The following is a 96,002-nucleotide window of genomic DNA, read 5'->3' on the forward strand; positions in this document are numbered from 1 at the left end:
AAACCGGGATAATGCGGTACATTCGGGAAACTAAAGTGCCCCGATGCTACCACTACCTGATCAAAGATCCTTCGCTCTTCAGTATCACTCAGGGCATCACGAACTGTTACTTCAAACCCGTCTTCAACCGTTCGCACATCTCGCACAACGGTGTTGAATTTAATGTACTTTCGGACATCCGCCTTTTTTACCCGGCCTTCGATATAGTCGAACAGGACAGCACGCGGTGGGTAGGACGCAATGGGTTTTCCAAAGTGTTCTTCGAAGGTGTAATCCGCAAACTCCAACCCTTCCTTGGGTCCATTCGACCAAAGATAACGGTACATTGACCCATGGCAGGGGTTGCTATGCTCATCCAGTCCGGTGCGCCAAGTATATCGCCAGAGCCCACCCCAATCTGCCTGTTTTTCGTAACAGACAATCTCGGGGATTTCCGCGCCTTTTTCGGCGGCTGACTGAAATGCACGTAGTTGTGCAAGCCCAGACGGACCTGCTCCGATAATACAGATACGTTTGGTCATTCTACCCCCTCGACTATGGTTTGAACACTGCTGGAAGCGGACATTCGAAGTGCTTTGGCCTCAGCGTAGTCCGCGGAATGGTACCAGTCCTTCGCAGCCTGATAGCTTGGAAACCGAATTACGACGTGCCGATCGCCATGTGGGCTACCCTCATGACTTTCGTTGCGACCTCCACGCACAAGAAATTCACCGCCGAACTTCTCTACGATCGCCTGAACCATTGCGACATAGGTGGGATACGTCTCAGCGTCTGTCACGCGTATCTGTGCAATGACGTATCCCGGAACCATATCAGCGCACCTCTGGTTCTGATGAACTGGCGTTCCAGTCCGGCTCAAAGCCCAGAACCTCTGTGTCTTCTGACAAGGCCGGATTGAACAACCGGTTGTGCGCCATAGTCGCCTGATAAAGTGGGTTGTTTGATGCCAGTCGCCAGACTTTGCAAGACAGATCAAACACCTGCATGTACGCCTCGAAACGTAGGCGAACCATGTTTGCGTCACGTATGGAGGCCGCCCCTTGTGAACCCGGTGGAAAGGTGGCTGTCAGGATATCTGAGAACTCTGCCGCTTTTTGGTAGTAAGTCGAGGAAAAGAACCGGATCGCCTGATCACGACGCTGAGCCGGATCATTCGTCTTCTTCGCCATGTGCAACATTTCTGGCGTGACCGAATATCCCGGAGCCTTGTTCAGCAGGGTGATGATGTGCCCAAGCGGATCGTCTTGGTTTGGCAAAAACAGAGCCGGTGTAATCGCATCATCTGGACGACCTTGATTGTCGCGCATCGCTATCTGCCTTACTCGGCATTGCCACTTGAGAAACGCAAGGCGCAGCGGCGAAGCAGAATAGCTTTCTCCTAGGACGGTACCCAGTGAACTCATGCGACGTCCTTTTTGTTTGTGTCTTCTATTCGATATGGCCTGTCATGTAGTAAGCTTGGAACGCGCACTGCCGTGGCTTGAACTAGGTCGAGATCCAGTTGGGCGTGGATGACGCCAGGAATGTCGCCGCCGTCAGCCAGAACCTCTCCCCACGGACTGATTACAAGGGAATGCCCATAGCTCGCCCCGCCACCAGGAACAGGACCGACAGCACATGGGGAAACAACAAATGACGTGTTTTCTATGGCGCGCGCTCGATTAAGAACATGCCAATGCGCTTTTCCGGTAATTTTGGTGAAAGCCGCTGGGCAGCACAGTATTTCCGCGCCTCCCTGAGCAAGATCCCTGAAAAGCCCGGGAAACCGGAGATCATAACAAATCGTGTGACCCACTTTGCACAAAGAGGTCTCGTAAATGCAGGCACGATCCCCCGGCGCTACGGTGTCGCTTTCGCGATAGGTGGCGCCTTCAGCAAGATCTACATCAAACAGGTGTATCTTGTCATAGTACCCCAGAATTTCGCCCAAAGGATCGAGCATATAGCCACGATTGATGATCTTCCCGTCCGGTCCGTCTACAGCGATGGATCCAATGTTCACCCAAACTTTCCGCTCGGCCGCAAATTCTCGCAGTTTGCTCAGTACAAGGTGTTTCGATTCCGGCTGAGATGGTGGGCATAAACGTTTGCCATCTGATGCTAACCCGCCGCAATACTCGGGCAAGAATAGCATTTGAGCACCCGCTCGAACTGCTGCTTCGGCCATCGGCAAAGCCTCGGCCAAAGCACTCTCCATGGTCGGCATGGGCCGGGTTTGGAGGCAGGCGATATTTAGCTGGCGCGGCATGAATTAGAACTTTTTGTAAGCCTTTCTAAGCATGACCAACGGGTGACGGTCGGACATTTGAAACTTCAACAATAGCTCTCGCGCAATCATGTCACGGTCCTGCTGATTGTCGGGAAGTTCGATGCTGTCCGGTATCCGAACCCATCCGTTGATATTTCGGTCAAAGACCGCAGGTTTACCTTCCTCGTAACCCATGTGAATGTCTTCGAGCCAATTCAAGTCGTCCCAGCCCATGAACTCTATGTAGTCCTTGAGGAAAGGCGTGAGCCGGCTGTAATCCGGCACAAGATTCACATCGTATCGGTAGCCAATATGCTGCCCAATTTCTTTCTCACGCTCTGATTCAAGTCCATCCGCATCATTGATGAACTGGTTGACGTCCTTGATTTCAGACCCTCGATACTGTGTTCCGGCCATAGCTCAGGTCTCCTTAAAGGTGATGATAGTCTTCGACGCCGACGGTGTGGCTTGTGCCAGCCAATGGGACTCCGGCCATAGCTGAAGCTTCCATGGTCAGTGCCGCCAAATCTTCAGGCTCAAGCGAATGCAGATGCGTTTTTCCGCAAGCGCGGGCAAACAGCTGCGCCTCAATCGTCAGAGTATGCAGGAAGTTGTAGACACGCTCTGCCGCTTCATCAGGGTCAAGGCGTTGGCGCAGAAGGGGATCTTGTGTTGCTACACCAACAGGGCAACGGCCTGTGTGGCAGTGATAGCAATAACCTGGCTCCGCCCCGATTTCCTCGGGGTAGTTGGCCTCAGGGATGTCCTTGTTACAATTGAGCGCCATCATCGCCGAATGCCCGATCGCGATTGCGTCCGCGCCGAGAGCAATCGCCTTAGCGATATCCGCACCGTTGCGGATGCCGCCAGCGTAGATCAAAGTAATGTCGCCCCGCTTTCCAAGATCATCAATCGCTTTGCGCGCCTGGCGGATTGCGGCCATACCGGGAACCCCGGTATCTTCGGTCGCAAGGTGTGGACCCGCGCCGGTGCCACCTTCCATACCGTCAATGTATATCGAGTCCGGATCGCATTTTACGGCCATTCGCACATCGTCATAGACTCGGGCAGCGCCAAGTTTCAGTTGGATCGGAATTTGCCAGTCTGTCGCTTCGCGTATTTCCTGGATTTTCAGCGCGAGGTCGTCCGGCCCTAACCAATCTGGATGGCGAGCTGGCGAACGTTGGTCGATACCGGCGGGCAACGAGCGCATTTCGGCAACTTGGTCAGTCACCTTTTGCCCCATCAGGTGGCCACCTAGACCAACCTTACATCCCTGTCCAATGAAGAACTCGCAACCATCTGCAAGCACCAGATGGTGAGGATTAAACCCATAGCGCGACTGAATACACTGATAGAACCATTTCGACGAATACCGACGTTCGTCAGGGATCATACCACCCTCGCCCGAGCAGGTGGCGGTACCCGCCATCGTCGCCCCACGCGCCAAAGCAGTTTTCGCCTCATACGACAAGGCACCAAAACTCATGCCTGTTATGTAGACCGGAATATCCAGTTCCAACGGCCTTTTCGCACGCGGTCCGATGACCGTTTTTGTTTCGCATTTCTCGCGATAACCTTCGATAACAAAGCGCGTCAGTGTGCCGGGAAGAAAAGTCAGATCGTCCCAGTGCGGAATTTTTTTGAACAGCGAGAAACCTCGCATTCTGTAACGGCCAAGTTCGGACTTGATGTGAATGTCGTCCATGACCCGCGGCGGGAAAATGAAGCTGTCTCCGATACGGTTCACATCACGATCGAGAACTTTCTTGGTTGGCGGGTTTCCATCTGCCATGTTTTATACCTTTCAAAGGGTTATCGGGCATCCTTGGCGAGCAAGGCCGTCCCTTAGAGGATGAGCTTTTTCTCGTTCGGTTCGAGGTTGTCGTAGTTCCAGAGCTGTTTGCCCGCGACTACTTTGGTAAAGTGATCGAAACCGTTGTCTGGCATCATCCCGTACTGGGTGAGTTTTCTCGTCAACCAAGCCTTGTCGAGGTCGGTCAGTTCAGCCTCAACCGCATCGACGCCTAAGGACTGAATATCGCCCCCGATGTAGATCGTGCCGTCGTACATCGAGTCACCGAGGTTCTTTCCGGCATTGCCGCAAACAACCATCCGGCCGCGCTGCATCATGAAACCAGAAAGCGCACCAGTATCACCGCCTACGATGATCGTCCCGCCTTTCATGTCGATGCCAGTACGTGATCCAACAGAACCTCGGCACACAAGATCACCGCCACGAATAGCTGCTCCAAATGTGGACCCAGCGTTTTTTTCCACAATCACTGTGCCGGACATCATATTCTCGCCGCAGGACCAGCCTACGCGTCCATTGATCCGCACGTTGGGCCCATCGATCAGGCCGACCGCAAAGTACCCTGTCGAACCTTCGACGATCAGGTTGAGTTTATTCAGGATCCCAACACCAAGGCTGTGCATGCCGCGCGGGTTCTTGATAACAATGGAACCGTAACCTTCTTCCATCAGCGACCGGATATTTGCATTGACCTCCGTCGCGGTCATCTCGTCGCAATCAAGCTCAGTCCGTTTGTTGAAATCAACGTCAGGTGCCCAGGGATAGGCAAACCGTTCGGTCGCATCCGGGTCGAATTCGATATACATGGACCGCCCTGTTAGCTGATCCGTTGTCATGCCCAAAGCTTTGACCCGTTCCTCTTGGGTCATTCCCTTCAGGTCTGCATCGCTTACGCTTGCCATACGCGAACCTCCTCGTCGTAGGGATCGGTAGTGTCGATTTCATGAGGCAGGATCGCGCGGATCGCGACCTCTTCTGAGGCCATAGCGATTAGGTCGTCGCTCTCGTAAAGGACCAGCGGTTTGGCAGCCATTGTGTCCTTGGCCATGCCCAATTGATCCTTGGTGCAAACAAGATAGGTGAAAACACCATCGATCTCATCAATCGAACGCCTTAGGCTTTCCTCCAGCGTTACGCCGTTGGCAAGGTTGTGCGCTGTGTAGACTGCCAGCAACTCGCTGTCGCAGTTCGACATAAAACGGTGCCCTTTCCGTTCCATCTCGCGACGCATAATCCAGTAGTTTGTAATTTGTCCGTTATGAACGACCGAGACGTCGTTGTACGGGAAGGCCCAATAGGGATGCGCGGATTTGATATCGACGTCGGACTCTGTTGCCATCCGAGTGTGGCCGATACCATGCGTGCCCCGAAAATCACTCAGGCCATAGGCCTCGGCGACAACGGATGCATCGCCGAGATCCTTGATCAGCTCCAAACCGTTTCCAAGCGAGAGGATCTCAACATCATCGATCTCCTCGATGTGTTCCGCCATCTCCCCTGTATTTCCGTCGTGGGTCAAAACATAGCGCAGCGCATAAGGACGTACGCGTTCCTTGTGCTTTACGTTCGCGCCATGCTCTTCAAGGATCGCGTCGACCTGAGCCAGACGCTCTTCCAGAACGTCATGGATGCCGCGACCGCGATCCATGTCCTCTGCTTCCGCAATCTTGACCCGCATCACATAGTCTTCTGCATCTTCGCGATAGACTGCATAGCCGGTTGAATCCGGTCCACGATGCTTAAGCGACTGAAGCATTGCCGTCATCTCACCGCCGACATTCGACGCTCCTTTGAGATGAATTAGTCCAACAATTCCGCACATTTGACCTGCGCTCCTCCTGCAAATTCTTCAACTAGCTGGTTTGATGGTTGGGCTGGCGTCGTGCGAGACTCGCCCAAAAGCCTCCGGTTAAGGCAGGCACTCCATATACATTTCGTTATCCCATTCGGTGACGGTGGACATGAAGCGTGCAAACTCATCGCGTTTGTACTCTTCGTAAAGGCGGTACATTTCGCCCGGCATGCCACGCTTGACCACCTCGTTTGCATCCAGATGATCCAAAGCCTCGCCAAGGGACATCGGAAGCTTCTTCACTTCTTTACCTTCGGCCATCGCCTCATAGATATTGCGTTCTTCAGGCTCACCAGGATCGAGATTGTTATCCAGCCCGTCATCCATGGCCGCCAATAGAGTTGAACCCATAATGTATGGGTTCACCATCGAGTCGACTGAGCGATACTCAAAACGTCCCGGCGCCGAAACGCGAAGGCCAGTCGTTCGGTTCTGAAAACCCCAGTCTGCAAATACAGGAGCCCAAAAACCTGTATCCCACAAGCGCCGATAGGAGTTCACAGTGGAACACCCAATGGCCGTCAAAGCCTGGAGATGGGTGACAACCCCACCGATGGCCTTCAACCCTTCCTTTCCGGGCATCTGAGGATCATCGGTGTCGGGCATGAACGTGTTCTCACCACCCTTCACGTACATGTAGTTTTCTTTCATCCCTGGCAAATCGTCCGGATTGTTGCCGGTGCGAACGAACTCATCTTCGCCGCCTCTCCAAAGACTCATGTTGTGATGACAGCCACTGGCTGAAACACCCATGAAAGGTTTCGTCATAAAGCAGGCGAAGATTCCGTTCTCGCGCGCCACCTGCGCACAGATTTGGCGGTATGTCGTCAACCTGTCGGCGTTGCGCAACACGTCGTCGAACATCCAGTTCAGTTCAAGCTGGCCTGGCGCATCCTCATGGTCGCCTTGGATCATATCCAAGCCCATCTGGCGAGCATATCGGATCACCTGCATGGAAACAGGTCTTAGACTCTCGAACTGGTCGATGTGATAGCAGTATGGTTTTGAAAACCCGTCGCGTGGTTTGCCGTCTTCGTCAAACTTCAGCCACATCATTTCGGGCTCAGTGCCGATCCGCAGCTTTGTTCCATGTTTTTTGGTGAATTCTTCATGCAACCGACGCAGGTTTCCGCGGCAATCTGAAGTAAGATAACCACCCGGATTTTCTTTTTCCTCTCGGTTCCGGAACAATGTGCAATAGAAACGCCCGATCGTAGGAGCCCAGGGCAGTTGCATAAACGTTTCCGGTTCAGGAATGCCTACAAGTTCAGCTGCTTCCGGACCATATCCAAGATAGTTGCCAGCACGATCCGTGAAGAGGTTTACCGTCGCCCCGTAGACAAGCTGGAACCCTTTCTTGGCAACGGTTTCCCAGTGATCAGCTGGGATACCTTTCCCCATGATCTTTCCAGTGACCGACACGAATTGAAGGTAGAGATACTCAATGCCTTTGGCATTGATCATTTCCCGTACCTGCTTGATTTTCTCATCGCGTCCCGGCGCGTCTACAAATCTTTCAAGATCGGTGGCCACTTTCTATCTCCTTGCTGGCTTGACGGAGCACTCTTCCGGCGCTCTTCAATGCGAACTTGGTATTTCTGTTAACTCCACGGATAAGGGCTGTTGGACACAGGGTGCAGTTCACCCTTGGCGAACCGATCAAATCGGAACGGCTCCAGAAGTTCCTGTCGTTCCCCAAGCACTTCGTCCGCAATCAGGTGACCAACACCCAGCATTTTCCAACCGTGGTTACTGTCTGCAATCACTGTGACGTTTTCTCGGAAATGATCGAAAACCGGGAAACTGTCCGCCGTGAAACAGCCGATCCCTCCCGATGCTTCCTTGTGGTACTTTGGCATCATACCTTCATAGCGCGCCTGACAATGGGCGAGTGCACTCACCCACATATGAGCAAATTCATGGCTTGAAACAAATTCCGGAGAAGACGGTCCGTAAGGATCGATTTGCACTTCGTCTACGGGGGTTTCAACTTTGTAGGGGCTCGCCCCCCCCTGGATACCTCCAAAATGCCAATCGGGCTTGTAATAGATGCCCCACATCTCTTCTGTGATAATGGAACCATCGACGGTCGATTTCAGGGGCGCATCGGTATCCACATGTATGACTGGCGCAAGGCTACCGTCATCAGCCCGCCCGATGTTCGGATCAATATTCAGCACGCCTTCTTCAAGTTGCCAAAAGCGCCACATATCTACGCCTTCGTGCACCTCACCTTGCAGATCCTTAACAGTAATCTGGCCGGGCAAGTCGAGCATTGACCAGAAGTTGCGGACCCAGGGGCCAGCACCGATGATGACGCGTTCACATGAAATTTTGCCCTTGTCCGTTTCAACGGCCTGAATCGCACCAGACCCGTTCATGGCTTCGAAGCCGACGACCTCGACCCCGGTAATGATACGGACACCAAGCGCTTCGACCTTTTCCGCAAGTGCGTACATTGTCTTGGTTTGATTAGAAAAACCACCACGCTTTTCGTGCAATACGGATGTTATTTTTTGGGCTTGCCAGTCCCCAAAATAGCCACGCATGTACGACGTGCAGGCGTTTTCACCTTCAATGAAGACGCTTTCATAACCAATCGCCTGCTGCTGTGCATAAATCGACCCCACGTCTTCGCGCATGCTTTCGGAAGATATTTGCATGTAACCGACGGGGTGGTACGATAGCCCTTCTGGATCACTTTCCCAGACATCAACCGAATGGGCCATGAGCTTGCGCATTGCAGGCTGGAAATAGTTGTTGCGAACTACTCCGCAGGCAATCCCAGAAGCTCCTGCAGCGATACCGCTTTTATCCAGAACGACAATGCGGCCCTCAATTTCTTCGCCACGTTCTTTCAACCTTTCAGCCAGCTTCCAAGCCGTAGATATGCCATGGATACCTGCACCGATGATCACGTAGTCTGCATGTTGAGGGAATGCCATGAGTTTCCTCGTCATTGGGTCACGCTAGGAAGAAGAGCCGCACCGCAAACCAAAATCAACAACTTTTGAACCAATAATTGCCTTTTGGGCTAAAAAATGCAAAATTGGTTCATTATTGGACTATAAAATGGATCACAAATGGGAAGACGAAGTTTCTCCGACGTTGCAACAGAGCTGAGACGTGCGATCGAAGAAGGAGAATTTCAGCGATTCGAGCGGTTGCCGCCGTCGAGAGTATTGGCGGAAAAGCTAGGGGTCGCGCGAAACACGCTGCGCGACGCGCTCTACCAACTCGAGAAGGAAGGGTTGTTGGAAACCCGCGCCGGGAGCGGCACTTATGTTACGGCCGCAAAACAGGATGTTGTTCCACCGGCCGTTGAAGAAGCTACTCCATTGGAACTGATCGACGCCCGCTTTGCTTTGGAACCACATATCTGCCGCCTAAGCGTTCTGCACGGTAGGCGAGAAGACTTTGAGGCACTGGAAGCGCTTTGCACACAAATGGAGGCGGCACAGACCGATCCTGTTTTATTTGCCGAGGCAGACACGGCTTTTCACCGCAGGTTGGCCGCGTCGACGAGAAACAACCTTCTAATTTGGTTGATTAGTCAGATTAATACAGTGCGATCCTTGGACGAGTGGACCCGCATGCGTCATCTCACACTCGAAGAAGAGATTATCCAACAATACAATGCGCAGCACCGCGAAGTTCTCAACGCATTGCGCTCACGTGAACCCGAGCGCGCCGCTGTCAAAATGAAAGAGCATCTAGAAACTGCACGTTTGTCGCTTATGCGTGCAGCGGAAGCGTAGTGCGCTTGCCCAGTCCAAACCTAAGGTCTCTCGGCGCAATCTGCGCCGGAGTATTTGGCGTACTACCCGTTCTTGCGCTGGCAAGTGAATGCGAGACAGTCGACGCGTTGAACCGCTTTACCGCTTCGGGTACGGCACCCGAAGGCGCAGTTTGCGCAACCTATTTATCGTCTTTTTCGACAACCGGAGTTTCCTGTTACTGGAGCCACGCCTATAGGAGCCCTTCCGCAGAAGATCAGGCTTCGGCAATGTGGACCACGCTGACGAAATGCAGAAATGGCAGTCTTTTGAAGCCAGATGAGCAGGTGAACCACCCCGACAGCTACGACCTAAGGGAATGGGCGCATGAAAAAGGTGTGTATGCTATATCTATCAAAGACAAGGCTGGCCAAAACAGAACGCTCGTCTTCCTTCGTTTCGAGCCAGGTCGAGCACAACACTTTGACTGATTACTGAGCCTGCGCAGACGTTTGCATCCAATTGATGTAGAGTCGTTCTGCCATAGCATTGAACTCCGGCATATGCTTAGAAACATCGGCAGCAAGACGTCCGGTAGCGTTCTCGCCCATAGCGTCATCCAATGCTGACCGGTACTCGGGGATTTCGGCCCAATTGGAAACCGTGTCTTTTTCTACTTCGATGTGGAATTGCGCAGAATAGGCACGCGTCCCCCATTTCATCGCTTGAACGGCGCAGTCTGGTGAAGTTGCAAGGCAAGTTGCCCCCGGAGGCATTAGCGTAACTTCCGCCGAATGCCATTGAAGACATGGAAAGCGATCCGGCAAACCATCTAGTATGACGCCAGAAGCTCCTTCCTCGGTAAGCTGAACGTCCATAACACCGATCTCAGGTTTCTCAGATGGCCCCACGCTTCCCCCCAAGGCTTCGGCCAATAACTGATGCCCCAGACACAACCCTAGAAAAGGCAGACCTCTGACTTCTACGGCCTCGCGAATGAAAGCCTTTTCGTCTTTCAGCCATGGATGAGCGTCTTCCTGCCAAACGTCCATGGGACCGCCCATCACCCACAGACCTTCGTATCCGTCCAGTGAAGGCAATTGTTGTTTCTGATCCAGTTCGACCACATCATAACTGTGACCGTCCTCTCTAAGGAAATTGCGGAAAACGCCTGGATGTTCGACGGTCGCGTGCTGCAATACTAGAAGCTTCATAGCCCTTCCTTTTTCAGATCAACTTAATTGTAGAACGATTTTTTCCTGTTGCGAAAGGTCGTGGGTGTTATCCACCAACTCAACAAGTGTCTCCCGGCCACAAACAGACAGCGACAAACACAACCTGCGGCTCGACGTCAAAACGAGTTTACTTTCGTCAAAACCCAGAGGCTTCAAAAAGACCAAAAAAAAAACCGGTCCATGCAAACCACTAGCTATTGAACAAAAACCTGCGAAGATCGGGCATGCGTAGACTAACCATCCTTGTACTGTATTCATCGTTGCTGATGCCAGCGCTTGTACGAGCAGAACCGTGCCGACTGGCGCTTGTACTTGCGTTGGATGTATCTGGCTCCGTAGACGAAGTTGAATATGCGCAACAATTGAATGGTCTTTCCTACGCACTGAACAACGCCGAAGTACGGGCAACTATTTTGAAGGAACCTGAAACCCCGGTTCACCTTGCTGTCTTTGAATGGAGTTCCCAAAATCATCAGTTTTTGATTCAACCTTGGACAATACTAGACAGTCAGAACGCGATCGACGCCGCTATTGATCGAATTCGGTCGTATCGCAAGAAGCGTGCAGGCTTAAAGACGGCGCTTAGCACTGCACTATTGTTTGCAGGCGAACTTCTCGAAGAAAAAAAGGAATGCTGGCAAAAGACCGTGGACGTGTCGGGAGATGGCAAAAACAACATAGGCCCACCTCCTAAGCGCGTTTACGAACTCAATATTTTTACGAACGTAACAGTCAATGCTTTGGTAGTGGGGGATCCGAAGCCAGAAAAAAAAGGCAACGTGGGTGAATGGTTAACTCAAAATGAGCTTCAAAGATATTTTGAGCGTGAGGTTATCCATGGGAGTGCAGCATTTGCAATGATTGCGAATGGATACGAAGACTATGCTCAAGCGATGAAAAGAAAACTAATAAGGGAAACCACCCTACCCGTTTTTGGCCACAGCGGATACCCGCCTCGCTAGACCTTACGTTTGAATGGACTGGCTACTATGGATTTTTCATACGAGATGCTTGGAAAACGGGTGAAAAAGAATTCAACGAACGGCGCATACACAAGTGGACTATTCGTAAATTGCGTCGGGCAACGGCCAGAAACAGGAAATCCGGTGGCAATTGTGACCCGATATCAAAAAGCCTCTGCAGGAGTAGACATTGGTAGATGTTTTGGTCTCAATACACTATCCTAAATGAATAACATGGCCGCACAGTGGATCAAGCTGCCGATCGTTGTTGAGTAAAACCCGTTTTTTTGGCGGCGATAACTGCTTTCGCCAAAAATTGACTTGGCCTAATTGTCATTGCCCGGCGCTTTTTCCGCAGCTTCTGCATAGACGGCCACCAAACATCCGGTTTCCGTGTAAGACGAGTGCTCCGTCCCGGCTGCGAGCCAGACGACATCGCCTTGCCTGTAGGTGGTTCCGTCGTTGTCAATCAATTCGCCATCAACGATAAGAAATTCTTCCGCTCCCCCGTGTCGATGGGGTGTCGACCGAGCACCGGGTGCCATTCGGTAGATGTAAAAGCCAACATCTCGTTCTGAGTCGGGATTCAATTGAATGAAATGGGTGCCGGTTTCATTCAATCCTGAAGGATCGTAAGGTGAAAAGGCGGCGTCGTCGTAAACATTGGCGACTTTTCTTTGATTTGGCTTAATGACTTTCATTTGTGCCTCCTTCCATCAACAGTGATCAAACTACATGATGTCTAGGTGTTTTACACTGGGCAAACGGTCTAGGCGCTGTTTGGATAATGATGCCTTCCCAAGGCTCGGTGCGAACAATCACCAAAGTCATGCGAACGACCACAATGCGAACGACCACAATGCGAACAAAGACGGCTTTGGTTAAAAGCTATTGCTGTTTCGCTGAACGTGACGAAAGATAGATCACATGAACGACTACTCAGTTTCCGCTGAACTCGACGAGACAATGCGTCAATGGCGACAACACCTGCATCGAAACCCTGAATTTGGTTTCGAAGAAGAGGACACCGCACGCTTTGTTACCCAAAGACTACGTGAGATTGGCATCGAGGAGATTGAAACGGCTGTAGGCAACACGGGCGTTGTTGCCACGTTGCGCCTTGGAACCGGCGGCCGCACAATCGCGCTTCGCGCTGATATGGACTGCTTGAAGATCCAGGAAACCACTAATCTGTCCTACTCCTCGGCTAAACCAGGGCTCATGCACGCATGCGGCCATGATGGGCACACTACCATTCTGCTGGGTGCGGCGGCGGTCTTGGCCAGTGAAGGCGGTTTTGACGGTGCCGTAAAATTTGTGTTTCAACCCGCTGAAGAATGGGGTCAGGGAATGAACGCGATGATCCGTGACGGCCTCGGGTCGCGTTTCCCGTTCGACGAGATCTACGGCTTACATAACAAACCCGGATTGCCGGTGGGATCGTTTGAAGTGAGATCCGGGCCTTTCATGGGGGCGGAAGATGGGTTCCGGATCGTCGTGCGTGGTAGTGGTGGACATGCTTCTCGTCCACACGATTGTAAAGATGCAATCTTATGCGCTTGTTCGATTGTGAGCGAACTGCAAACTATCGTGGCTCGGGTGATTGACCCAGCTGAACTTGCTGTAGTCTCCGTTACGTCGATAGAGGGTGACAACGTGAAGAACGCGATCGCCAGCGAGGCCACAATAGAGGGCGATTGCCGTCATTTCAGTGACGACGTTAGTTTGCAGATCGAAGAAACCATGCGCCGTATCGCTGAAGGTACAGCCAAAGCTCATGGTTGCTCTGCCGAGATACGCTACGATCGGGTGTTTATCCCCCTAGTTAATGACGATCGTGCAACTCAGCACGCAATAGTAGCTGCAGAAGCAGTATTTGGACCTGGCAAAACCAACTCTAAAGCGCATCGCATGGGAGCTTCTGAGGATTTCGCACAGGCGCTAAGGTTAGCTCCGGGTGCATTTGTCAATATTGGAAACGGAAATAGCGCCCCATTGCATAGCCCCGAATACGACTTTAACGACGATGCAATCGTGCCGGGCGTCGAGTGGTTCGTGGAATTGGTCCGAAATCGCCTGCCGGTCACGACATCCCAAAACGAAAATGGCTAACTTCCAAGTAGGAAGAAAATGAACCGATCCAATTTGGGCTCAAAGTCGTCATCCGACGGCATTAGCGATTAGACCGGTTCGTGGCGCGGACTTTGCCGCCATCCACTCAGCGCACAACAGTGCCCGCACCCGGCAGCAGCAGACATTTAAGTCGAAAAACGAGGTGATATTGTGCGATGTCTGCTTTCACCGAGACCGGGCATTCAGCAAAATAGGCTTTATGTCCGAATTGCGGACTTAGCTGCCGTTAACTTTTAGCGGTCAAATGTCCGCTTCCCTCGGTGTTCTAGTGGTCTCTGTCGCACAAGCCGTGGTCGGCCAACGATGCTAATACGTAGCAGTCTTCGGAAACGCCTTTACCATTGCAGCCCTTCGATATCCGGTTGAGTTCCTTTTCAAGTGTTCGGAGGCGTTTGATCTTGGTGCGGACCTCTTCAAGTTGAGATGTTGCGATATCCGTCGCAGCCTCGCACGACCGGTCGGGGTGCTCCTGCAATTCGATCAGCGAAGAAATTGCTTCAATTGAAAACCCAAGATCACGCGCATGGGGGATGAAGCTCAGCCGCTCTAACCCAGCTTGGTCGTATCGTCTTTGGTTGCCTGACGTGCGCTCTGCCTCGGGCAGTAGTCCCATTTCCTCGTAATACCGGATGGTCGGAACTTTGACCTTTGTGCGCTTAGAAAGCTCGCCAATGGAAAACATGAAGAAACCTCTTGAACCTCTAGTCGCTAGAGACATTACATCATGAACAACCAAAGATGAAAGAGGATTCCCATGGCTGGTTGCTGCGGACATGACGCCAAGTTTGACGGTGTTTCAGATGACTACAAAAGACGGCTTTGGATCGTGATCGCGCTCAACGCGACGATGTTCTTTGTCGAGATGACAGCGGGTCATTTGGCCAAATCCCAAGCGCTCCAGGCAGACGCACTCGACTTCGCAGGCGATGCGCTCACCTACGGCATTTCGCTTGCTGTTATCGGGGCCTCTCTCCGCGCAAGAACGAATGCAGCACTGTTCAAAGGCATCAGCCTTCTGATGATGGGCCTTTGGGTGTTCGGATCGACTGTCTATCGCGTCTTCTTTGTGGGCGTTCCAACTGCAGAGATAATGGGGGGCGTCGGCTTTCTCGCGTTGCTTACCAATCTAGCAAGCGTCTTGCTTTTGGTCCGCTACAAAGATGGTGATGCCAATGTTCGGTCGGTTTGGCTGTGTTCGCGCAATGACGCGATTGGGAACGTGGCAGTGATGTTTGCAGCACTTGGTGTCTGGGGCACGTCAACAGGTTGGCCTGATCTTGTCGTGGCAACCGTCATGGCCGGGCTCTTTCTGTCGTCTGCCTTCCAAATTGTGCGCCAAGCCTTGGCTGAGCGCCGGGAAATGACCGACCATAAGCACGCGGAAGCATGATGCTGCCGACCAAGCGCAAAAACAGACCTTCGCCATAGCGCGGCTTCTTGGGGGGTATAGGCTCGAAGTAGTTATTCGTGAAATGACTGCTCAGCGGACAAAGCTGACATAGTCTTTTTCCTGTTGAATTGCTGCTACGGTAACTGAAGAAGAGTTCCAAATCAGCCGTCAACTGTTGTGTTGTGCACGCGTTCATCCTATGTGCACATAATCTGAAATGGAGATTTCATGTCCCGGTAAGGAAGGGAGGCAGCGCGCCTCCCGGAGCACATTCAACATCTGAAGAAACACCGTCACATTATGGCCGACGGTGAGTTTTGATGTGCAAACTTTTTTCTCACCAACAGCGCCCAGATCAGACTTGGGCCAGAGACATGAAAGTGACACCCTATGATAAGGGATTACTCAGACTTCCTTCCGCTTCGCGCACGCAACGCCGGAAGACACTCCGACTTCAACCCTCTTCAGGCATTGGGATGGCAACCGTTTTTCGCCCAGCAGATCAGCGTAGAAGATTTGTCGGTGACACCGCCCGTTCGAATTGTCGAAGTGCATCGCAATGGCCTGCACGCCCTCGGTGACGGCATCGATACGATACTTCCGCCCAGAGCCGATGTAACTGTAGGGGACTGGCTGATGCTGGATCCTTTGCGCCCGCGATCCAGTCGGGTTCTAGAGCGCACGAGCCTCATCAAACGGCGTGCGCCCGGAACCGACCGGCAGGAACAACTGATCGCGGCGAACATTGATACCGCCTTTATCGTCACGTCCTGCAATCAGGATTTCAAAGTGGCCCGGCTGGAACGCTATGCAGCTCTCACTTTTGAGGCAGGGATCACGCCTGTCATCGTCGTCACAAAGACCGACCTCCTGACGGACTCGCAAAGCTACATCGACACGGCCCGCACGGTGTCGGACATGATCGATGTGGTCGCACTTGACGCCCGCGGAGACGCGCCCCGGACAAAACTGACTTCTTGGTGCAGGCCCGGCAAGACGGTGGCGTTTCTCGGCTCATCTGGCGTTGGGAAATCGACGTTAGCCAATGCATTGCTCCAGAGCCAATCCATCGAGACCCAATCTATTCGCGAGGACGACGCCAAGGGGCGGCATACGACAACGCGGCGCGAGCTCCATGCAATGCCCAATGGATGTCTGATACTGGACACCCCGGGTATGCGGGAATTGCAGCTCACCGATGCAGCTGACGGCATTGATGATCTCTTTGCCGACATTCAGGAGTTGGCCGTGCGGTGTCGATTCAGGGACTGCCAGCACGAATCCGAGCCGGGATGCGCTGTTCTGAAGGCTATCGATGAGGGTGCTCTTGATGGCGGTCGTCTTAGCAGATGGCGCAAGCTCATGGCCGAAGACGCCTTCAATTCCGCGAGTCTTGCGGAACGAAGGTCGCGCGACAAGGCGTTCGGGAAGATGGTCCGCGGTGTCAAAAAGCTCAAAGATGTCAGGAAGTAAGACGATGACACAGTCGAAAGCAGGTCAATTCGTATGGCATGACCTTTTCACATCGGACAGGACATGTTCGATGGCATTCTACCAGCACGTCGCCAACTGGACGTATGAAGTCGAGCGGGCATCGGATTTTGCATGGGGTGGCGGCGAGCAGGATTTCGTCCTTGCCCTTTCCGGTGACGAAGCGGGTGCGGGATTGATTGAGACGCCCCTGGAGCAGGAAAATGGCTGGATCTCTTACATCGAAGTTCCCGATGTGGACATAGCGATCAACCGCGTCGGTACACTCGGAGGTAAGATCGTTCGGGAGCCATTCGAGGTGCCGGGTGTCGGTCGCAATGCGCTCGTCCGCGATCCGCTCGGTGCTCTAGTGGGGATTTCTTTGTCTCGGCACACTTTCCCCGTACCGCAAAGGCAGTTCGGCCCTGAAGTGTATGTCAGCAACGGGAATGACTTTCCGCAAGCGTTCTACATCGAACTCTTCGGATGGCAGGTTTCTCCCCAGCGGGGCAAGGATTGCGTCACCCTCCTCGAGCCTCAGGGCCAACTTGTTGCAATCCAGCATGCCGCGACTTGGTCAACTGCCTCAAACGCATCTTGGGTTCCTTGCATCAAGGTTGCTTCAGTCTCCGATGCCTCCCGTGCTGCCGAAACCAAAGGGGCGCGTCTGGCTTCTGTGAATGATAATGAAACCGTTCAAGCCGATAGCCCCATCCTGTGTGATCCAAACGGTGCGCCGTTTGCTCTCGGCGTTAAGCAGACAACGAATCTCTATTAGCTTGCCAAATTCTTCACAGGAATTGCAGAGCGGACATTTGCCCGCTCTGCAGCATCCGTGACTCAGGGCTCAAAGCCGTCATCCGACGGCATTAGCGATTAGACCGGTTTGTGGCTGCGAGCGGTCATTGGGGCCGCTCTCAGGATTGGTCCGACATCGGCCCTCCCAGTACTATTCAACGAGTTTTCAAGCTCAACTCCGAGATCCTACCGTCGCCTGACCCTCTCTCGATTACGCTCCCGACGTTCGATGTTGATCCGGTGGTCGCGGCCCAATGCCCGGTAGAAGCCCGGTCCCTTGGACCAGTTCAGAAAGTGGGCAAAGCTGTCGACCTGATCGTCGTTGCGTCCGCGTGGAAAGGACTGAAGCTCCCGTTTGAATACCGGCAGCCAGGATGCATCTGCAGGCAGATAAACCTTGCCCTCTTCGACAGGACCGCAAGCGGACTGGAACCGGGTTTCCTTGTCCTTGTCGGGTTTAATGCGTTCGTAGCGCCGACGGTCATCACGAAACAATTCGTCCAAAAGAGGTTTGCCGGAGGCCGCATCTTCGATCAGGACACGATCGGGATCCCAACGGCCGACCAGTTGCAGTGCCTTGGCTTTCAGGTCTGGGTAGTCTACCTGCCCGCGCCAGACGTCGATAAGATACCACGCATTTTCGCGGAACCCCCAGGTTGTACAGACAGAGAAATCAGACCGGGGGTCTGCCGACATGCCCGTATCCCAGCTCTGAACCACCAGTTGGAACCAGCGGCGATCTTCGATGGTCTCGTAGGTGCCAAACCACTCCCAGCGCAAGGGCGACCCGTCGGGAGCAATGGGGTTCTGCTGATACTGGCAATTGAACACGGCCGCGCCCATTTCGCGACGCTTGGTATCCAGCGTTTGCTGATCCAAACGGGACGGGCACAGGAGATCACCCGGTTTGCGGTGAATGACCCTTCCACGCCCAAGAGGAACCACTTCATGGTCTTCGGCGATGGCAGGCAGATTCAGATGCCGATATGTCCCGCGTTCGAGCAGATAGCCCGGCGGATCCATCTCGTGCAACCGTTGCGCAACCATAACCACGCGCCCTTCGGCCGGATTGTCGAAGCGCGACAACAAGGTCCCCTCAATGAACTCCTGTGCCTTGATCAGCTCGGCTTCGGAGCCGGCATCTCCGGCTTTCAGCAGGTCATCGATGATGATGTAGTCGGCGCCATGACCGGTGACAGAACTTCCAATGGAGACAGCCTTACGGCTGCCTCCCTTTGTGGTGCGGATTTCTTCTGAGGTATTGCCCTTTCTAGCCAAGACCGTTTCAGGGAACATTTCCCGGTACCAGCGCGCAGACATGATCCGACGACAATCTTCGGAATGTTTGCGCGCCAGATCCAACCCATAGCTGGCAACGATGATCTTGGCGCTGGGGTTATGACCGAGAAGATAAGCGACATATGCAACAGCCACGGTGACCGATTTCAGGCACCGGGGCGGAATGTTGATGATCAACCGCTTGTTCTCGCCGATGCGTACGTTGTCCAACTCATGGCACATTGCACGCACATGCCAGGCCGGATCAAAGCCGCGGTCAACCCCCTGGTGCAGCGTGCCAAACACACGCCACACGAAGGGAAAGAAATTGTCCCGGCAAACCTCGCGAGCGGCTTGCACGACGATTTTTGGATCAGGAGTCGTCATCTTCCGCCTCCTCGTTTTCCAGATCACCGTCACCGTCCAGTTGGCTGGAAAAGAAATCCCGGAGGATGTCGTAGTCGACAGCGTCCGGCTCAACCGCACGGACGCTTTCTTGCGCGTCCAATTCACTTGCGTTGAACAGATCTGTGTCCAGCTTAAGCAGCGCCATCAACAATTTCGTGTCGCCCTTCAACGCGCCTGCTGTGAACCGCTTGGCAATTGCCTCAGCCTTGGAAATCCGGATTTCGTGGCTGCCTTCGCGAACCGTAATCTTGGTTTCCAATTCGCGTTTCAAGCTGGCATTCACCCCTTTGGCACCTTTCGGCCGCCCTTTCGGATTGCCAGAGCGGCCTTTCTTGAACCGGGTCGCTTTGGGCGGCTTGCCGAAACCCACCTCGTAGTCTTTCGTATCGTCAGACATGATCCGCCTCCAGCTCTGAAGTGGCATCGGTTGCCGCAGAATGCGCATCGAACGTCTGGCCGGTCACCGCGTGCACGGCGTTCTCACCAGTCATCTCCTGCCAACGGCGGATGGCGACATCGACATAGGCCGGGTCGAGCTCAATGAGCCGCGCCCGCCGCCCGGTTTTCTCTGCTGCCAGCAAGGTCGCCCCGGACCCGCCAAAGGCGTCTAAAACAACATCGCCGCGATGGCTCACATCCATGATGCCATCCGCCACCAAAGCTGTCGGTTTCACCGTGGGATGATCTGAGAGGTCAGCTTCGCGCCCCGCCCCAAAGCTGTTCACACCGGCGTAATCCCAGACGTTGGTCCGGTTGCGCCCGTGTTTGCCCAGCTCGACGTTGTTGATGTGCGGCGCACCAGGCTTCTTGAAAATGCAAATCAACTCATGCTTGGAGCGATAAAGGCTGCCCATTCCCCCGTTGGTCTTGTTCCAGACGCAGAGATTGATGAGATCAAAACCACCTGCCTTGCCCGCCGCAATCAGTTCTTCGATATGACGCCAGTCCATGCAGATCATTGCAATACGCCCGTCTGGCAGACAGCCAAACAACTGGGTGATCACGCCTGAAAGAAAGCCGCGGAACTCGCTATCCGACATTTCCCCCGACGCCATGGCAAACTCGCGGTGTTCGGCGCTATTGCCGGACCGCACATGCCCATTGACCGGCACGTTATAAGGAGGATCGGTGAAGACCATCTGCGGGCGCTCGCCTTCCAGCAAGGTGTCGTAGCTCTGGGCTTGAAGGGCATCCCCGCAGAAGATGCGATGATCTCCGAGAACCCAGAGGTCGCCCGGCTCCGTGATTACGGGTGCCGCAGGGTCCGGGGCCTCTACACTTTCCGCTTCCGTCTCCGTGGCCTCGCCCGCACTATCGATGATGATGTCGATCTCCGGTGCCTCGAACCCCATGATTTCCAGATCAAAATCCAGCTCGCCATCAAGGCTGAGATCCATCAGCTCGGCAAACTCAATCTGCAGAGCAGCTTCGTTCCAGTCGGACAATTCCGCCAGCTTGTTGTCCGCAATGCGCAGAGCGCGCACTTCCGCTTCTGACAAGTGATCCGCGACAACAGTCGGTACGGAATTCAACCCCAGGGCCTTGGCGGCTTCATAGCGGCCATGACCCGCGATGATTGTGCCCGAACCATCCAACAGGATCGGAGTGACAAAGCCAAACTGGGCCACCGATGCCTTCAGTTTGTCGACATTCTTGGCCGCGTGCACGCGGTTGTTGTTGGCGTAGGGCTTGATCTGGCTGATCTGGGATTGGATAACTTTTTCGGCCATCCAGATAGGCGTATTGGACGCCTGGACGTCGCTGTGTGTGTTTTTAGCAGGCATAACCGCCTCCTTTTGCGTGACGCCGCGCGGACGTCGAGATGGAGGGATCGCGTTGGAAAATCGGAGAGAGCACAAATCGCAACTCCCCGGACCAATCGATCCGAGACGTTGCTCCTTTGAATGCTCTCTGCGGAAACCTGTGTTTCCAATGAGTGCTGCCTGCGGGAGCAGTTTCCCGCCCCGATAGTCCGGGCGATTAGGTCGAATGTAGGTGCCATCAATACGAGACGCAACCCCCCAAACTAAAAGTAACCAATTAAGATTGTTAACGAATAATCGGTGGTACGGCAGCGTCGCACTTCAAAACACACGCCTCCAGTAATCGTTTCAGAAAGAGCTGGACTGTTGCCGTAAACCACGCATCACTGAACCTACGCCCGAGCCATTCGGGCGCTCCTCGGTACCGGGGTTCGGCATCTCGCTGACCCAAGATCAGAGGAGACAGTTCATGTCCAAACGGAAGCAAACCAAAATTGACAAGGTTCAAGCTTTGTTGCGTCGCCCGAGCGGCGCCAGCCTTGAGGCGCTCTGCAAAGCAACGGGGTGGCAGCTTCATTCGGTCCGAGCGGCTCTAAGCGGCCTGCGGAAAAAAGGCGTCACAATTGAAAGGCGGACATCCGACAAACCAGATGGTTCTTCCACCTATCACCTGACTGTGGGAACAGGAGAAGAGTCATGACCAAGACTAGCGATGTTGCCGATCTGGCCGTCATGGGACGATCGGATCTGGTCACGCTTTGGCAGCAACTGTTTGATCAACCCGCCCCCGCCATGCTCAGCCAACCCTTTCTGCGCCGCTTTATCGCCTTTGAGATGCAGTCCCGCCGTCACGGCGGGCTACCCCGGCAGGTCAAAGCCACGCTGGAAAAGGGCTCTGGGAAGAAACCCCGGCCTACATGCCCTGCCCTAAAACCCGGCGGGCGCCTGCTACGCGAGTGGAATAGTGTGACCCATGTAGTCGACGTTACAGAAGACGGCTTCACTTGGAACGGTCGGTCCTATCGCTCACTCTCGGCCATCGCCCGAGAGATTACCGGCGCGCATTGGTCAGGGCCGCGTTTCTTTGGGCTCACCGGCAAGGCGGCCAAATGAGCCCGCGCCGTAAAATCCGATGCGCCATCTACACGCGCAAGTCCTCAGAAGATGGTCTGGATCAGGACTTCAATTCGCTGGATGCGCAATATGAGGCCTGCGCGGCCTATGTCGCAAGCCAGCGACATGAAGGCTGGACCCTGTTGTCCGGGCGCTACGATGACGGTGGCCTGTCGGGCGGCACCCTAGAGCGACCCGCCCTTCAGCGCCTTCTTGAAGAGATCGATGCCGGGCGTATTGACATGGTGGTGGTCTACAAGATTGACCGGCTGACCCGGTCGCTTGCCGACTTCTCTAAGCTGGTCGACCGGCTGGAACAGGCAAACTGTTCTTTTGTGTCCGTCACGCAGGCCTTCAATACCTCATCTTCCATGGGCCGGTTAACGCTGAATGTGCTGTTGTCCTTTGCTCAGTTTGAACGGGAAGTCACCGCCGAACGTATTCGCGACAAGATTGCAGCGTCGAAGAAGAAGGGGCTTTGGATGGGTGGCAACCTGCCTCTGGGCTATGATCGCCACCCCGATCCGAAGGCAAGAACGCTGGTGGTGAATGAAGAGGAGGCCAGAACGGTCCGGCATCTCTTTGGGCTTTATGACGAGCTTGGTTGCCTGCGCAAAGTAGAAGAACGGGCAAAGGCAGAAGACCTGCGGTCAAAACGGGTTGTTCGGACAGATGGCAGTGTGAAGGGGGATTGTCCGCTGTCACGGGGTCAAATCTATTACCTGCTGCGCAATCCGGTCTATCTCGGAAAAATCCGCCACAAGGATAAGATCTGGGACGGACAACATCCGGCGATCATCGATCAGGACATCTGGGACCGGGTGCAGGAAAAAATGCGACAGGCCTCCAACCGCTCGCGGGCACGCGGCGACTCCGATGCGCGCCAACACTCCACTGACCCCGGGGCCTGGCTCACCGGTCTGCTGTATGACGAAACTGGTGATCGGTTGACGCCGACCCACACCACGCGCAAAGGCCGACGGTTGCGCTACTATATCTCCAATCGACTGATCTCAGGCGGCAAGGATATCTCTGGCTGGCGACTGCCCGGCCCTGCGCTGGAAAACGCGGTCATTGATGTCATCGTCAGACATTTGCAAGACGCCGCCGCGGCGCACCAAGTACTGGCGCAGCCGGAGGCCGGGTCAGCCGAGGCAGTTCAGACTTCAGTTGCGGATTTAGTAACCCGGCTTCTAGGCCATGGCTGTCAGATCGGCGCTGCTCTTCTGGCCAAAGGCAAACTTGCACGAGGACAGATCGACCTCGAATTTAACCCCAAAACTCTGGCAAGCGCACTTGGCATCGCCGCCGATCATCTGCACCCGGATCTCACCCACGTCACCGCATCTTTCGATCTGCGCCGCCGCGGCGTCGAGGCTAAGGTCATTGCCGGGGACGTGGCACCCCAACCTGATCCCCACCTCCGGTCCATGCTGATCCGCGCACATGGCTGGGCCCGTGATCTGAAGGCCGGAGTTCAACTGATGGAGATTGCCCGCCGCGAAAGCGTCCCTGACGCCTTCATCCGCACCCGTGCTCAGCTCGCCTTTCTCTCACCAAAAATTCAAACGGCGATTCTCGACGGGACCCAGCCGCCCGAACTCACACTCAAGCGTCTGGTCAGCGTGACCCACCCACTTGAATGGTCCGAACAGGAACGCCTGTTCGGCTTCTGACATCTCCAGCTCCTGCGTCCCTGATACAGACTTCGCCCTCCCTGATCCGGCGGAACAATTCCCTGTTCGCACGAGGAAATTCCCTGTTCCACATTTTAGGGAATTTGCAACATAAACCTCTGAGAAACATACAGTTCTGATAGAAGAAATGACGGAAGTCAGTCCCGGTTTGCGAAAATTCCCTGTAAATTGCAGGTTATCAGGGAAATCCAGCCCAAAGCGACCCCGCTAAAATGCGACACTGAGACTGGCGCCTGAATTGTCCTCTGAATGTACGGTTTGCTTCGTCTCTGATTAAAAGCGCATGCGCCAACGCGCGGGAATTGCGTAACAATTCCGGATCAGAAAATACAACTGAAGTGAGACAGGTATGAGTGGCGGGGAGACAGGGATTCGAACCCTGGGAACGCTCTCACGTTCAACGGTTTTCAAGACCGCCGCATTCGACCACTCTGCCACCTCCCCGTCGAAGGCAGGGTCTAAGGCCAACTGAAATCAGAGGCAAGTCGAAATCGGGAAATCTTGCCGAAGCCTGCGCAGCAGTCTTTCCATGACACCTCGCCCGCGTTATGCTCTGGCGGTAAGACCGTAGCAGGCTGGCGCGCAGAACCGGCCCTGCGGCGGGGCTCGGAAAAACGAGGCCCTTTCAGGCAAGGGATGAAAAGATGAAGCGAGCAACACAGACACGCGCAAGATCGCGAGGACTGGCTGTTTTGGCTGCGACTTTGACCGTTTTGTCCGGGTGTGAGGAAGTTTTACAATCACAGAACGCGTCTGAAGATGGCGCAAAATCCGGGGACGACTCGAAGATCGAGTTGCTGCCTCAGGTCACCAGCGCCTCGCAACGTGATGTCGAGGCGCCGGATGTGTTTTCCGTCACCGAGGCAGGTTTGTGGGACGGGCGTCCATCGCTGGGCGGTATCTGGGTCGCACATCCTGACGTCAAGCAGCCCGAACGCGTGCTGATCAAGAACACCGCCAACAACAAAACCATCACCGGCGCGCTGTTCCGGCGGGAACGCAATTTGCCGGGTCCGGCGCTGCAGGTATCCTCGGCGGCAGCAGAGGAATTGGGAATGCTGGCCGGTGCCCCAACCCGCGTCAGTGTCGTTGCCCTGCGCCGCGAAGAGGTCGAACAGAAGCCACCTGCCGAGGAACCCGCCCCCGAAGCGGAAACAACCAGTGACGAGGCCGAGGTCGCGGCAGCCGAAACCGCGCCGGATACCGCGGCCGAGGAAAAGCCCGCCAAGCGGAAATGGTGGCAACGTAAGGAACCCGCAGCCGCGGCAGGCGCAGCCGGTGCCGCCGCCGCAGCAGCAGGGTCCGCAGCTGAGGACGTGGCAGAGACGGCGGTCGATGCCGCTGCACCGGAAGCCAGTGCAGCCGCCGCGCCGGGCCTGTCCGATGCTCCGGTCGCGCCGCCGCCCGAAAAGCCAGCCAAGCGCAAGTGGTGGCAAAAGAAGCAGCCAGACGAAATCACCCAGACGCCGCTGGACCCGATCGAAGGCGCAGCCGCCGCGATTGAAGCAGCCGAACCTACACCGGCAGCCGCTGCGGCGGCCACGGCGGCGGCCCCCTCGAACCTGTCGAAACCCTTCGTTCAGGTCGGCACGTTCAGCGTCGAGGCCAATGCCAAGTCCGCAGCGGACAAGGTTCGCAAGAACGGCATGACCGCCGACGTGCGCGAACTGAAAACCGAAGACAAAACGGTCTGGCGGGTTCTGGTCGGCCCCGCCGCGACCCGCGCGGAACGCAAGGCTATCCAGAGCGACGTGAAGGCCTTGGGCTTTACCGACGCGTTCACCGTGTCCAACTGATAACAGGAGGCGCCCCCGTGCTATCCGCATTGCGAACATCCGTATTCACCCTTGGGCTGGCCGTTCTGGCCCTGCCCGCGCACGCGTTCGATACCTCGGCGCGCGCGGCTTATGTGATGGACCAGACGACCGGGACGGTTCTGCTGTCGAAAGACGCCGATCAACCCTTGCCTCCGGCGTCGATGTCAAAATTGATGACGCTGTATGTCGCGTTCGAAGCGCTGCGCGACGGGCGGTTGACCCTGCAGGAAACCCTGCCGGTGTCCCAACATGCAATGAGCTATGGCGGCTCGACCATGTTCCTGAACACGCAGGATCGCGTAACGGTCGAGGACCTGCTGCGCGGGATCATCGTGCTTTCGGGCAATGACGCCTGTGTGGTGATCGCCGAAGCGCTCAGCCCCGATGGCACCGAGGCGGGGTTTGCCCGCTACATGACCCAGCGCGCCAAGCAAATCGGTATGGACAATTCGAACTTTGCCAACTCGAACGGCTGGCCCGCTGCCGGGCATATGATGTCGGTGCATGATCTGGCGGTTCTGGCCGACAGGCTGATCACGGATTTCCCGGAATACTACCCCCTGTTCGCCGAAGAAGAGTTTGAATTTGACGGGCGCGCACCGTCCAACAAACGCAACCGGAACCCCCTGCTGCGGCTGGACATCGGGGCCGACGGGCTGAAAACCGGCCACACGCAAGAGGCGGGCTATGGCCTTGTCGGCTCGGCCAAACAGGGCGACCGCCGGGTGATTTTCGTGCTATCGGGTCTCGACAGTACCGCGCAGCGGGCAGAGGAGGCTGAGGCCGTGGTTAACTGGTCGTTTCGAAATTTTGTCGAGAGGACAGTTGCCACCGAAGAAGCGCCGATAGCCGAAGCCAAGCTGTGGATGGGCGAAAAAAAGACCGTGGGTCTGGTGCCCGAGGGTGATCTGAACGTGTTGTTCCCCGTTCTGGGTGCGCAAGATGTCGAGGCCGAGGTGGTCTATGAGGGCCCGATCAATGCGCCCGTCACCAAGGGCCAGCAACTGGCCGAACTGGTGATCAAACCCGAAGGTCTGCCCGAAATCCGCCGCCCTCTGGTCGCGGCCGAAGATGTACCGCTGGGCGGGTTCGTGGTGCGCATGATGACAGTGGGCGGCATTGTCCTGAAAGACGTGATCAATAACCCGCTGGAGTCGATGTGACGCAACGCGGGTTATTCCTGACCTTTGAAGGCATAGACGGATCAGGCAAATCAACTCAGGCCCGGATGCTGGCCGAGTATCTGCGCGACGATGGCCATCAGGTGGTGTTGACGCGTGAACCCGGCGGCTCGCCGGGGGCCGAGGAAATCCGTCGGCTGGTGCTGGAAGGCGACCCCGATCGCTGGTCGGCGGAAACCGAGTTGTTGCTGTTCACCGCCGCCCGCCGCGACCATCTGGAGCGGACCATCGAACCGGCTCTGGCCGATGGCATGGTGGTGATCTGCGACCGTTTTGCCGACAGCACACGCATGTATCAGGGCCTGTCGCGCGGCAATCTGCGCGGGCTGGTGGATCAGTTGCATGATCTGATGATCGGGCGCGAACCGGACATGACCCTGTTAATCGACATGGACCCGGATACCGGCCTGTCCCGCGCCAAAGGCCGTCAAGGCACCGAGGAACGGTTCGAGGATTTCGGCCCAGCCCTGCAAAAACAGATGCGCGCCGGGTTTCTGGCCTTGGCGGATGAATTCTCTGACCGGTTCCGCGTCGTCGATGGCAATCGCGACATGGACAGCGTCGCACAGGATGTGAGAGATATCGTCGAGGCAGCCCTGCGATAGACGATGAGCGACGACACCCCAACCCCAGATCAGGCGCCCGGCGCGCCGCATCCGCGTGAAACCGCCCGCCTGTTCGGGCAGGACGCGGCGGAACAGGCGTTTCTGACCGCCTACACCTCGGACCGGCTGCACCATGGCTGGCTTCTGACCGGCCCGCGCGGGGTTGGGAAGGCAACGTTGGCCTGGCGGATCGCGCGGTTCCTGCTGGCAACGCCCCCTGCTGATGACGGTGGGCTTTTTGGCGCGCCTCCGCCCCCTGAAACACTGGATATTGATCCGGATCATCCGGTCTCGCACCGTATCATGGCGGGGGCGGAGCCCGGTTTGGCGGCCATTACACGTTCGCTAAACGATCAGGGGCGGTTGCGCGGCGAGATTGTCGTGGATGACATCCGAAAGCTGGGCAAGTTCTTCGGCCTGTCTTCGGCGGATGGCGGACGGCGTGTGGTCATCGTCGATTCAGCGGATGAGTTGAACGTCAGCGCCGCAAATGCGCTGTTGAAAATGCTTGAGGAACCGCCCGCGCGGACCACGCTGTTGCTGATCTCGCACCAACCTTCGCGCCTGTTGCCGACGATACGGTCGCGGTGTCGGACCCTGCGCTTGTCGCCGCTGGGGCCCGAGGACATGCAGGCCGCACTGGCGCAGACCGGGGCGGAACCGCCTGCGCAGCCGGATCATCTGGCCGCGCTGGCTGCCGGGTCGGTCGGCGATGCCGTGCGTCTGATCAATCTTGGCGGGCTGGAGATTTATGCCGAACTGATCGCCATTCTGGGCACCCTGCCCCGCATGGACCGCCAACGCGCGCTGGCACTTGCCGAAGCCGCCGCCCAGCGCGGCGCAGCAGATCGGTTCGAATTGCTGCTGACATTGATTGACGTCGCCCTGTCCCGCCTTGCCTTGACCGGCGCCACCGGCACCCCACCCGCGCCCGAGGCCGCCCCGAACGAGGCCGCGACGCTCGCGCGCCTGTCGGCCTCACCCGATCAGGCGCGGCGCTGGGCCGAGGTCGCCGCGACAATCACGGCCCGCGCACGCCATGGTCAGGCGGTGAACCTTGACCCTGCCGCTTTGGTTCTAGATACGGTGTTCAAGATACAGGAAACCGCCGGTCAGAGCAGATGAGCGACACCCCCCAAATCACCGACAGCCATTGCCATCTGGACTTCCCCGATTTCGAGGGGCAACTGGACCATATCATCGCCAACGCCGCCGAGGCAGGCGTGACCCGCATGGTCACGATCTGCACCCGTTTGCGCAACGAGCCTTCCGTCCGCGCCATCGCCGAGGCCTACGCTCCGGTCTTCTACGCCGCGGGCACCCACCCGATGAGTGCCGCAGACGAGCCAATGGCAACGGTCGATGAACTGGTCGCTTTGGCGCAACACCCAAAATTCGTGGGCATCGGCGAATCCGGACTGGATTACCACTACACCGCCGACAGCGCCGAGGTGCAGAAACAATCGCTGCGCATCCATATCGAAACCGCCCAGCGCACCGGCCTGCCATTGATCATCCACGCCCGCGCCGCCGATGACGACATGGCCCGCATTCTGGCCGAGGAATACCGCAACGCGCCCTATTCCTGCGTCATGCATTGCTTCTCGTCCTCCGCCGAGCTGGCCAAGGCTGCTCTGGATTTGGGGTTCTACCTGTCCATGTCCGGCATCGCTGCTTTCCCCAAAAGTCAGGAGTTGCGCGACATCTTCGCCGCCGCGCCCGTGGACCGCATTCTGGTCGAAACCGACGCGCCCTACCTGGCCCCGCCGCCCTATCGCGGCAAACGCAATGAGCCTGCCTATACCGCGCACACAGCCCGCAAGGGGGCCGAGGTGTTCGGCATGGATTACGCCGCATTTGCCGCGCAAACGCAGGCCAATTTCGACCGCCTGTTCTCGAAGGCCGCTTTGTACAAGGCCGCTGCATGAATCAGCTGCGGTGCACCATTCTGGGCTGCGGGTCCTCGGGCGGCGTGCCGCGCCTTGGCGGGCAATGGGGCGATTGCGACCCAACGAACCCGCGCAATATCCGCCGCCGCTGCTCGATGCTGGTGGAGCGGGACGGACCAGATGGCATCACATCGGTCCTGATCGACACAACGCCGGACATGCGCAGCCAGTTGCTGGATACCGGCACCGGTCGGTTGGACGGGGTGGTCTATACCCACTCTCACGCTGACCACGTGCATGGCATCGACGATCTGAGGATGATTGTCTTCAACATGAAATCCCGCGTGCCGGTCTGGGCTGATGGCGATACGCAAAACGCCCTGCTTGGACGGTTTGGATATGCGTTTATCCAACCCGAAGGCTCACCCTATCCGCCGATCCTCGATCTGAAATCCATTGACGGCGCTTTCGAAGTAGACGGTCCCGGTGGCCCGATCCCCTTTCAACCGTTCAAGGTCAATCACGGCTCAATCGACGCGCTGGGATTTCGCATGGGCAACCTTGCCTACCTTCCCGACGTGGCCGAGGTCTACGACGACGCGTGGCCTGCGATGGAGGGGCTGGATTGCCTTGTCATCGACGCCCTGCGCCGCACGCCGCACCCGACCCATGCGCATCTGGAAAAGACGCTGGGCTGGATTGAAAAGCTGCAACCGAAACAGGCGGTACTGACCAATATGCATATCGATCTGGACTATGCGACCGTCGAGGCCGAGACCGCCGACCACATCACCCCCGCCTATGACGGGATGGTGATCCATCAGGCGCTGTAAGGACCTGCCCCGCGCAATCCGGATACCGCCAAGCCGGGGGGCGAAATGCTTCAAAGCCTGATTGATGTCATCCTGCCGGTCTTTCTGGTCATCGGTGCGGGCTATGCCGCCACACGATCGGGCTATTTCAAAGAAGTGCATGTCGATGGTCTGATGAAATTCACGCAGGGCTTCGCCATCCCCTGCCTGCTGTTTTTGGCCATCGCGCATCTGGACCTCAGCGCCAGTTTCGATCCGCGCCTGTTGGCCAGCTTCTACTCTGCCGCTGCGCTTTGCTTCACCGCCGGGCTGTTCGGCGCGCGGCTGATCTTTGGGCGCGAGTGGGAAGACTGCGTCGCCATCGGCTTTTGCTGCCTGTTTTCGAACTCTGTCCTGCTGGGCCTGCCGATAACCGAGCGTGCCTATGGGCCTGAAAACCTGACCGGAAACTACGCGATCATCGCGTTCCATTCGCCCTTCTGTTATGGCGTCGGCATCACGGTGATGGAGATCGTCCGAAATCGCGGCCATGGCGGCGCGCGGATGGCACGCTCGGTCCTGTCTGCGATGTTCAAGAACGCTTTGATCCTGGGCATTGCGCTTGGGTTTGTCGTCAACCTCTCGGGCCTTGTCATTCCCCGCGTGGTCGATGAAGCGCTTGGCCTTGTGACCCGCGCGGCCTTGCCCGGGGCGTTGTTTGCACTGGGCGGCGTGCTGGTCAAATACAAGCCCGAAGGCGATTTGCGCACGATTGCCTATGTGTGCTGCATCTCACTGATGCTGCACCCAAGCCTTGTCTGGATCTTCGGCAAATCCACCGGACTGCCGCAGGACCTGTTCCGCTCGGGCGTTTTGAACGCGGCCATGGCACCGGGTTTCAATGCCTATATCTTTGCCAATATGTATGGCCGCGCCAAACGGGTCGCCGCTTCATCCGTTCTGATCGGAACGGGCGTTTCGATCCTGACCGTCTGGCTTTGGCTGGCCGTTTTGGGTTAACACCTGTCTTGACTTGCAGGCCCGGCGACACAGCTATCGCCCAAGAACAGGAGCCGATATGCCGCACGCCATTATTGTTGCCCATGGTCAACCCTCGGATCCCGATCCGGCCGAGGCCTCTTTGGCGCGGTTTGCCGCGCAGGTAGACGCCGTGGCGACCGGTGTATCGGTGCACTCTGCCACCCTCGCGGCCCCCGGATCGCTTGAGGCCATGATGGATAGCCTGCCCGGTAACGCAGTGATTTACCCTTTGTTCATGGCCAAGGGCTGGTTCGTCACCAGCGCCCTGCCGAAACGTGTCGGAAATCGTGGCCTGCAGATTCTGGACCCGTTGGGCGTTGACCCGGAATTGGCCAATCTGGCGGCCTCGGCCCTGCAGGATGCGTTGGTCGCGAACCAATGGCTGGCGTCAAAAACAGATCTGGTGATCGCCGCCCACGGATCGGGGCGCAGCCGCAATCCTGCGATCGTGACGCAGGATTTTGCAAAGACACTGGGTGAGATTCTTGCCTTCAAATCAATTCACGTGGGCTTTGTTGAGGAACCCCCTTCAATTGCCGATGCAGCGAGCAGCGTGGGTCAGAAATCCATATGCCTGCCCTTCTTTGCCTGCACAGGCGGGCACGTGTTGGAAGACGTCCCGCAAGAACTGGACCGCGCCGGGTTCCAAGGGCAGCTGTTGCCCGTGGTCGGAGAGCTTCCGCCCATACAACTCCAGATCGCCCGGAAACTGAGCGCCGCCTTCGAGGCCGCCTGACAAGGGTCAACTCACGACTGCGCTTGCAACAGCGTTGAGTACAGTCGATGGCAGGATCGCCCTTCCCGCTTGGCCTGATACAGCGCCAGATCGGCGGCATGAAGAATCTCTGCCGCTTTGGGCGCATCGAACTGGGTGGAGATCGCCGTTCCGATGCTTGCGGAAATACGGCAGGGCTGTTGTTGAAACATCATCGGCTCATTCAATCGCGCGATCAGGCGCGCGGCGATGGAGGCCAACACATCCTCTCGGGTCAGGCCCTTGAAAATAATCACAAACTCATCGCCGCCGACACGCGCAACGGTGTCGTCGCCCCGCGTTTCCTCGACCATGATCTGGGCGGCTTGCTGCAATACATAGTCCCCGGCGGCGTGACCCAATCGGTCATTCACGGCTTTGAAATAGTCCAGATCCAGATGCATCAGCGCAAACGACGCGTTGGCCGATACCAGATGCCCCAGCATATGATCCATCGCGCGGCGGTTTTTCAGGCCGGTCAAGGTGTCGGTATAGGCTTGCTCCTCGGCGGCCAGCATCGCGCCCTGCAACCGCAGGTTCAGGGACCGCGATGCCTCCATCGCGGCGGATTTCGCCTCGACCAGATACAGAAGTTCGATGGCCAGATCGGTGCCCGAAAAATCGGCACTGGTCAGGGCGTAATCCCGCACCGCGTCCAGGATCGAGATGCCAAATGACAGGTTGATCACCGCCCCGCGCCCATTCGGTAACGGCGCAACAAGCCCTTTCAGGGCGGTTCGGGGTTCATCAAGAAACTTCAGATGCAGCTTCGCCCCGGCCATGGACATCAGCGCCGGAATGGTGGTGACGGTGCGCGGGCGGATCAGTTGGAACACGTCCAAAAAACTTTTTCCGATCAGAGGCATGTCCGGGCGCAGCTTTTGCAGGGTAGGCCCGGCCCGTTCGATTCTCCCGCCTTCATCCAGCAGCAGAAACATCGGGCACAGGGTTTCCAGCAGATGTGCCAGATCCTCGGGTTCTGTCATCCGTTTCGCGCCCCCAAATCGAAATGCCGCCCTTCCGCGAAGGCGCTTTCCACCAACATGATTGAGATAACCTCGGCCGTGTCCTGTTGCCCCTCATGCGACAGCATCACCAGCGCACCATAATCGTCGGCCATGGCCCGCAGGACCCCGACCATTACGCTGGAATAACCCGGCAACCCCGAATAACACAGCAACTGATATTCGGTCGCAGAACGTTCCCGCAACTCCAAGGCTGGCAAGGTCAGGTCCGACACGGCCAGGCGGACGCGATCCGCAAGATCGTCCAGCGAATGCAGGAACTCGACATAGCTGACGCCGCCAAACCTCAGCAGCCGTCGCAAACCCTCCATATTGGGATGCGAGACCAGATAGGTGCCGACGTCTTCGAGTATTTCGGGCTGCGGACGCCCCAGATCGTGGCTCAACGCGTCAAGAACCTGCGCCAGCACGTCTTCGCCATAGATCAACATGGGCTCGAACTCGTGAAACCCCAGCCCCGTCGCCTCGGTCACGCGCAGCCAGCACGATTGACCATAAGTCGCACAGACAAAGGATTGGATCGCCCGATTGATCAGACCATGCATAGGGTGCCCCAGATTGGTTTCACCCTACTGTGGTCTGACAATCCTTAACAAATAGCCAAAATCTGCCCGATTTGCCGAGAATCCGGTCAAGCAAGACGGTCTAAGGTCAAAAATCCGTGGGTGCCCCGCCTTCCGCTTTGCGACGTTCAACAAATTCGGCCAGCTCCTCGCGAATTCCGTCATCCATCGCCGGAGGCTCAAAACTGGTGATGATCTCTTTGAACATGTGATGCGCCCGTTCGGCTGTCCAGATGCCGCCTGCGACCTCCCAACCTTCATAGTTTTTCCAGTCGCTCAGGAAGGGTTGATAAAACGCCGTGGTGTACCGATCCTGCGTGTGCTGGATGCCAAAGAAGTGGCCGTCATTCCCGACCGAACGGATGGCGTCCACGGCGATCTCATCCGGGCCGGTCGCGACAATTTCGGGGTCCATATAGCGTTGAATTTGCTGAAGAACCTCGCAATCCATGATGAATTTCTCGGGGCTTGCGATCAGGCCGCCTTCCAGCCAGCCAGCCGCATGATACACCATGTTCGTGCCCGACTGTACCGCCGCCCAAAGCGAATTTGACGTCTCCCAAACCGATTGCCCGTCCGGTACATTCGCCGCGCAAACGCCCGAGGATCGCATCGGCAGATTATAAAACCGCGCCATCTGCCCGGTCATCTGGGTCGAGCGCATGTATTCCGGCGTTCCAAAGGCCGGAGCGCCGGTTTTCATGTCGACATTCGAGGTAAACGTCCCAATCGCACAGGGCGTGCCGGGGCGGACATACTGGAACAGCGCGATTGCACAAAGCGCCTCGGCCAGCGACTGCGTCACCGCCCCCGCCATCGTCACCGGTGCCATCGCGCCTGCAAGCGTGAATGGCGTCACCACAATCGCCTGCCCCCGCCGCGCCAGACGCAGGCAACCATCGATCATCGGATAGTCGTGTTTCAGGGGCGAGGTCGAGTTGATGTTGGTATACATCCGGGGGCTGGCATCGAATTCGTCGTGGCTCAGGCCGCTTGCGATCCGCACCATCTCCATCACGTCTTCGACCCGCTCTTTGCCCAGCGAATAGGCGTGCATGGCCTTGTCCGTCAGTGTCAACTTGTCATACAGCACATCCAGATGCCGGACGCTGGCATGCAAATCCACGGGTTCGACCGGATAGCCCCCGGCAAAGTGAATGCAGTTGAAATATTGCGTCAGTTTCAGAAGGTTGCGACACATCTGGCGGTTGCCGGGAACCTTCTTGCCGATCTCCATGTCCCAGTAATTCGGCGGCGACGAGACGTTCCCGAACACCATATTCTTGCCGCCGATTTCAATCGTGCGTTCAGGATTTCGGGGGGTGATCGTGAAACTGCTGGGGGCCTTGGCCACCATCTCCATCACGAAATCGCGGCCCATCCGAACGTTGTCGCCTTCTATCGTGCACCCGGCCTTGCGCAGGATCTCAACGGCTTCGTCATTGTAGAACTCGATACCGATCTCTTCCAGAATACGCATCGCGCCATCATGGATCGCCTCGATCCCTTCGGGGCCCAGCGGTTCGGTCGGTCGGTCGGTGTTGACCGGCGGGTTCCATGGCATCTGATCGATAACGGCGCTTCCGCGTCGGGCGGCGGCCCCGGCGCGGCCGCCGCCGCGCCGTTTGCGAGTACTTGTGTCGGCCATCGTCCCCTCCTGCTTTGCTTATCCCAAGCAAGCCTTGAAGACCGTCCGGCAGCCGCTCTGTCTGCGACAGAAAATGTCGGTTTCTTATCCCGATATGCCGAATTTCGGGTCGGAAAGGTTAGTTCTGCGCCAGCCAGACCGGGATATGCCCGATATCCGGCAGAACCACATCAGCCATCGGGGCCAGTACCTCGGCCTTGGCCAGGCCTGTCAGAACACCAATGGTCACCATTCCGGCGGCGCGCCCGGCCTGCAGGTCGTGTAGGCTGTCACCCACCATGGCAATACGCGACGGATCAACGCCGACATGCGCGGCAAAGGCCAGCAACTGCCCCGGCCCGGGCTTATATCCATGGCCGCTGTCATACCCCGCGATAAAGTCGAAATGATCGCGAATACCCACCGACTCCAGGTGCCGAAGCGCGGGGTGTTCGCTGTCATTTGTCGCAACGCCAAGTTTGAGGCCGGATTTCCGCAGACCATCCAGAAACGGCTCCAACGGCACGGCGGGGGCCTGAGTGGCCGCCGCGGCCTCGGTATTCATAAGATCTACCAGTTCGGCAAGCGTATAGCCTTCGACATGAGGCAGCAGAAACTCGGCAATCTCTTCGACCGTGGCTGCGATGACGATACTGTCTTCGGTATATTTTCCCTGTTCAAGGTCATAACCGATCAATCCCCCCAACTCTGCGGCGCGGGAATGGTCACCGTCGCTCAGGCGCATCAGCAGCGACCGCCCGAACGCCCCCCACGTATTGGCAAAATCGAACAGAGTGCCGTCCTTGTCGAAGACGATTGCATCAATGGGCATCGCAGGCTCCTGCTGAGATAGGGTTAGGTCCAGTGCATTTCACCGCCCGCCAGCACCGCGCGGGCCTGGGCGGGTTGGGCATATGGGACCGAATGCGCGTCGCAAAACGCGATGATCCACGAATCATCCATCAGAAGGAAATCCAGAACGGATGCCAAAAACGCAGGGTCGCCCGCATTGGTCCGCAAATCCTGAGACGCAGCGCCGGTTGAGCCAAGAAATACAGGCAAAAGCTCTTCATTTCCGACCAGCCAGCCAAGGGCGGTCAGCGCAAGCGTTTCGGCAGAATCGGCAGAAAGTGACATAAACCGGCCCTGGATTCGGTCTTGGAAAGGGTTTGTTAACCAGACTCATAAACACTTTGTTGACGCATGCAATCAACGGTGAGCGACTATGTCCGTGCAGGGAACCATCCTTGTCCTCGACGGGGTATCAACCAACCGCATTATGCTGAAGGTTCAGCTGACGGCGGCGTGGTATCACGTGGTTCAGGGGGAAAAGCTAAAGGGGCTGCGGGCTTTGCTGCGGCGGGTACGGCCCGATCTGGTTCTGACCGCGCAAACCCTGCCGGACGGGACGGCCGCGGACGTCAAAAAGCTGATCCTGAACGAGCCCGAGCTGGGCGATGTGCCGGTGGTGGCGCTAGCGCCGCAGAATGATAAGGCCGCCCGCCTGCGCGCGCTGAAAGACGGGTTGGACGATGTGATGACCCATCCGTTCAAGGATACGCTGCTTCTGGCCCGCATTCGCAGCCTGTTGCGGGCGCGGGCCGACACGCAGGACCTTCACGTCAACGACACCCCTCAGACCATTGGATTCGCGGAACAAGCCACGGCATTTCTCACGCCACACAAGCCAGCGCGCGTCGATATTCTGTCGCTGACACCCCGAACCGGCGCGATATGGAACAAGGCCCTGTCCCATCAGACACGGCACATTGTCAGCTGGCACACGCAATCCAATCTACAGGCGCTTTTGTCCGGCCCGACCCCGGACGCCGTCGTGATCGAATTGGATGCCAGCCCGAGCGGTTTGAATATTCTCGCCGACCTCAGATCTCGCAGCGCGACGCGCCACACAGTTCTGATCGGTGTACTGGACGACACCAATGCCGCCATGGCGTCCGAGGCTTTGGATCGTGGCGCGGATGCCGTTTGCCTTGGCGGCTTCTGCCCGCAGGAAATTCAGCTGCGACTGGCAAACCAGCTTGCCCGGAAAACACGTATCGATCAGATGCGCGCCTCGCTGAAACGCGGGATCGCCGACTCGTGGATCGACCCGCTGACCGGGCTGCACAACCGACGCTACGGGATGCACGCGATCGAGCAGATCGCCCGCCAATCGCTGAGGTCCGGGCGCGGCTTTGCGATCATGCTGGCCGATCTGGACCATTTCAAAGCGATCAACGACCGCTATGGGCATGCAAGCGGCGACATGGTGCTGACACAGGCTGCGACCCGGATGCAGCGGGTTCTGGGGGACACCGGCTTTGTCGCCCGCATCGGCGGTGAAGAGTTCATGATCGGGGCCTCAAACATGACCCGCGCACGGGCCGTAAAACTGGCAGAAGCGCTGTGTGACAGTATTTGCCAACAACCCTTTCACCTGTCCGACAAACAGGACCCGATCCCGGTTACGATCAGCATCGGCCTCAAACACGCCTCGCCCGGATATGCGTCGCAGGATACACGGCCCGAGCCTGTGGACAGGCTGATGAAATCAGCGGATGAGGCGCTGTATGCCGCGAAAAGAGCAGGCCGCAATCAGGTTCGGATCCGCCAAAGCGCGGCATGAATCAATCGTGCTTCTTGTGCTTGCGGTGGCCACGCTGAACAACCTCTTCCAGCCGCTCGGCATAACCCTGACGTTCTGCATCCGACATCGCCGAGACACGCGCCAACCATTGAGTTTGTAACGCAGCTTGCAATTGGGCCGTTTCCTGTGCCTGTTGCTGCAACAGAACCTCAACAGCCGCCGGATCGAACGGCACCGCGCGCAATGCCTGGCTGATCGCTGCAAAATCCCGCGCCCGGTTACCTGAACGTTCCCGGTGCAACCCCGACAATTCCCCGCGCAGGGATTTGCGGTCGTCTTTGGGCAAAGCGCGATACAAGGCGGGGCCAAAACCCGGTGGGCCCTTGGCGTGGTCACCGCCTTTCAACCGAAGAACCGTCCCCGCAGCAATCCCGACAATCAACAGGTTCAGGGCCAGTGAGAGGGCCAGAACAATCGGCATCCAACGCCGTTTTGGTTTGGTTTCCGCGCTCATTCCGTGGCCTCCAGAAAACTAGTGTCAAAGCCCAAATCCGCTATCAAATAGGACGTGTCCTGTGACGTCACCAAACTGGCCGGGTCGGGCAGAAAGGCAGGAGCGGAAAACCCGATCCAGACACCCGCGGCACTGGCCGCGATCAGGCCGCCAAACCCCTGCCAGCCGCCGATCTGTTCTAGAAAACGGACCCATGGTCGGGGGTCGACCGGCTTCCGGGCTTTCAGACGTTGCAGGCGAACCGCCTCGGCATCGGTCTGAATGCGCACGGCCAGACCATCCGGCAGGTCGTCGCGCTGCGCCCTTGCCTGGGCAAACAGATCATCCAGTTCCATGTCGTCATCAGCCATTTTCATACCCCAGTTCATCCCGTCGTCTGGCCAGATTGGCAGCCAGGCTGCGTTTTCCCCGCGCGGTCAGACTTTCGACCGCTTCTACCGATATCCCCATGATCCCGGCAATCTCGGGGTTGGGCAATTCCTCGATATGGCGCAGGATAACCGCCTGTCTTTGCCGATCCGGCAATTGTGACAAGGCCGCCTGCAATGCATCCTTGCGCGCCTCTTGCTGCATGCGTTCAACCACGCTGACACCATCGTCCTCGGGTTCGGGTACATCCGACAAGGCCTCGGGCCGTTTCTTGCGCCGCAGATCCACACACAGGTTCAGCGTCACCCGGTATAGCCAAGTTGAGACCTTGGCCTGCCCCGGCACCCAATCCGGTGCCATCTGCCACAGCCGCATCATCGCCTCTTGCGTGATGTCTTCCGCCTCGGCCCGGTTTCCCAACATACGCAAAGCCACCGAATAGCTGCGCGACCCCAGACGGTCGGTCAAAAGCCGCGCGGCCCCGGCATCGCCGTCGGCAAACTGCCTCAGCAACACATCGTCGCCAAGGTCGGTTGCAGCGGCATCACCGCCGCAACCTGTATCTGGATGGGAGGTCAGATCCTCCATCCCGCATCAGTTATTGTCGGCGCCCGCCTTGTGACGCTTTTTGTGATGCCGGCCCATTTTGTCTTTTGCATCGGCAAATTCCTGTTCCGAGATGCTGCCGCTGTCATCCGCATCGATCCGGTCAAACATCTTGTCAGCCCGGCGTGGTTTCGGCAACTCATCCTGGCTCAGAAAGCCATCGGCGTTGGCGTCATGCTCTTCGAACATCTTGGTGATACGCTCGTCCGACCGTTTCTGGGCCGCCGCCTGCATTTCTTCGACGCTCAATTGGCCGTCGCCATCGGTATCTGCCGTCGTGAACCGCGCATTGCGATGGGCGGTCATCTCGTCCTTGGTGATCTGCCCATCTCCGTTTGCGTCCAGTTCCTGAAACGAAACGGGCTCACGATCTTTGGGCCCCGCCGCCAGAACGGATGTGCCTGTGATGGCGACTGCTGCAAGTACGATACCCGCAATGAAAGTTGAGTTTTTCATGGTTGGTTTCCCTTGTTTGACGCGGCCTCATCACCGCTGCTCATATCCATTCAAACGGGGCGCGCCGGGGTTTCCGTCGCAAAGGTCAAACTTTTTTTGATATTTGGCTTGGGCGCGTCGTTGCCCGCATCGGCACAAAGCGACGCACCCCCCTTTAAACTCGCGGGCACAAGGCGCAATATCCGGCAAAGATGAGCGCATGAGTTATATTATGGACCAGACGATCGAGACCCCGACCGAAGATGAGCGCCCGACATGGCCTGCTTTGGTCAAAGGCTTTCGTGGCCGGTGCCCCAAATGTGGTGAGGGCAAGCTGCTGCATAGCTATCTGAAGGTGAACGACCACTGCCCGAACTGCGGGCAGGAGCTGTTTCATCACCGCGCCGATGATGGCCCGGCATACCTGACGATTCTGGTGGTCGGGCACCTGCTGGCCCCCGCGCTGCACGTCTCGTACGTGCATTGGCGGCCGGATCCGTGGACCATGGCCATCGGCTTTTCCATTGCCTGTGTGGCGCTATCGCTGTACCTGCTGCCCCGCCTGAAGGGGGCCATGGTGGCCTATCAATGGGCGCGCCGGATGAACGGGTTCGAGAAAGCCTCATGAGGTCATCCATCGGAACCGGCCACGCATGAGCATCGACAAAACAGCAATACGGGACGCGGCGACAGTCATTGTCTTGCGCAATCGCCTGACGGATCCATCGATCCTGATGGGGCAACGCGGCACCAATGCCGTGTTCATGCCCAACAAGTTTGTTTTCCCCGGCGGCGCGGTTGACCCGTCGGACGGGAATATTCCTTTGGCCACGCCGCTGCCCGGTTTGTGTCATGACCGGCTTGCCGAACAATCCGCGCCCGATCTGCAAACCGCGCTGGCCGCCGCTGCGATACGCGAATTGTGGGAAGAAACCGGACTGGTTCTGGGTCAGCCCGGCGCTTGGCCCGCAACCGTGCCCGAGGATTGGGCGCAATTTGCCGACATGGGATTTCTGCCATCCGCCAAAGGCTTACAGTTCGTTTTTCGCGCGGTCACGCCGCCCGGTCGCCCACGTCGATTTGATGCGCGGTTCTTTCTGGTCGATGCGGATGAGATTAAGGGCGATCTGGACGATTTCAGCCGTGCCTCGGACGAGCTGTCGCATCTGCAATGGGTCCAGCTGGACCGCGCCCGTGATCTGGACCTGCCCTTCATCACCGAAGTTGTTCTGGCCGAAATCGCAGCGCGCGTGACCGATCCGACGCCACCGGCATCGGTTCCCTTCTACCAGAACCAGGATGAGGCCAGCCTGTTTCTGCGCCTGCGCGGATACCCGATGCCGGATGCCGACTGACGCCGGACTTACTTCATCCGGCTGATCACAACGGTAACTTCGGGCTTCTTGCCGATCTCGGTCTTGGCGGTCTGACGCACGATCCGGCGCATCGCCTCTTCCAGCTTGTCATCGTCGCGCAGGGTCTTGGCTTCGGCCCGCATCAGGAACTGGTTCAGGTCTTCCTCCAGCACCTCGACCAAAACGGCCCGCGAGGTTCCGGTTTCCGGTAGGCCCATCATATCGCACCAGGGTTCACCCAGCGGCTCGTCCTCTTCATCCAGAATGACCGTGACGGTGACATGCCCGTTCAGCGCCATGCGAATACGGTCGCGGACAATGCCGTCCAGCGCGCCGATCTTGACGGTGCCGTCCAGATAGGTGCGTCCGGTCTCGACATAATCCACAACCTTGGGCGCATTGCCGGTCAGGTCCAGCATGGTGCCGTTGACGGCAAGGATACCGGTCCGCCCGCCAGCCTCGGCCAGTTTCGCATGTTCGCGCAGGTGGCGGTGTTCGCCGTGCATCGGGATGACCATCTGAGCGTCAGTCAGCGCGTGCACCTTCTCAAGATCAGGCCGGTTGGCGTGGCCCGAGACGTGATACAGCCCCGAGCTGTCATCGACCACATCCACGCCCTTTTCGCTGAGCTGGTTCATGATGAAGATCACGCCGCGCTCGTTTCCGGGAATGGTCTTGGAAGAGAACAGGAACAGATCGCCCTCTTTCAGTTCGATCCCGCGATACTTGCCGCGTGCCAGTTGCGCGCTGGCGGCGCGGCGTTCACCCTGACTGCCGGTCACGATCAGCATCAGGTTCTGGCGCGGCAGGTCCACCGCCTCTTCGGCGCTGATCACCTTGGGGAAGTCCGACAGGATGCCGGTTTCCGTCGCCGCCTCGATCATCCGGCGCATGGCGCGGCCCAGCAGAACAACCGACCGCCCGGCGCGCTGCCCGGCCTCTGCCAATGTCTTCACCCGCGCCACGTTCGACGCAAAGGTGGTCGCCACAACCATACCTTGGGCGCTTTCAACCAGTTTTGTGATCTCGGGCCCAACTTCGGATTCCGAGCGTCCGGGATGGGCTGAAAACACATTGGTGCTGTCACAGACCAGCGCCTTGACGCCCGATTTGGCAACCTCGGTCCACAGGTCCGGGTCAAACGGTTCCCCCACAACCGGGTTCGCGTCCAGTTTGAAATCGCCCGAATGCACGATCCGGCCCGCAGGCGTGTCGATCACCAGCGCCGCGCTTTCGGGGATCGAATGCGAGACCGGCAGGAAACCCACGGTGAACGGACCAGCCGAGACCTGCTCGGGCCAGGCCGAGGCGGTGCGCACCGAGTCTTCGGGGTGGCCATGTTCGTCCATCTTGCGGCGGGCGATATTGGCGGTGAAAGCACGTGCATAGACCGGCGCGCCAAGTGCTTCGTAACAATGGGCCACGGCGCCCACGTGATCTTCGTGCGCGTGGGTGATAAAGATCGCCTCAAGCCGGTCGGCGCGGTCCTGCAGCCATGAAATATCGGCGTGGATCAGATCAACCCCCGGCGTGGTATCCATATCCGGAAACGTCACCCCAAGATCGACGAGGATCAAGCGTTCTTTGCCCGGCTCACCATAGCCATACACATAGGCATTCATGCCGATTTCACCGGCCCCGCCCAGCGGCAGGTAGATCAGTCTTTCGCTGCTCATGTCGAGCCATTTTCCTTGTTATAGCGATGGATCACGGTCAGGCCGTGCATCGTCAGATCATCTTCGATTGCGTCGAACCCCACGTCGGCCTGATCGAACAAGGGTGCGAGCCCTCCGGTTCCAACGACTTTCATCGGCATTCCGTATTCGGCCTTGATGCGGGCGATCAGCCCCTCGATCAGACCGGAATAGCCCCAATACACGCCGGATTGGATACAGCCAACCGTATTCGTGCCAATCACTTTGTCCGGCCGCGTAATGTCGATATGCGGCAACGCCGCAGCGCCCTGATGCAAAGCCTCCAGGCTGAGGTTCACCCCCGGCGCAATGATACCGCCGACATAAGCGCCGTCGGCGGCCACGACGTCGAAATTGGTCGCGGTGCCGAAATCCACCACCACCACATTGCCGCCATGCCGGTCAAACGCCCCGACCGCGTTGGCCAGACGATCCGGGCCAGGCACGGTGCCTTCATCCACGCGGGGCGTCACAGGCAACAGGCAATCGGGTTTACCCACCACCCATGGCCGGCAGCCAAAGAACCGATCCGCAAATATACGAAGGTTGAACACCACGCGCGGCACGGTCGAGGCGATAATCACATCCGTGATCTCGGCCTCGATGCCGTAATGTTTCACCAGCGTCGAATACCAGGTGAAATAGGCGTCCGCCGTGCGCGAATGATGGGTCGACGTGCGTAGGGTGCACAGGAAGGTTTCGCCATCCCAGATCGAGAATACGGTGTTCGTGTTGCCGCAATCGATGGCCAGAAGCATCTGCGCCCCTTTCAGAAATACACATCCGCCGCGGGAATGCTCACGCGGCCTTTCGCGGTGTTTAGGACAAGGTTGCCCCCCGCGTCCACCGTTTCGAAGGTGCCCACCGTCTCTGACGTTCCGGTACGGGCGGTGATGACCTCACCCAGACGCGCCGCGCGGGCCAGCCAGGCGGTGCGGATCGGCTCGAACCCATAGGTGACAAACTGGGTCTCGTAACGGGCATAGGCGGCGGCGAGTTCGGTCAGGAAATCCTCGGGCGTGACATGGGCCCCGGTTTCCGACAGCAATGAAACAGGGCGCATTGCACCGGGTTCCACCGCCTCGGGGTCGGGGGCCGAGGCCAGATTTACGCCAATGCCGATGGCCAGATGGGCCACGCCGCGCCCCTGCCCGGTGCTTTCCAACAGGATTCCCGCCAGCTTGCCGCCATTCAGCAGCACATCATTGGGCCATTTCAGCGACAGACCGTCCGCCCGCCCGGTGACAGCCACACAGGCGTCAAACAGGGCCAGCGCGGCCACGAAGCTGCGCAAAGCCGATTGTTCCGGTGCACCTTGCGGACACATCAGCAAGGTCGCGGCCAGATTGCCCATGGGGTTCGCCCAGGCCCGCCCGCGCCGACCGCGCGCTGCGGTTTGGTGATGCGCCATGATCCACACCGGACCGCTGGCGTTTGGGGCGATGCGCGCCGCTTCGTTCAGTGTGCTATCAACTTCCTGCACTTCGTGCAGGCCGTAGCCTTGGGGCCATTTGGTCATATCAAAAAGGCCCGGTCGCGCGACCGAGCCCCTCCTTCACAGTGTTTAAGACGATCAGTTGACAAGCGTGGCCGCCGCAGCCGCCGCTGCGCCCTCGACACCGAACTGATAGAATACGCCGATCAGCATCAGGGCTGCCGATCCCATCAGGGCGACCCACAATACGGGCGATGACCGCGTTTCGATCGGTTCCTCGTTCTCGGCCCCGAAATACATGTAGAACACGATCCGCAGGTAATAGAACGCACCGATGACCGAGGCGATGGCCGAGACGATGACCAGACCCGTCAGACCCGCGCTGACGCCCGCCTGCCAGACCCCGAACTTGGCGAAGAACCCAAGCATCGGCGGCACGCCGGCAAGGCTGAACATCAGGATCAGAACCGCCAGCGCCTTGCCCGGATCATGCCTGGAATACTGGCGCAAGGCGTCGATGTCGGTGACGGGTTTGCCATCACGTTCCATCATCAGGATGAAGGCGAAGGTGCCGATATTCATGGTCACGTAAATGGCCAGATACATCAGCATCGCCTTGATGCCCAACTCGGTCCCTGCGGCCAGACCGATCAGCGCATAGCCCATATGCGCAATCGACGAGAACGCCATCAGGCGCTTGATGTCCCGCTGCCCAATGGCGGCGACCGCACCCAGCAGCATCGACAGCACAGACAGCAGCACGATCACTTGTTGCCAGTCTTTCACGATGCCGCCAAATGCGTCATGCAGCAGCCGCGCGAACAGGGCCATCGCCGCCACTTTCGGCGCGGTTGCAAAGAACGCGGTAATCGGGGTCGGAGAGCCCTCGTACACGTCCGGCGTCCACATATGGAACGGCACCGCCGAGACCTTGAAGGCCAAACCCGAGATCAGGAAGATCAGACCAAACAGCAGGCCAACCGAGACATCTCCGGCCTGTACAGTCGCGATGATGCCCGAAAACAGGGTGGTTCCGGTGAAGCCATAAACCAGCGACGCGCCATATAGCAGAAGGCCCGAGCTGAGCGCGCCCAGCACGAAATACTTCAAACCGGCCTCGGTCGATTTCGCACTGTCGCGGCGCAGCGCGGCCACGACGTAAAGGGCCAGGGATTGCAGCTCCAGCCCCATATACAGCGACATCAGATCGCCTGCGCTGACCATCATCATCATGCCCACAGCGGCCAGGGCCACCAGCAACGGATACTCAAAGCGCAGCACACCCCGGCGGGCCATGTATTCCTGGCTCATGACCAGAACGGCGGCGGCGGATAGCAAGATCGCGACTTTGGCAAAGCGGGCAAAGCCGTCATCGACGAACATGCCGTTGAAGGCCACGTTGGTGCCGTCGCCGTTGGTGGCAATCCAGATCGCCAGCAGCGCCATCAGGCCAGCGGTGGTCCAGACCAGAACCGGGGCCAGCCCGTCTTTCGTCGTATAGACGGCCCCGATCAGAGCCACCATCGCATATACGGCCAGAACGATTTCCGGCAGGATTATTGTCAGATCAGCCTGGATCATGTCTCCAAAGCCTCCTTAATGCGAGGCGGCCGTCTGGGTCGCAGCCTCAGCCGCGGCCAGAGCCGTGTCATAGTTCGAAATCAGCGCGGCGGTCGAGTTGCCGATCACATCCGTGACCAGCGATGGGTAGACGCCCAGCAGGATGGTCATCACGATCAGTGGCGCAAAGATCAGCCGCTCGCGCGAGCTCATGTCCGTCATCGCCTTGAGGCTTTCCTTGATCAGATCGCCAAACACCACCCGGCGGTACAGCCACAGCGCATAGCCAGCCGAGAAGATCACACCGGTCGCAGCCACCGCGGTGACCCATGTGTTGACCTGGAAGGCTCCCATCAGGGTCAGGAATTCGCCGATGAACCCGGACGTCCCCGGCAGGCCGACATTCGCCATAGTGAACAGCATGAAAACCAGCGCATACGCAGGCATCCGGATCACCAGACCGCCATAGGCCTCGATATCGCGGGTGTGCATCCGGTCATAGATCACGCCGACGCAAAGGAACAGCGCGGCCGAAATGAACCCGTGGCTCAGCATTTGGAAGATCGCGCCGTCAATCCCTTGCTGGTTCGCCGCAAAGATACCCATGGTCACAAAACCCATATGCGCGACCGAAGAGTAAGCGATCAGCTTTTTCATATCCTCCTGCACCAGCGCGACCAGCGAGGTGTAGACGACAGCAATCGCCGACATCCACAGCACCAGATCGGTCATCACCGCTGACCCCACCGGGAACATCGGCAGGCTGAACCGCAGGAAGCCATAGCCGCCCATTTTCAACAGGATCGCCGCCAGCACGACCGAACCCGCCGTTGGTGCCTGCACGTGCGCATCCGGCAACCAGGTGTGGACCGGCCACATCGGCATCTTCACTGCGAACGAGGCAAAGAAAGCCAGGAACATCAGCGTCTGCATACCGCCGACGATATAGACGCCCAACACGCTGAACCCTTCGGAGGAGAACTGATGGGTCATCAGCGCCTCGATATCCGTGGTGCCCGCATCGGCATACATCGCAACCATCGCCACCAGCATCAGTACCGAGCCGAGGAAGGTGTAGAGGAAGAATTTGAAGCTGGCATAAATGCGGTCCTTGCCGCCCCAGATGCCGATGATCAGGAACATCGGGATCAGGCCTGCCTCGAAGAACAGGTAGAACAGCACCAGATCCAGCGCCATGAACACGCCCAGCATCAGCGTTTCCAGCAGCAGGAAGGCCACCATGTATTCCTTGACGCGGTCCGTCACCTGCCAGCTGGCCAGAATGGTCAGCGGCATGATGAATGTGGTCAGCAGCACGAACAGAACGCTGATCCCGTCCACGCCCATCTTGTATTTCAGGCCCAACAGCCATTCACCCTCTTCCACCATCTGAAAGCCGGTGTCGTTGGGGTCAAAGCCGGTGTAGATGCCGATCGAGACAAGGAAGGTCACCGTGGTCGCCAGCAAGGCGACCCATTTGGCATTGCGTTGCGCCGCCGCGTCGTTGCCGTGCAGGAAAAGAGCCAGAATGCCCGCTGCGATGGCCGGGATGAAGGTGACGATGGAAAGGATATTGTCCATTATTGCGCCCCTCCGCCGATCGACATCCAGGTCACAAGGGCCGCGATGCCCAGCACCATCCAGAAGGCATAGGTGAAGATGTACCCGGTCTGCGCCTTGCCTGCGAGGCGGGTGAAGAAGGGAACAACGCCCATGGCTACTCCGTTCAGGAAACCGTCGATTGTATTGCCGTCGCCGCGTTTCCACAGGAACCGGCCAAGGGCCACGGTGGGTTTGACAAAGACCGCGTCATAGATCTCGTCAAAGTACCATTTGTTCAGCAGGAACAGGTACAACGGACGCTGGTTTGCGGCCAAGCGCGCGGGCAACGTGGTGTTCACGATGTAGAACCAATAGGCCACGACAAAGCCCAGCAGCATTGCCACGAAGGGCGAGACCTTGACCCATTTCGGAACTGCATGGGCATCGTCCAGCACGGTATTGTCGGGTGCGATATACAGCGCGCCTTCGCCCGGCTCACCCGCAAACACGTAGTGATGGTCGCCGCCATGGGCGTCTTTCTCTCCATGGCTGTCATCCGCATGACCCGCATCTGCATGTGCGTCATCCGCATGGTCTTCGTCCCCATGATGCGCATCAGCGGTTCCATCGGCGACGTGCTCGGCATGGGTCGCGTCATCATGCCCTTCGGCGTGTTCGGATGCTTCGGCTACGGGGATGCCATAGAACTTGCCAACCTTGTCGGTATGGCCAAAGAAGTTGCTATACCAGATCATCCCGGCAAAGACGGCCCCGATAGACAGCGCGCCAAGCGGGATCAGCATGGTCAACGGGCTTTCATGGGCGTGGTCATGCGTGTGCTTGTCGCCGCGCGGCTCGCCATAGAAAGTCAGGAAGATCAGCCGCCAGCTGTAGAACGAGGTGAAGACAGCGGCGATCACCAGCATCCAGAAGGCATAGCCCGTTCCACCGGCAAAGGCGCTTTCGATGATGGCGTCCTTGGACAGGAAGCCGGCAAAGCCGAACGTGGTCAGCGGGATCCCCACACCGGTGATCGCCAGCGTGCCGATCATCATCGCCCAGAAGGTATAGGGGATCTTCTTCCGCAGCCCGCCATATTCAGTCATCTCCTGCTCGTGATGCATGGCGTGGATCACCGAACCCGCGCCAAGGAACAACAGCGCCTTGAAGAAGGCGTGTGTCAGCAGGTGGAACATCGCCGCCGAGTACATGCCGACGCCCGCCGCCACGAACATATAGCCCAGTTGCGAACAGGTCGAATAGGCGATGACGCGTTTGATGTCGGTCTGCACCAGCCCCACGGTCGCCGCAAAAAACGCGGTCGAGGCACCAAGGAAGGTGATGAACGCGGTGGCGCCCGGCGCGAACTCCATCAGCGGTGACATGCGGCAGACCAGGAACACGCCCGCCGTCACCATGGTCGCGGCGTGGATCAGGGCCGACACAGGCGTCGGGCCCTCCATCGCGTCCGGCAACCAGGTGTGCAGGATCAACTGTGCCGATTTCCCCATCGCGCCGATGAACAGCAGGACGCAGATCACCTCAATCGCCGTCCACTCCCCCCACAGGAAGGTCAGTTGCGTTTCGGCCAGCGTCGGGGCCGAGGCGAAAACGTCCGAGAAATTGATGCTGTCGGTCAGGAAGAAGATCGCGAAGATCCCCAGTGCAAAGCCGAAATCCCCGACACGGTTGACGATAAACGCCTTCATCGCCGCCGCATTGGCGCTGGATTTGCGGTAATAAAATCCGATCAGCAGGTAGGACGCGACGCCCACGCCCTCCCAACCAAAGAACATCTGCACCAGATTGTCCGCTGTCACCAGCATCAGCATCGCGAAGGTGAAGAAGGACAGATAGGCAAAGAAACGCGGCTTGTAGCTTTCACCCTCACGCCATTGCGGGTCGTGGTCCATGTAGCCAAAGGAGTAAAGGTGGACGAGCGCCGAGACCGTCGTCACCACAATCAGCATGATCGCGGTCAGCCGGTCCAGACGGATCGCCCAGCTTGTCGACAGCGAGCCGCTCTCGATCCAGCGCAGGATTTCGATCTGCTGGGTCTGGCCATCGTAGGTCAGGAAGACGATCCACGACAGCAGACAGGCGAGGAACAGGAGGCCCGTGGCGGTCCACATGGCGGCCTTTTCGCCAATAAAGCGCCAGCCAAACCCGCAGAGCAGCGCGCCCACCAACGGGGCAAAGAGGATGGTGGTTTCCATAGTTCTCTTAGCCCTTCATCATATTGACGTCTTCAACCGCGATAGTGCCACGGTTGCGGAAGAAACAGACCAGAATGGCCAGACCAATCGCCGCCTCGGCCGCCGCAACAGTCAGCACGAACAGCGTGAACACTTGCCCGACCAGATCGCCGAGGAAGCTGGAAAACGCCACAAGGTTGATATTCACCGCCAGCAGCATCAACTCGATGCTCATCAGCAGGATGATGACGTTCTTGCGGTTCAGGAAGAGACCGAAGATGCCGATGACGAACAGCGTCGCCGCGACCGTAAGATAGTGTTCAAGTCCGATCATAGACCTGCTCCTCGGGACTCTGGGTAGTAGATTTTGCAGCCGTTGAATGGGTCATAACGGTTGCGGCGCTTCATGTTTGCGATTTGTTGCTCAACACTAAGAGAAACTTTGTAGTCGTTCTCGTAAGCTATCGATACCAGTTCAGCCGCAGATGTAATTTCTCGCACGTCTATAGCTCCAATGGGGACTTGTATCAGATCCACGAGTTCATCACGCCATCCGTTGGGCTGATCAAGGTTTTCAGCTCCCAAGATCGACACAACTTCTGCTCGATGGCAGTCCGCAAACAAAAGCCTTTCGAAAATACCACCGCATGAGGTCGTAAGGGTGACTCGTTGAGCAACTCGCTTGCCGCCTAAATCAACGATCTTTCCACCGTATAACTTATGGTGCTTATAGTCTTCAGCGTGCTGAAAGCTCCCATCAGGTGCCACCGAAACTGGTTGATCTCTCCAAGTAGGGTCTTCTTCAAGGCTGCAAGCAAAGGCGCTTCCAGCAGACACAACAAAAGCAAATGCTATGAATACTTCACGCATCACAACCCCTGCCCCGGTTTCACGTCCTTCAACTCCATCGCCTTGGCCGGGTCGCGCATCATCTGGCCGATGATGTCTTGACGCTTGATGTCCTGACGGTGGCGCAGTGTCAGAACGATGGCACCGATCATGGCCACCAGCAGGATCAGGCCCGCAAGCTGGAACAGAAGGAAGTATTGATCATAAAGGATGACACCCAGCGCCTCGGTGTTGTGGCGGTCCGCCGGAACCGGCTGCGCCAGATTGGCCGCCGCGCCCTGCGCGCTGTCCCATGCGCCGAAGGCCATGACGAACTGCATAAGGATCACCAGACCGATCAGCAGGGCCAGCGGCATATAGCGGGCCATCTCGGCCTTAAGCTCGGCAAAATCCACGTCCAGCATCATCACTACAAACAGGAACAGCACCGCGACCGCGCCCACGTAGACGATGATCAGCAGCATCGCCACGAACTCAGCCCCCAGCAGCACGAACAGCCCCGCCGCCGACAGGAAGGACAGGATCAGCCACAACACCGAATGCACCGGCTGGCGGCTGATCACAGTGAACAGCCCGCCGGTGATGGCGCTGATGGCAAACAGATAGAAGGCAAAGACGGTCATTGATCCTCATCCTCATTGTCGCCCATGACTTCTTGCGCCAGATCCAGCGCGCGGGTCATGGCCGGGATGCCGGCAAAGACCGACATCTGACCGATCGTTTCCACGATCTCTTGTTTCTTAGCACCCGCCTCCAGCGCGTGACGCACGGTCTGACGCACCGCTGAATCCGCCTGTGCGCCCTGACAGGTCAGCCCGGCCAGCGTCAGCAGCAGGCGGGTCTTGGCATCCAGCCCGTCTTTGTTGACGGTATTGCCGAACATCATCTCCATGACCTCTTTGGGCATGGTCGGCCACAGCGCCTCGAACCCCTTGGGCGAGAATTTCTCCATCGCCGGGTTCATCGCCTTGGCCATGTCCTGAGCCTGCTTCATCATCAGCTCGAACGGATTTTGGGGAGTGTCGCTCATCTGTAAGGTGCGTCCATTTCCAGATTGCGGGCGATCTCGGCCTCCCAGCGTTCGCCGTTCGAGAGGAGTTTTTCCTTGTCGTAGAACAGTTCTTCGCGGGTTTCCGTGGCGAATTCGAAGTTCGGGCCTTCGACAATGGCGTCAACTGGGCAGGCCTCTTGGCAGAAACCGCAATAGATACACTTAGTCATGTCGATGTCGTACCGCGTTGTGCGGCGGGTACCATCTTCGCGTGGTTCGGCGTCGATGGTGATGGCCTGCGCCGGGCAGATCGCTTCGCACAGTTTGCAGGCAATGCAGCGTTCTTCGCCGTTCGGATAACGGCGCAAAGCGTGCTCTCCTCTGAAACGTGGCGACAGAGGGCCCTTTTCGTGCGGGTAGTTCACGGTAGCCTTGGGGGCGAAGAAATACTTCAGACCCAGCTTCATGCCGACCCAGAAGTCCTGCAGCAGGAAATACTTGGCAGCGCGGGTATAGTCGATGTTTGCCATATCAGCCTCCTACGCTCCAACGCGCAAACGCGCCCCAGAACCAGTCGAATTTTGCCGCAAAGGCCACAAAGACCACCCAGACCAGTGAGAACGGCAGGAAGACTTTCCAGCCCAACCGCATCAGTTGGTCATAGCGGTAGCGGGGCGTGATCGCCTTGACCATTGCGAAGATGAAGAAGAAGAACGCCATCTTGGCGACCATCCACAGCACGCCATCGGGCAGACCCGGGATCGGGGACAGCCAGCCGCCGAAGAACAGCAGCGAGGTCAGGGCGCACATCAGGAAGATGGCGATGTATTCACCGGCCATGAACAGCAGGAAGGGCGTGGCCGAGTATTCGACCTGATAACCCGCGACCAGTTCCGATTCCGCCTCGGGCAGATCGAAGGGCGGGCGGTTGGTTTCGGCCAGTGCCGAGATGAAGAACAGGAACACCATCGGGAAATGCGGCAGCCAGTACCAGCTGAAGAAACCGAATGAGCCATCCTGAGCGCGCACGATATCGCCGAAATTCATCGAACCGGTCGAGATGATGATGCCGATGATGATCAGACCGATCGAGACCTCGTAGGAAATCATCTGCGCGGCAGAGCGCAGCGAGCCCAGGAACGGATACTTTGAGTTCGACGCCCAACCGCCCATAATCACGCCATAAACCTCAAGTGAGGAGACGGCGAAGACGTACAGAATGGCGACGTTGATATCCGACAGGACCCAACCGTCGTTGAACGGAATCACCGCCCAGGCGATCATCGCCAGCACGAAGGATGTCAGCGGCGCGAGGATGAACACCGTTCGGTCGGCCCCCGCCGGGATGACGACCTCTTTCACCACATATTTCAGCGCGTCCGCCACCGATTGCAGCAGGCCGTATGCACCGACAACGTTCGGGCCTCGACGCATCTGGACAGCAGCCCAGATCTTGCGGTCACCATAAACAAGGAACAACAGCGAAATCATCACAAAGGCCACAACCGCAAGCACTTGCGCCAGTATGATGATGGCTATTCCGCCTGGGGTGTTAAAGAATTCAGCCATTGGTCCTCACACCGTGGGTATTCCGTTTTCCGCCTGCGTCGCGATAGTCGTGAGGCAGCGGCTGGGTCGGCGCGTAGGTGTAAACAGCATCCGCCGCCCTCGCGCTACCCTTTTTCTTTGGTTCCACATTCACGTCCCGCGCGGTGACCTGCCGAAAGGCAGCCGCGCTGGTTGGCGATATGAAACAGCTCTGGTTCATTCCGCAGCGATCTTTTCGGCCTTGCGCGCCTGCGCTTGCGCCGACAGCTCGGCCATCAGTTGCGAGGCGCGGGCGATTGGGTTGGTCAGGTAGAAATCCTGGATCGCGTGGCGGAAGCTGGCTTGGCCCAGGGGGCCTGCCTCGAGCGGTTGAAAATCGTTCTCGATCACCTCGTCGATGCGGGCCAGATGCGGAACCGCCTCGATCAGTGCAGTGCGCAGTTGCGCCAGCGAGTCATAGGGCAGTGTCGCCCCCAATTCGGCCGACAAGGCGCGCAGGATGGCCCAGTTCTCTTTGGCGTCCCCCGGCGCGAACCCGGCGCGCATCGCCAGTTGCGGGCGGCCTTCGGTGTTCACGAACAGCCCGTTTTCCTCGGTATAGGCCGCGCCCGGCAGGATAATGTCGGCACGATGCGCGCCCCGGTCGCCGTGGCTACCTTGGTAGATCACAAAGGCCCCATCATCGATCTCGACCTCATCCGCGCCCAGGTTATAGATTACCTCGGCCCCGTCGAATGCAGCCTCAAGCCCGCCTTCCGTCACAGCGCCAACATCCATTGCACCAACACGGGCGGCAGCGCTGTGCAGGATCATCAGCTTACCATTGGTCCGCGCGGCTGCCTGCATGGCGTGCCCAAGCACGGCGGCGCCGTCCGCTTCACGCAGCGCACCCATGCCGACGATGATCACCGAGGGCTTTTCCAGAATGTCGTCGAACTCGTGCTTTTGCAGATCGGCCAGTGCATCCCGCCCCTCGCCCATCTGGAAAACGTCATAGGTCAGATCAGCCTGCGGTCCGATATTGGCGATCTTGGCCCCGTTCAGCCACGCCTTTCGGATGCGTGCATTCAACACCGGTGCTTCGTCACGCGGATTGGCCCCGATCAGCAGGATATATTTCGCATCATCAACATCTTCGATCGACGCCGTGCCGACATAACCCGACCGGTTGCCAGCAGGCAGGCGCGCATTGTCCACACGGCATTCAATATTGCCGTCCAGACCTTCGACCAGTTGCTTCAACGCGAAAGCCGCCTCGACCGGAACAAGATCACCGACCAGCGCCGCAACCTTCTTGCCCTTCATCGCCCCGGCCGCTTTGGTCAGCGCCTCAGGCCATGAAGCCGGGCGCAGCTTGCCGTTTTCACGCACATAGGGCTTGTCCAGCCGCTGACGCCGCAGACCGTCCCAGACGAAACGGGTCTTGTCGCTGATCCATTCCTCATTCACGCCATCATGGTTGCGTGGCAGGAAGCGCATCACTTCGCGCCCTTTGGTGTCCACCCGGATGTTCGAACCCAGAGCATCCATCACATCGATGCTTTCGGTCTTCGTCAGTTCCCAAGGGCGGGCGGTAAAGGCGTAGGGTTTCGAGGTCAGTGCGCCCACCGGGCACAGGTCGATGATATTGCCCTGCATGTTCGAGTCGAGCGTCTGGTTCAGATACGAGGTGATCTCGGCATCCTCGCCCCGCCCGGTCTGGCCCATCTGGGTGATCCCGGCGACCTCGGTCGTGAAGCGCACGCAGCGGGTACAACTGATACAGCGGGTCATCGCGGTACCGACCAGCGGACCCAAATCCAGATCGTCCACTGCCCGCTTGGCCTCTTTAAAGCGCGAACCGGATACGCCGTAGGCCATGGCCTGATCCTGCAGGTCACATTCGCCGCCCTGATCGCAAATCGGGCAATCCAGCGGGTGGTTGATCAGCAGGAACTCCATCACCCCTTCGCGGGCCTTCTTGACCATGGGAGAGTTCGTCTTGACTTGCGGTGCCTGCCCTTCCGGCCCCGGACGCAGGTCACGCACCTGCATGGCACAGGATGCGGCAGGCTTCGGCGGGCCGCCCACGACCTCAACCAGACACATGCGGCAATTCCCGGCGATCGAGAGGCGTTCGTGATAGCAAAACCGTGGAATCTCGATCCCGGCCTCTTCACAGGCCTGGATCAGGGTCATCGAACCATCGACTTCAATCTCCTGTCCGTCGATATTCACTTTCCGAAGGTCAGACATGGTCTAGTTCGCCCTCAAATACACGCCAATGGCGCTGTTTCTTTCGATTTCCGCCCGCCCCAGCGTGCAGAATGAATTTGGTTTGTCGTACGAGACAGCGTTCTGCGCCAGATACGCCTCGCCCTTGGCGCGCATCCGGTCCTTTTCGGCATCCGATTCGACGTAAGCCCGGATTTCCGTGTCCGAATATCCCAGTTCATTGGCTTTGGACCGCAGCCCCCACATCACGCCAATCGCTTTCAGACGCCGCCCGCTGATCGAGGGGCAGTATTCTGAGATCTCGTTTGCGATGGCGATATAATAAAGCTCGTTGTCGATCTCAGCGACATCGCTTAGCGGAGGTTTGGCCTGAACCGCGCCCGGCACGGTCATCAGAACGGCCACTGCCAGAGTTTTTGCAACAGACATGATTGATCCTTTTGTTTTGGGTGCACCAAAACAAAAACCCGCCGATCTGCTATGCGATAGCAGACGCGGCGACATGCCGTGATATGCAAGAACGCGCATCATGGTCTTTGGCAGGTTCCTGCAAAGGCCAGCTTGTCGTTGTCGATCCGCAGCTGCTGCGGATCCGTATCCGGCCCCACCTTCCACGCGATGCGGGATGAGCCGAAATTCTGCACGCAGTATTTGATCCCTTCATACCGCCCGGCCTCACGCGCGCCGTTCAGGGAAGCTGATACACCGTTGACGACGATCGTGAACTCGGTCGGTGCCCTTTTCTTATCGACGGCTTTGGCCTTGGTTCTGAAGTAATTGCCTTCGAACAAAACCCGGTCACTTCGGGATGTCGTGATCGTGCTGCAAGCCGTCAGCAACGTCAAAGTCGCGATGGTCAGGCATGTCGTGGCCCGGCTTGCCTTCGCAAACCTTTGATTTCTATAACTCATTCCCATCACAGTGCAGCCACCAAAGCCATAACCCCAATAACAAACATGCAAGCCCAGGCCAGCACATACAGAACCGAGCGCACACCCGAATGCGGTTTACCAACGCCCCGAATGTGAACCCCCAGCATCACAAGCCGGGCGACCAGCGCAATCGACGCCAACAGGTTGACCCAAAACGGGCTGACCCCCAGCAAAATCGCGGTCACGACAACGATGACAAAAGCGGGCAGTGTTTCCGTGCCGTTCAAATAGGCCCGGTTCAGACGATAGGCCCGGTCCGCATAGTCTTGTTCGGGCGTGGCGCCCGGTGCCAGACCCTTGTTCTGCTTGGCCATGGCGCTGAACGGTGCAAGCAACAACACAACCAGCGTGAAGATCACCAGCGAGGCCAGGGCATGAGCGTATTCGGCAAAACCTTCCATTCGACTTACTCCGCAGCTATCGCACTGGCGCGACCCGATTTCTGGGCCTTGATGCGGTCTTCGATCTCATCCCGGAAGTTGCGGATCAGGCCCTGGATCGGCCAGGCCGCCGCGTCGCCAAGGGCGCAGATCGTGTGCCCTTCGACCTGTTTGGTCACGTCAAACAGCATGTCGATCTCTTCCAATTCGGCCTCGCCCCGCACCAGACGGTCCATCACCCGCATCATCCAGCCGGTGCCTTCACGGCAGGGCGTACACTGACCACAGCTTTCGTGCTTGTAGAATTTCGACAGCCGCCAGATCGCCTTTACGATGTCGGTGGACTTGTCCATCACGATCACCGCAGCAGTACCCAGACCCGAACCCAACTCACCCCGCAAATAGTCGAAATCCATGATCGCATCGCGCATGTTCTCACCGCGCACGCATGGCACGGACGAGCCGCCGGGGATCACCGCCAGCAGATTGTCCCAACCGCCGCGGATACCACCGCAATGGGTCTCGATCAGTTCTTCGAAGGAAATCGACATCGCCTCTTCGACGACGCAGGGGTTGTTCACATGCCCCGAGATCGCAAACAGCTTGGTGCCCGCATTGTTCTGGCGGCCAAAACCCGCGAACCAGTCGGCACCCCGGCGCAGAATGGTCGGCACAACGGCAATCGATTCCACGTTGTTCACCGTCGTCGGGCAGCCATAAAGCCCCGCCCCCGCCGGGAACGGAGGTTTCATACGAGGCATGCCCTTCTTGCCCTCAAGGCTTTCGATTAGGGCGGTCTCTTCACCGCAGATATAGGCCCCTGCCCCGTGATGCAGGAACAAATCGAAATCCCAACCCGAGCCTGCCGCGTTCTTGCCCAGCAGACCGGCGTCATAGGCTTCGTCAATCGCGGCCTGCAACGCCTCACGCTCGCGAATGTATTCGCCGCGCAAATAGATATAGCAGGTATGCGCGTTCATCGCGAATGAGGCGATCAGGCAGCCTTCGATCAGCGTGTGCGGATCGTGACGCATGATCTCGCGGTCCTTGCAGGTGCCCGGCTCGGATTCATCTGCGTTCACCACCAGATAAGACGGGCGGCCATCGCTTTCCTTGGGCATGAAAGACCATTTCAGCCCGGTCGGGAAGCCCGCGCCACCGCGACCGCGCAGACCAGAGTCCTTCATCGTTTGGATGATCCAGTCGCGGCCCTTCTCGATCAGGCCAGCGGTGCCGTCCCAATGCCCACGCGCCTGCGCGCCGCGCAGCGTACGCTCGTGCATCCCGTAGATGTTGGTAAAGATCCGGTCCTGATCCTTCAGCATCGCGTGTTACCCTTGGCTATCCTGACGCATGCGCCAGAGTTGAAAAATGTTGACGCCCGCATAGATAAATCCGGCCAGCGCGGCGAGGTCGAACAGCAGCGCATGGCGCGCGGTCAGTTCCATGGCAGGGCCGATGAACAGGTTCATGGCAAGCCAGAACGCCATCGTCACCGCGATGACGATGCCGATGTGACGGCCCTTACGGGCTATGGCCAGTTCCTTGTCCTTGTCCATCTCACCTCGATGCCCCGAATGGGCACCCGTCATTTAGTCTTCGTCTGTCTGCTCATCATACGTGCCTTCTTCTTTGGCACGTTTGGCGAATTCGGTTTCATCACCCACCGCAAGCTTGGCCGCCTGTTCAATCCAGCCATCCCGCTCGATCCGGCCCTTGAACTTCAGGCGCGCATCGACCCAGGCCACATGCTCGGGCGTCCACGAGGCGATCTGATCATAGTGGAAAAAGCCCAGATCGTTCAGTTTCTCTTCCAGTTTCGGCCCTACGCCCTTCAGCAGTTTGAGGTCGTCGGGCAAGCCCCCGCGCGCCTCGGGCAGTGTTCTGGGCTGATCTTCCTTTGCCTCTTCGGGCGCAGGCTTGGCCTTGGCTTCTTCCGCCTGTTTCACCGCAGGTTTCGCCGGTTCAGGTGCCTTGGGCGGTTTCGCAGCAGCCGAGGCTCCGGCCTGCTTGCCATCCTTGTCCAGCCACGGCGTCAGGATCGGAACCTCGGTCCCGTCGATGCGCTTGACGGTATCGCCCAGACCCGTTGCCAAAGCGACCGAGGCATTCTGCGCAGGTTTTCCGGCGTCATGTTCGGTCAGGCTGGTCAGCCCGCTCTGCGGTTCCGCCGCATAGCGTCCGTTCTGCGGGCCCGGCGTCGGCACTTTGCCAGCGGCCAGACCGTCGATGATCTTGCCAAAGCTTTCAGTCGTCAGGTCTTCGTAATAGTCCTTGCCGATCTGCGCCATCGGTGCGTTCGCGCAGGACCCGAGGCATTCGACCTCTTCCCAGCTCAGCTTGCCATCGGCGGATAGTTCATGCGGCTTGGCGGCAATCTTTTCCTTGCAGACCGCGATCAGATCCTCGGCCCCGCAGATCATGCAGGAGGTCGTGCCACACACCTGAATATGCGCGACCGACCCAACCGGTTGCAGTTGGAACATGAAGTAGAACGAGGCGACCTCGAGCACGCGGATATAGGCCATGCCCAGCATGTCAGCGACGGATTCAATCGCCGGGCGGCTTAGCCACCCTTCCTGCTCTTGCGCGCGCCACAGCAGAGGGATCACAGCGCTGGCCTGACGCCCCTCGGGGTATTTGGTGATCTGCGCTTCGGCCCATTGCTGGTTGGCAGCGGTGAAGGCGAAGTGATCGGGTTGTTCGGGGTGAAGACGGCGGAGCATTTAGTCTATTCCTACTTTCCGAATGAAACATCCGCTGTCCGTATTCTGAGCAGATGTCATCACGACAAAGAAATCATCACCCGCGCTTAAACTTGTACCTGTCACGGGGAAACCATTTCGTTTCGCTTCGCAATCGTTCGATTGAAAAAGCCCATCCATTCCAACTGCGAGCGCATTCAACGACGCAATAAACCGGACTTTATTGCGGCTGCTTTCGGCGATCTCTACAAGCTGCAAGTACGAGCTATCCGGCAATACGCATCCATCCAGAGCATCCAGCATGTCGGACATAACAACCGAGACAGGTTTGTCGGCACCGTTTTCGATGGATTTTGACCAATCGAAAAACCGGGACTGCCCATCCGTCAGCGCGGACACCGACGAACTGCTGATCCCCATAGCCGCAGCAAAAATGATGGCGCGTTTGAAACTCACCGATCAATCTCCCCAAAAACAACGTCCATCGTCCCGATAATCGCGGCAACGTCGGCCAGTTGGTGCCCTCCGGCGACGTGGTCCATGGCTTGCAGGTGCAGGAAGCCGGGCGCGCGCAGTTTGGCCCTGTAAGGCTTGTTGGTGCCATCGGCGACCAGATAGACGCCAAACTCGCCCTTGGGGGCTTCGACCGCGGCGTAAACCTCGCCTGCAGGGACGTGGAAGCCTTCGGTATACAGCTTGAAGTGATGGATCAGGCTCTCCATCGAGGTCTTCATGTCCGAGCGTTTCGGCGGCGTGATCTTACCACGGGCCAGAACGTCACCGGGGCACTCACGGATTTTGGCGATGGCCTGACGGATGATCAGCAGCGACTGGCGCATCTCTTCCATGCGGACGAGGTAACGGTCATAACAGTCGCCGTTCTTCCCGACAGGGATCTGGAATTCGAACTCGTCATAGCATTCATAAGGCTGCGCGCGGCGCAGGTCCCATGCCAGACCCGACCCGCGTACCATCACGCCCGAGAAGCCGTATTTCTGGATGTCATCCTCGGTCACGACACCAATGTCGGCGTTGCGTTGCTTGAAGATGCGGTTCTCGGTCAGCAGACCGTCAATATCGTCCAGAACGGCGGGAAATTCGTGGCTCCATGCCTCGATATCGTCCAGCAACTCGGGCGGCAGGTCCTGATGCACACCACCGGGGCGGAAATAGGCGGCGTGCAGGCGGGCACCGCAGGCACGCTCATAAAACACCATCAGCTTTTCGCGTTCTTCAAAGCCCCAGAGCGGCGGGGTCAGCGCACCCACGTCCATCGCCTGCGTGGTCACGTTCAGCAGGTGGTTCAGGATGCGCCCGATCTCGGAATACAGAACCCGGATCAGCGAGCCGCGGCGCGGCACCTCGACCCCGGTCAGCTTTTCAATAGCCAGACACCAGGCATGTTCCTGGTTCATCGGAGCGACATAATCCAGACGGTCGAAATACGGCAGGTTCTGCAGATAGGTCCGGCTTTCCATCAGCTTTTCGGTGCCACGGTGCAGCAGACCAATATGCGGATCGCAGCGTTCGACGATCTCTCCGTCCAGCTCAAGCACCAAACGCAGAACCCCGTGCGCCGCAGGGTGTTGCGGGCCGAAGTTAATGTTGAAGTTGCGGATCTTCTGTTCTCCGCTCAGCGCGTCCGTGCTGCCGTCATCGTATCTTGAGCCGTCCATCAACGCCCCCGTTTCTTCTTTTTCGCCTCAGCCCGGACCCGGACCTTTTCCGCCTCGGCGGCCTTGGCGGCGGCCCCGGCCAGAAGAACGCCCAGCGCCCCCAGTGCGATCAGTTCCCCCAGCATCATCTCAGCGGCGCTCCAATTCCTGTAGCTTGATCCCGACCCACCAGAGCAGGGCAATCGTGCCAAATGGGACGAGACAGAGCAGGCACCAGACTTTGTTGATCCCGAAGAACGGCAGTATCTTGACCATCGGGATGATGGTCAGCGCGGAAAGGATCAACCACCAGATACCACCCATCACTCGGCCTCCTGCTTCTCATCCCCCGGCAAGATGTAATTCGCACCTTCCCACGGGGACATGAAATCAAACTGACGGTATTCCTGCACCAGCGAGACGGGTTCGTAGACCACGCGCTTTTGCGCCTCGTCATAGCGCACCTCGGTGTAGCCGGTGGTCGGGAAATCCTTGCGCAGCGGATAGCCGCGAAACCCATAGTCGGTCAGGATACGCCGCAGGTCGGGGTGGCCTGAGAACAGGATCCCGAACATGTCGAACACCTCACGCTCGAACCAGTTGGCCGAGGGGTGCACGTCAACAATCGAGGGTACCATGTCCTCCTCGCGGATCGAAACCCGCAGGCGAATGCGCTGGTTCTGGTACATCGACAGGAAGTGATAGACCACATCAAATCGCTTGGCCCGTTCGGGGTAATCAACGCCGGTAATGTCCACAAGGGTCGAGAACTGACAGTTGCGGTCACTGCGCAGAAACTCGATGAACTCAACAAGGCTCGACGGAGCGACATCGACGTTCAACTCACCATGGGTGACGTCCCACGACAGCACGCAGTCGGACCGCTTCAGTTCAAGCTGCGCGCCAAGTTCCTTGAGTGCTTCGCTCATCTGCCCTCTCCCTCAGCGTACAATCGTGCCGGTGCGGCGGATTTTGCGTTGCAACTGCATCAGACCGTATAGCAGCGCCTCGGCAGTTGGCGGGCAGCCGGGGACGTAAATGTCTACCGGGACGATACGGTCACAGCCGCGTACCACCGAATAGGAATAGTGGTAATACCCGCCGCCATTCGCGCAGGACCCCATCGAGATCACATAGCGCGGCTCGGGCATCTGGTCGTAAACCTTGCGCAGCGCCGGGGCCATTTTGTTGGTCAGGGTGCCTGCGACGATCATCACGTCCGACTGACGCGGCGACGCGCGCGGGGCGATGCCAAACCGTTCGGCGTCATAGCGCGGCATCGAGGTGTGCATCATCTCGACCGCGCAGCAGGCCAGACCAAAGGTCATCCAGTGCAAGGAACCGGTGCGTGCCCAGTTGATAATGTCTTCGGTCGAGGTCAGCAGGAACCCTTTGTCCTGCAGCTCGGCATTCAGGGCCTGGGCGGCGACTTCTTTGTCGACGCCGGCGGTGTTTGCACCCGTCATCACTCCCATTCCAGGGCCCCTTTCTTCCATTCATAGGCAAAGCCGATGGTCAGCACCGCCAGGAACACCATCATGGACCAGAACCCCACATCACTGATGTCCTTGAAGCCAACGGCCCACGGAAACAGAAAGGCGATTTCCAGGTCGAAGATGATGAAGAGAATCGAGACCAGATAGAAGCGAACGTCAAATTTCATCCGGGCGTCGTCGAACGCGTTGAAACCACATTCATATGCGCTGACTTTTTCCGGATCGGGATTGCGGACAGCAAGGACGACGGCCGCCAGAATCAGCACGATTCCAAGGCCCACGGCCACGGCCAGAAACACCAGGATCGGGAGATATTCCCGCAACAACTCTTCCACGAGTGGCTCCTTTCTTGCGCGGCCCCGACAAGGCGCGCCGTCAATTGGCGTGTTGACTGGATATTCTGTATCCCTGCGGGATCAGAGGGTCAACCGACCACAAGCGCGCAGGGGGGCATTCAGGGGCTTGACAGGTCTAAGAAAACCCTCGCCACCCCCCTGTTGGTGCGTTTCGAGTTTCAGAGTCAAACTTCGTTGATCCACGCAGGCTTGCGTTTGTCGAAAAACGCGCCGATGCCTTCAAGCGCTTCATCGGTTTCCCAGCGAGCGACAAGCGCGTTGATGGTGTGGTCAATGACCTGCTCGTCGATTTTCGGCCCCAGATCCCTGACAAGCGCCTTGGCCGAGGCGACAGCCCCCGGTGCGCAGGCCAGATAGGGGCGTACTTCAGCCTCAACAGCGTCCGCCAGCTCGTCCGCAGGTACAACCTTGGCCAACAGGCCAAGCGTCACCGCCTCGGTCGCGTCAAACAGGCGCGCAGACATGAAGACTCGCCGAGCCCTTGCCTCGCCCATGCGGGCGATCACGTAAGGGCCGATGGTGGCCGGGATCAGGCCCAGCTTGGTTTCCGTCAGCCCCATTTTCAGCGTCTTAACGCCAAGCGCCACGTCACAGACGGCAGCCAAACCGACCCCGCCCCCGAACGCGTTACCCTGCAACGCACCGATCAGAGGTTTCGGCAACGTGTTGAGCGCCTGCAACATCTCAGCCAGCTTGCGCGCCTCGGCAAATCGCGTTTCAGGATCCGCAGCCATCTGATCCTGCATCCACCCCAAATCCCCTCCAGCGCAGAACGATTTGCCCTCACCGGTCAGAACCACCACCCGAACGGACGCGTCCTGCCCCAAATCAGAAGCCGCCTGAGTCAGTTCCGCAATCATCTGCGCCGACATGGCGTTGTGTTTTTCGGCACGATCCAATTTCAAAGTCGCAACGCCGCGCGCATCCGTTGTGACGGTTATGGTGTCGAACATTTCAGCCCCTCATTGCGCGCGCCATCTGCGCCGCTTTTTCCAAAATTCCGGCATCCAACCCGGTTTCGTAGCCCAATCGCTCCAGATGCGCTGCCACGGCCTCGGTCGCGACATTGCCTGCGGCGCCGGGCGCATAAGGGCACCCACCAAGGCCGCCAACGGCCGCGTCAAACACCCGCACCCCCAACGAAAGCGAGGCGTCGATATTGTCAATTGCCCGCCCGTTCGTGTCGTGAAAATGCCCGGCCAGACGGGTCACTGGCACGCGCTCGCGCACGGCCATCAGCATCCGCGCGATCTTGTCCGGGGTGCCTTGCCCGATTGTGTCCCCCAAAGACACCTCGTAACAACCATGCGAGAACAGAAGATCCGCAACCTCGGCCACTTTTTCCGGCGGGGTCGGTCCGTCATACGGGCAATCGGTCACGCATGAGACATAGCCACGCACCGGCAGGTCGATATGGCGTGCTGCATCCAGAATCGGCGCGAACCGCTCAATCGACTCGGCAATCGTGGCGTTGATATTGGCCTTCGAAAATCCCTCGGACGCCGAGGCAAAAACCGCGATCTCATCCGCACCGGCGGCCAGAGCATCCTCGTATCCCCGCATGTTCGGCGTCAGTGCGGCATAACGCAGGCCGTCGGCCCGGCGGATACCGGCCAGAACCTCGGCGCTGCCTGCCATTTGCGGCACCCATTTGGGCGACACAAAACTGGCCACCTCGATCCTGTTGAACCCGGCATCGGACAGGCAATCGACCAAGGCGATTTTCTCGGCGACCGGGATGTCGCGCTTTTCGTTCTGCAGCCCGTCCCGTGGCCCCACTTCAAAGATTTCGACGCGCTCACCCATTCCTTCGCCCTCTCTGGCTTCTTCTCGTTTCAAATACGGATGGCCCGACTGTGCCACGCCGCGTGCCCGACGAACAGCTTAAGCGTCCTCCAACCGGACCAGAGCCGCCCCGGCCTCGACCTGCGCACCGTCTTCGGCCAGCACCTCGGCCACCACTCCGTCACGCGCGGCCAGCAGGGAATGCTCCATCTTCATGGCTTCGAGAATGGCAAGGCGGTCGCCTTCCTTGACCGATTGGCCTGCCGTCGCGAACACCGCTTTGACCAGCCCCGGCATGGGCGCTTCGATGACATTGGTGTCGCCCGCCGCGCTGGTGTCGCGGTCCAGAGGGTCAACGATATCAAACACCTGGCCGTAGTCCTCGAACACGGTGATCCGGGACCCTGCGACCGAGACATTAGGCATCCTCGCCCCGTCAATCAGCCAGCGCCCATTGCGCCGGGTCGCCGTGACTGTGCGATCCCCGACCTGCCAGATCTGCGTGTCTCGGCCTTCGACCTGCACATCAAGGTCGACGATTTCGCCATTGCGCTTCAACTGCGTCGCGCGATGTAGCGGAGCCCACAAAGTGAACCCCGTAGAATCTGATGCCTCCAGCAACCCAAACGCATGCATCGCTGCTGCAACCAACGTTTCCGGCTTCGGCTCATCCTCCCGCACCAGCGTATCAATGTCGCGCCCGATCAGTCCTGTATCCACATCACCCGAGGCAAAGCCTGCATGGCGGGTCAATGCGCCCAGAAAGGACAGGTTTGTGACCGTGCCCCCAACCTCGGTCCCGCATAGGGCCCGATGCAGCGTTTCCAGCGCGACAGCGCGGGTCGGGCCGTGCACGATTACCTTCGCGATCATCGGATCATACCAAGGGCTTATCGTATCCCATGTACGCACGCCACTGTCGGCCCTGCAATCCTGCGGGAAGTGCAGATGGGTCAGCGTGCCGGTCGCGGGCAGAAAGCCCTTTGGCACATCCTCGGCATAAAGTCGGGCCTCGAACGCATGACCGGTGATCGACAGGTCCGACTGCCGTTTCGGCAGGCTCTCACCCGCCGCAACGCGCAGCTGCCATTCCACCAGATCAACATCAGTGATGGCTTCGGTAACGGGATGTTCCACCTGCAGGCGCGTGTTCATCTCCATGAACCAGAACCGATCCGGTCGCAGCCCGTCCGAGGCATCGACGATGAACTCAACCGTCCCCGCGCCTTTGTAACCTATCGCCTCGGCCGCGCGTACACCGGCCTGCCCCATCGCCTCGCGCATTTCAGCGGTCATGCCGGGGGCCGGAGCTTCTTCGATCACCTTCTGATGCCGCCGCTGCAACGAACAATCGCGTTCGAACAGATGCACCGCATGGGTACCATCGCCAAACACCTGCACCTCGATATGGCGCGGTTTGGCGACGAATTTTTCGACCAGCACGGCGTCATTGCCAAAGGCGGTCTTTGCCTCACCCCGCGCGCTGTCGAGCGCGGTTGCGAAATCCTGAGGCCGTTCAACAAGGCGCATCCCCTTGCCACCGCCGCCCGCAACGGCCTTGATCAGAACCGGATAGCCGATGGTGTCGGCAGCCCCCGCCAGATGCTCGGGGTCTTGGTTGTCACCGTGATAGCCCGGCACCACGGGTACGCCCGCCTGCTCCATCAGCACCTTGGCCGCGTCCTTGAGGCCCATCTTGCGGATCGCATCCGCCGACGGGCCGATGAATGTCAGCCCCGCGGCCTCAACAGCATCCACAAAATCGGGGTTCTCGGACAGAAACCCATAGCCCGGATGGATCGCTTGCGCGCCGGTCTCCAACGCCACCTGAATGATCACTTCGCCCTTGAGGTAACTCTCTGCCGGGGCCGCGCCGCCGATATGCACCGCCTCATCCGCCATCTGTACATGCTTGGCCGAGGCATCCGCGTCCGAATAAACAGCAACGCAGGACACGCCCATCTTTTGGGCCGTCTCCATCACCCGACAGGCAATCTCACCACGGTTGGCAATCAGGATTTTATTGAACATTGGCAAATCCTTGCATTCCTAAATTAATGCCCGCAGGGTGCGAGCCATGAAACAGGATATCTACGATCCCGGGTTTGTGTCCGGCGTCTTCGACCGATGCTCTGGCGCTTATCGGAACTGGAGCGCAGTCGCGTCCTTCGGATTGGTACGGGCGTGGCGTAAGGCGTGTGTTGCAGGGCTGGACCTGCCTGCAGGCACGACGGCGGCAGGTGTTGATTTGATGGCGGGCACCGGTGAAGCGTGGCCCCATCTGTTCGCCAGATTTCCAAGTGTGAGTAAGGTCACCGCTGTCGACATCAGCCCGGGAATGCACAAACAGGCAATGGAACGGCTCCACAAAGGTCGAGAAGGTCGTGTCTCGCATCTCTGCGCCAACATGCTGACCACAGACCTTCCGAGCGAAAGTGCCGAGTTCGCAATCTCTACCTTTGGCCTTAAAACATTCAACGCCGAACAGCACTTGATCTTTGCCCGGCAATTGAACCGCATACTCAGACCCGGTGCACCGTTTTCGTTGATCGAAGCGACAGACCCGGTAGGTTGGTCTTTGCGCCCTCTTTACCGGTTCTACCTTGACGGTGTTCTGCCTCAGGTGGAACGCCTGTTTCTTAATGGCGCGCAGGACTTCACCATGATCGGCGAATACACGCGAAACTTCGGAGCGGGAACAACAGTTCTGGATGCGCTTCAATCGGTGGGGTTGAGTGTCGATGTCCGGCACTATGTCGGCGGAAGCGCCGTTCAGTTTTCGGGTCACAAACCAGGTTAGATCAATCATGATCACATCCTGAACACGCCAAAACGTGTCTCCTCGATCGGGGCATTCAGCGCGGCGCTCAGCGACAAGGCCAGCACGTCGCGCGATTTGCGCGGGTCGATGATGCCGTCGTCCCACAGCCGGGCGGAGGCATAGAGCGGGTGCGATTGCTCCTCAAACATCTCCAGCGTCGGGCGTTTGAACGCGGCCTCTTCCTCAGCCGACCATGTGCCGCCCTGCCGCTCGATCCCGTCGCGTTTGACGGTGGCCAGCACGCCTGCTGCCTGCTCGCCGCCCATCACGGAAATCCGCGAGTTCGGCCAGGTCCACAGGAATCGCGGCTGATAAGCCCGCCCCGACATGCCGTAATTCCCGGCCCCGAACGAGCCGCCCACCAGCATGGTAATCTTGGGCACATTGGTCGTCGCCACGGCTGTCACCATCTTAGCCCCGTGCCGCGCGATGCCTTCGTTTTCGTATTTCCGACCGACCATGAACCCGGTGATGTTCTGCAAGAACACCAAAGGCGTTTTGCGCTGCGAACACAGTTCGACAAAATGCGCGCCCTTCTGCGCGGCCTCGGAAAACAGCACGCCGTTATTGGCGATGATCCCGACCGGGCAGCCTTTCACATGCGCAAACCCCGTCACCAGCGTCTCACCAAAACGCGGCTTGAACTCATCGAACCGGGATCCATCGACCAGCCGCGCAATCACCTCGCGAATGTCATAAGGCGTGCGCAGATCGGCAGGCACGACGCCCAGAATTTCCTCCGGGTCATAGGCCGGATCTTCGGGTGCCTCAAGCTGTAGGCCGGGCTTCAGCCCGGCACCGCCCAAAGACCCAACGGCCCGCCGCGCCAAGGCCAGCGCGTGGGCATCATCCTCGGCCAGATAATCCGCGACGCCGGACAGGCGCGTGTGCACATCGCCGCCGCCCAGATCCTCGGCGCTGACAACCTCTCCGGTCGCGGCCTTGACCAGAGGCGGCCCGGCCAGAAAGATCGTACCCTGATCGCGCACGATGATCGTCACATCCGACATCGCGGGCACATAGGCCCCACCCGCCGTGCAAGACCCCATCACCACAGCGATCTGAGGGATGCCCTTCGCACTCATCCGCGCCTGATTATAGAAGATGCGGCCGAAATGGTCGCGGTCGGGAAAGACCTCATCCTGATTGGGCAGGTTCGCACCGCCGCTATCGACCAGATAGATGCAGGGCAGATGGTTTTCCTCGGCAATCTCCTGCGCCCGCAGGTGTTTCTTGACCGATAGCGGGTAATAGGTGCCGCCCTTCACAGTGGCATCGTTGCAGACCACCATGACCTCGCGCCCCTGCACCCGGCCAATGCCTGCGATCACACCCGCCGCCGGGGCCGCATCGCCATACATCCCATGCGCCGCCGTCGCGCCGATTTCCAGAAACGGAGACCCCGGATCGAGCAGGTTCGCCACCCTGCGCCGAGGCAACATCTTGCCCCGAGATTCATGCCGCGCGCGGGATTTCTCGCCCCCGCCCATACGGGCCGCTTCGGCAGCTACAGAGATTTGCGCCAACGCGTCCAGATGGGCCGCGCGGTTTGCCTTGAAGCCCTCAGAGGCGGGCATGGCTTTGGATGTGAGTTTCATTTGGCTACCTCGTCAGCAAGTCTTTGCAGGTGCCGCCAAATTACCCAGCTCCCTGCATTCAAGTACATTTCGCACCATGTATCTGGGGGAATTTCTTCGCTAGGAGATGCATCACAAACATCGAAAACGCCTTCGACCAATTGGAGGTACTGTCGCTCGTAGCTACGTGCCGCTCTGCCCGACTTTCCAATACTTTGGGGCACAGTTGTTTTGATTTCTGTTGAAAGTGCATCGACATGCTCGGTAAGTCTGACAAGACATTGCACCCGTTCTTCGACGACACGGCCTATTGTGCAATAGTCGACGGCGATACCAATACAGTTGGTATCCATGGTCATTCCATTGTTATGCTGGGTTAATAGCGCGCAACCGTCGAACCACTCCAAAACTTCGATCGGATTACCCGAGCTTTCTGCCCGCACCGTGCAAACGCCTGCCAAAATTAGAGAAAAGGCGAGCATCAAGTGTTTCATTCACTGGACTCCCCCGCCGCCCGCGCCTTCAACTCCTTCCGAATAACCTTCCCGGTCACCGTCATCGGCAGTTCCTCCAGAAACGCCACCTCGCGCGGGTAGGAATAATGCGCCAGACGGTCCCTGACCCAATCCTGCAACTCACGCTCCGCCGCCTCGGCCCCCGGTTTCAGCACCACATAGGCCTTGACGATCTCGGTCCGCAGCTTGTCGGGCTTGCCGACCACACCGGCTGTCGCCACCGCCGGATGGGTCAGCAGGCAATCCTCAATCTCAGCCGGACCAATGCGATACCCGGCAGACGTAATCACATCGTCATCACGACCGACAAAGCGCAGATAGTCGCCCTCCCACACGCCGCGATCGCCGGTGATCAGCCAATCGCCCCGGAACTTCTCAGCCGTCGCGTCGGGTCGGTTCCAGTATTCCAGCAGCATCGAGGCTGAGCCACGCCGGATGGCGACGTCGCCTTCTTCGGTGGTCGGCTTGCCATCATCGTCAATCACCGCCACGTCATGCCCCGGCACAGGCTTGCCGATGCAGCCGGGCTGCACCGGGAAGTCCTCGGCGCAGGAGGACACGACCATGTTGCATTCGGTCTGGCCGTAGAATTCGTTGATCGTCAGGCCAAACGCCTGCTGCCCCCAGGCCAGCATCTCGGCCCCCAGAGGCTCGCCCCCCGAGGCGACCGAGCGCAGGCCGGGGATCGATTGATCCGCCGCCTTGAGCATCCGCAGGGCGGTTGGCGGGAAAAACACGTTCTTCACACCCCCGCGCGCGACGATATCGGCGCAGGCCTCGGGCGTGAATTTCTCAAGCCGCGCGGCGACAACCGGAATGCCCAAGGCAAGCCCCGGCATCAGCACATCGAACAAACCGCCGATCCAGGCCCAGTCGGCAGGGGTCCACAGGCAGTCGCCATCGCGCAGATGGTTATGGCTGATCGACACGCCCGGCAGGTGGCCAGTCAGAACCCGATGCCCGTGCAGCGCGCCCTTGGGGCTGCCGGTTGTGCCGGATGTATAGATCAGTACCGCCGGATCATTTGGCGCGGTTTCCGCAAACGGCACCGGCCCGCCCGGCTGACCGATCTCGGACGCGATCAAGGGCTCAGCAAGGTCGCCCAGCTGATCCGCGCCCTCGGCATCCGTCAGGACGAGCCGCGCGCCTGCATCCCCGACCCGAGACCGCAGCGCATCCTGTTTGAACAGTTTGAACAAGGGCACCGAGATCGCCCCGATCTTCCAGATCGCCAGATGCGCAGCGGCACACCAGGGCGACTGGCTCAGCAAGACGCCCACCCGATCCCCGGCCTGCACCTTGGGCAGCAGGGTCCGGGCCAGCCCGTCGGTCATCTGTCGCAATTGCCCGTAGGTGACGCGCTGTTCAGATGCGCCGGTCAGGTCGATCAGGGCCACCTTCTCAGCAGGATGGTCGAGGCATTGTTTCGCCATGTTCAACCGGTCCGGCAGGTCCCAGCTATCCCCAGGGCGCAAACCCGGTATGCGCGCAGGGTCAATCATAGCGATAACCCCTTGTTTCATTAGCGTTTTCGGCTTCCGCTCCGACCCACCGCCACACCGAAACTTGATGCAGATCAGAGTGTGACGCGGCCCAGCCTGCCACATCCGGGGCGTCAACAAAACCAAAGGCAAGATTATGACCAAAACGCTCGTCGCTTTGACCCTTTCTACCGCATTGGCCGGACTGGCCGTGCCCGCGTTTGCTCAATCGCAAGGCGACTGGACCCTTGGTGTCGGTGTCGGATACCTGGACCCGAAATCCGACAACGGAACGATCGCAAACTCCGACGCCGAGATCGATGCCGACACCCGCCCGATCTTTACCGCCGAGTATTTCATTCGCGACAACCTGGGGATCGAGCTGCTGGCCGCAACCCCGTTCAGCCATGACATTACCCTCGGCGGCAGTATCGACGCGGGCAGTGTGAAACATCTGCCCCCCACCCTGTCGCTGAACTATCACTTCCCGACCAACAGCGCCTGGAAGCCCTATGTCGGTGCCGGTCTGAACTATACCATCTTCTTTGACGAGCAGTCCGATCTGGGCGAGCTCAAGGTCGATAACTCGTTCGGTGTCTCGCTGCAGGCCGGGTTGGACTATATGGTCACTGAAAAAGGTGCCGTCCGGCTGAATGTGCGCTGGTTCGACATCGACTCGGACGTGACACTGGACGGTGCCGACATTGGTACCGCCGAAATCGATCCATGGCTGGTCGGTGTGTCCTACGTCCATCAGTTCTGATCCCGCAAACGCCTCGCCGGTCCGGAACCGGCGAGGCATTCTGTTCACTGCATCTCGCTCATCAACTCGCGGCCAATCAGCATCCGGCGAATCTCGCTGGTGCCGGCGCCGATCTCCATCAGCTTGGCGTCGCGGAAAATCCGGCTGACCGGCGCGTCCGACAGGAACCCCGCCCCGCCCATCGCCTGAACCGCCTGATGCGCCTGGGTCATCGCCGCTTCGGACGCATACAAGCAGCACGCAGCCGCATCCTGACGGGTCACATCCCCACGATCACAGGCCTTGGCCACCTCGTAGACATAGGCACGGGCCGAGTTCATCGCCGTATACATATCGGCGATCTTGCCCTGCATCAGTTGGAAGCTGCCAATCGGTTTGCCGAACTGCTTGCGCTCGGACAAATAGGGCATGATTTCATCCAGACAGGCCGCCATGATGCCGGTTCCGATCCCGGCCAACACGACACGTTCATAGTCGAGACCCGACATCAGAACCGCAACGCCGTTGCCTTCTTCGCCCAGAACGTTTTCGAACGGCACCTCGACATCTTCAAAGATCAGTTCCGCCGTGTTCGACCCGCGCATCCCCAGCTTGTCGAAATGGGGCGAGGTCGAGAAACCCTTCATCTCTTTTTCGATCAGAAACGCGGTGATGCCCTTGGATCCGGCATCCGGGTCGGTCTTGGCATAAACGACCAGAGTGTCCGCATCCGGCCCGTTGGTGATCCAGTATTTGTTGCCGTTCAGACGGTAATGGTCGTTGCGCTTTTCCGCCCGTAGCTTCATCGAGACCACATCCGACCCGGCCGAGGGTTCGGACATCGCCAACGCCCCCACATGCTGGCCCGAGATCAGGCGCGGCAGGTGTTTCCGCTTTTGTTCTTCATTGCCGTTCAGCTTGATCTGATTGACGCACAGGTTTGAATGCGCGCCATAGGACAGCGAAACCGAGGCTGATGCCCGCGCCACTTCTTCCACAGCAATCGTATGGGCCAGATAGGACATTCCGGCACCGCCATATTCCTCGGGCACAGTGACGCCCAGCAGGCCAAGCTCACCCATTTCAGCCCATAGCTCGTTGGGAAATTCGTTGGACGCGTCAATATCAGCGGCCATCGGCTTGACCCGTTCCTGCGCCCAGCGATGCACCATTTCACGCAGCGCGTTCACGTCTTCGCCAAGATCGAATTTCATAGTCGCCATGAACATTGGCGGGCTCCTCCCGAGAATTAATGAACAAGTGTTCAATAACTGGATAGCAGCGAATCTGCAACCGGTCAATCACCGTAAGGATATCGGCCCCAAAACGCACAAACGCCGCCCATGCGGGGCGGCGTTTTGCAAACATCAAGCGTGCGCCGCAGGCGCACTCCGCTGGATCACGATTGGTAGACCGCCCCGACCTCGGCCCGAATGATGCGCGCGATCAACTGACAATCCTCCAACGAAAAGGTCAGTGGAACCCGCATGTCCATCACACCCGCCAGCACGCGGTCCGATTTTGGCATCCGCTCGCTGTCCACATAGCGCCAACTGTCATAGCGCGAGGTAAAACCGGTTGGCTCGGCCCCGCCAAACCACTTCAACTCGACCCCGCGCGCGGCGCAGCGGCTGATCACCTCTGCGATACGTTCGGGCAACCAGTCCAACAGAAGAAACTGAATCGACGAGCCCACATAGGTCTCGGCCTTCGGGCGCTCGACCACGGTCAGCCCCGGCGTGCCACGCAGACCGGCCTCGACGGCGCGGTATCGTTCGTTCCAACGCTCAACCTGCCGGTCCAGATCCCGCAACTGCGGGCGCAGGATGGCCGCGCGCAGATTGTCCATGCGACCCGAGACATTGGGGGTGGTGTACTTGATCCGCTCGAACACCTCAGGCCCCGGTGCGGCCAGATGGCGTTCATACAGCATATAGGACCCCGACAGCATGGTGGCCTTGGCCGCCAGTTCTTCATCATCGGTGATCAGCAAACCGCCCTCACCTGAATTGACGTGCTTGTAGGTCTGGCACGAATAACACCCAACCGCGCCCTGACGACCCGACAATTGACCGCGCCAGGCTGCCCCCATCGTATGGGCGCAATCCTCGATCACGGTTACACCGGCCGCGTCGCACATCCGCATCAGCCGGTCCATGTCGCACAGATGACCGCGCATATGGCTCAGCATCAAAACGCGTGCCTGATCCAGCTTGGCCTCAAGATCGTCCAGATCGATGGTCAGGTCTTCCGTAACCCCAACGAAAACGGGTTTGGCCCCAACCGAGGCAATCGATCCCGGCACCGGAGCCAGCGTGAACGCGTTTGTCAGCACCGGATCGCCGGGCTGCACTCCTACGGCACGCAACGCGGTGGCCAGCGCATAGCCACCGGACGACACGGCGAGGCAGTATTTAGCCCCCATCTGAGCGGCAAATTCCTGTTCCAGCAACGCGGTCTCGCCCAATTCACCGGGCGCGACATTGTAACGATGCAAGCGCCCATGGCGCAGGACGGCCATCGCCGCGTCGATTGCCTCATCGGGGATTGGCTCTTGCTGGGTGAAACTACCGGTGAATGTCTCTGTCATGGCTCAGTTCTGGGGTCGCATCCGGTTCGGGTCAAGAGATCATGCAGCCGCACCGATCAGATCAGCCACCATTTCTGGCAGGTCATCGAAATGATGCAGCAGCGCTTCGGGCTGCAACGCTGCCATGTCGTCTCCTGAGGGGCCGAATGTTACCAGCACCGAGGGGACTCCGGCGGCCCGTGCGGTATTGCGGTCGGTATCCGAATCTCCGATCAGAACGCACAGATCGGGATGCCCGCCAGCGCGCCGCGCGGCTTCGCGTAAGGGTTCAGGGTCTGGTTTGCGCACCGACAAGGTATCCGCACCAACTAATGAGGCAAACTGATCCCGCACGCCCATCTGGCTCAGTAATTGATCCGCCAGCCGTTCCGGTTTGTTGGTGCAGATCCCAACGCCATAACCTGCGGTTTTCAACGCCTCGACCGCGTCCAACGCGCCGGGATAGAAATGTGTATGGGTGTCGATGTCTTTGGCATAGGCCTCAAGCAGCACGGGATAGTAGGCGTCTACTGTGCCCTCATCAAAGGCCCCGACCCGTTTCAGACCGTGGGTCAACATCATCCGACCGCCACGCACGGCGATACCCGCATCCTGCCCGTGAACCAGCACATCCCCATGCCCCATCTTGCGAAAACAGTGGTTCGCCGCGGCCAGCAAATCGCCCGACGTATCCGCCAAAGTCCCGTCCAGATCGAAGATGACCGTGCGCATTGCGCCTCCTTGCTCGGCAGGTTTCCGCCATGTCGTGTTGCAAACGGCAATCTAGTTTGATGGCCGAACGGCTTGCGCCTTTGCCCTCAGCGGATAAAACGGACGGCAACAAAACACAAAGAGAAAACGATTTCATGACCACTGCCCTTGTCATCCTTGCCGCCGGGAAAGGCACCAGGATGAATTCGGACATCCCCAAAGTCCTGCACCCAATCGCTCAGGTTCCGATGCTGATCCACGCCATGCGCGCCGGATCGGTCTTGTCGCCCGAGCGCACCGTGATCGTCACAGGCCACGGGGCCGAGGCCGTCGCCAAGGTGGCGCAGGCCGAGGACGAGACCGCCCAGATCGCGGTGCAGGAGGAACAACTGGGCACCGCCCATGCGGTTGCGCAAGCGCGTGAGGCGCTGCAGGGGTTCGAGGGTGACGTCGTGGTCCTGTATGGGGACACACCGTTTTTGCAGCCCGACACGCTGGAGCGGATGATCGAAGCGCGGGCCAAGAACGATTTGGTGATCCTCGGGTTCGAAGCGGCCGATCCGGCGCGTTATGGCCGTTTGGTCGTGAACGGCGACACGTTGGAGCGGATTGTCGAATTCAAGGACGCATCGGATGAAGAACGCGCAATAAACTTCTGCAACTCGGGCCTTTTGGCATGCGATGCGCTGACGCTTATGTCGTTGATCGATGCGGTAGGCAATGAAAATGCCTCGGGTGAGTACTATCTGACGGATGTGGTCGAAATCGCCCGCAGCCGCGACCTGAGCGTGACGGCGGTTGCCTGTGATGAGGCACAGACGCTGGGCGTGAACTCCCGCGCCGACCTTGCCGCTGCAGATGCCGTGTTTCAGGCACAGGCGCGCGCCGAACTGCTGGATTTGGGCGTGACCCTGATGGCTCCGGAAACGGTCTACCTTGCTGCCGATACGGTGATCGGGCGGGATACGGTGATCGAACCCAACGTGATTTTTGGCCCTGGCGTTACCGTGGAAAGCGGCGCGACGATCCGGGCGTTTTCGCATCTGGAAGGCTGCCATGTCAGCCGGGGTGCCATTGTCGGCCCCTATGCCCGCCTGCGCCCCGGCGCGGAACTGGCCGAAAACGCGCGGATCGGCAATTTTGTCGAGATCAAAAACGCCGAGATCGCCGAGGGCGCGAAGGTCAATCACCTCAGCTATATCGGTGATGCCTCGGTGGGGGCGGCAACAAATATCGGGGCGGGTACGATCACCTGCAACTATGACGGCGTGATGAAGCACAAGACCACGATTGGTGAAAACGTGTTCATCGGTTCGAACACGATGCTGGTGGCCCCTGTGACCCTTGGTGATGGCGCAATGACGGCAACAGGTACGGTCGTGACCAAGGATGTCGAGGCGGATGCGCTGGCCGTGGCCCGCGCCCGACAGGACAACAAACCCGGCTATGCGCGCAAATTGTTTGATATGTTAAAGGCGAAAAAGGCTCGCCGCGATAAAGAGGCCTGATTTTATGTGTGGAATTGTTGGTGTTCTGGGACAGCATGAAGCCGCCCCTATTCTGGTTGAGGCCCTGAAACGGCTGGAATATCGCGGCTATGACAGCGCCGGTATTGCAACCGTGAATGACGGAGCTTTGGGCCGCAGGCGGGCCGTCGGCAAGCTGGTCAACCTAAGCGATCTGCTGGTGCATGACCCTTTGCCCGGCAAATCCGGCATCGGGCACACCCGCTGGGCCACCCATGGCGCGCCTTCGGTCAACAATGCCCACCCGCACAAGGCCGGGCCGGTTGCCGTTGTCCACAACGGGATCGTCGAGAACTACCGCGAATTGCGCGCCGAACTGGCAGAGCACGGGATCGGGTTCGAAACCGAAACCGACACCGAAACCGTCGCGCTGATGGCTGAACATCTGCTGAATACCGGACTGTCGCCGGTTGAGGCCGCGTTCAAAACCATCGACCAGTTGCAGGGCGCGTTTGCGCTGGCCTTTCTGTTCGACGGTCAGGATGACCTGATCGTGGCTGCGCGCAAGGGCTCGCCGCTGGCGATTGGTCACGGAGATGGTGAGATGTATGTTGGCTCGGACGCGATTGCGCTGGCGCCGCTGACCAACAAGATCACCTATCTTGAAGAAGGCGACCGGGCGGTCCTGACCCGCACCTCGCTGGAAATCCGCAACGAGACCGGTGAACTGGCCAATCGTGAGATGCGCAAGATCAAGCTGGATCATGCACGCGCCGATAAGGGCGAGCACAAGCATTTCATGGCCAAGGAAATCGCCGAACAGCCCGTCGTCGTGGCCGAGGCGATCCGATCCTACCTGCCCACTGGCGGCGACCGGGTCGTGTTGCCAGACACCGATCTGGATTTCACCAAGCTGGACCGCCTGACCATGGTCGCGTGCGGCACGGCCTTTTATGCCTGCCTGACCGCGAAATACTGGTTCGAGCAACTGGCGAAACTGCCGGTCGAGGTCGATATCGCCAGCGAGTTCCGCTATCGCGAACCACCCATCACCGACCGGACCATGGCGCTGTTCGTCAGCCAGTCGGGCGAGACCGCCGATACACTGGCCGCGCTGCGCTATTGCGAGGGCAAGGCAGACAAGATTGTGTCGGTCATCAATGTCCCCGAAAGCTCGATTGCGCGGGAAAGCGATGTGGCGCTGCCCATCCATGCAGGGGTCGAGATCGGCGTTGCCTCGACCAAGGCGTTTACATGCCAACTGAGCGTGCTGCTGATGCTGGCACTGAAGGCCGCGGCCGACCGGGGCACGATGTCGGAGGAGGATCTGGCCGATCACGCCGCCGCCCTGCGTGGGTTGCCCTCGGTCCTGAACGCAGCGCTGGATCAGAACCGCGCCATTCGCAAATCCGCCCAGCGCCTGTCCGAGGCGCGCGACGTGCTGTTCCTGGGACGCGGTCTGATGTACCCGCTAGCGATGGAAGGTGCGCTGAAGCTGAAGGAAATCAGCTATATCCACGCCGAAGGCTATGCCTCGGGCGAATTGAAACACGGGCCCATCGCGCTGATCGACAAGCATATGCCGGTTGTGGTGATGGCCCCGAAGGATACGGTTTTCGACAAGACGGTCTCGAACATGCAAGAGGTGATGGCCCGCAAAGGCAAGGTCATCCTTGTGTCCGATGACGATGGCATTGCCGAGGCCGAGGACGGCGTCTGGAGCACGATCCGCATGCCGCATATCCACCCCAGCCTCGCCCCGATTCTGTATTCGGTCCCGGCGCAATTGCTGGCCTATCATACGGCCGTCGCCAAAGGCACGGATGTGGACCAACCGCGCAATCTGGCGAAATCGGTGACGGTGGAATGACCTGGCCCGCCCCTGTTTCGCTTGTTGGCACTCATGTCCGGCTGGAACCGCTTGACCCCGCGCATTCAGAGGCTCTGAAAGCGGCGGCAGCGGATCTGGGGCAGCTTTGGTATACCTCCATCCCCACGGTCGAGGGGATGGACGCCGAAATCGCCCGCCGCATTGGGTTGCACGATATGCAGCCCTTTACGGTCATGACACCAGACGGCAACCCAATTGGGATGACCACCTACATGAACACCGATGAGGTCAACCGACGGGTCGAAATCGGCTCGACCTGGATTGGGCGCGCGGTTCAGCGCACGCCCCTGAACACCGAAGCCAAATTCCTGTTGCTGCGCCACGCTTTCGAGGATCTGTCCTGCCATGCGGTCGAATTCCGCACCCATCGGCTGAACACTCAATCCCGGCAGGCTATCGAGCGGCTGGGGGCGCAGTTGGATGGCATCCTTCGGGCCAATATGGTGATGGCCAACGGAACCCTGCGCGACACGGCCGTCTATTCAATCGCCGCACCGGAATGGCCTACGGTGCGCGCACATCTTCTGCATAAGCTGGACCGATGACACTGGACGACGCCCTTGCCGCGATAAAGGCCCATGCCGACGCAGAAAAGGCCGCGCAGATGGCAGCGTACCACAAGGCGGACCGCCCCTATCTGGGCGTCGCCAACCCGGTTCTGAACGACCTTTCCAAAGCGTGGCGGCAAATGTTAGACGTGCCCGCGCGCATCCATTTGGCAGATACCCTGTGGCAGACCAATGTGCACGAAGCCCGTCTGGCGGCTGCCAAGCTGCTGACGCAGGCGCGCATCCGACCGGACGACGCAGTGTGGGCGTTGCTGGAAAGCTGGCTGCCGGATTTCGATGCCTGGGCCGTTGCCGACCACGCCTGTATGGCAATGCAAAAACGGCTATCCGCCGACCCCACGCGTCTGGATCAGGTCGAGGGCTGGACGACCTCGGACCATATGTGGACACGCCGCGCGGCGCTGGTTGCCACCCTGCCCTGGACCAAGCAGAACCACCCGAAACCGGATGATCTGGCCCGCCGGGACCGTATCCTTGGCTGGGCCGCCATCTATGTCCCGGACCGCGACTGGTTCATCCAGAAAGCCATTGCTTGGTGGCTGCGCGAGCTGTCCAAACACGACGCCCCGCGCGTTCTGGCCTTTCTGGACCAACATGGGGATGCCATGAAACCCTTTGCCCGGCGTGAAGCCGGGAAATACCTGAAAGATCAGTTGGCGTAGACTTCGACCTCAACCAACTCATCCAGCGGAACCAGCAATGCGCGCATCGCATCCAATGAAAGCTGGCTGCCGCCGCCTTCCGGCCCGCGCGACGGCACCAATGTGATGTAAGCCTGCGCACCGGTTCTAGGCACCACCACACGTGCGGTTACCTCAGTGTCCACAAGCGGCGTTTGCATCCAGCGGCCTGGCGTCGTCGGATCGCCCAATCCTGCAATGGTCGTTCTGGGGCCCACCCAATCGGCGCGGGCAGCAACCGGCTCGGGCTCGGGTGTGGCTTCCGTAATTTCGGCTTCCACCTCTGGCGCTGCTTCGTTCCGGCCAAAAACGCGATCCGTTGTTGACCGAACCGCATCGCAACCTGTGACCAGAACGCACAGGAAAACAAGAAAATACCTCATCCGTCTTACCTACAGCCCAACACCCATCTGTTCCAGCCCAAAGCGCAGTTCGCTCTTGTCGTGGACCGGTTCCACATCTACCTATAGCGCATGACTGCTCCGCTGATTGATCCCTTCGCCCGTGCCATCACCTATCTGCGCGTCTCGGTAACCGACCGATGCGATTTTCGCTGCGTGTACTGCATGTCCGAAAACATGACCTTCCTGCCCAAGAAAGACCTTCTGACGCTGGAAGAGCTGGACCGGATGTGTTCCACCTTTGTGAAGATGGGCGTCGAAAAGCTGCGTATCACCGGCGGCGAACCCCTTGTGCGGCGCAATATCATGACGTTTTTCAATGCCATGACCCGTCATCTGGACAGCGGCGCGCTGAAAGAGCTGACGCTGACCACCAATGGCTCACAGCTTCACCGCTTTGCCGACGATCTCTACGCGGCGGGTGTGCGGCGGGTGAATGTCTCGCTTGATACGCTGGACGATGACAAATTCGCCAAAGTCACCCGCTGGGGTCGACTGAAACAGGTGCTGAACGGCATCGACGCAGCGCAAAAGGCCGGGTTGCGGGTCAAGATCAACGCGGTGGCCCTGAAAGGCTTCAACGAGCCGGAACTGCCTCGCATCACCGAATGGTGCGCAGAGCGTGACATGGACTTGACCTGGATCGAGGTCATGCCAATGGGCGATATCGGCAACGAGGATCGCCTGGATCAGTACTGGTCGCTGAAAGACGTGCGCAAGGAATACGAAAACCACTATGCCGTCACCGATCTGGCCGAGCGCACCGGCGGCCCGGCGCGCTATGTCCGGCTGGAGGAAACAGGCCAGAAGATCGGCTTCATAACGCCCCTGTCCCACAATTTCTGCGAAAGCTGCAACCGCGTGCGCCTGACCTGCACGGGTGAGCTGTATATGTGCCTTGGACAAGAGGATATGGCCGATCTGCGCGCCCCGCTGCGCGACCACCCCGACAGCGAAGCACAGCTTGAAGACGCGATCCGCGCAGCCATCACCCTTAAACCCAAGGGGCATGATTTCGACTATTCCCGTCAGGCCGTCGATGGCCAGATGAGCCGCCACATGAGCCACACGGGCGGCTGACATGCCCGGCCACCCAACGCTGCTATACCGGCTGTATTGCGGCCTGACGACGATTGCCTCAACTCTGGTCTGGCGCACGGTGCGCCGCAAACTGCAGGCCGCTGACGTCCCCCCACAGCGTCAACAGGAACGGCTCGGCCACGCCAGCCTGACCCGCCCGCAAGGCCGCCTGATCTGGTTTCACGCGGCCAGTGTCGGTGAAAGCCTGTCGGTTCTGAGCCTGATCAAGAAGCTGGGCGAACGCCTGCCCGATGCCGAGTTCCTGATAACCTCGGGCACCCCGACATCTGCCGCTTTGATCGAAAAGCGCCTGCCAGCCCGTGCGCGCCACCAGTACCCGCCGCTGGACACCGCCGGCCCGGTTAAACGCTTCCTGGACCATTGGGCACCCGACGCCGGGATCTTTGTCGAAAGCGAAATATGGCCACGCCTGATCGTCGAAAGCGCTCGACGGGGCGTGCCGCTTGCCCTGCTCAACGCGCGCCTGTCCGAGAGGTCCGTCAAAGGCTGGAAGAAGCGCCCCAAAACGGCGCGCTTCCTTCTGGACAAATTCCGTCTGTTTCTGACACAGAACGAAAAGACCGCCAACAACCTGATTGCCATGGGTGCGCAAGCCGACCGGGTGAAACCCGGCACCAACATCAAGGCCATGTCCGACCCGCTGCCCGTGGACAGCGCAACCTTGGACGAGATACGCGCGCAAATTGCAGATCGCCCCGTCTGGATCGCCAGTTCCACTCATGACGGTGAAGAGGAAACGGTACTTGCGGCGCACAAGGCTTTGCTGGAACGCTGGCCGAACCTTCTGCTGTTGCTGATCCCCCGTCACCCCGAGCGCCGAGGCGACGTTGCCGCCCTTCTGCGTCAATCCAATCTACCCTCCGCCTTCCGCGCCGCTGGAGAGCCGATCACCGACCAAACCCAAGTCTATGTCGCCGACACGCTCGGCGAAACCGGCACTTGGTACGCTGTAAGCCCCATAGTCTTTCTTGGCGGATCACTCAAACAGATCGGCGGCCACAACCCCTTCGAACCCGCCCAGACCGGGGCCGCGGTCATCACCGGACCGGGCTATTTCAACTTCGCGGAAACTTTCGCCCCACTGGTCAAATCCAAAGGCGCAATCGAGGTCCAGACCGCCAAAGACCTGTCCGATGCCGTCGAAACCTGGCTATCAGATGACACCGCCTTGACCCGCGCGCGCGCGGCAGCCCAAACCTGCGTCTCTACCCAAAAGGACGCGCTGGATGCAGTCGTTGAAACGCTCTGCACCCATCTGAGACTCACCCAAAAGGCGCAGGATCCCTCTTCATCTGGCTAAAAATATCTCGGGGGTGTGGGGGCAGAGCCCCCACCCTCTCCATCAGGCCGCCGGCATCCGCTGCTCGACAATCTCAGCCCACCAGCTGCACCCGGCGGGAATGGCCTCGTCGTTAAAGTTATATTCCGGGTGGTGCACCATGGCCGTGTCGCCATTGCCAACCAGAATATACGCCCCCGGGCGTTCTTCGAGCATGAACGCGAAATCCTCGCCGCCCATCACCAAAGGCGCATCCTCGCAGTCGCCGGAAACAGACCGGGCCACGTCTGCGGCAAACGCGGTCTGCTCGTCACTATTCACCATGACCGGGTAGCCGCGGATATACGTCACGTCCGCAGTGCCGCCGAACGTCGCCGCCACGCCGTTGCAAATCTCGTTGATCCGCTTTTCGGCCAGATCGCGCATCTCCTTGCTCATCGTGCGCACAGTGCCTTTGATCTGCACCGTCTGCGGGATCACGTTGAACGCCTTGGATGACGTCTCGAACGAGGTCACCGACACCACCACCTGATCAATCGGGTCCGCATTGCGCGATGCAATGGTCTGCAATGCCAGCACCGCCTGCGCCGTCATGACAGTCGTATCCACCGTCTCCTGCGGTTTCGCCGCATGACCACCGCGCCCTTCAAAGGTGATATCGAACTGATCGGTCGCCGCAAAGAACGAGCCCGGACGAATCGAGAAACTGCCAACCGGCTTACCGGGCCAGTTGTGCATCCCGTAGACCTCCTGAATGTTCCAGCGATCCATCATGCCGTCTTCGCACATTTCGCGCCCACCGCCGCCGCCTTCTTCGGCAGGCTGGAAGATTACGACAACGGTGCCGTCGAAATTGCGCGTTTCCGACAAGTACTTCGCAGCCCCCAGCAACATCGCCGTGTGGCCATCATGCCCACAGGCATGCATCGCGCCGGGCGTTTTTGAGGCATAGTCCAATCCCGTCGCCTCATGGATCGGCAGCGCGTCCATGTCGGCGCGTAGACCGATGACCTTGCCGTTGCTGTCGGACTTGCCCTTGATCACGCCGACAACGCCAGTGCGGCCGATACCGGTGACGACCTCGTCGCAACCGAACTCCTTGAGTTTCTCGGCCACTACTGCGCTGGTGCGATGCGTTTCGAACAAAATCTCGGGGTTCTCATGCAGATCGCGTCGCCATTCGGTGATTTCGTTCTGCAATTCGGCAAAGCGGTTCTTAACTGGCATTCTTTCTCTCTCCTACTTCAAGCCGCCGGCATCCGGCGCTCGACCATTTCGGCAAACCACGAGCATCCGATTGGGATGATCTCGTCGTTGAAATTATATTCGGGGTGGTGCAGCCCGGCGCTGTCGCCATTGCCCAGAATGATGAAAGCGCCGGGGCGTTCTTCCAGCATGAATGAGAAATCCTCGCCCCCCATCACCATTGGGGCCTCGCCGCAACTTCCACCAACAGCAATCGCGGCTTCTTCTGCATAGCCGGTTTGCTCTTCGGCGTTGATCGTGACCGGAACGCCTTTGTTGTAGGTCACGCTTGCGGTGCCGCCCATCGTGGCGGCGATGCCGGTGGCAACTTCGCTCAGCCGCTTTTCGATCATCTCGCGCATTTCGTTGGAATGCGTGCGCACCGTCCCCCGCACCCGGGCCGATTGCGGGATCACGTTGAACGCTTTCGAAGATGTCTCGACCGAGGTCACAGACAACACACCCTGCTGGATCGGATCGGCATTGCGCGACACAACCGTTTGCAGGGCCACGATTAGCTGAGACAGCATCACCGTGGTGTCCACCGTTTCCTGCGGTTTGGCCGCATGCCCGCCATGACCTTCCAGATGGATGTCGAACTCGTCCGCCGCCGCCAGCAATGGCCCCGAGCGGATGGCGAATTGGCCCGTGGGCAGGCCCGGCACGTTATGCATCGCATAGACTTCCTGAATGCCAAACCGGTCCATCAAACCGTCCTGACACATGGCCTCGGCCCCGTTGCCGCCCTCTTCCGCAGGCTGAAAGATCACAACTGCCGTGCCGTCGAAATTGCGCGTCTCGGCCAGGTACTTTGCAGCGCCCAGAACCATCGCCGTATGACCATCATGACCGCAGGCATGCATCGCGTCGGCGGTTTTCGAGGCATAATCCAGCCCGGTCTGTTCTTGCATGGGCAGCGCATCCATATCCGCCCGCAACCCAATCGCACGGCCCTGTGTATCTGTCTTGCCCCGGATGATCCCGACCACGCCGGTACGGCCGATGCCTGTGACAACCTCATCACAGCCGAACTCTTTCAGCTTTTTGGCCACCAGGGCGCTGGTGCGGTGGGTGTCGTACAGGATCTCGGGGTGTTCGTGAATGTCGCGCCGCCAGCCGGTAATCTCATCGTGCAGTTCTGCAAGGCGGTTTCTGATCGGCATGTCATTCTCCCTTATCAGGCGATGGGCAATCGTCGTTCCACAATCTCGGCAAACCAGCTGCAGCCGGCGGGAATCGCGTCGTCATCGAAATTGTATTCCGGGTGGTGGCACATGGCCGTGTCCCCGTTTCCAACAAAGATGTAGGCTCCGGGCCGTTCTTCAAGCATGTAGGCGAAATCTTCCGATGGCATGATGGGATCGGTGCTGTCATTCACCTTACCCGCAACGGCTGCGGCGGCTTCGGCGGCATAGGTTGTTTCCGCCTCGGAATTCACAGTCACCGGATAGCCGGGGTTCCACTTCACCTGCGCCGATGCGTCAAAGGCCGAGGCCGTATCCTCGGCAATCCGGCGCACGCGGTCTTCGGCAATGGTACGATATTCCGGATCCAGCGTTCTGACGGTGCCTTTCAGCCGGACGGTATGCGCAATCACGTTCGACGCGGAACTGTCTGTTTCAAAAGTGCCGACAGTCAGAACAACCGATTTGATCGGGTCCACCGTGCGCGAGACAACCGATTGCAAAGACACAACAATATGCGACGCAACAAGCGTCGTATCCACCGCGTCATGAGGGGCCGCTGCATGGCCGCCCTTGCCCGTAACGGTGATTTCGAACTCATCCGATGATGCCAGCAAAGCACCGGGCCGGATGGCAAATTCGCCCACCGGAAGGCCGGGCATGTTGTGCATCCCGTAGACCTCTTGAATGTTCCAGCGGTCCATCAGCCCGTCCTGACACATGGCCAAGCCCCCGGCCCCGCCTTCTTCGGCAGGCTGAAAGATCAGTACCACGGTGCCATCGAAATTCCGCGTCTCGGCCAGATAGTGCGCAGCCCCCAACAGCATCGAGGTGTGGCCGTCATGCCCGCAGGCGTGCATCTTGCCGGAAACGGTCGAGGCATAGTCCAGCCCCGTCGCTTCTTCGATCGGCAGGGCGTCCATATCGGCGCGCAGCCCGATCACGCGACCCTTGGTATCTGTACGGCCCTTGATCACTGCCACGACGCCGGTTTTGCCTATACCGGGCGTGATTTCATCGACGCCGAATTCCTTCAACCGTTCAACAACAAAAGCCGCGGTTTCGTGGACGTCATACATGAGTTCGGGATGCGCATGCAGGTGACGACGCCATTTGGTGATTTCACCATGCATCTCGGCAAGTCTGTTTTTTACCGGCATGTCGTGCCTCCTTTGGCGGGTTAGCCCGTCAGCTTTTCCAGCAACCGTTTCATGAATGCGTGGCCCGCTTCGAACTGCGCGACCGAGATAAACTCGTTCGGCTGATGCGCCTGCGCGATGTCGCCGGGGCCGCAGATGACGGCGGAATAGCCTGCCTCCTGAAACTGGCCCGCCTCGGTGCCATAGCTGACCACGTGGCTGGCATTATCGCCGGTCAGGGCGCGGACCAGGGCCTCGGCCTCCCCATCCTCTTCCGGCGCCAGACCGGGAATCGAGAAGTTCTCGGACAGGTCGATCCGTGCCTCGGGGTGGACCGCCTGCATCCGCGCCTCGACCTCGCGCACCTGCTGGAAATACGCGTCGCGCCAATCGGCCTTTCGTTCGTCCGGGACAATGCGGAAGTCCATCATGAACCGGCAATCCTTGGCGGTGATGTTATGCGCCGTACCGCCTTCGATCATGCCCACATGCAGGGTCGACCATGGCGGGTTGAACACCGCTGCGGTATCGCTGGGCTTTGCCGCCTGATTGCGTGCATTCTGATCATTCGCCCAATCGATCAAGGGCGCCGCCTGCATGATCGCGTTGACGCCGGTGTGCATGATCGAGCTGTGGACCTCGAACCCCACCATATGGGTGTCATAGCCAAAGCTGCCCTTGTGCCCTGTGACCGCCTGCATTGTCGAAGGCTCACCCACAATCACGGCAGAGCCTTTGGGCAGAACGCCCTGCATCGCCTCGATCATGGGCGGCGCGCCGGTGCAGCCAATCTCTTCGTCGAAACTCAGCGCCAGTTGCAGCGGGCGTTTAAGGTCTGCGTATTGGCCTTCGACCAAGGCCCAGATGGCCAGCGCATCAAACCCCTTCATATCGCAGGTGCCGCGCCCGAAATATTTGCCGTCTTCTTCGACAACGGTGAAAGGATCAGTGTCCCAGGGTTGCCCATCCACCGGCACCACATCCGTGTGGCCGGACAGGACCACAGCCCCCTCTTCCCACGGGCCGACATGGGCAAACACGGCCGCCTTGTGCGGCTGGTCCGGATCGGGCCAGCGATGAGGTTCAATCCCATGTTCCCGCAGATAGCTTTCGACCCAATCGACCAGCGGCAGGTTGGTGTCACGGCTTACAGTCGGGAACGAGATCAGCTTGGTCATGATCTCAAGCGGCGTCAGGCGCTGTGCCATGGATCCTAGTACCCGCTATCCGTCGTCAGGATGAAATGGCCCGGTTCGACCTCATGATAGACCGAGGGTTCAGGCGTGTAGTCGATTGGATGAATTGGCGACGGGATCGGTTTGAAATTCAGGTCTTTTTCCGATTTCCGCTGGTTTGGATCGGCAATCGGAACCGCCTTCATCAGCGCCTGCGTATAGGGGTGCTGAGGGTTCTCGAACACCCGCGCGCGCGGCCCAAGCTCGACGATCCGGCCCAGATACATGACGCCGACATGGTGACTGACCCGCTCGACCACGGCCATGTCGTGGCTGATGAACAGGTATGACAGGCTGAGTTCGGATTGCAGTTCCATCATCAGGTTCAGCACCTGCGCCTGCACCGACACGTCCAGCGCCGAGACCGCCTCATCCGCGATGATCAGCTTGGGGTTCAGGGCCAGTGCGCGGGCAATCGCGATCCGCTGGCGCTGACCCCCCGACATCTCGTGCGGGAAGCGGCGCATGAAGCTGCGCGGCAGTTGTACCTTGTCGAACAATTGCGCCACGCGGTCCTGCAGTTCCGACCCGGTAGCAACACCGTAGTTGCGCATCGGTTCGGCCACCTGATCGACCAGTTGCATCTGCGGGTTCAGCGAGGCGAACGGGTCCTGAAAGATCATCTGCATGTCCAGCCGCGCCTTGCGCAGGCCGCCGGGGTCCAGTTTCATGATATCGACGCCATCCAGATCGATCTCGCCCGCCATCGGCTCAACCAGACGCAGGATCGACCTCCCGGCCGAGGACTTGCCGCAGCCTGATTCGCCCACAAGACTTAGCGTTTGGCCGCGATTCAACGTAAAGGACACATCTTCGACCGCGTGAACGTTCGAAATCGTGCGGCGCAGCAACCCGCCTTTGACGGGGAAGCGTGTGGTCAGGTTCTTGACCGTCAGCAGCACCTCTTCGGTGCCGGGAATCGGGGCGATGGTCTGGCCTTCTACCCCCAGCAGCTTCATCGGCTCAGGCGCGGATTTCCCTTGCATTTCCCCAAGCTTGGGCACCGCAGCCAACAGCGCCTTGGTGTAATCATGCTGCGGGTTTTCGAAGATTTCCTTGACGGTGCCTTCCTCGACCTTGTTGCCACGGAACATAACCACCACGCGGTCGGCCATCTGTGCCACCACAGCCATGTCATGGGTGATAAACATCACCGCCGTGCCGGTTTCCCGCTTCAACCGGTCCATCAGGGCCAGAATCTCGGCCTGAATCGTCACATCCAGCGCCGTGGTCGGTTCGTCCGCGATCAAAAGCCGGGGCTCACACGCCATTGCCATCGCAATCACAACGCGCTGCCGCATTCCGCCGGACAGTTCATGCGGATATTGCTTCAAACGGCGTTCCGGCTCGGGAATCCGCACCTGACGCAGCAGTTCAAGGGCGCGTTCTTCGGCCTGAGTCTTGGACATATTCTTGTGGATGCGCAGACCTTCGGTCAGTTGTCGGCCCACGGTGAAAACCGGATTCAGGGCTGTCATCGGCTCCTGAAAGATCATTCCGATCTCGTTGCCGCGAATCTGTTTCATCAGATCCTGATCGGCTTTGGACAGGTCCATTTCGTCCCCGTCACGGCGATCAAACAGCAATTCTCCGCCCGCGATTTCGCCGCCGCCAAACTCGACCAGCCGCATCAAAGACAGTGAAGAAACAGACTTTCCGGACCCGGATTCGCCAACGATACAAACGGTTTCGCCGGGCTTCACCTCGAACGAGACATCCTCGACGCCCACCACGGGGCCATCCTTGGTTTGGAACTCGACCCGAAGTTTTTTTATCTGGGCAATAGGTTGGTCCAGCACGTGCGCACTCCCCTTGGCAGGCTGATTTGTTCGAATGCCCGACGCTAAGGCGCTGAGGCGGGAAAAGTCAAACCCGTCGCAATTTTTCCCAACGGCAACCCTTGCTTTTTTCCAAAGTTCTGTTTCGATACCTCGCGTAACCGTGTTGGGGAGAATACGGCATCACAAAAATGCGAACTGATTTTGCGATATGAAATCAGCGTCTTACCCCCATTGCGGCAACGCCTAATCCGCAGGCCTTGCGGAGAAAATCGAGACACGCAAGTGTCCAACATGGAGTGTATGATGAAAATCAAAGCCCTTTTGCTTGGTGCGATCGCAAGCACGGCGATGGCCCCAATGGCCTTTGCCGAGCGCGGCTCGGACGGCAATGTAAGCATCATCTATTGGCAAGCACCCTCGATCCTGAACCCGTTCCTGTCGGGCGGTACCAAGGATGTGGAATCAGCTTCGCTGGTGATCGAACCGCTGGCGCGCTACGACCAGGACGGCAACATGGTGCCCTTCCTGGCATCGGAAATTCCGACCGTCGAAAATGGTGGTGTCAGCGAGGATCTGACCTCGATCACATGGAAGATCGCACCGGGAATCACCTGGTCGGACGGCACTCCGTTCACTTCGGCAGACGTGAAATTCACTGCTGACTACTGCATGCACCCGGAAGGCGGTTGTGCTCAGGTCACCAAGTTCGAGGGCGTCACCTCGGTCGAAGCGGTGGATGATCTGACCGTCAAAGTCACTTTCGACAAACCGACCCCCTTCCCTTACGGCCCGTTCGTGGGCGGTGAAAGCCCGATCATTCAGGCCGCTCAGTTCGCAGACTGCCTGGGTGCGAAGGCCCCGGAATGCACCGACCAGAACTTTAACCCGATCGGAACCGGCCCGTTTGTCGTCACCGAGTTCAAGCCGAACGACGTGATCACATTCGCAGCCAATGACAATTATCGTGACCCGGCGAAACCGGCCTTCGCGACCGTGACCTTCAAGGGCGGCGGCGATGCAACGGCTGCCGGTCGTGCGGTCATGGAAACCGGCGAGTTCGATTACGCCTGGAACCTGCAGCTTGCGCCCGAAGTGATCGCGCAGATGCAAGAAGGCGGCAAGGGCACCCCGGTCGCAGGCTTTGGCCCGCTGGTCGAGCGTATCATGCTGAACCAGACCAACCCGTCGCCCGACCTGCCGGAAGGTGAGCGTTCGACGGCTGCGCATCCGCACCCGTTCCTGCAGGACCCGGCCGTCTACAAGGCGCTGTCCATGGCAATCGACCGGCCGCTGCTGGTTGAGATCGGCTACGGTCAGGCGGGTAAAGTGACCTGTAACTGGGTTCCGGCCCCCGCTGCGTTCAACTCGACCTCGATGAGCTGCGACACGCAGGACATCGAAGGCGCGAAGAAGCTGCTGGATGATGCCGGTATCGTGGACAGCGACGGCGATGGCGTTCGTGAAAAAGACGGCGTTCCGCTGAAAATCGTCTATCAGACCTCGACCAACGCCGTCCGTCAGGACTTCCAGGCGCTGATCAAGGAATGGTGGAGCCAGATCGGTGTTGAAACCGAACTGCGCAACATCAACGCATCGGTCTTCTTCGGTGGTGATCCGGGTTCGCCCGACACGTTCCAGAAGTTCTACGCCGACGTTGAAATGTACGCCAACACCTTCAACGGCACCGACCCGCAGTCCTATCTGGGCAACGGCCTGTGCGACAAAGCTCCGCGTCCGGACACGCAGTGGCAGGGTGAGAACATCAGCCGCTTCTGCAACGAAGAGTTCGACAAGCTGCATGGTCAGCTGGCCGAAACCGCCGGTCTGGAGGCTCGTGCCGAGATCGCGAAGCAGCTGAACGATATCATGGTTCAGAACGGCGGCATGATCCCGCTGGTGCACCGTGGTCGTCTGTCGGCACATGCAAACACGCTGGGTGGCGTGGTCCTGAACGTTTGGGACAGCGAACTTTGGAATATCGCTGACTGGTACCGCAAGACCGGTTCCTAAGCGTTAGCCTTGCAAAGCCGCGCCCCGATCTTCGGGGCGCGGCCCTTTGCACACCACTCCAACAAGAAGACGCATATAAAGGCGCCTCTTAATGCTCAATTTTACCATCAGACGACTGGTGCTGGCCGTACCCACGCTGCTGTTCATCAGCCTCGTCATCTTCCTGCTCCTCGAACTCGCACCCGGCGACCCGATGGCGCAGGTTCCGCTTACCGTCCCCCCCGAAGTCAAAGAGAAGATGCGCGAGGCGCTTGGCCTTGGCCAGCCGATGCATATCAGGTTCTGGAAATGGATCGTGCAGTTCTTCTGGATCGAACCGCAGGTGCTGGTCGACCATATGTTCGGCACCACCTTCTCGGAAGGTGATCTGCGAGTGATTTCGTGGCAGACCCGCTCGCCCGTCATGGACATCGTCGTTCAGCGTATCCCGCAGACCCTGTGGGTTGTCGGCACCGCCTATGTGGTCGCCATCCTGATCGCCCTGCCCATCGGCATTTATTCCGCTTATCGCCAGTATTCGTGGTTCGACCAGATGGGCACCTTCGTGTCGATGGTCGGCTTCTCGGTCCCGCCGTTTTTCTCGGGCGTTCTGGTGATCGTGATCTTCTCGGTGCAACTGGGCTGGTTCCCGTCGATCTATGACACAACTCTTGTGGTCAACAGTTGGGACAGCTTCATGCTGCAGCTGAAACAGATGATCATGCCCGTCATGGTTCTGGCACTACAGATCACGGCACAGCTTAGCCGCTTCATGCGTGCGTCAATGCTGGACAACCTCAATCAGGATTACGTCCGCACCGCCCGTGCCAAGGGCCTCAGTGAATATACGGTCGTAATGGTGCATGTCCTGCGCAACTCGATGATCCCCGTGGTCACCGTGATCGCGCTGGGTATTCCGGCCATCTTCGGCGGCGCCATCATCACCGAGCAGGTGTTCAAGGTGAACGGCATCGGCCAATTGCTGATCGGGGCCATTCAGGCCAACGACCTGCCGATGGTGCAGACCCTGACCTTCATCTTTGCCGTGCTGATCGTGCTGTTCAATCTGATCGCTGACGTGCTGTACGGCATTCTGGACCCGAGGATTCGCTATGACTGATCATGATCGTACCGATACGCTGGTCCCGGATGAAGGCATTGCACCCGCGTCCACCGCCCTGCCAACTGCAGGCGTGATGGACGACCTGACCACTCCGCCGCGCAGTCAGTGGCGCGACGTGTGGGATCAGTTCAAGACCCACAAGGGCGCGATGATCGGGGCGATGCTGTTCATCTTCATCGTCGCTGCCGTCTATCTTGGCCCCTATGTCTGGACCATCGATCCGACGCAGATCGACATCCGGGCGCGCAATCAGGGGCCAAGCTGGGCACACCCGTTTGGCACTGACCAACTGGGCCGTGATATTCTGGCGCGGATGATGTCCGGCGGGCAGACCTCGGTCTCGGTGGGTATCACCGCGATGCTGCTGGCGCTGTTCCTGGGCTCGTTCATCGGCGTGGTCGCCGGGTTCTTCAAGCGGCTCGACGGGCCACTGATGCGCCTGACCGATCTGTTCCTGGCCCTGCCCCTTCTGCCCCTGCTGCTGGTCATGATGCTGCTGTTCCGCGAGCCCTTGTCGGCGGCCTTCGGGCTGGAGCGCGGGATTTTCATCCTGATCGTCTGTGCAATCGGCATCACCTCGTGGATGCCCACCGCACGGATCGTGCGGGGCGACGTGTTGGCGATCAAGGAACGTGAATTCGTTCTGGCCGCGCGTTCTATAGGCACCAGCAACACGCAGATCATCACGCGGCATATCCTGCCCAATGTGCTGTCCCCGATCATGGTGTCGGCAACGCTGGGGATTGCCACGGCGATCATCACCGAAAGCGCGTTGTCCTTCCTTGGGCTGGGCTTCCCGCCCGACTTCCCGACCTGGGGCCGCCTGCTGTTTGATGGTGTCGATTACCTGCAGCAATACCCCGAACGTGTGTTCTGGCCCGGCCTTGCGATCTCGCTCACCGTGCTCAGCGTCAACTATCTGGGTGATGGTCTGCGCGACGCGCTGGACCCGCGTATTCGCGGACGTTAAGCGAACTCAGTCGGCGCGCCTTAGCGCGCCGGCACACACCACGATCAGAACGGCAAGCGGCAGCAATACGGCAAACGCCATCCGCAGCGTCAGCAACTCGGCCAGAAACCCGATCAATGGCGGCCCGATCAACAGCCCCCCATAACCAAGCGTAGCAACACTGGCGATGGCCTGCCCCGGCGGTATCTGCGGGTCATTGGCCGCCCGGCTGAACGCCAATGGCATGATCACCGCATAGCCCACGCCCATCAAAGTGAAGCCCACCAGCGCCAAAGGCGCGGCCCCTGCCCAGACCACGCAGAACACACCCACCGCCGCAAAGACGCCACCGCCGCGCGCCGCCGCAACCGGCCCGACCCGCGCAATAAGAAAGCCTCCGGCCAGCCTGCACACCACCATCGCGACCGAGAAGACCGCATAGCCCAACGCCGCAACGCTCTCAGCCGCTCCGGTGACATCGCGCAGGAACAAGGCGCTCCAATCGGCGACTGCGCCTTCCCCTAGCGCGCCGCACAGCGCCGTGAAGCCAACAAGGATCAACACGCCGGACGGGAAGGCAAAAACCGCGCCATGCGATTGTTCTGCCCGGCGAGACGTCCACTGCACCCAGGACAGCGCCAAGGCCAAAGCCACGACGACAGCACCTGCGGCAAGAAAGTGCTGCAACACGTTCATCTGCAACTGAACCGCGGCATATCCGCTGATGGCCCCCAGCCCTGCCCCAAGGCTCCACATCGCGTGGAATGAGGACATGAGCGGTTTGTCATAGGCCTGCTCGACCTCAGCCGCCCAGGCATTCATGGCCACGTCCATCGACCCGTGGAAGGCTCCAAACAGAAACAGAAAGGCGGCCAACATGGTGAAACTGTCCGCCATCGCCAACAGGATCAGGGACCCGGTATAAAGAACGGCTATGATCCGGGTGATCGCAACTGCCCCGAACCGGTCGGTCAGCCGCCCGGTGATGGGAAAGGAACACACTGCCCCCGCCGCCATGAACAGCAGACCATAGCCCAAGTCTTCGTGGCTGAGTTGCAGGTGGTCACGGACGGCAGGAATACGGGACGCCCAGATGCCAAACAGGGCACCGTTCAGAATGAACATCGCGGTCACAGCCCGCCATGCCGACACAACACTGATCATTTGAACGCTCCGATTGGCTTTCTGCCCGGCCACTACTACAAAGCCCAAGGGCTTGCGCAAGCGTCGTTCACTCCAACCGCTTGCGAATCCGGCGCACCGCGAACCACACTGCCAGAATGACAGGCAAGGTTATCAGCGCGGTCAATGTGCCCTTGCTCAACCCCGCGGACGTCAGCGGGAACAACAGGTAACTGACCAGCGAAACCGCATAATAGCTGATCGCAACAACCGACAGCCCCTCGACCGTGTGCTGCAAACGCAGGGCCAGATCAGCGCGGCGATCCATGCTTTCCAGCAATGCCTGATTCTGCGCGCTGCGCTCTACATCCACCCGCGTTCGCAGAAGATCACCCGCCCGAATTGCCCTGTCCGACAAGGTCTGCAGCCGCTTTTCGGTGGATTTTACGGTTCGAATGGCCGGATCGTATCGGCGCATCATGAAGTCCGCAAAGCTCTGCCCACCCTGAAACCGTTCTTCCCGCAACACCTCGATGCGCTGGTTTACGATGGCTTCATAGGCACCGGTGGCCCCAAAGCGAAAGGCACAGCGGGCCGACAAGGTCTCCAACTCGGTTGAAGTTGTCAGAAGATCGGGCAGCAGATCGTCGGGATGTTTGCCGCCGTCGGTCATCTCGACCAACAGCTCGGACAACCGTTTGTCCAACTCACCAATGCGCGGCATCAGGGTTTTAACCCGCGCAAAGCCAAGCATCGACATGGCCTTGTAGGTCTCGATTTCGCACAGGCGCTGGATGACCCGCCCGGTGCGCCTGTTGCCGGTTCCGTCCGAGACAAACAGGGCAAAGCGCATATGCCCGGCCGGATCGATGCGAAAATCACTGGCGCAAATTGCCGCGCCATCCAGAACACCGGCAACGGCCAGACTCTCGGGTTCGAACCAGTCCAGCAGTTGCGCCCTGATCTGCGCGTCATCCGGGCGCGGTACGACGCGCATCAGAACCGAGGTCACCCTTTGGCCGGGGCTGGACATCAGCCAATCAGGCGGAAAGACTTCAAAATCGGCGGGATTGAACGCCCGGTCGCTCACGTTCGGCGTAATGGCCGTGTAGGTGACAAACTCGGTGTGCTGTTCCCATTTCAACCAATGGCGACCGATCTGGCCCGCATAATGCGTTGCTGCGGGCTGCGGATGCGGTGCCCCGTGACGATCCAGAAGATCCGTCAAATGAGCGATATCGTCGCTCTTGTCCCGACCGGCTGCATCAACCGGCATTTTGATCGCAAGGAAGGCAACCGTGCAGGGCACCTGAGCAACCGGAAAGGGCCGCGCATGCAGCTCATTGGCCAACGCATAGCGCAATGGGTGGTCCTGAATGGGTGTCATAGATCGCTCCGTACCGTGTCACGGACTATATGCGATCCAGCGAATACATCAATTCTCTTTTTATTTCATATACTTACATGAATGCAACGGCATACAAATCCGCTATCTCATTGATTTGGTTGCCACAGTTCAATCGGATTGCCTTCAGGGTCGTGAATTCGGGCGAACTTGCCCACCTCGCTGTCCCAGTCCGGGTTGGTTTCCACAGCGATCCCCGCCGCCTGAAGTTGTTCAGTCAGGGCTGCAAGATCATCGACCCGAAAGTTGATCATCCATTGCTGCTCGGCCCGGCCGAAATACTCGGTGTCCTCAGCAAACGGAGCAAAGACCGTGTAGCCTTCGCGCTGCTTCCAGGGGGCGGGGTCATAGTGGTTGACGCCCAGATGTGTCTCGTACCAGGCGCTCAGCGCTTTTGGGTCGCGCGCGCGGAAGAACACGCCACCGATGCCATTTACCTTTTCCATATCCGACCTCCTGCACAGTTTGGTTCCGACCCAGATTACCACATTCCGCCCGCTTCATCTGGCCACAAATATCCTTGGGGTTTTGGGGGCAAAGCCCCCATTCAAACGCAAAAAGAAAAGGGCGCCCATTGGCGCCCTTTGCATTTTGATTACGACCCGTTTGATCAGTCGATCATAGGCAGCAGCTTGTCGAGCGACTGTTTGGC

Annotated in this window: 100 protein-coding genes and 1 tRNA gene (1 of these 101 only partly in view); 31 read left to right on the forward strand and 70 right to left on the reverse strand. The window is 58.8% G+C overall.

The features are described 5' to 3' along the window. The 10 genes from ACR0E6_RS07435 to ACR0E6_RS07480 all read right to left on the reverse strand — a co-directional run. On the reverse strand, positions 1–521 hold the beginning of the coding sequence (locus tag ACR0E6_RS07435; RefSeq protein ID WP_480582037.1) for a flavin-containing monooxygenase. Its footprint begins 814 nt before the window's first position; only the first 521 of its 1,335 coding nucleotides appear in the window; its start codon is at positions 519–521; its stop codon lies beyond the left edge, outside the window. Next, a complete protein-coding gene (locus tag ACR0E6_RS07440; protein ID WP_170375248.1) occupies positions 518–811 on the reverse strand; it encodes a DUF1330 domain-containing protein in 294 nt (97 codons plus the stop codon). Before ACR0E6_RS07440 ends, ACR0E6_RS07435 begins: the two co-directional genes overlap by 4 nt. Position 812: 1 nt before the next feature. Next, positions 813–1,403, reverse strand: a complete 591-nt coding sequence (locus ACR0E6_RS07445; RefSeq protein ID WP_480582040.1) for a hypothetical protein — start codon at positions 1,401–1,403, stop codon at positions 813–815. Beyond that, a complete protein-coding gene (locus tag ACR0E6_RS07450) occupies positions 1,400–2,248 on the reverse strand; it encodes a carbon-nitrogen hydrolase family protein (RefSeq protein ID WP_480582043.1) in 849 nt (282 codons plus the stop codon). Before ACR0E6_RS07450 ends, ACR0E6_RS07445 begins: the two co-directional genes overlap by 4 nt. A gap of 3 nt (positions 2,249–2,251) precedes the next feature. Further along, the gene (locus ACR0E6_RS07455; RefSeq protein ID WP_170375242.1) at positions 2,252–2,665 is read right to left on the reverse strand and encodes a hypothetical protein; all 414 of its coding nucleotides are present in this window, start codon (positions 2,663–2,665) and stop codon (positions 2,252–2,254) included. Positions 2,666–2,678: 13 nt separating this feature from the next. Next, positions 2,679–4,043: an FMN-binding glutamate synthase family protein gene (locus tag ACR0E6_RS07460; protein WP_170555555.1), complete on the reverse strand. Its 1,365-nt coding sequence runs from the start codon at positions 4,041–4,043 to the stop codon at positions 2,679–2,681. Positions 4,044–4,096: 53 nt separating this feature from the next. Further along, entirely contained in the window at positions 4,097–4,966 is an 870-nt protein-coding gene (locus tag ACR0E6_RS07465; RefSeq protein WP_480582046.1) for a GltB/FmdC/FwdC-like GXGXG domain-containing protein, read from the reverse strand. Further along, positions 4,954–5,886, reverse strand: coding sequence for a class II glutamine amidotransferase domain-containing protein (locus ACR0E6_RS07470; protein WP_170375236.1), 933 nt, complete (start codon positions 5,884–5,886; stop codon positions 4,954–4,956). Before ACR0E6_RS07470 ends, ACR0E6_RS07465 begins: the two co-directional genes overlap by 13 nt. Before the next feature lie 87 nt (positions 5,887–5,973). Next, positions 5,974–7,449, reverse strand: a complete 1,476-nt coding sequence (locus ACR0E6_RS07475) for a glutamine synthetase family protein (protein ID WP_480582049.1) — start codon at positions 7,447–7,449, stop codon at positions 5,974–5,976. 68 nt (positions 7,450–7,517) lie between these two features. Further along, positions 7,518–8,861, reverse strand: a complete 1,344-nt coding sequence (locus tag ACR0E6_RS07480; RefSeq protein ID WP_170375232.1) for an NAD(P)/FAD-dependent oxidoreductase — start codon at positions 8,859–8,861, stop codon at positions 7,518–7,520. 138 nt (positions 8,862–8,999) lie between these two features. Here ACR0E6_RS07480 and ACR0E6_RS07485 point away from each other — a divergent pair, with 138 nt between their 5' ends. Further along, the gene (locus ACR0E6_RS07485) at positions 9,000–9,674 is read left to right on the forward strand and encodes an FCD domain-containing protein (protein WP_170375230.1); all 675 of its coding nucleotides are present in this window, start codon (positions 9,000–9,002) and stop codon (positions 9,672–9,674) included. Positions 9,675–10,123: 449 nt separating this feature from the next. Here the strand turns inward: ACR0E6_RS07485 and ACR0E6_RS07490 are convergent, their stop codons facing one another. Continuing rightward, positions 10,124–10,846 (reverse strand): type 1 glutamine amidotransferase, encoded by a 723-nt coding sequence (locus tag ACR0E6_RS07490; RefSeq protein ID WP_170555561.1) that lies wholly within the window; start codon positions 10,844–10,846, stop codon positions 10,124–10,126. Positions 10,847–11,091: 245 nt separating this feature from the next. Here ACR0E6_RS07490 and ACR0E6_RS07495 point away from each other — a divergent pair, with 245 nt between their 5' ends. Further along, entirely contained in the window at positions 11,092–11,829 is a 738-nt protein-coding gene (locus ACR0E6_RS07495) for a DUF1194 domain-containing protein (protein WP_170375226.1), read from the forward strand. Positions 11,830–12,155: 326 nt separating this feature from the next. Here ACR0E6_RS07495 and ACR0E6_RS07500 read toward each other — a convergent pair whose 3' ends face one another. Continuing rightward, on the reverse strand, positions 12,156–12,530 hold the full coding sequence (locus tag ACR0E6_RS07500) for a cupin domain-containing protein (protein ID WP_170375224.1): 375 nt from the start codon (positions 12,528–12,530) through the stop codon (positions 12,156–12,158). A gap of 226 nt (positions 12,531–12,756) precedes the next feature. Here ACR0E6_RS07500 and ACR0E6_RS07505 point away from each other — a divergent pair, with 226 nt between their 5' ends. Then, positions 12,757–13,941 (forward strand): amidohydrolase, encoded by a 1,185-nt coding sequence (locus ACR0E6_RS07505; RefSeq protein ID WP_480582053.1) that lies wholly within the window; start codon positions 12,757–12,759, stop codon positions 13,939–13,941. A 286-nt stretch (positions 13,942–14,227) separates the two neighbouring features. On the opposite strand, the gene ACR0E6_RS07510 is transcribed toward ACR0E6_RS07505, so the two are convergent. Next, entirely contained in the window at positions 14,228–14,644 is a 417-nt protein-coding gene (locus tag ACR0E6_RS07510) for a MerR family transcriptional regulator (protein ID WP_480582056.1), read from the reverse strand. A gap of 72 nt (positions 14,645–14,716) precedes the next feature. Here ACR0E6_RS07510 and ACR0E6_RS07515 point away from each other — a divergent pair, with 72 nt between their 5' ends. The 3 genes from ACR0E6_RS07515 to ACR0E6_RS07525 all read left to right on the forward strand — a co-directional run bounded on the left by ACR0E6_RS07515 (position 14,717) and on the right by ACR0E6_RS07525 (position 17,600). Continuing rightward, complete coding sequence (locus ACR0E6_RS07515) at positions 14,717–15,352, forward strand: cation efflux transmembrane domain-containing protein (RefSeq protein WP_170459099.1); 636 nt, start codon at positions 14,717–14,719, stop codon at positions 15,350–15,352. 390 nt (positions 15,353–15,742) lie between these two features. Then, the gene (rsgA, locus tag ACR0E6_RS07520; protein WP_171181864.1) at positions 15,743–16,825 is read left to right on the forward strand and encodes a ribosome small subunit-dependent GTPase A; all 1,083 of its coding nucleotides are present in this window, start codon (positions 15,743–15,745) and stop codon (positions 16,823–16,825) included. A 4-nt stretch (positions 16,826–16,829) separates the two neighbouring features. Beyond that, positions 16,830–17,600, forward strand: a complete 771-nt coding sequence (locus tag ACR0E6_RS07525; RefSeq protein ID WP_480582060.1) for a VOC family protein — start codon at positions 16,830–16,832, stop codon at positions 17,598–17,600. 206 nt (positions 17,601–17,806) lie between these two features. Here the strand turns inward: ACR0E6_RS07525 and terL are convergent, their stop codons facing one another. Genes terL through ACR0E6_RS07540 form a run of 3 tightly spaced genes read right to left on the reverse strand, consistent with a single transcriptional unit; the run spans position 17,807 to position 21,090 of the window. Then, positions 17,807–19,312 carry a phage terminase large subunit gene (gene terL / locus ACR0E6_RS07530; RefSeq protein ID WP_480582063.1) on the reverse strand — a complete coding sequence of 502 codons (1,506 nt, stop codon included), beginning with the start codon at positions 19,310–19,312 and terminating at the stop codon, positions 17,807–17,809. Beyond that, entirely contained in the window at positions 19,272–19,703 is a 432-nt protein-coding gene (locus ACR0E6_RS07535; protein ID WP_170463294.1) for a DUF5681 domain-containing protein, read from the reverse strand. The genes terL and ACR0E6_RS07535 overlap by 41 nt, the downstream gene beginning before the upstream one ends. Beyond that, on the reverse strand, positions 19,696–21,090 hold the full coding sequence (locus ACR0E6_RS07540; protein ID WP_480582066.1) for a site-specific DNA-methyltransferase: 1,395 nt from the start codon (positions 21,088–21,090) through the stop codon (positions 19,696–19,698). The genes ACR0E6_RS07535 and ACR0E6_RS07540 overlap by 8 nt, the downstream gene beginning before the upstream one ends. 448 nt (positions 21,091–21,538) lie before the next feature. On the opposite strand from ACR0E6_RS07540, the gene ACR0E6_RS07545 reads away from it, so the two are divergent. Genes ACR0E6_RS07545 through ACR0E6_RS07555 form a run of 3 tightly spaced genes read left to right on the forward strand, consistent with a single transcriptional unit; the run spans position 21,539 to position 23,858 of the window. Continuing rightward, entirely contained in the window at positions 21,539–21,769 is a 231-nt protein-coding gene (locus tag ACR0E6_RS07545) for a DUF3489 domain-containing protein (RefSeq protein WP_170554399.1), read from the forward strand. Next, entirely contained in the window at positions 21,766–22,182 is a 417-nt protein-coding gene (locus ACR0E6_RS07550) for a DUF2924 domain-containing protein (protein ID WP_170464512.1), read from the forward strand. The genes ACR0E6_RS07545 and ACR0E6_RS07550 overlap by 4 nt, the downstream gene beginning before the upstream one ends. Then, positions 22,179–23,858 carry a recombinase family protein gene (locus ACR0E6_RS07555; protein ID WP_480429043.1) on the forward strand — a complete coding sequence of 560 codons (1,680 nt, stop codon included), beginning with the start codon at positions 22,179–22,181 and terminating at the stop codon, positions 23,856–23,858. Before ACR0E6_RS07550 ends, ACR0E6_RS07555 begins: the two co-directional genes overlap by 4 nt. A 375-nt stretch (positions 23,859–24,233) precedes the next feature. On the opposite strand, the gene ACR0E6_RS07560 is transcribed toward ACR0E6_RS07555, so the two are convergent. Further along, positions 24,234–24,323, reverse strand: a tRNA-Ser gene (locus ACR0E6_RS07560). 248 nt (positions 24,324–24,571) lie between these two features. Here ACR0E6_RS07560 and ACR0E6_RS07565 point away from each other — a divergent pair. From ACR0E6_RS07565 to ACR0E6_RS07600, 8 genes are read left to right on the forward strand one after another with little or no spacing between them, the layout of a single operon-like run. Then, entirely contained in the window at positions 24,572–25,675 is a 1,104-nt protein-coding gene (locus ACR0E6_RS07565) for an SPOR domain-containing protein (RefSeq protein ID WP_480582069.1), read from the forward strand. A gap of 17 nt (positions 25,676–25,692) precedes the next feature. Then, the gene (locus tag ACR0E6_RS07570; RefSeq protein ID WP_170621417.1) at positions 25,693–26,859 is read left to right on the forward strand and encodes a D-alanyl-D-alanine carboxypeptidase family protein; all 1,167 of its coding nucleotides are present in this window, start codon (positions 25,693–25,695) and stop codon (positions 26,857–26,859) included. Continuing rightward, positions 26,856–27,482: a dTMP kinase gene (gene tmk, locus ACR0E6_RS07575; protein ID WP_170451857.1), complete on the forward strand. Its 627-nt coding sequence runs from the start codon at positions 26,856–26,858 to the stop codon at positions 27,480–27,482. The genes ACR0E6_RS07570 and tmk overlap by 4 nt, the downstream gene beginning before the upstream one ends. Before the next feature lie 3 nt (positions 27,483–27,485). Then, the gene (locus ACR0E6_RS07580) at positions 27,486–28,607 is read left to right on the forward strand and encodes a DNA polymerase III subunit delta' (protein ID WP_480582073.1); all 1,122 of its coding nucleotides are present in this window, start codon (positions 27,486–27,488) and stop codon (positions 28,605–28,607) included. Next, positions 28,604–29,410 carry a TatD family hydrolase gene (locus tag ACR0E6_RS07585; RefSeq protein WP_170451862.1) on the forward strand — a complete coding sequence of 269 codons (807 nt, stop codon included), beginning with the start codon at positions 28,604–28,606 and terminating at the stop codon, positions 29,408–29,410. The genes ACR0E6_RS07580 and ACR0E6_RS07585 overlap by 4 nt, the downstream gene beginning before the upstream one ends. Next, positions 29,407–30,204 carry an MBL fold metallo-hydrolase gene (locus tag ACR0E6_RS07590; RefSeq protein WP_480582076.1) on the forward strand — a complete coding sequence of 266 codons (798 nt, stop codon included), beginning with the start codon at positions 29,407–29,409 and terminating at the stop codon, positions 30,202–30,204. The genes ACR0E6_RS07585 and ACR0E6_RS07590 overlap by 4 nt, the downstream gene beginning before the upstream one ends. Positions 30,205–30,249: 45 nt before the next feature. Continuing rightward, positions 30,250–31,182, forward strand: a complete 933-nt coding sequence (locus ACR0E6_RS07595) for an AEC family transporter (RefSeq protein ID WP_170451866.1) — start codon at positions 30,250–30,252, stop codon at positions 31,180–31,182. Positions 31,183–31,240: 58 nt separating this feature from the next. After that, positions 31,241–31,939 carry a CbiX/SirB N-terminal domain-containing protein gene (locus ACR0E6_RS07600; protein ID WP_480582079.1) on the forward strand — a complete coding sequence of 233 codons (699 nt, stop codon included), beginning with the start codon at positions 31,241–31,243 and terminating at the stop codon, positions 31,937–31,939. An 11-nt stretch (positions 31,940–31,950) separates the two neighbouring features. On the opposite strand, the gene ACR0E6_RS07605 is transcribed toward ACR0E6_RS07600, so the two are convergent. From ACR0E6_RS07605 to ACR0E6_RS07625, 5 genes are all read right to left on the reverse strand, one after another. Next, positions 31,951–32,943: a diguanylate cyclase domain-containing protein gene (locus ACR0E6_RS07605; protein ID WP_170451877.1), complete on the reverse strand. Its 993-nt coding sequence runs from the start codon at positions 32,941–32,943 to the stop codon at positions 31,951–31,953. Beyond that, positions 32,940–33,527 carry a heme NO-binding domain-containing protein gene (locus tag ACR0E6_RS07610; RefSeq protein ID WP_170734391.1) on the reverse strand — a complete coding sequence of 196 codons (588 nt, stop codon included), beginning with the start codon at positions 33,525–33,527 and terminating at the stop codon, positions 32,940–32,942. Before ACR0E6_RS07610 ends, ACR0E6_RS07605 begins: the two co-directional genes overlap by 4 nt. 106 nt (positions 33,528–33,633) lie before the next feature. Continuing rightward, positions 33,634–35,193, reverse strand: coding sequence for a trimethylamine methyltransferase family protein (locus ACR0E6_RS07615; protein ID WP_480582083.1), 1,560 nt, complete (start codon positions 35,191–35,193; stop codon positions 33,634–33,636). A gap of 118 nt (positions 35,194–35,311) precedes the next feature. Beyond that, entirely contained in the window at positions 35,312–36,004 is a 693-nt protein-coding gene (locus tag ACR0E6_RS07620) for an HAD family hydrolase (RefSeq protein WP_480582086.1), read from the reverse strand. A gap of 23 nt (positions 36,005–36,027) precedes the next feature. Next, positions 36,028–36,309, reverse strand: a complete 282-nt coding sequence (locus ACR0E6_RS07625; protein ID WP_480582089.1) for a DUF3572 domain-containing protein — start codon at positions 36,307–36,309, stop codon at positions 36,028–36,030. An 88-nt stretch (positions 36,310–36,397) separates the two neighbouring features. Between ACR0E6_RS07625 and ACR0E6_RS07630 the strand changes: the two genes are divergently transcribed. After that, positions 36,398–37,798 (forward strand): diguanylate cyclase, encoded by a 1,401-nt coding sequence (locus tag ACR0E6_RS07630; RefSeq protein WP_480582092.1) that lies wholly within the window; start codon positions 36,398–36,400, stop codon positions 37,796–37,798. A 1-nt stretch (position 37,799) separates the two neighbouring features. On the opposite strand, the gene ACR0E6_RS07635 is transcribed toward ACR0E6_RS07630, so the two are convergent. Genes ACR0E6_RS07635 through ACR0E6_RS07650 form a run of 4 tightly spaced genes read right to left on the reverse strand, consistent with a single transcriptional unit; the run spans position 37,800 to position 39,704 of the window. Then, the gene (locus tag ACR0E6_RS07635) at positions 37,800–38,273 is read right to left on the reverse strand and encodes a periplasmic heavy metal sensor (protein WP_480582095.1); all 474 of its coding nucleotides are present in this window, start codon (positions 38,271–38,273) and stop codon (positions 37,800–37,802) included. Then, on the reverse strand, positions 38,270–38,623 hold the full coding sequence (locus tag ACR0E6_RS07640) for a hypothetical protein (protein WP_480582098.1): 354 nt from the start codon (positions 38,621–38,623) through the stop codon (positions 38,270–38,272). Before ACR0E6_RS07640 ends, ACR0E6_RS07635 begins: the two co-directional genes overlap by 4 nt. Further along, positions 38,616–39,230, reverse strand: a complete 615-nt coding sequence (locus ACR0E6_RS07645; protein WP_480582101.1) for an RNA polymerase sigma factor — start codon at positions 39,228–39,230, stop codon at positions 38,616–38,618. The genes ACR0E6_RS07640 and ACR0E6_RS07645 overlap by 8 nt, the downstream gene beginning before the upstream one ends. Positions 39,231–39,236: 6 nt before the next feature. Then, a complete protein-coding gene (locus ACR0E6_RS07650; protein ID WP_170630449.1) occupies positions 39,237–39,704 on the reverse strand; it encodes an EF-hand domain-containing protein in 468 nt (155 codons plus the stop codon). Between the two features lie 199 nt (positions 39,705–39,903). Between ACR0E6_RS07650 and ACR0E6_RS07655 the strand changes: the two genes are divergently transcribed. Both ACR0E6_RS07655 and ACR0E6_RS07660 read left to right on the forward strand, forming a co-directional pair. Then, positions 39,904–40,311, forward strand: a complete 408-nt coding sequence (locus ACR0E6_RS07655; protein WP_480582104.1) for a DUF983 domain-containing protein — start codon at positions 39,904–39,906, stop codon at positions 40,309–40,311. Between the two features lie 25 nt (positions 40,312–40,336). Then, positions 40,337–41,038 (forward strand): NUDIX hydrolase, encoded by a 702-nt coding sequence (locus ACR0E6_RS07660; protein ID WP_170630450.1) that lies wholly within the window; start codon positions 40,337–40,339, stop codon positions 41,036–41,038. Between the two features lie 8 nt (positions 41,039–41,046). Here the strand turns inward: ACR0E6_RS07660 and ACR0E6_RS07665 are convergent, their stop codons facing one another. From ACR0E6_RS07665 to ACR0E6_RS07805, 29 genes are all read right to left on the reverse strand, one after another. Continuing rightward, positions 41,047–42,714: a ribonuclease J gene (locus ACR0E6_RS07665; RefSeq protein ID WP_480582107.1), complete on the reverse strand. Its 1,668-nt coding sequence runs from the start codon at positions 42,712–42,714 to the stop codon at positions 41,047–41,049. Further along, complete coding sequence (locus ACR0E6_RS07670; RefSeq protein WP_170523570.1) at positions 42,711–43,490, reverse strand: type III pantothenate kinase; 780 nt, start codon at positions 43,488–43,490, stop codon at positions 42,711–42,713. Before ACR0E6_RS07670 ends, ACR0E6_RS07665 begins: the two co-directional genes overlap by 4 nt. Positions 43,491–43,501: 11 nt before the next feature. Beyond that, entirely contained in the window at positions 43,502–44,251 is a 750-nt protein-coding gene (locus tag ACR0E6_RS07675; RefSeq protein WP_480582109.1) for a biotin--[acetyl-CoA-carboxylase] ligase, read from the reverse strand. 54 nt (positions 44,252–44,305) lie between these two features. After that, positions 44,306–45,748, reverse strand: a complete 1,443-nt coding sequence (gene nuoN / locus ACR0E6_RS07680; RefSeq protein WP_480582111.1) for an NADH-quinone oxidoreductase subunit NuoN — start codon at positions 45,746–45,748, stop codon at positions 44,306–44,308. A 15-nt stretch (positions 45,749–45,763) separates the two neighbouring features. Then, positions 45,764–47,308, reverse strand: a complete 1,545-nt coding sequence (locus tag ACR0E6_RS07685; RefSeq protein WP_170451917.1) for an NADH-quinone oxidoreductase subunit M — start codon at positions 47,306–47,308, stop codon at positions 45,764–45,766. Then, a complete protein-coding gene (gene nuoL / locus ACR0E6_RS07690; protein WP_480582114.1) occupies positions 47,308–49,485 on the reverse strand; it encodes an NADH-quinone oxidoreductase subunit L in 2,178 nt (725 codons plus the stop codon). Before nuoL ends, ACR0E6_RS07685 begins: the two co-directional genes overlap by 1 nt. A 7-nt stretch (positions 49,486–49,492) precedes the next feature. Further along, positions 49,493–49,798, reverse strand: a complete 306-nt coding sequence (nuoK, locus tag ACR0E6_RS07695; RefSeq protein WP_005984024.1) for an NADH-quinone oxidoreductase subunit NuoK — start codon at positions 49,796–49,798, stop codon at positions 49,493–49,495. Further along, a complete protein-coding gene (locus ACR0E6_RS07700; protein WP_480582116.1) occupies positions 49,795–50,334 on the reverse strand; it encodes a hypothetical protein in 540 nt (179 codons plus the stop codon). Before ACR0E6_RS07700 ends, nuoK begins: the two co-directional genes overlap by 4 nt. Next, positions 50,334–50,936 (reverse strand): NADH-quinone oxidoreductase subunit J, encoded by a 603-nt coding sequence (locus tag ACR0E6_RS07705; protein ID WP_039534292.1) that lies wholly within the window; start codon positions 50,934–50,936, stop codon positions 50,334–50,336. The genes ACR0E6_RS07700 and ACR0E6_RS07705 overlap by 1 nt, the downstream gene beginning before the upstream one ends. Continuing rightward, the gene (locus ACR0E6_RS07710) at positions 50,933–51,343 is read right to left on the reverse strand and encodes a carboxymuconolactone decarboxylase family protein (protein WP_170451924.1); all 411 of its coding nucleotides are present in this window, start codon (positions 51,341–51,343) and stop codon (positions 50,933–50,935) included. Before ACR0E6_RS07710 ends, ACR0E6_RS07705 begins: the two co-directional genes overlap by 4 nt. After that, on the reverse strand, positions 51,340–51,834 hold the full coding sequence (gene nuoI, locus ACR0E6_RS07715) for an NADH-quinone oxidoreductase subunit NuoI (protein WP_480582119.1): 495 nt from the start codon (positions 51,832–51,834) through the stop codon (positions 51,340–51,342). The genes ACR0E6_RS07710 and nuoI overlap by 4 nt, the downstream gene beginning before the upstream one ends. 1 nt (position 51,835) lies before the next feature. Continuing rightward, the gene (gene nuoH, locus ACR0E6_RS07720; protein WP_170451928.1) at positions 51,836–52,873 is read right to left on the reverse strand and encodes an NADH-quinone oxidoreductase subunit NuoH; all 1,038 of its coding nucleotides are present in this window, start codon (positions 52,871–52,873) and stop codon (positions 51,836–51,838) included. 195 nt (positions 52,874–53,068) lie between these two features. After that, positions 53,069–55,087, reverse strand: a complete 2,019-nt coding sequence (gene nuoG, locus ACR0E6_RS07725; protein WP_480582121.1) for an NADH-quinone oxidoreductase subunit NuoG — start codon at positions 55,085–55,087, stop codon at positions 53,069–53,071. Between the two features lie 3 nt (positions 55,088–55,090). After that, on the reverse strand, positions 55,091–55,495 hold the full coding sequence (locus tag ACR0E6_RS07730; RefSeq protein ID WP_480582123.1) for a DUF5333 domain-containing protein: 405 nt from the start codon (positions 55,493–55,495) through the stop codon (positions 55,091–55,093). A 98-nt stretch (positions 55,496–55,593) separates the two neighbouring features. Next, entirely contained in the window at positions 55,594–55,977 is a 384-nt protein-coding gene (locus tag ACR0E6_RS07735; RefSeq protein ID WP_480582124.1) for a hypothetical protein, read from the reverse strand. 5 nt (positions 55,978–55,982) lie between these two features. Continuing rightward, on the reverse strand, positions 55,983–56,399 hold the full coding sequence (locus ACR0E6_RS07740) for an MAPEG family protein (protein ID WP_170451934.1): 417 nt from the start codon (positions 56,397–56,399) through the stop codon (positions 55,983–55,985). 5 nt (positions 56,400–56,404) lie between these two features. Then, positions 56,405–57,703, reverse strand: coding sequence for an NADH-quinone oxidoreductase subunit NuoF (nuoF, locus tag ACR0E6_RS07745; RefSeq protein WP_170451936.1), 1,299 nt, complete (start codon positions 57,701–57,703; stop codon positions 56,405–56,407). A 6-nt stretch (positions 57,704–57,709) separates the two neighbouring features. Next, a complete protein-coding gene (locus ACR0E6_RS07750; RefSeq protein ID WP_170451938.1) occupies positions 57,710–57,937 on the reverse strand; it encodes a DUF5337 domain-containing protein in 228 nt (75 codons plus the stop codon). 33 nt (positions 57,938–57,970) lie between these two features. Beyond that, positions 57,971–59,104, reverse strand: coding sequence for an NADH-quinone oxidoreductase subunit NuoE (nuoE, locus tag ACR0E6_RS07755; protein ID WP_480582127.1), 1,134 nt, complete (start codon positions 59,102–59,104; stop codon positions 57,971–57,973). Further along, a complete protein-coding gene (locus tag ACR0E6_RS07760) occupies positions 59,105–59,539 on the reverse strand; it encodes a hypothetical protein (RefSeq protein ID WP_170630458.1) in 435 nt (144 codons plus the stop codon). Beyond that, positions 59,536–60,759, reverse strand: a complete 1,224-nt coding sequence (locus tag ACR0E6_RS07765) for an NADH-quinone oxidoreductase subunit D (RefSeq protein ID WP_170352614.1) — start codon at positions 60,757–60,759, stop codon at positions 59,536–59,538. The genes ACR0E6_RS07760 and ACR0E6_RS07765 overlap by 4 nt, the downstream gene beginning before the upstream one ends. Further along, positions 60,759–60,887 carry a hypothetical protein gene (locus tag ACR0E6_RS07770; protein WP_480582129.1) on the reverse strand — a complete coding sequence of 43 codons (129 nt, stop codon included), beginning with the start codon at positions 60,885–60,887 and terminating at the stop codon, positions 60,759–60,761. Before ACR0E6_RS07770 ends, ACR0E6_RS07765 begins: the two co-directional genes overlap by 1 nt. Position 60,888: 1 nt before the next feature. Continuing rightward, positions 60,889–61,062 carry a hypothetical protein gene (locus ACR0E6_RS07775; RefSeq protein WP_170451944.1) on the reverse strand — a complete coding sequence of 58 codons (174 nt, stop codon included), beginning with the start codon at positions 61,060–61,062 and terminating at the stop codon, positions 60,889–60,891. Further along, positions 61,062–61,667 carry an NADH-quinone oxidoreductase subunit C gene (locus ACR0E6_RS07780; protein WP_170451946.1) on the reverse strand — a complete coding sequence of 202 codons (606 nt, stop codon included), beginning with the start codon at positions 61,665–61,667 and terminating at the stop codon, positions 61,062–61,064. Before ACR0E6_RS07780 ends, ACR0E6_RS07775 begins: the two co-directional genes overlap by 1 nt. 12 nt (positions 61,668–61,679) lie before the next feature. Continuing rightward, entirely contained in the window at positions 61,680–62,213 is a 534-nt protein-coding gene (locus ACR0E6_RS07785) for a NuoB/complex I 20 kDa subunit family protein (protein WP_480582132.1), read from the reverse strand. Beyond that, on the reverse strand, positions 62,204–62,569 hold the full coding sequence (locus ACR0E6_RS07790; RefSeq protein ID WP_170451948.1) for an NADH-quinone oxidoreductase subunit A: 366 nt from the start codon (positions 62,567–62,569) through the stop codon (positions 62,204–62,206). Before ACR0E6_RS07790 ends, ACR0E6_RS07785 begins: the two co-directional genes overlap by 10 nt. 185 nt (positions 62,570–62,754) lie before the next feature. Continuing rightward, positions 62,755–63,543 carry a crotonase/enoyl-CoA hydratase family protein gene (locus ACR0E6_RS07795; protein WP_480582134.1) on the reverse strand — a complete coding sequence of 263 codons (789 nt, stop codon included), beginning with the start codon at positions 63,541–63,543 and terminating at the stop codon, positions 62,755–62,757. A gap of 1 nt (position 63,544) precedes the next feature. Continuing rightward, positions 63,545–64,396, reverse strand: coding sequence for a hydroxymethylglutaryl-CoA lyase (locus ACR0E6_RS07800; RefSeq protein ID WP_170523546.1), 852 nt, complete (start codon positions 64,394–64,396; stop codon positions 63,545–63,547). A gap of 78 nt (positions 64,397–64,474) precedes the next feature. Then, the gene (locus tag ACR0E6_RS07805) at positions 64,475–66,406 is read right to left on the reverse strand and encodes an acetyl/propionyl/methylcrotonyl-CoA carboxylase subunit alpha (protein WP_480582136.1); all 1,932 of its coding nucleotides are present in this window, start codon (positions 66,404–66,406) and stop codon (positions 64,475–64,477) included. Positions 66,407–66,452: 46 nt separating this feature from the next. Between ACR0E6_RS07805 and ACR0E6_RS07810 the strand changes: the two genes are divergently transcribed. Then, entirely contained in the window at positions 66,453–67,175 is a 723-nt protein-coding gene (locus tag ACR0E6_RS07810) for a class I SAM-dependent methyltransferase (protein ID WP_480582138.1), read from the forward strand. Between the two features lie 11 nt (positions 67,176–67,186). On the opposite strand, the gene ACR0E6_RS07815 is transcribed toward ACR0E6_RS07810, so the two are convergent. Genes ACR0E6_RS07815 through ACR0E6_RS07825 form a run of 3 tightly spaced genes read right to left on the reverse strand, consistent with a single transcriptional unit; the run spans position 67,187 to position 70,790 of the window. Next, positions 67,187–68,794, reverse strand: a complete 1,608-nt coding sequence (locus tag ACR0E6_RS07815) for a carboxyl transferase domain-containing protein (protein WP_480582140.1) — start codon at positions 68,792–68,794, stop codon at positions 67,187–67,189. Further along, complete coding sequence (locus tag ACR0E6_RS07820; protein WP_480582142.1) at positions 68,791–69,267, reverse strand: hypothetical protein; 477 nt, start codon at positions 69,265–69,267, stop codon at positions 68,791–68,793. Before ACR0E6_RS07820 ends, ACR0E6_RS07815 begins: the two co-directional genes overlap by 4 nt. After that, positions 69,264–70,790, reverse strand: coding sequence for an AMP-binding protein (locus ACR0E6_RS07825; protein WP_480582144.1), 1,527 nt, complete (start codon positions 70,788–70,790; stop codon positions 69,264–69,266). Before ACR0E6_RS07825 ends, ACR0E6_RS07820 begins: the two co-directional genes overlap by 4 nt. Before the next feature lie 136 nt (positions 70,791–70,926). Here ACR0E6_RS07825 and ACR0E6_RS07830 point away from each other — a divergent pair, with 136 nt between their 5' ends. Next, the gene (locus ACR0E6_RS07830) at positions 70,927–71,532 is read left to right on the forward strand and encodes an OmpW/AlkL family protein (protein ID WP_480582146.1); all 606 of its coding nucleotides are present in this window, start codon (positions 70,927–70,929) and stop codon (positions 71,530–71,532) included. Positions 71,533–71,576: 44 nt separating this feature from the next. On the opposite strand, the gene ACR0E6_RS07835 is transcribed toward ACR0E6_RS07830, so the two are convergent. The 3 genes from ACR0E6_RS07835 to ACR0E6_RS07845 all read right to left on the reverse strand — a co-directional run bounded on the left by ACR0E6_RS07835 (position 71,577) and on the right by ACR0E6_RS07845 (position 74,812). Continuing rightward, a complete protein-coding gene (locus tag ACR0E6_RS07835) occupies positions 71,577–72,740 on the reverse strand; it encodes an isovaleryl-CoA dehydrogenase (protein WP_480582148.1) in 1,164 nt (387 codons plus the stop codon). A gap of 170 nt (positions 72,741–72,910) precedes the next feature. Continuing rightward, the gene (locus ACR0E6_RS07840) at positions 72,911–74,101 is read right to left on the reverse strand and encodes an aminotransferase class I/II-fold pyridoxal phosphate-dependent enzyme (RefSeq protein WP_170621361.1); all 1,191 of its coding nucleotides are present in this window, start codon (positions 74,099–74,101) and stop codon (positions 72,911–72,913) included. A gap of 39 nt (positions 74,102–74,140) precedes the next feature. Further along, positions 74,141–74,812 carry an HAD-IA family hydrolase gene (locus tag ACR0E6_RS07845; RefSeq protein WP_170451967.1) on the reverse strand — a complete coding sequence of 224 codons (672 nt, stop codon included), beginning with the start codon at positions 74,810–74,812 and terminating at the stop codon, positions 74,141–74,143. A 134-nt stretch (positions 74,813–74,946) separates the two neighbouring features. Between ACR0E6_RS07845 and glmU the strand changes: the two genes are divergently transcribed. Genes glmU through ACR0E6_RS07865 form a run of 4 tightly spaced genes read left to right on the forward strand, consistent with a single transcriptional unit; the run spans position 74,947 to position 79,379 of the window. After that, positions 74,947–76,299 carry a bifunctional UDP-N-acetylglucosamine diphosphorylase/glucosamine-1-phosphate N-acetyltransferase GlmU gene (gene glmU / locus ACR0E6_RS07850; protein WP_480582150.1) on the forward strand — a complete coding sequence of 451 codons (1,353 nt, stop codon included), beginning with the start codon at positions 74,947–74,949 and terminating at the stop codon, positions 76,297–76,299. A gap of 4 nt (positions 76,300–76,303) precedes the next feature. Beyond that, a complete protein-coding gene (glmS, locus tag ACR0E6_RS07855; protein ID WP_480582152.1) occupies positions 76,304–78,127 on the forward strand; it encodes a glutamine--fructose-6-phosphate transaminase (isomerizing) in 1,824 nt (607 codons plus the stop codon). After that, on the forward strand, positions 78,124–78,693 hold the full coding sequence (locus tag ACR0E6_RS07860; protein ID WP_480582154.1) for a GNAT family N-acetyltransferase: 570 nt from the start codon (positions 78,124–78,126) through the stop codon (positions 78,691–78,693). Before glmS ends, ACR0E6_RS07860 begins: the two co-directional genes overlap by 4 nt. Further along, positions 78,690–79,379 (forward strand): DNA alkylation repair protein, encoded by a 690-nt coding sequence (locus tag ACR0E6_RS07865; protein ID WP_480582156.1) that lies wholly within the window; start codon positions 78,690–78,692, stop codon positions 79,377–79,379. The genes ACR0E6_RS07860 and ACR0E6_RS07865 overlap by 4 nt, the downstream gene beginning before the upstream one ends. Here the strand turns inward: ACR0E6_RS07865 and ACR0E6_RS07870 are convergent. Further along, entirely contained in the window at positions 79,367–79,780 is a 414-nt protein-coding gene (locus ACR0E6_RS07870) for a hypothetical protein (protein WP_480582158.1), read from the reverse strand. The genes ACR0E6_RS07865 and ACR0E6_RS07870 overlap by 13 nt on opposite strands. A 90-nt stretch (positions 79,781–79,870) precedes the next feature. Here ACR0E6_RS07870 and moaA point away from each other — a divergent pair, with 90 nt between their 5' ends. Together moaA and ACR0E6_RS07880 are read left to right on the forward strand one after the other, a co-directional pair. Then, on the forward strand, positions 79,871–80,878 hold the full coding sequence (gene moaA / locus ACR0E6_RS07875; RefSeq protein WP_170523508.1) for a GTP 3',8-cyclase MoaA: 1,008 nt from the start codon (positions 79,871–79,873) through the stop codon (positions 80,876–80,878). 1 nt (position 80,879) lies between these two features. Then, the gene (locus ACR0E6_RS07880; protein WP_480582160.1) at positions 80,880–82,199 is read left to right on the forward strand and encodes a 3-deoxy-D-manno-octulosonic acid transferase; all 1,320 of its coding nucleotides are present in this window, start codon (positions 80,880–80,882) and stop codon (positions 82,197–82,199) included. 42 nt (positions 82,200–82,241) lie between these two features. Here the strand turns inward: ACR0E6_RS07880 and ACR0E6_RS07885 are convergent, their stop codons facing one another. From ACR0E6_RS07885 to ACR0E6_RS07905, 5 genes are read right to left on the reverse strand one after another with little or no spacing between them, the layout of a single operon-like run. Next, positions 82,242–83,405 carry a M20 aminoacylase family protein gene (locus tag ACR0E6_RS07885; protein ID WP_170451983.1) on the reverse strand — a complete coding sequence of 388 codons (1,164 nt, stop codon included), beginning with the start codon at positions 83,403–83,405 and terminating at the stop codon, positions 82,242–82,244. Between the two features lie 17 nt (positions 83,406–83,422). Next, entirely contained in the window at positions 83,423–84,586 is a 1,164-nt protein-coding gene (locus ACR0E6_RS07890) for a M20 aminoacylase family protein (protein ID WP_170621346.1), read from the reverse strand. Positions 84,587–84,600: 14 nt separating this feature from the next. Then, on the reverse strand, positions 84,601–85,767 hold the full coding sequence (locus ACR0E6_RS07895) for a M20 aminoacylase family protein (protein ID WP_480582162.1): 1,167 nt from the start codon (positions 85,765–85,767) through the stop codon (positions 84,601–84,603). A 20-nt stretch (positions 85,768–85,787) separates the two neighbouring features. Then, positions 85,788–86,954, reverse strand: coding sequence for an acetylornithine deacetylase (argE, locus tag ACR0E6_RS07900; protein ID WP_170523493.1), 1,167 nt, complete (start codon positions 86,952–86,954; stop codon positions 85,788–85,790). Positions 86,955–86,959: 5 nt separating this feature from the next. Further along, positions 86,960–88,780: an ABC transporter ATP-binding protein gene (locus ACR0E6_RS07905; protein WP_170451991.1), complete on the reverse strand. Its 1,821-nt coding sequence runs from the start codon at positions 88,778–88,780 to the stop codon at positions 86,960–86,962. A 285-nt stretch (positions 88,781–89,065) separates the two neighbouring features. Between ACR0E6_RS07905 and ACR0E6_RS07910 the strand changes: the two genes are divergently transcribed. The 3 genes from ACR0E6_RS07910 to ACR0E6_RS07920 all read left to right on the forward strand — a co-directional run bounded on the left by ACR0E6_RS07910 (position 89,066) and on the right by ACR0E6_RS07920 (position 92,844). Next, positions 89,066–90,772 (forward strand): peptide ABC transporter substrate-binding protein, encoded by a 1,707-nt coding sequence (locus tag ACR0E6_RS07910; RefSeq protein WP_170451993.1) that lies wholly within the window; start codon positions 89,066–89,068, stop codon positions 90,770–90,772. Positions 90,773–90,863: 91 nt separating this feature from the next. After that, complete coding sequence (locus tag ACR0E6_RS07915; protein WP_170523487.1) at positions 90,864–91,871, forward strand: ABC transporter permease; 1,008 nt, start codon at positions 90,864–90,866, stop codon at positions 91,869–91,871. Further along, positions 91,864–92,844 carry an ABC transporter permease gene (locus ACR0E6_RS07920; protein ID WP_170451997.1) on the forward strand — a complete coding sequence of 327 codons (981 nt, stop codon included), beginning with the start codon at positions 91,864–91,866 and terminating at the stop codon, positions 92,842–92,844. Before ACR0E6_RS07915 ends, ACR0E6_RS07920 begins: the two co-directional genes overlap by 8 nt. Positions 92,845–92,850: 6 nt before the next feature. Here ACR0E6_RS07920 and ACR0E6_RS07925 read toward each other — a convergent pair whose 3' ends face one another. The 3 genes from ACR0E6_RS07925 to ACR0E6_RS07935 all read right to left on the reverse strand — a co-directional run bounded on the left by ACR0E6_RS07925 (position 92,851) and on the right by ACR0E6_RS07935 (position 95,796). After that, positions 92,851–93,987, reverse strand: a complete 1,137-nt coding sequence (locus tag ACR0E6_RS07925) for an MFS transporter (RefSeq protein WP_480582166.1) — start codon at positions 93,985–93,987, stop codon at positions 92,851–92,853. 67 nt (positions 93,988–94,054) lie between these two features. Further along, positions 94,055–95,332, reverse strand: a complete 1,278-nt coding sequence (locus ACR0E6_RS07930) for a DUF3422 family protein (protein ID WP_480582168.1) — start codon at positions 95,330–95,332, stop codon at positions 94,055–94,057. A gap of 107 nt (positions 95,333–95,439) precedes the next feature. Further along, a complete protein-coding gene (locus ACR0E6_RS07935; protein WP_170621339.1) occupies positions 95,440–95,796 on the reverse strand; it encodes a VOC family protein in 357 nt (118 codons plus the stop codon). Positions 95,797–96,002 lie beyond the last annotated feature (206 nt).

This window comes from Ruegeria sp. AP12 (assembly GCF_056540025.1).

Excerpts from the sequence above, each read along its gene's own strand:
- ACR0E6_RS07545 (WP_170554399.1), top strand. The coding sequence starts at position 21,539 with ATGTCCAAACGGAAGCAAACCAAAATTGACAAGGTTCAAGCTTTGTTG.
- ACR0E6_RS07910 (WP_170451993.1), top strand. The coding sequence starts at position 89,066 with ATGAAAATCAAAGCCCTTTTGCTTGGTGCGATCGCAAGCACGGCGATG.
- ACR0E6_RS07515 (WP_170459099.1), top strand. The coding sequence starts at position 14,717 with ATGGCTGGTTGCTGCGGACATGACGCCAAGTTTGACGGTGTTTCAGAT.
- ACR0E6_RS07930 (WP_480582168.1), bottom strand. The coding sequence starts at position 95,332 with ATGACACCCATTCAGGACCACCCATTGCGCTATGCGTTGGCCAATGAG.
- ACR0E6_RS07610 (WP_170734391.1), bottom strand. The coding sequence starts at position 33,527 with ATGCATGGTCTGATCAATCGGGCGATCCAATCCTTTGTCTGTGCGACT.
- ACR0E6_RS07665 (WP_480582107.1), bottom strand. The coding sequence starts at position 42,714 with ATGAGCAGCGAAAGACTGATCTACCTGCCGCTGGGCGGGGCCGGTGAA.
- ACR0E6_RS07765 (WP_170352614.1), bottom strand. The coding sequence starts at position 60,759 with ATGGACGGCTCAAGATACGATGACGGCAGCACGGACGCGCTGAGCGGA.
- ACR0E6_RS07800 (WP_170523546.1), bottom strand. The coding sequence starts at position 64,396 with ATGGGTGAGCGCGTCGAAATCTTTGAAGTGGGGCCACGGGACGGGCTG.
- ACR0E6_RS07865 (WP_480582156.1), top strand. The coding sequence starts at position 78,690 with ATGACACTGGACGACGCCCTTGCCGCGATAAAGGCCCATGCCGACGCA.
- ACR0E6_RS07830 (WP_480582146.1), top strand. The coding sequence starts at position 70,927 with ATGACCAAAACGCTCGTCGCTTTGACCCTTTCTACCGCATTGGCCGGA.
- ACR0E6_RS07895 (WP_480582162.1), bottom strand. The coding sequence starts at position 85,767 with ATGCCGGTAAAAAACAGACTTGCCGAGATGCATGGTGAAATCACCAAA.
- ACR0E6_RS07455 (WP_170375242.1), bottom strand. The coding sequence starts at position 2,665 with ATGGCCGGAACACAGTATCGAGGGTCTGAAATCAAGGACGTCAACCAG.
- ACR0E6_RS07835 (WP_480582148.1), bottom strand. The coding sequence starts at position 72,740 with ATGTTCATGGCGACTATGAAATTCGATCTTGGCGAAGACGTGAACGCG.
- ACR0E6_RS07670 (WP_170523570.1), bottom strand. The coding sequence starts at position 43,490 with ATGCTTCTGGCCATCGATTGCGGCAACACGAACACCGTATTCTCGATC.
- ACR0E6_RS07505 (WP_480582053.1), top strand. The coding sequence starts at position 12,757 with ATGAACGACTACTCAGTTTCCGCTGAACTCGACGAGACAATGCGTCAA.
- ACR0E6_RS07605 (WP_170451877.1), bottom strand. The coding sequence starts at position 32,943 with ATGACAGAACCCGAGGATCTGGCACATCTGCTGGAAACCCTGTGCCCG.
- ACR0E6_RS07450 (WP_480582043.1), bottom strand. The coding sequence starts at position 2,248 with ATGCCGCGCCAGCTAAATATCGCCTGCCTCCAAACCCGGCCCATGCCG.
- ACR0E6_RS07620 (WP_480582086.1), bottom strand. The coding sequence starts at position 36,004 with ATGCCCATTGATGCAATCGTCTTCGACAAGGACGGCACTCTGTTCGAT.
- ACR0E6_RS07740 (WP_170451934.1), bottom strand. The coding sequence starts at position 56,399 with ATGGAAGGTTTTGCCGAATACGCTCATGCCCTGGCCTCGCTGGTGATC.
- ACR0E6_RS07915 (WP_170523487.1), top strand. The coding sequence starts at position 90,864 with ATGCTCAATTTTACCATCAGACGACTGGTGCTGGCCGTACCCACGCTG.
- ACR0E6_RS07805 (WP_480582136.1), bottom strand. The coding sequence starts at position 66,406 with ATGTTCAATAAAATCCTGATTGCCAACCGTGGTGAGATTGCCTGTCGG.
- ACR0E6_RS07645 (WP_480582101.1), bottom strand. The coding sequence starts at position 39,230 with ATGGAGGATCTGACCTCCCATCCAGATACAGGTTGCGGCGGTGATGCC.
- ACR0E6_RS07660 (WP_170630450.1), top strand. The coding sequence starts at position 40,337 with ATGAGCATCGACAAAACAGCAATACGGGACGCGGCGACAGTCATTGTC.
- ACR0E6_RS07840 (WP_170621361.1), bottom strand. The coding sequence starts at position 74,101 with ATGACAGAGACATTCACCGGTAGTTTCACCCAGCAAGAGCCAATCCCC.
- ACR0E6_RS07775 (WP_170451944.1), bottom strand. The coding sequence starts at position 61,062 with ATGGGTGGTATCTGGTGGTTGATCCTTTCCGCGCTGACCATCATCCCG.
- ACR0E6_RS07630 (WP_480582092.1), top strand. The coding sequence starts at position 36,398 with ATGTCCGTGCAGGGAACCATCCTTGTCCTCGACGGGGTATCAACCAAC.
- nuoL (WP_480582114.1), bottom strand. The coding sequence starts at position 49,485 with ATGGAAACCACCATCCTCTTTGCCCCGTTGGTGGGCGCGCTGCTCTGC.
- ACR0E6_RS07635 (WP_480582095.1), bottom strand. The coding sequence starts at position 38,273 with ATGAGCGCGGAAACCAAACCAAAACGGCGTTGGATGCCGATTGTTCTG.
- glmU (WP_480582150.1), top strand. The coding sequence starts at position 74,947 with ATGACCACTGCCCTTGTCATCCTTGCCGCCGGGAAAGGCACCAGGATG.
- ACR0E6_RS07750 (WP_170451938.1), bottom strand. The coding sequence starts at position 57,937 with ATGGACAAGGACAAGGAACTGGCCATAGCCCGTAAGGGCCGTCACATC.
- ACR0E6_RS07600 (WP_480582079.1), top strand. The coding sequence starts at position 31,241 with ATGCCGCACGCCATTATTGTTGCCCATGGTCAACCCTCGGATCCCGAT.
- ACR0E6_RS07780 (WP_170451946.1), bottom strand. The coding sequence starts at position 61,667 with ATGAGCGAAGCACTCAAGGAACTTGGCGCGCAGCTTGAACTGAAGCGG.
- ACR0E6_RS07480 (WP_170375232.1), bottom strand. The coding sequence starts at position 8,861 with ATGGCATTCCCTCAACATGCAGACTACGTGATCATCGGTGCAGGTATC.
- ACR0E6_RS07880 (WP_480582160.1), top strand. The coding sequence starts at position 80,880 with ATGCCCGGCCACCCAACGCTGCTATACCGGCTGTATTGCGGCCTGACG.
- ACR0E6_RS07485 (WP_170375230.1), top strand. The coding sequence starts at position 9,000 with ATGGGAAGACGAAGTTTCTCCGACGTTGCAACAGAGCTGAGACGTGCG.
- ACR0E6_RS07890 (WP_170621346.1), bottom strand. The coding sequence starts at position 84,586 with ATGCCGATCAGAAACCGCCTTGCAGAACTGCACGATGAGATTACCGGC.
- ACR0E6_RS07820 (WP_480582142.1), bottom strand. The coding sequence starts at position 69,267 with ATGAAACACTTGATGCTCGCCTTTTCTCTAATTTTGGCAGGCGTTTGC.
- ACR0E6_RS07465 (WP_480582046.1), bottom strand. The coding sequence starts at position 4,966 with ATGGCAAGCGTAAGCGATGCAGACCTGAAGGGAATGACCCAAGAGGAA.
- ACR0E6_RS07655 (WP_480582104.1), top strand. The coding sequence starts at position 39,904 with ATGAGTTATATTATGGACCAGACGATCGAGACCCCGACCGAAGATGAG.
- ACR0E6_RS07815 (WP_480582140.1), bottom strand. The coding sequence starts at position 68,794 with ATGAAACTCACATCCAAAGCCATGCCCGCCTCTGAGGGCTTCAAGGCA.
- ACR0E6_RS07710 (WP_170451924.1), bottom strand. The coding sequence starts at position 51,343 with ATGAGCGACACTCCCCAAAATCCGTTCGAGCTGATGATGAAGCAGGCT.
- nuoF (WP_170451936.1), bottom strand. The coding sequence starts at position 57,703 with ATGCTGAAGGATCAGGACCGGATCTTTACCAACATCTACGGGATGCAC.
- ACR0E6_RS07445 (WP_480582040.1), bottom strand. The coding sequence starts at position 1,403 with ATGAGTTCACTGGGTACCGTCCTAGGAGAAAGCTATTCTGCTTCGCCG.
- ACR0E6_RS07785 (WP_480582132.1), bottom strand. The coding sequence starts at position 62,213 with ATGGGAGTGATGACGGGTGCAAACACCGCCGGCGTCGACAAAGAAGTC.
- nuoK (WP_005984024.1), bottom strand. The coding sequence starts at position 49,798 with ATGATCGGACTTGAACACTATCTTACGGTCGCGGCGACGCTGTTCGTC.
- ACR0E6_RS07470 (WP_170375236.1), bottom strand. The coding sequence starts at position 5,886 with ATGTGCGGAATTGTTGGACTAATTCATCTCAAAGGAGCGTCGAATGTC.
- argE (WP_170523493.1), bottom strand. The coding sequence starts at position 86,954 with ATGGCACAGCGCCTGACGCCGCTTGAGATCATGACCAAGCTGATCTCG.
- ACR0E6_RS07705 (WP_039534292.1), bottom strand. The coding sequence starts at position 50,936 with ATGACCGTCTTTGCCTTCTATCTGTTTGCCATCAGCGCCATCACCGGC.
- ACR0E6_RS07885 (WP_170451983.1), bottom strand. The coding sequence starts at position 83,405 with ATGCCAGTTAAGAACCGCTTTGCCGAATTGCAGAACGAAATCACCGAA.
- glmS (WP_480582152.1), top strand. The coding sequence starts at position 76,304 with ATGTGTGGAATTGTTGGTGTTCTGGGACAGCATGAAGCCGCCCCTATT.
- ACR0E6_RS07860 (WP_480582154.1), top strand. The coding sequence starts at position 78,124 with ATGACCTGGCCCGCCCCTGTTTCGCTTGTTGGCACTCATGTCCGGCTG.
- ACR0E6_RS07770 (WP_480582129.1), bottom strand. The coding sequence starts at position 60,887 with ATGATGCTGGGGGAACTGATCGCACTGGGGGCGCTGGGCGTTCTTCTG.
- nuoN (WP_480582111.1), bottom strand. The coding sequence starts at position 45,748 with ATGATCCAGGCTGATCTGACAATAATCCTGCCGGAAATCGTTCTGGCC.
- ACR0E6_RS07640 (WP_480582098.1), bottom strand. The coding sequence starts at position 38,623 with ATGGCTGATGACGACATGGAACTGGATGATCTGTTTGCCCAGGCAAGG.
- ACR0E6_RS07730 (WP_480582123.1), bottom strand. The coding sequence starts at position 55,495 with ATGTCTGTTGCAAAAACTCTGGCAGTGGCCGTTCTGATGACCGTGCCG.
- ACR0E6_RS07625 (WP_480582089.1), bottom strand. The coding sequence starts at position 36,309 with ATGTCACTTTCTGCCGATTCTGCCGAAACGCTTGCGCTGACCGCCCTT.
- nuoG (WP_480582121.1), bottom strand. The coding sequence starts at position 55,087 with ATGTCTGACCTTCGGAAAGTGAATATCGACGGACAGGAGATTGAAGTC.
- ACR0E6_RS07935 (WP_170621339.1), bottom strand. The coding sequence starts at position 95,796 with ATGGAAAAGGTAAATGGCATCGGTGGCGTGTTCTTCCGCGCGCGCGAC.
- ACR0E6_RS07735 (WP_480582124.1), bottom strand. The coding sequence starts at position 55,977 with ATGAGTTATAGAAATCAAAGGTTTGCGAAGGCAAGCCGGGCCACGACA.
- nuoE (WP_480582127.1), bottom strand. The coding sequence starts at position 59,104 with ATGCTCCGCCGTCTTCACCCCGAACAACCCGATCACTTCGCCTTCACC.
- ACR0E6_RS07810 (WP_480582138.1), top strand. The coding sequence starts at position 66,453 with ATGAAACAGGATATCTACGATCCCGGGTTTGTGTCCGGCGTCTTCGAC.
- ACR0E6_RS07550 (WP_170464512.1), top strand. The coding sequence starts at position 21,766 with ATGACCAAGACTAGCGATGTTGCCGATCTGGCCGTCATGGGACGATCG.
- ACR0E6_RS07510 (WP_480582056.1), bottom strand. The coding sequence starts at position 14,644 with ATGTTTTCCATTGGCGAGCTTTCTAAGCGCACAAAGGTCAAAGTTCCG.
- nuoH (WP_170451928.1), bottom strand. The coding sequence starts at position 52,873 with ATGGCTGAATTCTTTAACACCCCAGGCGGAATAGCCATCATCATACTG.
- ACR0E6_RS07595 (WP_170451866.1), top strand. The coding sequence starts at position 30,250 with ATGCTTCAAAGCCTGATTGATGTCATCCTGCCGGTCTTTCTGGTCATC.
- ACR0E6_RS07500 (WP_170375224.1), bottom strand. The coding sequence starts at position 12,530 with ATGAAAGTCATTAAGCCAAATCAAAGAAAAGTCGCCAATGTTTACGAC.
- ACR0E6_RS07525 (WP_480582060.1), top strand. The coding sequence starts at position 16,830 with ATGACACAGTCGAAAGCAGGTCAATTCGTATGGCATGACCTTTTCACA.
- ACR0E6_RS07580 (WP_480582073.1), top strand. The coding sequence starts at position 27,486 with ATGAGCGACGACACCCCAACCCCAGATCAGGCGCCCGGCGCGCCGCAT.
- ACR0E6_RS07540 (WP_480582066.1), bottom strand. The coding sequence starts at position 21,090 with ATGCCTGCTAAAAACACACACAGCGACGTCCAGGCGTCCAATACGCCT.
- ACR0E6_RS07685 (WP_170451917.1), bottom strand. The coding sequence starts at position 47,308 with ATGGACAATATCCTTTCCATCGTCACCTTCATCCCGGCCATCGCAGCG.
- ACR0E6_RS07700 (WP_480582116.1), bottom strand. The coding sequence starts at position 50,334 with ATGCGTGAAGTATTCATAGCATTTGCTTTTGTTGTGTCTGCTGGAAGC.
- ACR0E6_RS07795 (WP_480582134.1), bottom strand. The coding sequence starts at position 63,543 with ATGTTCGACACCATAACCGTCACAACGGATGCGCGCGGCGTTGCGACT.
- nuoI (WP_480582119.1), bottom strand. The coding sequence starts at position 51,834 with ATGGCAAACATCGACTATACCCGCGCTGCCAAGTATTTCCTGCTGCAG.
- ACR0E6_RS07615 (WP_480582083.1), bottom strand. The coding sequence starts at position 35,193 with ATGGCCGACACAAGTACTCGCAAACGGCGCGGCGGCGGCCGCGCCGGG.
- ACR0E6_RS07555 (WP_480429043.1), top strand. The coding sequence starts at position 22,179 with ATGAGCCCGCGCCGTAAAATCCGATGCGCCATCTACACGCGCAAGTCC.
- ACR0E6_RS07845 (WP_170451967.1), bottom strand. The coding sequence starts at position 74,812 with ATGCGCACGGTCATCTTCGATCTGGACGGGACTTTGGCGGATACGTCG.
- ACR0E6_RS07495 (WP_170375226.1), top strand. The coding sequence starts at position 11,092 with ATGCGTAGACTAACCATCCTTGTACTGTATTCATCGTTGCTGATGCCA.
- moaA (WP_170523508.1), top strand. The coding sequence starts at position 79,871 with ATGACTGCTCCGCTGATTGATCCCTTCGCCCGTGCCATCACCTATCTG.
- ACR0E6_RS07920 (WP_170451997.1), top strand. The coding sequence starts at position 91,864 with ATGACTGATCATGATCGTACCGATACGCTGGTCCCGGATGAAGGCATT.
- ACR0E6_RS07870 (WP_480582158.1), bottom strand. The coding sequence starts at position 79,780 with ATGAGGTATTTTCTTGTTTTCCTGTGCGTTCTGGTCACAGGTTGCGAT.
- ACR0E6_RS07535 (WP_170463294.1), bottom strand. The coding sequence starts at position 19,703 with ATGTCTGACGATACGAAAGACTACGAGGTGGGTTTCGGCAAGCCGCCC.
- ACR0E6_RS07585 (WP_170451862.1), top strand. The coding sequence starts at position 28,604 with ATGAGCGACACCCCCCAAATCACCGACAGCCATTGCCATCTGGACTTC.
- ACR0E6_RS07650 (WP_170630449.1), bottom strand. The coding sequence starts at position 39,704 with ATGAAAAACTCAACTTTCATTGCGGGTATCGTACTTGCAGCAGTCGCC.
- ACR0E6_RS07490 (WP_170555561.1), bottom strand. The coding sequence starts at position 10,846 with ATGAAGCTTCTAGTATTGCAGCACGCGACCGTCGAACATCCAGGCGTT.
- ACR0E6_RS07825 (WP_480582144.1), bottom strand. The coding sequence starts at position 70,790 with ATGATTGACCCTGCGCGCATACCGGGTTTGCGCCCTGGGGATAGCTGG.
- ACR0E6_RS07460 (WP_170555555.1), bottom strand. The coding sequence starts at position 4,043 with ATGGCAGATGGAAACCCGCCAACCAAGAAAGTTCTCGATCGTGATGTG.
- ACR0E6_RS07925 (WP_480582166.1), bottom strand. The coding sequence starts at position 93,987 with ATGATCAGTGTTGTGTCGGCATGGCGGGCTGTGACCGCGATGTTCATT.
- ACR0E6_RS07675 (WP_480582109.1), bottom strand. The coding sequence starts at position 44,251 with ATGACCAAATGGCCCCAAGGCTACGGCCTGCACGAAGTGCAGGAAGTT.
- ACR0E6_RS07590 (WP_480582076.1), top strand. The coding sequence starts at position 29,407 with ATGAATCAGCTGCGGTGCACCATTCTGGGCTGCGGGTCCTCGGGCGGC.
- ACR0E6_RS07440 (WP_170375248.1), bottom strand. The coding sequence starts at position 811 with ATGGTTCCGGGATACGTCATTGCACAGATACGCGTGACAGACGCTGAG.
- rsgA (WP_171181864.1), top strand. The coding sequence starts at position 15,743 with ATGATAAGGGATTACTCAGACTTCCTTCCGCTTCGCGCACGCAACGCC.